We start from the raw sequence: 114,335 nt of genomic DNA, 5'->3' as shown, positions 1-114,335 counted from the left end.
CCCGCGGCTGCAGGACGTAGCGGGAGAAGGTGTCGGCGTTGGCCAGGATGTCCCGGTGGAAGTGCATGGTGGCCTTGGGGCGGCCGGTCGTGCCGGAGGTGAAGGCCAGCATCGACACGTCGTCCGCGGCCGTGTCCACGTCGTCGAAGACGTCGGGCTTGCTCTCCGCCAGGGCGGTGATGTCCGCCAGACCCTCCACCGCGCCCCCGTAGGTGAAGGTCCGCAGGTCCTTCACGCCGGCCCGCAGCAGGTCCTCGGTGAAACGGTGGTCGCAGATCGCGATGTCGAACCGCCCGACCTCCCCGATCGCCGCCAGCTCCTTGGGTCGCAGCATCGGCATCGTGGGCACCACGACGCCACCGGCCTTGAGCACGGCGAACCAGACCGCCACCAGCCAGGGGTTGTTCGGCCCGCGCAGGAGCACCCGGTTCCCCGGGACGAGTCCGAGGTCCTCGACCAGCACGTGGGCGACCCGGTTGGCGCGGGCCCGCAGCTCGCCGTAGGTCCACCGCGTGCCGTCGGTCGCGAGCACGCAGGGCCGGTCGGCACCGCCCGGCATGCCGTCGATGACGTCGTCGAGCAGCACCGTGGCCGCGTTGAGACGCTCGGGGTAGTGCACCTCGGGCACGTCGAAGCAGAACTGCGGCCACAGCTCCCGTGGCGGCAGGTTGTCGCGGCAGAAGGTGTCGACGTGCGCGCTCGGGGTGAGCTCGTTCTGCGGCATCGGGGCCCCTCTCGTCTCGCTCCCGCCGGCCACGGTGCCGACAGGCTCCCAGTATGTTAGTTGCATGACGACAGTCAAGGGCACGCTATCTGCCGTCCCTGTCGCACCGCGCGACGGCCGCGGCGCCGACGCCGGGCTGCGCGCCTTCATCGTGACCATCTACGGGCTCTACGCCCGCGAGGTCGGCGGCTGGCTCAGCGTGAGCACGCTCATCCGCCTCATGGCCGAGCTGGACGTCGACGAGCCGGCCGTGCGCTCCTCGATCTCCCGCCTCAAGCGCCGGGGGATCCTGGAGGCCGAACGGCTCGACGGCCGCGCCGGCTACGCCCTGTCGGCCCAGGCGCGCGAGATCCTGGAGGCGGGCGACCGACGCATCTTCCGCCGCCGCCGGGGGACGCTCGACGAGGGCTGGGTGCTCGCCGTCTTCAGCGTCCCCGAGTCCGAGCGGCAGCGCCGGCACACCCTGCGGTCCCGGCTGTCCTGGCTCGGGTTCGGCTCCGTCGGCCCCGGGGTCTGGATCGCACCCGCCCACCTGCAGGCCGAGGCCCGGGAGGTGCTGGTCCGGGAACAGCTGGCGGACTACGTCGACCTCTTCGAGGCGAACTACCTCGGCTTCGGGCGGGCGGCCGAGCAGGTCGGCTCCGGTGGGACCTGCAGAGCCTGGAGGAGCTCTACCGGCAGTTCTGCGACGACCACGCGCCGGTGCTCGCCCGGTGGCGCGCCCGGCGCAGCAAGGACGACCCCGGGACCGCCTTCGCCGACTACGTGCGCGTGCTCACCTCCTGGCGCCGCCTGCCCTACCTCGACCCCGGTCTGGCACCCGAGCTGCTCCCCCGGGACTGGTCCGGCACCAGGGCCGCCGACCTGTTCTTCGCCCTGCAGCGCAGGCTGGAGGGACCCTCGCACACGTTCGTGGACCAGGTGCGCTGAGCGCCTCAGATGCCCAGCAGCTCCTCGGCCTTGGCCCGGTTGCGGCGGAACTCCTCGACGGGGACCTCCCACCGCACCGCGCCCTTCTGCATGACGACGACATGGTCGGCGACGGAGAGTGCGAGACGCAGGTTCTGCTCGACGATGAGCACGGACATGCCGGCGTTGCACACCTCGTGCACGACGTCGGCGACCTGGTGGACGACCGAGGGCGCGCCAGCCCGTCGGAGGGTTCGTCGAGCAGGAGCACGGTGGGGTTGGTCAGCAGGGCACGCCCGATCGCGAGCATCTGCTGCTCGCCCCCGGAGAGCTGGTCGCCCCGGTTGCGCAGCCGCTCCGCCAGCCTCGGGAGGAGCTCGAGGACGCGCTCCTGGGTCCAGTCGCCCTTGCGACCCGCGCGGTCGGCGACGTCGAGGTGCTCGGCCACCGTCAGCGGTGCGAAGACCCGGCGCCCCTGGGGCACCAGCCCCACGCCGAGCCTGGCGATCCGGTCCGGACGGGCGCCCGCGACCTCCTGGCCCGCCACGGTGATCGAGCCCCTCATCGGTCGGACCAGCCCCATGATCGTGCTCACGAGGGTGGACTTGCCGACGCCGTTGCGCCCGAGGAGGGCGAGCACGCCCCCCTCGGGCAGGTCGAGGTCGACGTCGTGCAGGACCCGGGAGCCGTCGTAGCCGGACACGAGGCCGCGGACGGACAGGATCGGGTCCGCCGCTCCCGGTCGGCCCGTGCCGCCCCGACCCGCGCCGCCCCGACCCGGGCCCTCCTGGCTGGTGCTCGTCATACCTCTCCCTCGATGAACAGCTCGGAGGTGTCCTCCGCGCCGAGGTAGGCATTCTGCACCGCGTCGCTGGCGCGGACGTCGTCGGGCGCACCGGTGAGCAGGTGCTGGCCGAGGTGCAGGACGGTCACCTCGTCGGCGACACCGAACACGAGGTCGAGGTCGTGCTCGACGAGGAGAACGGTGACCTCCGACGGGAGCCCGAGCACGATCTCCTGGAAGGCCGCCGTGTCGGCGGGCGACATGCCGGCCGCCGGCTCGTCCAGGAGCAGGACCGAGGGAGAGGTGGCGAGGGCGACGGCGACCTCGAGCTGGCGACGCTCACCGTGGGAGAGGGCACCGGCGGCCTGTCCGGCCCGGTGGTGCAGGAAGAGCTGCTCCAGGACGGCGTCGGCCTCCTGCACCAGCGCCCGCCGCCGCGCGACCGCGCGCCAGGGTTGCGCCTGGACCCCGTGCCGGCGCTGGACGGCCAGCATGACGTTCTCCCGCGCGGTCGCCGTGAGGAAGAGTGAGGAGTGCTGGAAGGTGCGCACGAGCCCGCGCCGGGCCCGGGCGTGCTCGGAGAGCGAGGTGACGTCCTCGCCGCGCAGCCACACCCGCCCCGAGGTGGCCCGCAGCGCACCGGCGACGAGCGCGAAGAGGGTGGACTTGCCCGCCCCGTTGGGTCCGATGACCGCGTGCCGGCTTCCGGGCCGCACCTCGAAGCTCACGTCCTCGACGGCCTTGAGGCTGCCGAAGTGCCGGGAGAGGCCCTCGACCCGGAGGGCGGGCTGCTCGCTCATGCCGGCGTTCCCGCCGGCGACGCGCTCCGGCTGGTCGACCCGGGCGACCGTCCGCCGCGGTCCCGGGGGAAGATCCGCCGCCACTGCGCCCGCCCGCCCGCGATGCCCTGGGGCAGCAGGTAGACGGTCAGCACGAAGAGGATGCCGAGCAGGAGGGAGGAGTGCCCGGAGAACATCTGGCCCAGGTAGTCGCGGGTGAAGACCACCAGGAGCGCCCCCAGGCAGGCCCCCCACATCGAGCCGACACCACCGACGATCACGGCGAGCAGGGCCAGGGCCGAGATCGAGAACCCCATGTCGCCGGGTGCGACGAACCGCTGCGAGGAGGTCCACAGCGACCCGGCCAGCGCGGCGAGGCCGCCGGCGTAGACGTAGGCCGCCAGGGCGTAGGAGTCGGTGCGGTAGCCGACGGAGCGCAGCCGGGGCTCGTTGTCGCGCATCCCGCGCAGCGTCAGCCCGAACGGCGAGCGCAGCAGGACGTGCACCCCGACGTAGGCCAGGACGGCGACGGCCAGCACGTAGTAGTAGACAAGGCCCTCGTTGACGAGCCCCTCGCCACCGGGTGCGACCACGACCGGGGGTATGCCGCTGAGCCCGTCGGTCCCGCCCGTCACCCGGTCGAGTCGACCGGCGGCCGAGTAGGCGATCTCGCCGATCGCCAGGGTGATCATGAGGAAGGCGACGCCGCGGCCCCGGATGGCCAGCGGGCCGGTCAGCACCGCGGCGACCACACCGGCCAGGGTGGCCACCAGGAGCTGCACGACGCCGAGCTCGGACCAATGGATCCCCACGAGCGCCCCGGTGTAGGCGCCGACGCCGAAGTAGGCCGCCTGGCCCAGCGTCGGCATGCCCGTCACGCCGGTGAGCAGGTTGACGCTCATGGCGAGCACGGCGAAGATCACGGCGCGGGTGAAGGTCATCACCGTGAAGGTCCCGAAGACCCACGGGACCGCCAGCAGCAGGGCGACCACGGCCGCGACCAGAAGCGCCGTGCGCACCGGGAACGGGCGCCGGGAGGGGGTGCGCGACGGCATACCCGTCGTCCGCGTGCTCATGCGCGCGCCGGGGCGAACAGGCCCTGCGGGCGCAGGGCGAGGACCAGGAGCATCGCCCCGAAGAGCAGGAAGGGCGCGTAGGCCGGCACGACGGCGGCACGCCGAGCGTCTGCACCTGACCGATGAGCAGGGCACCCAGCAGCGCGCCGCGGACCGAGCCGAGCCCGCCGATGACGATGACGACGAGGGAGAGCACCAGGACCCGCTCGTCGATGCCCGGGCCGGGCGCGATGATGGGCGCGCCGAGGACACCGCCGACCGCCGCGAGGGCCGCGCCGAAGCCGAAGACGCCGAAGAGGATCTTGCGGGTGTCCACGCCCATCGCGCGCACCATGTCGCGGTCCGCCACCGTCGCCCGCACGAGGGCGCCGACCGAGGACCGCTCGAAGGCGAGGTAGACGAACGCCGCCAGCAGACCCGCGACGCCGATGAAGACCAGGCGGTAGAGCGGGTAGGCGTTGCCCAGCAGCGAGATGGAGCCGCCGAGGGCGCTCGGCGGCGCCGTCGGCAGCACCTCGGCACCGAAGACCATGATCAGCAGCTCGCCCGCGATGAGCATGATGCCCAGAGTCAGCGCCGCCTGGTCCAGATGCCCCCGGCCCTGGAGCGGCGCCACGGCAGCGGCCAGGAAGGCGCCCCCCAGCAGCCCCACGACCAGCCCCACCACGAGCGCGACGAGCAGGCCGAGCCAGCTCCCGTCCGACAGCGCGTACGCGGTGTACGCGCCGGCCAGGTAGAGCGTGCCGTGCGCCAGGTTGAGCACGTCCATCATCCCGAACACCAGGGACAGCCCCACGGCGAGGGTGAACAGCAGGAGACCGTAGGCCACCCCGTCCACCATCGAGACGAAGTTCGCGTCGAGCCAACCGATCATGAGGTCGGGAGCATGCAGGAGCGTCCGGGGACCGTCGCGCCCGCTGCCTCAGTCGCTGCCCAGCTCACCGAGCTCCTGCACCACGACGTTGGTCAGCTCCCCGTCGACCTCTTGGACCTCGCGGAGGTACCACATCTGCACGGGGGTGCCGATGTCGGACCACGACCACGTGCCGCGCGGCGACTCGACCTCGGTGATCTCGCCGATCGCCGTGTTGATCGCCTCGGAGTCGGCCCCGCCCGCAGCCTCGATGGCCATGTCGAGGACCTTGGCGGCGTCGTAGGAGGCCATCGCGTAGGTCGTCGGGTTGCGGTCGGTCTTGGCCTTGTAGGCCTCGACGAAGCTGGTGTTGAGCTCGTTGTCGAGGTCGTAGTTGTAGTTCATCGCGGTGAAGGTGCCCTCGGCCGAGTCGCCCTGACCCTGCAGGACTCCACCCTCGGTGAGGAAGCCGGCCGAGTAGTGATCGATCTCGCCCTTGAGGCCGAACTGGTCGTACTGCTTGACGAACTCGACCGCCGCGCCGCCGGCGTAGAAGGAGAAGAGCGCCGCGGCGTCGGAGGACAGGGCGTTGGCCAGGAACGGCTGGAAGTTCGTGGTGCCCGGGAAGGGGGTGTAGACCTCGTCGACGATCTCGCCGCCGGCGGGCTCGAAGGTCTTCTTAAAGCCCTCGACCTCGTCCTTGCCGGCCTGGTAGTCGGCCGCGAGGAAGTAGACGCCGCCGTCGACGTTCTCGGCGACGTAGGCACCGAGCGCCTCCCCCGGCTCGTCGTTGACGTAGGAGGTGCGCCAGATGTAGGTGGCGTCGGTGAGCGTCGTGGGTGAGGCGTTGGAGCCGACGAGCGGGATCTTGCTGGTCTCGAAGAGGTCCGCGACACCGTTCATCACCGCGGAGTTGACCACGCCGGTGACCACCGCGACCTCGTCCTGCTTGACCAGCTTGTCCGCGGCCGCCTTGCCGGAGTCGGCGGTCTCGCCCTCGTCGGCGAGGATCACCTCGACCTCGAGGCCACCGAGCATGTTGTCGTGCTCCTCGAGGTAGACCTCGAAGCCGGCCTTCATGTCGTCGCCCAGGCTCTTGTAGACCCCGGACTGCGGCACGAGGAGGCCGACCTTGATGGGGCCCTCGGCCGTGGCGTCATCGCCGTCGCCCCCGCCGTCGCCGCCGCCGCCGAGGGTGCCTCCTCCGCAGCCGCCCAGGACGAGCGCTCCGGACGCGACCAGGGAGAGCATGGATGCCGTGCGTCGAGTGGTCATGTGCGCAGAACCTTCCTCAGGTGGTGCGGACGCCCCGTCGCGCCGCGTGTGTGATGTGCACCATATGCCGTGCCCGTGTCGCTCGTCCACAACCCGACACACGTGTCCGCCACACGTGTCAGCGCAGCAGCGCCATCCCCTGGACCTCCACGAGGGCCTCGACGTCCCAGAGCCGGGACACCCCGATGCCCGCCGTGGCCGGGTAGTGGCTGCCGATGAGCGTCTTCCAGACGCGGCCGATCTCGCGGGCGTGAGCCTTGTAGTCGTCCATGTCGACGATGTAGATCGTCAGGCTGGCCAGGTCGGTCGGCTGACCGCCGGCCGCGCGCAGGGCGGTCAGCAGCGAGGTCAGCGCGACCTCGAACTGGTCGACGACCGTGTCCCCCACGATCCTGCCCTCGCGGTCCAGCGCCGTCTGTCCGGCGAGGAACACCACCCGCCCGGTGCCCACGACGGCGTGGCTGAAGCCCTTGGGCTCCCCCAGCTCCGGCGGGTTGACGAGCTCCATACCGCTACCGCTCCCCTGCATCATGACTGGAGCCCTCCTCCGTCGACGTTGATGCCCTGACCGGTCATGCCGCCGTTGCGGACGCAGGTCAGCACGGCCTCGACCACCTCGTCGACCGTGATGAGCCGGTTGATCGGCTGCTTGGCCTCCAGCGCAGCCCGGGCCTGCTCGGGCGTGCGGCCGGTCTTCTCCACAATTCCCCGCACCGTCGCCTCGGTCATCGGCGTGTCGACGTACCCGGGGCACACCGCGTTGACGGTGACGCCGGTCCGGGCCAGCTCCATGGCGGCCGATCGGACCAGCCCCAGCACGCCGTGCTTGCTGGCGGTGTAGGCGGAGATGTAGGGCTCCCCGAGCTTGGCCGCCACCGAGGCCACCACGACGATCCGACCGTGACCGGCCGCCTTCATCGCCGGGATGGTGCGGCGCAGCATCCGGAACGGCGCGGTGAGGTTGAGAGGTCGAGCATCTGCTGCCACTGCTCGTCGGTGGTCTTCTCCACCGAGGCCGAGACCCCGGCACCGGCGTTCGCGACGACGACCTCGGGTCCCGCCCACTGCTCCTCGATGCTGTCAAGAAGCTCCTCGACCGCGCCGGGCGAGGTCATGTCGGCCGGCAGCACGAGCGTGGGACCGGGGCAGGCGGCCGCTGTCTCCTCGAGCTGCTCCCGGCTGCGCGCGGTGAGGGCGACGGCATACCCCTCCTGGCTCAGCGCGAGCGCGACTCCGGCGCCGATGCCGCGCCCGGCTCCGGTGACCAGGGCGACGGGCATTCCGGGAGGTGGCGGCATGGCGGCGACCTTGCCACGCTCCATGACGACCGTCAAGATTGCGACATACCGACGATGAGGAGCACCGATGAAGCCGGACGAGTTCACCGACATCACCTACGAGATCGAGGAGACCTGGGCGGTGATCACCATCAACCGTCCGGAGCGCTACAACTCCTTCCGGGGCCGGACGGTCGACGAGCTGCTCGCCGCCTTCAAGCACGCCTGGGCCGACAGCCGGGTGGCGTGCGTGATCCTCACCGGGGCCGGCGAGAAGGCCTTCTGCGCCGGCGGTGACGTCAAGGAGCGTGCGGAGACCGGCAGCTACGGCGAGACCGAGTTCGGCCTGTTCCAGATCCAGCAGCTGCACCAGACCATGCGCGACATCCCCAAGCCGGTCATCGCCGCGGTCAACGGGGTCGCGGTCGGTGGCGGGCACGTCCTGCACGTGCTCTGCGACCTGTCGATCGCCAGCGAGACCGCCCGCTTCGGCCAGAGCGGACCGAGGGTCGGGTCCTTCGACGCCGGCTTCGGCTCGGCCTACCTGGCGCGCGTGGTCGGCGAGAAGCGCGCCCGCCAGATCTGGTTCCTGCTCGACCTGTACGACGCGCACACCGCCGAGCGCTGGAACCTCGTCAACGACGTCGTCCCGGCCGAGGAGCTGATGGACAAGGCGCGGGAGTACGCCCGAAAGATCTCCTCCTACTCCCCCACCGCCCTGCGCTTCCTCAAGCACAGCTTCAACGCCGACTCCGACCACATGCAGGGCCTGGGCAACATCGCCTTCGCCGGCCTCGACCTCTTCGTCGAGACGCCCGAGGCCAAGGAGGGCGCCAACGCCTTCGCCGAAAAGCGGGCGCCGGACTTCGGACCCTGGCGCTGAGGGACCGCCGCCTTAGTCGAGCACGACGGTCGCCTCGATCTCGATGAGCAGGCCGGGAACCGCGAGCCCGGTGATGCCGACGATGGTCTGGGCAGGGTGCTGGTCGCTGCCCTGGACCTCCTCGATGCCGGCGGTGATCGCCTCGTACTCGGTCGGGGCCGTCGTGTAGATCGTGCGGCGCACCACCTGATCCCATCCCGCGCCGATGCTCTCGAGCGCGATCTGCAGGTTGCGCATGGCGGCCACGGTCTGGGCACGCAGGTCGTCCCCGCCGACCACCGAAAAGTCGGGGGCGAGGGCCACCTGGCCGGCGATGTATGCCGTGCGCCCTCCCTGGGCGACGCTCACGTGGCTGAAGCCGGGGGCGGGGTGGAGTGCGTCGGGGTTGATGAGGTCACGGGTCGTCATGGCCAGCTCCGTCGTCAGTCGGGTCGAGGTCGGCCAAGGCTAGGGCCGACCGGCCCGGAAGTGAAGGCGACGGGGCGTTTCTGTTGCCTCATTGACGCCCGTCACAGGCCCCTCATAGGCTGCGCGGACCACTCGTCCCCGTCCTCGGAGGCCACCATGTCCGTCCTCGCCCAGCTCGCAGACGCCTTGAGGGACGGCAGCGTGGAGGTCGTCGACCTCACCGCGCCGCTCTCGTCCGAGACCCCGCTCCTGGAGCTGCCGCCGCAGTTCGGGCAGACGGCGCAGTTCCAGCACGAGGAGATCAGCCGCTACGACGACCGCGGCCCGGCGTGGTACTGGAACAACTTCCGCACCGGCGAGCACACCGGCACGCACTTCGACGCGCCCAACCACTGGGTGACGGGCAAGGACCTCGACGACGTCTCCAGCGTGCCGGTCGGCGTCTTCCTCCGGCCGGCCGCCGTCATCGACGTCGTCGACCGGGTCGAGGCCGACCCCGACTTCCTTCTTGAGCGCGAGCACGTCAAGGCCTGGGTCGAGGAGCACGGCCCGCTGCCGTCCGGTGGCTGGCTGCTCTGCCGCACCGGCTGGTCCAGCCGCACCACGCAGCAGGACATGATCAACAACACCGAGACCGGCCCGACAAGCCCGGGCATGTCGGTCGACTGCGCGCGGTGGGTCGCCGAGGAGACCGACCTCATCGGCATCGGGGTGGAGACCGTCGGGACCGACGCGGGCGCCGCCCACTCCTTCGACCCGGCGTTCCCGTGCCACGCACTGCTGCTGGGTGCGGGCAAGTACGGCCTGGCCCAGCTGCAGAACCTGGACAAGCTGCCCCCGACCGGCGCGATGGTGCTCGCCCCGCCGCTGAAGATCGTCGACGGCTCGGGCTCTCCCGTGCGCGTGCTCGCCCTCGTCGAGCATTAGGTCGGGCTGGTCACATGCTCGTCTCAGAGGCGGTCGGGCGGGCCCTGGTCGCCTGCGGCATCGACCACGTCTTCGGCGTGGTGGGCTCGGGCAACTTCCACGTCACCAACGCGATGGTCGCCGCGGGCGCCCGGTATGTCGCGACGCGCCACGAGGGCGGGGGCTCCACCGCGGCCGACGGGTATGCCCGTGTCTCGGGTCGCCCCGCCGCGGTGAGCGTGCACCAGGGGTGCGGCTTCACCAACGCGATGACGGGCATCGCCGAGGCGGCCAAGTCGCGCACGCCGCTGGTGGTCGTGGCCGCCGAGGTGAGGGAGCCACGGTCCAACTTCTTCGTCGACCAGGAGGCGATGGCGCGGGCTGTCGGCGCCGTGCCGCACCGTGTGACCTCGGGCGAGGAGGCGGTCGCCCAGACCGTCGCCGCGCTGGCCGAGGCGGTGCACGGCCGGAGGACGGTCGTGCTCAACCTGCCGCTGCCGGTGCAGGGCCACGAGGTGCCGGCGGGCGCGCTCGACGGCGTCGGACTGCCGCCCGCCCCGGACCCGGTCGAGCCGTCGGCGGGGGACGTGCAGCGGCTGGTGGCTGCACTGTCCACGGCGCAGCGGCCGGTCTTCGTCGCGGGACGCGGCAGCCGGTCGGCGCAGGCGCGGGATGCCCTGCGGACGCTGGGCGGGAAGTCCGGCGCCCTGCTCGCGACCTCGGCCGTCGCCAAGGGACTCTTCTCCGACGACCCCTGGCAGATCGACGTCTCCGGGGGCTTCTCCACGCCGCTGACGGCCGAGCTGGTGCGCGGCGCGGACCTCATCGTCGGGTGGGGCTGCGCCCTCAACATGTGGACGATGCGCCACGGCCGCCTCATCGCCGACGGCGCGACCGTGGTGCAGGTCGACGACACGCCCGACGCGATCGGCACACACCGCGACCTGACCTTCGGCGTGGTCGGCGACGTGGCCCGGACCGCCGAGGCCGTGGGCGACGCGCTCGAGGCGACGCGCACGGCGTACCGGACCCCCGAGGTGGGCCAGCGGCTCGCGGCGCAGCTGCGGTGGCGCGACGTGCCCTTCGACGACAGGAGCGGCGACGGGCGGATCGACCCGCGTGCTCTGACGATCGCCCTCGACGACGTACTGCCCACCGAACGGGTCGTGGCGGTCGACTCGGGCAACTTCATGGGCTACCCCAGCATGTTCCTGTCGGTCCCGGACGAGGAGGGCTTCTGCTTCACGCAGGCCTTCCAGTCGATCGGGCTCGGCCTGGCCACGGCGATCGGTGCCGCGCTCGCCTGGCCGGACCGGCTGCCGGTGGCGGCGCTCGGCGACGGCGGTGCGCTCATGGCCGCGGCCGAGCTGGAGACCGTCGTGCGGCTGGGCCTGCCGATGCTCGTCGTGGTCTACGACGACGAGGCCTACGGCGCGGAGGTGCACCACTTCGGGCCGGGCGGCCACGACCTGGCCACCGTGCAGTTCCCGCCGACCGACATCGCCGCGATCGGGCGGGGCTACGGGATGGAGGGGGTCACCGTCACGTCCGTGGAGGACCTCGCGCCCGTGCGCGAGTGGGTGGCGGGCGGCCCGTCCGGACCGATGCTGGTGCATGCCAAGGTCACGCAGGACGAGGCGTCCTGGTGGTTGGAGGAGGCGTTCAGGGGCCATTGACGGGCCGCGCGTCCGGAATGCGCCCGCCTGCGAAGAGGTCCCGCAGTGCGCGCCGAGGGACGGGCTGGGACGGTCAGGCGTAGCGTTGGGTGCATGTCGCGCGCCCACATCGACATCGACGACGCGCTCGTCGCCACGGTGATGCGGCGGTACGGGCTACGTACCAAGACGGAGGCTGTCGACCTCGCGCTGCGCCGGCTCGCCGGCCCGGTGCCCACGCGTGAGGATCTCCTTGCGCTCGAGGGCTCCGGCTGGGACGGGGATCTCGACGAGGTGATGGATGCCGCTGGGCTCGCCCGCCCGCCCAGCAGGCGGCTGGCGGACCTTCCTCGGCCGGAGGGCGCCCCGGGCACCACGTTGTCGGAGGCGCTCAGCCAGGACCGCGCGGACCAGCGCGACACCCGGAGGTCGTACTGATGCGCGAGGACGACCTGCTGGGCGTGGTGACCATCACGACCGCCTCGCGGAGGCGACACGGCTGCTCGGGTTCCCCGCCTCGCGCCGGGACGCTGACGCGATAGCGGAGCTGCGCCCCGAACGTCAGGTGTCGACGACGCCCTCCTCGACCAGGGTCGTCGCCATCAGCGCGACGTCGTGGCCGAACGCGGTGGGCAGGAGCGCGTCACCCTCCCTGCGCCATACCCGCAGGTCCCCCATCTCGTGCAGCGCCCGGTGGAGAGCACTGTCGCTCCAACTGCGCGCGGACTCGTCCCGACGCCCTACCAGGGTGTGGTGGTTCTTGGGGCTCTGCCACCACCAGTCCTCGAGCTCCGTGAGGGGCATGGACTCCCGCGCCGGGTCGAGCAGGTGCAGCAGCGCACCCATCAGCGGTGACACGTGGATGGGGGCGGCGTGGATCAGCACGGCGCTGGCCAGGACGACACCGAGGTGGCGCCACTCCTCGTCGGAGGTGGGCTCGTCCCAGGCGGCGTAGACCCGGGTGCGGCTCAGCTCCAGCAGCCCCGCTTCCAGGCAGGCCGTCCACAGCCGGTGCAACGGCCGGCAGTCCGCCGCGCTGCGGAAGGATTCCCTCGCCGCCGCCACCCAGAGCTCCTGCGACTCGAGAGGGAGCTCGGACACCAGGTCGCCGTAGGCCAACCGGTCCGCCTCGCGCTCCCACTCGCTCAGCCCCAGCAGGTCGTACGCCTCGCGCGCGGGGGCCAGCCGCAGCACCTCCGTGGAGGTGATCTCCCTGCCCCGCTCCCCCACCCACTCGACCAGGCGCCGGCACTGCTGCACGAACGGCGCCGCCCGCACGTCGGCGGCGACCTCCGACAGGTCGGCGAAGGGGATGTTGCCGTCCTCGTCCCCGAGGCCGAAGACGTCCTCGAGACCGTCGTCGTCCCTGAGCGAGGCCATGAGGTCGGTCGATGCCATCCCGCGCAGGCTCCCCTGGTGCGCCGACGGGGAGGACATAGCGATCCGCTGGTCGTCGGGCAACGCGTTCCACGCCTCGACGATCTGCTGCATCCGCTCGTTGAGCTCCTCCATCGACCCGGCGCCGTCCAGCGTCAGCCCGATGCTCTCGCCGAACTCCACGAGCGACTTGGCCGCGCCGTGCCGCGTCGGGTCGGCGCAGGCGTCGGGCATGCGCGGCGCCGCGCGCCGCGCCTCTTTCGCCAGCTCACGTGGGTCGGCCGAAGAGGACGCCATCCGGCCGGTGCCCCGCAGGAAGCGCCAGAAGCTGTCCAGGGTCTCGACCAGCCGGTCGACGTCGGGCACGCCGGAGGGGCCGTGGGAGGGCCAGCGGACGAGCATCAGGTGCTCGGCGCTGCCGGCCGGCCAGTCCTGCGGCGCTGAGGTCGAGAAAGTCGCGCAGGTTGAGAACCGTCTCGAGCAGGTCACGGTCGAGCGGCTGCCGGCGCTTGTCGGCCCAGGCGACGGCATGGCGGATGAGCAGGTCGTGTTGATCCACGGGCCCATCCTCTCCCAGAGGCCATGACGGAAGCCTCGGCCAAGCACACGGACCTCGTTGTACAGTTTGTCGTATGTCGACGCTGACAATTCGCACTGACGCGGCGGTGGAGCATGCTCTTGCCGTGCTCACCAGTGGGGGCCTCTCGCGCTCGGAGGCCGCCCGTGCAGCGATCCTCGAGGCAGAGCGCGCGCACCGACGAGCCCGGCTGAGGGCTGAGGCCGAGGCTCTGCGCGACGATCCTGAGGATGTCGCCGCCTCGCGCCAGCTGGCTGCCGAGATGGACGACGCGAGTGCGTGGTGACGTCTACCGCCTGCGGGCGCCCAAGGATGCCCGAGGGCACGGGCAGTCCGGCCCGCGATATGTCGTGGTCGTGCAGTCCGACGACCTTCCGCTGTCGACGACTGGCTCGTGGCGCCGACGTCGACGGGCAGACGCGAGGCGTCCTTCCGTCCCGAGGTGGAGATCGACGGAGTGAAGACGCGCGTGATGGTCGAACAGCTGACCGTCATCGATCCCGAGGTCCGTCTGGGCGAGTTCGCGGGGCGGCTGGAGTCTGCGGAGATGAGTGCCGTTGACGAGGCGATGCTGACCGTGCTGGGCCTCGACTGAGCCGACCACACATCCAGGGCGAACCGGCATCGTCCTGGCGCGAGATCACAACTCCGGGCGTCCCTCCCGGACCCGCTTCATCTCCTCAGCGAGACCGGCGTTGTGCTCCGCCACGTGGTCGATCACGTTGTCGATGACCTCGGGCGACTTGTTCTGGCTGAGCTTGGCGCGCGCGTCGAACCGGTCGACCCGCATCCGGAAGCTCACCGCGCCCCTGGCCTCCCGCCGGGTGGCCGGCTCGTCCTCGGCGAGCGAGCGACCGCCGGGCCGGTCCCGCTCGAAGTGGTCGGTCAGGAGGGAGAGCGCCGCGTAGTTCTCCTCCTCGTCGAGGATCTCGGGCGTCCCGTACAGGTGTGCCGTCACGTGGTTCCAGGTCGGCACGAGGTCGCCGGGGGCGTACCAGCTCGGCGAGATGTAGTCGTGCGGCCCCTGGACGATGACCAGGATCTCGTGCCGACCCAGCTCGTGCAGCCGGTCGTCGGGACGCCCGAAGTGGCTGAGGATGGTGATGTCCGGGCCGTCGGCGCGCTCGTCGAGGATGACCGGGTAGTGCGACGCGACCAGACCGGTGCTGCTCGGCGAGACGATCGTCGCCCACGGATGGTTCCGGATCAGTCGCCGGACCTCGTCCGGGTCGGTCATCAGATAGTGCGGGGTATGCCGCATCGCGCCTCCGTCGTCGTCCGCGGCCGTCTCCCCGGCCCGTCCTGGGTTTCAGCCATTCTCCTCGGTGTCGAGGAACACGTTGCATCAGCCCGGTAAAGACCCGCCCCTACGGTGAAGTCCTCCATGCCCCCCGGAGGTGGGGCGAACTGGTCAGGTCAGAAGAGCCCCAGGTCCGGTAGCAGTCGCGCGGCGTCGTCGATGATCTCAGCGGCCCGCTCGACTGCGTCGCGAGCCTCGTCCGTGGTGGCGTCGTTGCCTGGACGCGTCGGGTACTCGAGCTCGTTACGTCGACGCCGCAGAGCACCGAACTGACGGAAGACGGGGCCGAACTGAGATTTCACCGCGCGCTCGACAGCGTAGTGCCCGCCTCGGGTCGTCGGCCTCAGACCCTGGTGCGTCAGCAGGGCTGTCAACGCGTGACGCGCGGCATCGTAGGCGAGGACGAACGCAGAGTCCGGGTCGTTCTCAAGGACGGACCGAGCGCTCTCAAGTGTCGTGGACGCTCTGGTCAGGAGCGATTCACCGTTGGCGGCCCCACCCGAAACCTGCTGAAGATCGCCCGCCTCGATCATGGACCGCACCGAAGCTTCGCCCTGTCCCCACCGGACCATCAGCCCTCCCCCTCGTCGCCTCCGATCACAGCAGTATGAGCGGTGCTCCTGATCTGAGCCACGAGCGCATCCACAGGCTCACGCCACTCCTGAGGAGACCGCACGACCGGGTTGACCTCCAGACCCAGACGTTCCTGGGCCCGCTCCGCCGCTTCGTACACGTCTGCCCGGTCGACGTCTCCCACGACCAGCACGTCGATGTCGTGCGGCGGAGGCCCCACCGCGCCCGCGTACCGCGCAGCCCAGGACCCGAAGATGACCACGCGTTCGGCCCCCGGCATGGCGAACTCGTCCGCCACGACCACCCTGGGACCGAAGCTCAGGTCGAGGAGCTCGGCCAGCGGTCGGCTCGCCGGGTGCCCCAGGTTGGCGCGAAGAAGACGGTTGCGCCCCAGGCTCCGACTGGAGATCAGACCGGCCGTCTCGAGGCGGACCACTTCACGGTGGAGAGTCGAGAGCGGGGCACGAACACGGTCGGCAAGCTCGGTCACCCCGTACTCCTGCTCCGGGTGCAGGAAGAGCCACATGAGCAGCTCTGCCTGGTGCTGCGAGCGGAAGATCGGCAGCAGGGCTGGCCCCTGACTTCGCATAGACGGAAGATATCTCTCAGTTAAGCGAAGAACAAGTGTTCTCCGCGGCGGATGCCCTGCCCCAAGGCCTTCGGCGCTCTATGTACGGTGTCATCAGGACACTGAAGGAGGGCCGGTGCCGGTAGATGTGACGTGGTCGTCCTACGGCCGATCGGCGCCGGACGCCCTCACCCAGGTGGTCGCCCACCTCAAGCAGGACGACCCCCTTCACCCCGTCACCCTCGTCGTTCCCAGCAACATCTCCGGCATCGTCGCCCGCCGCCACCTCGCTCGCGGCTTCCATCCCGACCGGCCGGCCGTCGCAGGCCTGTGGATCACCACGCTCCCCCGGCTGGCCGAGCAGCTCGCCGCACCACGGCTCACCGGTACGGGCCGCCGACCCGCCACCCGCGCGTTCGTCGGCGCCACGGTCCGCGGGGTGCTGCTGGACGACCCGGGCGTCTTCGGCGAGGTGGCCGACCACCCGTCGACGGCGCGCGCCCTCGCCCGCGCCCACCACGACCTGCGCGACGTGGACGACTCCGCGTGCGACCTGGTCTCCGGGACCAGCAGCCTGTGCGCCGAGGTCGTGCGCGTCCACCGCGCAGCGCGAGAGCGGATCGCCGACGGCCACTACGACGAGACCGACCTGCTCCACACGGCGGCGGCGACCCTCACGGCCGATCGCGCGGCCGAGCTCGGCAGCGTGGTGATCTACCTGCCCCTGGACCTGACTCACGCCGAGACCGCCCTGGCGGCGACGCTCGCCGGGCTCACCGACACCCACATCGTCGCCGGGCACACCGGCGACGCTCGCGCCGACGCCGCCGTGACCGAGTCGGTCGCAGCCATCGCGCCCGACGTCCCGCCCCCGCCGCCCCGCACCCCACCCACGGTGCAGCGCGTCCTGCACGCGTCCGACTCCGACGACGAGGTCCGCTGCGTCGTCCGGGACGTCGTGCAGACCCTGCGGACCACTCCCGCGCACCGCGTCGCGGTCCTGTATGCCGCTCGCGACCCCTACGCGCGCCTGCTCCACGAGCACCTTGCCGCCGCCGGCATCGAGGTCAACGGCCCCGGGGTGCGCCCCGTCGCCGAGCGGGCGGTCGCCCGGCTCGTCCTGGGCCTGCTGGAGACCGCACGCACCGGCTACCGCCGCGCCGACGTGCTCAGAGCCGTCGGCGAGCTCCCCGTCACCACCTTCGAGGACCCGGACCGCGGGACCACGACGCTGCCCCTCCCGCTCTGGGAGCGCATCACCCGGGAGGCCGGCGTCGTCTCCGGCGACGACTGGCACGAGCGCCTGGACTTCCACCGTCACTCCCTCGAGCGGCAGCTCGAGGACGACGACCTCTACGACAGCACCCGCGACCGGCTCACCCGGCACCGCGACGCGACCGCCTCGATGCAGCGCTTCATGGCCACCCTGCGCCGCCGGCTCGCCGACCTGGACCGGGCGCCCACCTGGACCGCGGCCGCCGAGGTGCTGCACGGCATACTCGAGGACCTCCTGCCGCCCTCCACCCACCGGTACCTGCCGCCCGCCGAGCAGCACGCCCTCGTGACGGTGCGCAGCGCGCTGTCGCGGCTGCGCGCGCTCGACAGCACGCCGACCACCCCGTCCCTCGCCGGCGTGGAGGAGATCCTGGGCCTCGAGCTGGACGGCGCGCTCCCCCGCGTCGGCACCTTCGGCCAGGGCGTCCTCGTCGCCCCGGTCGAGCAGGCGGTCGGGCTCGACCTCGACGCGCTCTTCGTCGTGGGTCTGACCGAGGACCTCTGCCCCGGCACGCTGCGGGAGGACTCCCTCCTGCCCGAGCGCGCGCGGGAGGCCACCGGCTGGGCCCTGCGCAGCCGCCGACGCCGCGCCGACAGGACGCTCCGGAGCCTGCTCGCCGCGTTCGACTCCGCCCCGCACGTGACCGCCAGCTTCCCCCGCGGCGACCTGCGCCGGCACTCCCACCGGCTCCCCTCGCGCTGGTTGCTCCCCTCGCTGCGCGCGCTCAGCGGCGACCCCGACCTCCCCGCCACCGAGTGGGAGCGCGGCGCGAGCAACGCGCGCGACACCATCGAGGGCTCCCCCTCGTTCGCCGGCAGCCTGCGCACGACTCGGCACCCGGCCACGGAGCAGGAGTGGCGGGTCCGGGCGCACCTGGCAGGCGTCGCCCCGCACGACCCGGTCGTGGCCGCGACGCAAGAGCTGGTCCGTGCTCGTCGCGGGGAGACGTTCAGCCGCTTCGACGGCAACCTCGCGGGCGTCACCGGGCTCCCCGACCACGGGGCGGGCACGTCCGCCGTCTCCCCCACCGCCCTGGAGAGCTACGCGACCTGCCCGCACGCCTACTTCCTGCAGCGGCTGCTGCGGGTCGAGCCGGTGGAGGCCCCCGAGGAGATCATCACCATCAGCGCCGCCGACCTCGGCTCCCTCGTCCACGAGGCCCTGGACGGCCTGGTCGCCGAGGCCGCGGCGCAGGGGCAGCTGCCCAGTCACGGGCAGCCGTGGACCCCGGCCCAGCGGGCGCGGCTGCTCGAGCTCGGGGAGGAGCTCGGCGAGCGCTACGAGGCGGAGGGGCGCACCGGGCATCACCGCCTGTGGGCCCGGCAGCGCCAGTGGCTCCGCACCGTCCTCGACCGGATGCTGAGCGAGGACGACGCCTGGCGCGCGGAGCACGGCGCGGCGGTCGTCACCAGCGAGCTGAGGTTCGGGATACACGGCGCGGCGCCCGTGCACGTCGCGCTGCCGGACGGCCGGGAGGTCCTGCTGCGCGGGTCCGCCGACAAGGTGGACCGGCGCCGAGACGGCGGTCTGCTCGTGACGGACATCAAGACCGGCCGCAAGGGTTCATTCCAGGGCATGGAGGACGACCCGGTGCTCGGGGGCAGCAAGCTGCAGCTCCCGGCCTACGCACTGGCCGCCCGGGCGGCGCACGGGGACGGGCAGACCCCGGTCGAGGCGCTCTACTGGTTCGCCGGCAAGGACACCGGCCGGGTCCAGCTGCCGCTCACCGAGGCGGTCATGCAGCGGTATGCCGAGACGCTCGCCCTGCTCGTCGACGGCATCGCCCGGGGAGCCTTCCCCCAACGGGCGCCGGAGAGGGCGGACTACAGCTTCACGCAGTGCTCGGCGTGCAACCCGGACGGCCTCGGGCACGCCGACATCCGCGAGCGGTGGGAGCTGCTCCGCACGACGCCCGAGCTGCAGGACTACACCGGGCTGGTGGAGCCCGACGCCCTGGCCGCGCCGGCCGAGGCCGAGGAGGACGGGGTATGACGCAGCTCACCGACGAGGCCGCCCGCCGGCGCATCCGGGAGCGGACCGACGAGACCCTCTTCGTCGAGGCGGGCGCGGGGTCGGGCAAGACCAAGTCCCTCGTGGACCGGGTGTCCACGCTCGTGCTGCGCGACGGCATACCGATCGAGGCGGTGGCGGCGGTGACCTTCACCGAGCGCGCCGCGGCGGAGCTGCGCGACCGGCTGCGTGCCTCGTTCGAGCACGTCGCACGCGTGGGCGACGACGAGCAGCGCCCCCGCGCCGAGGCGGCGCTCGAGGGGCTCGACCTGGCCGCGATCGGCACCCTGCACTCCTTCGCGCAGCGGATCCTCTCCGAGCACCCGATCGAGGCCGGTGTGCCGCCGCTGGTCGAGGTGCTCGACGAGGTCGGCTCCTCCGTCGCGTTCGAGGCCCGGTGGGCGGAGCTGCGGGGGCTGCTGCTGGACGACGAGAAGCTCGCGCCCACGCTCGAGCTGGCCCTGGCCGCCGGGGTGAAGGTCGACCAGGTGCGCGCGATCGTGGCCAAGCTCAACGCGGACTGGGACCTCGTGGAGACGCACGTCGTCGGGGGGCCGGCGCCGGAACCCGCGACGCTGCCCGACGTCGACCACCTCGTGGAGCGGGCGGTGGAGCTCGCCGCCAACGCCGACACCTGTGCCGACCCCGAGGATCTCTTCGTCGGGCGCCTCACCAAGCTGGCCGAGTGGGTCGAGGCGCATCGCGCGGGAGCGACAGACCCCGCATCGACCGTCGAGTCGCTGCAGGCGGTGGAGGCTCTGCGGTGGCACCACGGGCGGGGCAAGAACTGGTCGGACCTGGGACAGCTCAGATCCGACTGCAGGACCTGGCAGACCGAGGTCGCCCAGGTGCTGGCCGAGCTGAAGGACCGCTGCCTGCGGGTCATCGTACGCTGGTGCGGCGAGCGGGTGCTCGAGGCCGCCCACGCGCGCCGGCGGGAGGGCCGGCTGGAGTTCCACGACCTGCTGGTGCTCGCCCGCGACCTGCTCCTGCGCAACCCCGAGGTGCGGCAGACGCTGCAGCAGCGCTACCGGCGGCTGCTGCTCGACGAGTTCCAGGACACCGACCCGATCCAGGTCGAGATCGCGGTCCGCATCGCCGGCGGCGCGGCGGCCGACCAGCCCGACTGGCGCGACGTGGAGGTGCCGGCCGGCTCCCTCTTCGTCGTGGGCGACCCTAAGCAGTCGATCTACCGCTTCCGCCGGGCCGACATCCGCATGTACCTCCAGGCGCGCGACACGCTGGGCGACCATGTCTCGCTCACCACCAACTTCCGTAGCGGCGCTCCGGTGCTGGAGTGGGTCAACGCCGTATTCGCCCAGCTGATCACCGAGCAGCCCGACAGGCAGCCGGCCTACGAGGCGCTCGCACCGCACCGGTCCGCCCCGACGGTCGGGCCGGCGGTCGCCGTGCTCGGCTCGGACGAGCACACGGACAAGCCGTCCGCCGACGAGGTGCGCCGCCGGGAGGCGACCGACGTCGCGGCCGCGATCCGGCGCGCCCTCGACGAGGGGTGGACCACGGAGGCGGAGACGGACGAGCGGGACGAGCACGGCCGGCGCCGTCGTGTCTGGCGACCGCTGCGTGAGGACGACATCGCGATCCTGGTGCCCGCCCGGACGTCGGTGCCCTTCCTGGAGGAGGCGCTGGACGCGGCCGGTGTCGACTACCGCACCGAGTCGAGCTCGATCGTCTACCAGGCCCAGGAGGTGCGCGACCTCTTCGCCGCCCTACGCAGCATCGCGGACACCTCCGACGGCTTCTCCCTCGTCACGGCGCTGCGGTCCAGCCTGTTCGGCTGCGGTGACGACGACCTGTTCACCTACCGCCGGGACGGCGGAACCTTCCACCTGCTGAGCCCGGTGTCCGAGCACCTGAGCGACCACCCCGTGGGGCGGGCCACGGCATACCTGCGGAGCCTGCACGACGAGGCGCGCTGGCTCACCCCGAGCGAGGTGCTCACCCGGCTCATGGTCGACCGCCGCATGCAGGAAGTGGCGGCGCACGGACCTCGCGTGCGGGACACCTGGCAGCGGCGGCTGCGGTATGTCGTGGACCAGGCCCGGGCATGGTCGGAGACCGAGCACGGCGGGCTGCGCGCCTACCTGGCCTGGGCGCAGGCGCAGGCGTCGGAGACCTCCCGCGCCGGCGAGGCGGTGCTGCCGGAGTCGGACGTCGACTCGGTGCGGATCATGACCGTCCACGCTGCGAAGGGGCTGCAGTTCCCGATGGTGGTGGTCTCGGGCCTGTCGTCGAAGCCGAACAACCGCGGCGGCGTCCAGCTGCTGTGGACCGACGACGGCTTCGCGATCTCACTCGGCAAGGATCTGACCACCGGTGACTTCGCCGACGCCCAGCCGGTCGACGAGCAGATGAGCGACCTGGAGAAGCGGCGCCTGCTCTACGTCGCGACGACCCGGGCGAAGGACCACCTGGTGGTGTCGATGCACCGGTCGGCGAACGGCCGCAGCGGCAACGGCACCATGTCGCACCTGCTGGCGGGCGTCGGGGCTGCGGAGGTGGGTGGCGCGGCGACGCTTCAATCCGTGGGGAGTCCCGGCGAGCCGCAGCCGGTCAGGGCGGCACGGACCGTTCCGCGGCCACCAGACTGGACGTCGTGGCGCGCAGGCCTGGACGAGGCGGTCGCCGCGTCACGGCGACGCAGTGCTATCAGCGCGTCCGGGGTGGAAGGCACCGACCCCGAGATCGAGCTGACCGGTCTTCCGGCGGGGACTGCGTCCGCAGACGCTGGCATGGGCGGAAACGTCGCGGTGGCAGAGGGCGATCAGGTGGCGAGGTCCACAGCGAAGGGGGGCCGCGACGTGGAACGGCCAGCGTGGGTCAAGGGGCGGTACGGCTCGGCGATAGGCCGTGCTGTTCACGGCGTGATGCAGACCGTCGACCTCGCCACAGGTGCTGGTCTGGACGACGCCGTGGCGGCCCAGTGCTGGGCCGAGAGCGTGACGGACTACGCCGAGGTGGTGAGAGACCTGGCCCGATCGTTCCTGCACTCGGACGTGGTGCGCCGTGCCGCCGAGCACGACCACTGGCGGGAGTCCTACGTCGCGACGGTGCAGGAGGACGGCACGGTGCTGGAGGGGTTCGTCGACCTGCTCTATCGCGAGGACGACGGGGGCCTGGTGGTCGTCGACTACAAGACGGACGACGTTCCTGCGGAGGCCATTGAGTCGAGGGCGAGGTTCTACGCCCCCCAGGTGTTCGCCTACGCCGATCTGGTCGGCCGCGCCGTCGGCGATTCAGAGGTAGCTGCGACTTTGTGCATGAGCGGCGGCACCGTCGACGTGGTCAGCTCAACAGGGCCACAGGATCGGTAGCAGTCTCCTGCTGCCCGCTCCGAAGTACAGCCCCTGCCCGGCCAAGCTCCCTCAATCGCTCCGTGGGATTGCGATGCGCGTAACCCAGGCGTCCAAGGTCAGGTCTCCGCTGCTGCCACGTTCTTCTCGGATCGTCAGTACGCGAGTGGAGCCAAGGCCCTCGAGCAGCCGCGTTCCTACCTCTCGCCACTGGTCGTATGCGGGATTCGAGACCCACTCATCACCGCGCCGAATGTGCCCACGTGCGTACTTGATGGGACGGACCGACCTCGCCAAGTGAGGCACCCACGTCAACAAGTACTTCGGCGTCGAGGTCGCCGCCGCGGCGAGCCTGTGTTCGTCGGCGGCCGACGACTTGCCTGCCAAGCCGGTGAACATACCTGGACTGATGAACGCGTTGGCCGGGTACTGGAGCTTGGCTTCGATCCACGCGACCCGGGCGGGACGTGTCCAACCACGGGAAGTATCCGTCACGGCAAGATCCACTCGCCTTAACCCCTCGACCCCGTCAGTCACCTCACGTTCGGCGACCCAGCCACGTTCTCGGACGCTACGGTTCAGGGCGTGTCGGAGCAGGTCATTGAGCTCCGCCTCACCTGATCGGCCGCGAAACACCTCCAATAGGTCGTCGGGTTCGAGATGGCTGGTACAGGTCCGAATGCCTGTGTCGAGCACCTCATCGAAGTCGTTCTCGTTTGGGGTCTCGGTCATCTACTCTGCTTTCAGTCGGTCCCTGCGCGAGTCCATCCTTCGTTGGTCACCCTTGCCAGCTCTCCCTGCTCACATGAGGGATTGATGACGCTGAGCCCGACAGTGTCGTCAGGACCCAGATCGTAGACCACCGGACACTCGCCGCACCGGTTAAGGACGCAGCACGGTGTGCCCCGTTCGGCCTATAGTTCACACACGAACAACGTAGTGCGAGGAGAAGCGATGCCCAGGTACAGCCCCGTGACGTTCGATGCCCAGCCTGTCGAGAAGGGCGGGGAGGTTCTTGGCTACGTCGTGTCGGGCTTCCTTACCCGCAAGCAGCTCGAGACGCTTCGCAGCTTCGTCGATGACGACAACTACGAGCGCAGCAAGAAGTGGCGGGGTGGTTATCAGGAGATGGCCAAGGCGATGGTGAGTGCCATCGACGGCGCTCTGGAGGGCCAGCCCGAGGTCGACTGATCCGTTTGGTCAAGTTCTCAGCCACGGCCCCGGAGCCCATCGGGAAACTGGCCGCATAGGGTCAGGACCGTGCGTCTCGAAGAAATCAACGCGGGTACCTCGGTCACTGGTGTCGTACCCAACACCTCCGTCACCGTGGTTGCCGTTGCATGGCACGGGGCCGATGCCCTCAACCTCGTCTACCGCCCACCGACCGGCCCGATCCAAGAGGCAGTCCTTTACCGCTCGGACGAGGACCGCCTCAGCCTCGCGGTCGGCTCCCGCCGACCCTTCGACGCCCCCGCCGACGACTTCAAGCTCGCGGCCGAGGCGCAGCGCATCCAGCGGGCTGGTCTCTTCGACCCGATGATCGCCGTGGCCACCAGCGAGGTCGAGCCGCTCCCCCACCAGATCCGCGCCGTCTACGGCGAGATGCTTCCCCGGCGACCTCTGCGCTTCCTGCTGGCCGACGACCCCGGCGCAGGGAAGACCATCATGGCCGGCCTGCTCATCAAGGAGCTCATGCTCCGCGACGACGTCCACCGATGCCTGATCGTTGCACCGGGCGGTCTGGTCGACCAGTGGCAGGACGAGCTCTTCCTCAAGTTCGGCCTGCGCTTCGGCGTCCTGGCCGCGGGTGACGGGGACACCGCGCCGGGTCGCTCGGTCTTCGATGACAAGCCCTACCTCATCGCCCGTATGGACCAGCTCGCGCGCAATGAGCTCCTGCTCGAGCAGCTCAACGACTCCGAGTGGGACCTCGTCGTCGTGGACGAGGCACACCGCATGTCAGCCCGCTGGTTCAACAGCAAGCTCAACCGCACTCGTCGCTTCGACCTCGGTGAACGCCTGGGCAACATCACCAGGCACCTCCTCCTGATGACGGCTACACCCCACAACGGGGTCGAGGCGGACTTCCAGACCTTCCTCTCGCTGCTCGACCGGGACGAGTTCGCCGGGAAGGCCGCGTCGGATGGACCGAACCGCAAGGTCGACACCTCGAGGTTCATGCGGCGGATGATCAAGGAGGACCTCCTCACCTTCGACGGCACACCGCTCTTCCCGGAGCGGCGCGCCGAGACCGTGAGCTACGAGCTGTCGCCCCTCGAGCAGGACCTCTACGACTCGGTCACCGACTACGTCCGGGAAGGAATGGGCCGAGCGGACGCCCTGGACAGCGGCCGTCGCCGCACGGTTGGCTTCGCCCTCACCGTGCTGCAACGCCGCCTTGCCTCAAGTCCCGCCGCCATCCACGAGTCACTTCGCCGACGCACCGCCCGCCTCCGCAGTCGTGCGGACGACCTCGCCAACGGCGTCGGAGTCCTCGCGAGTCCGGCACCAACCACATACCTCCCCGAGGCCGACGACGACTGGTCCGCGGAGGAGGCCGAGGTCTGGGAGGAGGAGCTGGTCGACGCGGCCACCGCCGCGCGCACGGAGGCCGAGCTCCGCACCGAAATCGCCGAGCTCGACGTGCTGGTCCAGCAGGCAGGGCTGGTGCGGTCGAGCCAGCGCGACGTCAAGTGGGCCGAGCTGCGCTCCATCCTCGAGGGCAACGTCCTGAGGCGCGACGGGGCGACGCCGCGCAAGTTGATCGTGTTCACCGAGCACCGGGACACCCTTGACTACCTCGTCCAGCGCATCGGCACCCTGCTCGGGCGCAAGGAGGCGATCGTCGCCATGCACGGAGGGGTCAACCGGGTGGAGCGTCGCCGGATCGCCGAGGAGTTCACCAAGAACCCCGAGTGCCAGGTGCTCGTCGCCACCGACGCCGCCGGGGAGGGGCTCAACCTCCAGGCCGCCCACCTCATGGTCAACTACGACCTTCCGTGGAACCCCAACCGCATCGAGCAGCGGTTCGGCCGCATCCACCGCATCGGGCAGACCGAGGTATGCCGTCTCTGGAACCTCGTGGCGATCACGACCCGTGAGGGTGAGGTCTTCAAGCGTCTCCTGGACAAGATCGACGAGCAGCGCGAGGCGTACGGCGGCAAGATCTTCGACGTCCTCGGTGGCGACGCCTTCGGCGACCAAGCCCTTCGCGACCTGCTCATGGAGGCCATCCGCTACGGCGACCAACCCGAGGTGCGTGCCCGCATGCAGGAGGTCATCGACGCAGGTGTGGCCGAGGGCCTGAACGAGCTGATGAACCAGGCCCTGGCCCACGAGATCCTCTCCCCCGAGGAACTGGCCAACCTCCGGCGCCGCATGGACGAGGCCCGCGCACGTCGGCTGCAGCCGCACTACATCGAGATGGCCTTCCGCGCCGGCTTCGAGCGACTCGGCGGGCGCATTGCACGACGCGAGAAAGGGCGCTACGAGATCAGCCGCGTGCCGGCCGAGCTGCGCACACGCAGGGCAGCGATCGCCTCCCGCTACCTTCGCGTCACGTTCGACATCGCGTCGATCGACCACCCCGGCAGCGAACGCGCCGACCTGCTCGCACCCGGTCACCCGCTGCACGACGCCGTCATGGCCGTGACCCTCGACCAAGCCGGCGAAGCCCTCGAGCGCGGCACCGTCCTAGTCTCCCCCGACCTCGACGAGCCACGGCTCCTCGTCGGCGTCACCGAGGAGGTCCTCGACGGTACGGGTGAGGTCGTCGGGCGCACGTTCGGCTACGCCTACGCCGACGAGCACGGCACCGTGACCGCAGCAGGCGCCGCCCCGTACCTCGACTGCGTCGCAGCTCCCGAGGAGTCGCTGACGGAGAGAGCCAGAAGTATGGCGTGGCTGGACGGTGCGGAGTCGGCGGCAGTCTCCTGGCTCGTCGAGCACGAACTCCCCGGTTATGTCGCGCAGCTCGCCCCCCGCCGCCGGGAGGAGCTCGACGCTGCGGCTCGCGCGGTCGAGACGAGGCTGCGCGCAGAGATCACCCGTCTCGGGAGCGAGGCACTGGCCGCGTCCGCGAAGGAGTCGGTCGGGCAGGCGGTGAAGGAGTCCTCGGCCAGCCTCAGCCGGAAGGCGGACGACCTCCAGGCTCGGCTCGTCCAGAGACTGGCGCACATCGAGCGTCAGCGCACCATGCGCACCCCTCCCCCGCGGGTGGCGTGCGCAGCCGTCGTCGTGCCCGCGTCGTGGCTGGACGACGTAAATCGAGACACGACCGAGCCTCCTGGCGACCGCCCCCCTGTCGACACAACCTTGAGCGAACGTCGAGGCGTGGACGCTGCGTTGGCCGCCGAGCGTGCACTGGGACGTGAGCCCACCGAGATGGCCCACAACAACAAGGGTTACGACATCGCCTCTGTCTCCCCCGACGGGAGCACTGTCTTTCTTGAGGTCAAGGCCCGTGTCGAAGGAGCCGACGACTTCGTCGTGACCCACAGCGAGGTCATGGTCGGGAAGAACACCACCAACGCCCACCGCTTGGTGCTCGTCAAGGTCGACCCTCGCGGGCCCGAGCACGACGAGATCCGCTATTTGGTCGACCATTTCCGCACCGTCGACCTCGGCAGTCTTTTCACCGAGAAGGTCGTCCTGAGCTGGAACAAAACGTGGGTCTCCGGTCGAGATCCCGTGTGAGTTTGCCGTCTTCTGGGTGGCGCTCCCCGCCTTTCGGATGGCAACCGCTACGTGCTACTCCGCCCGCAGGAGCCGCCAATCCGACTTGTATGGTGTGACGGAAGTGAGTGGGCACGCTCAGGCCATCCGCATCAGGGGATGTCGTCGGCGCGCCAGCGTTGACGACAGATGGGGCATCACATGGCAGAGACGCCACGGCGCAAGCTGATCGAGGTCGCACTCCCCCTCGAGGTGATCAACCGGGAGTCGGCGCGAGAGAAGTCGATCCGCCACGGCCACCCCTCGACCTTGCACCTGTGGTGGGCCCGTCGCCCCCTCGCCGCCGCCCGGGCTGTGCTCTTCGCCCAGCTGGTCGACGATCCGTCGAGCCACCCAGACAAGTTCCCTACGGAGGAGGATCAGCGCGTTGAGCGGGAACGGCTGCACCGCATCCTCGAGCGGCTCGTCCCGTGGGAGGCGACGAAGGACGAGCGCGTCCTCGAGGAGGCACGCCAGGAGATCCGCAAGTCCACCAACGGCAACCCGCCCCCCATCCTGGATCCGTTCGCGGGCGGAGGGACGATCCCGCTCGAGGCACAGCGTCTCGGCCTGGAGGTCCACGCCTCCGATCTGAACCCGGTGGCCGTTCTCATCAACAAGGCGCTCATCGAGATCCCGCCGAAGTTCTCCGGCCGTCCCCCGGTTCACCCCTCGCTGCAGGACGAGCTCGTCAGCTGGCAGAGAGCCCAGGGGCTGGCGGCTGACGTCCGCGCCTACGGTGAGTGGATGCGCGACGAGGCCCAGCGGCGCATCGGTCACCTCTACCCGAAGGCCGACCTGCCTGACGGCACCAAAGCAACGGTCATTGCGTGGATCTGGGCTCGCACTGTTACCTGCCCGAACCCGGCGTGCGGGATCGAGATGCCGCTCGTGAGGTCGTGGTGGCTTGGAAAGAAGAAGGGCAAGGAGGCGTATGTCGTGCCCTCCGTCGTCGGCGACCCCATGCATCCGTCAGGCTTGCGGGTGACGTTCGACATCGGCCACGACAAGGCCACGGCGCCGACCACCACGACTGATGGAACGGTCGGACGCACTGGTGCTATCTGCATCGCTTGTCAATCGGGCGTCACTCTGGAGCATGTCCGGTCGACCAGTCGCAAGATCGGGTTGGGCGCCAGGCTGATGGCCGTTGTCGCGGAGGGAAGTCGCTCGAGGGTCTACCTGGCCCCGACACCGAAAGACGTGACAGCTGCGGCGGTCGAGGCACCGGAGGATGTCCCCCCAGGTGAGCTCTTCGATTGGCCGGGGCGGATCAACGTCTACCGATACGGGTTGACTCGCTTCGTGAACCTCTTCACCGCTAGGCAGCTGACCGCCCTCACCACCTTCAGCGACCTCGTCATGGAGGCCCGCGATCGAGTCCTCGCCGACGCTCTTGCCTCCGGCATGGACGAGGGCGACCCCCTCGAGGCGGGCGGCACCGACGCTACCGCCTACGCAGACGCCGTCGCCACATATCTGGGTCTCTGCGCCAGCAAAATGTCGGTATTTCATTGCACACTCGCGAGATGGCGTCCAGACGCCGACAAGACAGCGCCAGCATTCGGTCGACAGGCGATACCCATGGTGTGGGACTACGCAGAGACGATGCCTTTTGCAGGTGCGGGCGGTGATTGGACTGGAGTGGTCGACGGCGCCTCCAAAGTTGTGGCGAGCTCGCCAGCTGCAACCATAGGGACTGCAAATCAAGCCGACGCACGCAGACGGTCGCTGGCGATGACGATCTCGACAGATCCGCCGTATTACGACAACATAGGCTATTCCGACCTTTCGGATTTCTTTTACGTGTGGCTTCGCAAAACACTGCGAGCAGTTCACCCGTCACTGCTCACAACCCTGCTCGTTCCAAAGAACGACGAACTCGTGGCAAACCAGTATCGCCACCAGGGCAAAGAGGGCGCCAAGACCTTCTTCGAAGACGGTTTTCGAGATGTATTCCGACAGGCTCGACAGGCAGCCGTCGTCGACACTCTGATGACTGTCTACTACGCGTTTAAGCAGTCAGAGTCGTCGTATTCCGGCGAGTCCTCTTCTGGCTGGCAGACGCTTCTGGAGGGGATGATTGAGGGTGGATGGGCGGTCACCGCAACATGGCCAGTACGGACGGAAATGTCCACACGCATGATCGGTGCGGGCACTAACGCGTTGGCGTCATCCATCGTCCTTGCGCTTCGCCCTCGCCCCGACGACGCGTCCACGACCGACCGGCGAGGCTTCATCGCCGCTCTACAGGCAGAACTTCCCGAGGCCCTTCGCAAGCTGCAGCAAGGTGCGATCGCACCGGTTGACCTACCGCAGGCCGCGATCGGTCCGGGCATGGCAGTCTTTTCGCGCTACTCCGCCGTCCTCGAGCCGGACGGTAGCGCGATGTCCGTCCGATCAGCGCTCGAACGAATCAACGAGATCCTCGATCAGGTTCTCGCTGAGCAGGAGACTGACTTCGACGCGACGACGCGGTTCGCGATCGCGTGGTACCGCCAGCACGGGTACGGCACAGGCAAGTACGGTGACGCGGACAACCTGGCCCGGGCCCGCAACACTGCGGTGGACGCACTCGAGCGCTACGGCATCCTCACCTCCCGCGCCGGCAGCGTCACGCTCCGAAAGCCTGCCAACCTCGATGCGACCTATGACGTGGGTGCCGATCTGCAGGTGAGCACCTGGGAGGTGCTGCACCACCTGCTGCGCGTACTCGAGGCTGACGGCATCACCGGCGCTGGCGCATTTCTGTCGAAAACGCTGGCGAGGACGCAGGGCGACGTGGAAGCTGACCTCCTGAAGGAGCTCGGCCACCTGCTGTTCCGCATTGCGGAGCAGGACGGCCGCACTCAGGACGCGATCGCGTTCAACAGCGTGGTCACCTCGTGGCCGGACATCATCGACGCCGCCGACGCCCGACCCGGCAGCAGGCAAGACGCGTTCACGTTCGAGGAGGAGTAGTTCACCATGGGGTTCCTGACACCGATGTACGAGCTGGGTGAGTATCTGACATGGACCCGCTCCGGGGGCATCCAGCTTCCTGACTTCCAGCGCGGCTACAAGTGGGAAGACGAGAGAATCAGGCAGCTGCTGATCACTGTCCTGCGCGGCCACCCCATGGGTGCGGTCATGCTGCTCAAGACAGGCAACACGCAGGTACGGTTCAAGCCCAGGGCCATCGAGGGTGTGGAACTCCTTCCCGGCCATGAGGCTCTCTTCCTGCTTCTCGACGGTCAGCAGCGGCTCACGTCATTGACACAGGCGCTCAGCGGGACGGGCCACGTGGACACCAAGGACAGCCGGGGCAAGCTGCTCGAGCGGCGCTACCTGGTCCACATGGAGACGGCCCTCAGTGGCTCGGACCGGGTCGACGAGGCTGTGATCTCCGTTCCTGCCGACGGTGTCATCCGCACCAATTTCGGCAAGGACGTGGTTCTGGACCTCAGCGACGAGCACAAGCAGCGAGAGCAGGGGTACTTCCCTCTGCACCTCCTGTACGGCGACTACATGAGCTGGATCTTGGAACTTGAGGACCGCGCACTCGGCAAACGCTTCCACGAGGACTTCATCAAGCCGGCTGCCACGTACGACATCCCCGCCATCGTGTTGGACGAGCGGACAGAGAAGGCCGCCGTGGCGACGGTCTTCGAGAAGGTCAACATCGGGGGCCTGCCGCTCAACGTCTTCGAACTCCTCACTGCCATGTTCGCCGGTGACCCAGAACACTTCGCCCGCACCGGTGAGGACTTCAGGCTCAACGACGACTGGCGAGAGATCCAGCAATCTTGGGCGGCACAGCAGGTGCTGACCGCCGTTGAGAACACCGACTTCCTCCAAGCCGTCACCATGCTCACCACGCGGAAGCGCCACCTGGCGGACACGTCCGACAGACCACCGGCCATCTCGGCCAAGCGCGAAGACGTGCTGAAGCTCACCCTCAACGACTACCTGGAGTGGCGCGAGCCTCTGCGGGAAGCGTTCGTGTGGGCGGCGACCTTCCTGGCAGACCGCCATATCTTCACCAAGCGAGACGTGCCCTATGCCAAGCAGCTGGTCCCGCTGGCCGCGATCAAGGTCGTCCTCGGAAAAGACGCGGACCTGCTGGGGGTGAGCGAGCGGCTCGCTCGCTGGTACTGGTGCGGCGTCCTGGGCGAACTGTACGGGTCGGCCATCGAGAGCCGGTTCGCCCGCGACATCGAGATGGTCCCGCCGTGGGCCACAGATGCCCAACAGCCCCTGCCCCGCACCGTTGCCGACGCCAACTTCACCGAGTCGCGACTTCACTCGCTGCGGACGCGTAATGCGGCGGCATACAAGGGCATCGCTGCTCTGATCCTGGGAGGAGGCGCGAGGGACTGGATGGAGGACAAGGCGCTCGACAAGGTGCAGTACATGGACCTGGCCGTGGACATCCACCACGTCTTCCCGCAGAAGTGGTGTGCGGACCATGCCATCGACGACGAGCGCCGCGAAAGCATCGTCAACAAGACGACGATCAGCGCTCGCACCAACAGGACCATCGGGGGCGCAGCCCCATCCGAATACCTGCGCTCTATCGAGTCTCGTGCCCAGGTGGACGCGACGCGGCTCGACCAGCTGCTTTCGACCCACCTCATCGACGCCTCACATCTGCGCAGTGACGACTTCGACGAATACTTCGTCGCCCGGCGAGAACGGCTCTGTCTGCTGGTCGAGACCGCTATCGGCAAGTCCGTCCAGCGTGACGTCGACGAAGGTCACGCGGAAGAGGACTCCGCCCACTTCGACGAAGCACAGCTTGCTGAGGACTTGATCGAGGAAGAGGCGTCCTGATATGGCTTTGAGCAATCGCGATCGCATCGGGCAGATGTTCGAGCTTCTCGCTCCGGCGCTGGACGACTTCATCTCCACCGCAGTGGGACGTGACGACCCTGCCCTCGGTGCTGACTGGACGAAGCTCGTCCAAGGCAAGGACGTGCGCAACGGTGCGCCGGCCGGGAAGGAGTACGACCCGCTGGACCCGCAGGTGCAGTTCCGCATGCTGACCGAGAAGAACATCACGACCGGGTACCGGCCCCACTGGTATCCGCTGTCGGACGCCATCGGGCGCGCAGGTGAGTCCTACGCCAGCGAGCTTCGCGAGGTCCGCAACGCCTGGGCGCACAACAAGCCGTTCACCGACGACGACGCCTACCGCGCGCTGGACACCGCAGAACGCCTACTGACGGTGGTCGGCGCTCCTGCCGCGGCCGAGCAGGTGGCCCGCATCCGCACCAACCTGCGTCGCGTCAGCGCCGACAAGGACGACCGACGCACCCTCAAGCAGACCGTGTCGACCAGTCCGCTCTCAGGTGGGCTGCGTCCATGGCGCGAGGTCCTTCCGCCCCACCAGGACGTGGCGAGCGGCAACTTCAAGGCCTCGGAGTTCGCGGCTGACCTGTACAAGGTGGCCAGCGGCGAGGAGAGCGGCAGGGACTACGCCGATCCGGTCGAGTTCTTCCGCCGCACCTACCTGACCGAGGGCCTTCGAGACCTCATAGGTCGCGCGGTGGACCGGCTCCGCGGTGACGACAACGCCTCTCCCGTCATCAACCTGCAGACCAACTTCGGCGGCGGCAAGACCCACTCCATGCTCTCCCTGTGGCACCTCGCCGGGGCCACGCGACTCGGTGACTACCCTCAGGAGGTCCAGGAGCTGCTCGCCGCCCACAACTTCGAGCTGCTCGACGGTCAGCGCGTCAACCGGGTAGCCATCGTCGGCAACCACTTCGCCCCCACCGGCGAGCAGAAGCCCGACGGCACATTCGTCCGCACCATCTGGGGGGAGCTGGCCTGGCAGCTCGGCGGCGCCAAGGGCTACGCCATAGTCGCCGACGCCGACCGAGCCTCCACCCCGCCCGGCGCCGCCCTCCACCGCCTCCTCGCGGCATACTCCCCCGCGGTCATCCTGATCGACGAGTGGGTGGCCTACGCCCGCAGCCTGTACGGCGTAGGCCCGGACGAGGAGCGGATCACCGGCGGCACCTTCGACAATCAGTTCACGTTCGCGCAGTCGTTGACAGAGGCGGCAAAGGGCACGGGCGGCATAGTTCTCGCCATCTCGATCCCGGCATCGGAGACGGGCGTCTCCGAGGCGGGGCAGGAGCCGCCAGTCGGCCACATGGAAGAGGTGGGCGGATCCCACGGCATGGAGGCGCTCAAGCGTCTGCAGAACGTCGTGCGTCGCGTTGCCGAGCAGTGGCGGTCCGCGTCGTCCACCGAGGCATACCACATCGTGCGCCAACGGCTTTTCACCACGCCCGACGCGGAGGCCCTTGCGGCTATCGGTGCCACAGCGCGTGCCTTCGTGGACTTCTACCGAGCCAACCCCGGCGACTTCCCCGCCGAGTCCCGCGACCCGAACTACGAGGAGAGGATCAGGCACACCTACCCGATCCATCCGGAGCTGTTCGAACGTCTCTACGAGGACTGGTCCAGCCTTGAGCGGTTCCAGCGGACGCGTGGTGTGCTCCGGTTGATGAACGCCGTCGTCCACGCGCTCTGGGTGGGGGAGGACAACTGGCCGCTGATCATGCCAGGTTCTCTCCCACTCGCGGCTGCCTCGGTGAATTCCGAGATCTCGCAGTACCTCCAGGACTCGTGGAAGGCAGTCATCGACGCGGACGTCGACGGGCTGGAGTCCGAACCTGCGCGGATTGACAAGGAGAAGACGCAGTTTGGGTCCCGATCGTTGACGAAGCGACTGGCGCGGACGGTCTTCTTCGGCGCGGTCCCGACGATCGGGTCGGCGCACAAGGGGCTCGACACCCAGCGGGTCTTCCTGGGGACGGCAGTCCCTGGCGACCGCACGGGGGACTTCCACGCGTCGCTCAACGCCCTCGGGGACCGGGCCACCTACTACTACTCAGGGCAGGGCAAGCACTGGTACGACCTCCAGGCCAACATCTCCCGAAGCGCGAAGGACCAGGCCGAGCGGCTGCACCCCGAAGACGTCTGGGCGGAGATCGTCAGGCGGCTGGCCGAGGAAGGCCGCCTGCGTGGCATCTTCGGCGCCGTCCATGTCTGCCCGCAGTCCGACGCGGACGTACCGGACACCGATGAGGCTCGTCTTGTGGTGCTGCACCCGAAGGTGTCTCACAGGAGCCGTCGCGGGACGGAGCCGGGCTCGACCGCGGTCGATGCGGCACGACAGACCCTCGAGAAGCGCGGGAGCTCGAATAGGACCCACCGCAACATGCTCGTCTTCCTCGCAGCGGACGAGTCGAGGCTCGAGGAGCTGGAGCGCTCGGTGAGGGAGTACCTGGGTTGGAGGTACGTGCTCTCCAGCACGGATCTGGACCTGACCGACAACCAAAAAGCGCAGGCGAACGAGAAGCTCAAACGTGCGGACGAGACGGCTGCCGCCCGGCTGCAGCTGACCTACCAGTGGGTGCTGCACGCACGGCAGCCGAACGCTCGTGAGCCGTGGGTGATCGCCGAGACCAAGGTCGAGGGATCTGGCTCCCTCGCCGAGAAAGTCGGCAAGCGACTGAAGACGGACGGCGACCTGGCCGACGTCCATGCGATGACGTCGGCGCGGATGGCGATCAACCAGGTGCCGACAGTGTGGGCGTCAGGTCACATGAGCGTCGGCGAGCTGTGGGGGCTCTACACGGACTACCCCTACATGCCCCGGTTGACCGCTCGCGGCGTCCTGACGGACGGGCTGACCCAGTCGACCACGCTCACGTGGGAGCGGGACGGGGTGGCTCTGGCGGAGCGGTATGACGAGGCAGCGGGGCGTTACTTGGGGCTGTGGCTGCCCGGTGAGTCACCGGCGCCCCAGCCGACGGACCAATGGCTGGTGGTCAGGCCCGAGGTCGCTCTTGAGCAGCGTCGGCTCGAGGCACTGGAGCGACCCGACACGCCCGACGTGACGGTCGTACCTCCGGTGTCGCCGGGACCAGACCCTGATTTGCCACCTCCCTCGCCGGGTGAGGAAGTGATGACCCGATACTTCGCGACAGCAGTGCTCGACCCGATCCGGTACACGCTGGACTTCAGGCAGATCGCCGACGAGGTGCTGGTCCACCTGGCCAAGCCTGGACGCACGGTCACAGTGCGGGTCGAGATTGAGGCGGAGGACCATGCCGGCTTTGACGAATCCACAGTGCGCACGGTCAAGGAGAACGCGACGGTGCTCAAGTTCGACCAGTCGCAGTTCGAAGAGCGTTGAGCATGAACGGCACAACTGCAGGAGAAGGTATGGCGGACCTGAGCAGGATGACACCGTATGAGCGACGGGCCTGGGACGACTCGATCCGGGTGCTGCACGCGTCTCGGCGCAAGATCGTCCCCGCGCGTGTTCGTGCGCGAACCGCGGCGCTTGTCTCAAGTGCCGGAGAACGGTTCCAGGAGCTGCCAGGATCCGAATCCGTCCAGGGCGTCGTCAGCCGCGCGATGGACGGCACCCTGTCCCTTACGTTCAGGCCCGCCTTGCGCACCGCCACCGCCGATTCGGTCCTGAAGATGTACGGACGCAAGGGCACGGCTGTTCTCGGCATGGCCGAGGTTCGTGAGCTTCCGCTCGAGGACAGGGACCATCGTCAGCCGTCTCGGAAGTTCTACACCGGCATCGCCGCGGGCGAGGGCGCAGCGACTGCGGTCGCCGTGACGGGGTCAGAGGTGGCGACGACCGTCAGCGGCGGTGCGACTGCCGGTGTGGTCGTAGCCGCTGTCGCCGTGGATGCGGTCGCCTCGTTGGCGCTCATGGGACGCGCCGTAGGAGATATCGCCAGCCGGTACGGCTACGACATGCGAGATCCGGGTGAGGAACTCTTCGCGATGGGTGTCTTGTCCTTGGGAATGGCCGGTGATGTCGGTGCGAAAACCCAGGCCCTGGCCGCCCTGTCGCGGTTGACCCAGCGCATGATGCGCAGGGCGACGTGGAACGAGCTGAACAAGCACCTGCTGGTGAAAGTGCTCCAGAAGGTCTACCAGCGCCTTGGTCTCCGCCTCACCCAGAGGAAGCTTGCTCAGCTCGTGCCGGTGGCTGGAATCGGAATCAATGCCGCCCTCACGGCATCCCTCGTCGACAAGACCTTCGAGCGGGCGCAGGCCGTGTACCGCCTGCGCGCCCTGTCGGAGAGGTACGGCATCGATCCCGGTGAGTGGACGAGTTCGTCAGTTCCGACGCTCTCGGAGGAGGAGATCGTCGATGTGGACGAGATCCTGGAGGAGACGCGGGCCATGGACGAGCGTGGCTCCGAGGCGGTGAACTGATCACGTCGAGTGCCACCTCGTCCCAGGGCCAGGCTTAGGGCCACTCGTTGAGCATCATCCGATGTCTAGAGCCAGTTCGCCCTTCCCCTCGGGTAAGAAACGCCAGCAGCTCGTGCACTGCAAACTGCTGGGTCAGTGCTGGGTTGCCTTGCACGATGGACTGCAGACACGCAGCGCTCTCGGCGGGTGTCAGGGTCTGCATCCGTCGCTGAGTCTCCAAGATCCCAGGGTAGGCATCCGTGATGTGGGCGTGCGTGATGCGCCACCACAGCGACTGCTCGAGGGCGCCAGCGGCAGCCCATGCGCGTACGTGAGCCTCCCATTCCCCGCAGCTCATGTAGATGTCGTCTTGGCCGACGTTCACAGCAACCGACAGCCCGCCCGCTCGCCCGTCGTCAACCGCGGGAGCCACGTGGTGGGTCCACATTGCGCCATCCCACCATCGCAAGAACGATGGGTCTGAAGGATCGGGGTACCAGTCAGCGGGAACGTTCGTCGGTTGGAGGTGCTCTGTCCATGACGATCCGTCCCAGTAGCGCAAACGGCTTGCCGGCGCGGTGGGGTCTGGGTACCAATCGGCAGGGACAGCGGTGGAGGCATCCCGCACTCTTGCAAACTCATTGGTCCAGGCAGAGCCGTCCCAATAGCGGAGCTCATGGAGGTCGGATGCAACCGAGTACCAACCAGCAGGGGGAAGGGCAGCAACGACGGCCTCCATCTCCCGCGCCGGCTGCTCCGCTTCATTGACCCTTTCCTTCTCCTTGCGGGCTTCGACTATGGCGCCCACGACGCTGAGGCCTAGCAAGCCGACGGCCAAGGGCCACGGGACGGCGTCGAATACGTCAGGAGGATCTTCGTCCGTCTCGCAGACGTCGTCCGCGGACAGACTCCATACTTCTATGTCGTCATCTTTTCTTGGGATGAACTCGGCCTGCCCTACGAGGTGCCTCTGGTCGTCGCGCGTCGTCGCGCGCAGCGCGCCCGGAGTCTTTCGAGACAGGTCGGGCGTGGTGCCCTTCAAGAATCTGAACTTGCCCTCGATCTCCTCGTACTCTTCATCCTGCTCGACCACCTCGACCTTTATGGCCCTGCGTCCCCGCCTTGGACTCATCTCAGGCCCATCCGTCGTTCGGTGTTGAGTCTCCTGACTTGGGACGCCAGCGTGAAGAGGTCCACCCACCACCCGATGGTGAACCAGCCCAGGGTCAGCAGATACCCCACCCCGCGGCCGATCTTGCCGATGTAGAAGTGGTGGACGCCGATCAGGCCGAGAAGGAGCCACAAGACGTACGCCAAGCCCACCGACTTGTCCATCGCCGAGCTTGCTGGCGGAGCGAAGCCACTCTGTCCCTGCAGAGAGTTGGGCTCCTGACGGGGGATGTGGGCGTGCACCGGGATCGGTGTCTGCGACGGCTGGATGAGGAGTGGCGGAGGCACAACTGCCTCAGCACCTACGCGGGGAGAACGAGCACCGAGTCCCGTGCCCGGGATCGGTGGGGGCATACTGGTCATCGGTGGCGGTGGAGGCCGGCGTCGGGGCGCTGGCGGGGGCAGATGGCTGGGTCCCACACTCATTGCTGCCTCCCTGGCATCTTGCGCCTAGTTCACCGGCGCATCCCTGCACGACGCACTCTACCCGCGGCACACCGCGACCGGCATGGGAGTGACGACTTGTATGGTTCGTCTGTCATAGCGGCCCGACGGGCTTCCTCTCTGGACACGCCCCCACCCGCACGAGTTTCGTGCTGCCTGGGGAGTCCTGTTCGTGTTCCTGCATCGATCGTCCGCGCACGGACTGTCGGTCGCCGAAGCGCAGCTGTCCCAGCACATCGCGGAGCAGATGGCCATCACCACCGGTCGGTCGGCCTCACCTTCCGAACGGCGCTCGTGGGAGCGCAGTCTCCCCCGCCTGCGCGCCGACCTACTCGACGCCGGGCTGGGGGACGTCGAGATGCTCGTCGAGTATCAGCTGCCGCTCACCAGCAAGCGCGCCGACGTCGTCCTCGTCGGGCAGCACCCGCAGACCAGGCGTGCGTCATACCTCGTGGTCGAGCTCAAGCAGTGGAGCGAGGCGGAGCGCTTCGAGGACAGCGACGTGCTGGTGCGGATCGACGGCTACGGCAACCACCCGGTGCTGCACCCGCTGGAGCAGGTGCGCGGCTACTGCGACTACCTCACCGACTTCGTCGTCACGCTGGCCGAGGACGAGCACGAGCTCGCGGGCACGGCATACCTGCACAACGCGACCAACCTGGGCATCGCGGACCTGCGGGACATGACTGTCCCCGACCCCGAGAGGCCGGCGCGGATGTTCAGCGGGCAGGACCGGGGCGAGTTCCTCGACTTCCTTAGGAGCCGTTTCGCGCCCGGGGTGCCGGGCGCCGAATATGCCCGATCGGCTGCTGAGCAGTCGCATCGCCCCCTCAAAGCAGCTGCTGGCCCTGGCGGCCGACGAGATGCAGCGGCGTGAGCAGTTCGTCCTGCTCGACGAGCAGCGCGACGCCTACGAGCTGGTGCTGCACGCGGTCGAGAAAGCGCGGCGGGGCAGCACCAAGACGGCCATCGTCGTCAGCGGCGGGCCGGGGAGCGGCAAGAGTGTCATCGCCCTGTCGGTCATGGGCGAGCTGTCCCGGCAGGGGCGTGCGGTCATGCACGCGACCGGCTCGCAGTCGTTCACCAAGACCCTGCGCAAGGTGGCTGCGGCGCGGGCGCCGCGCGTGCGCAAGATGTTCAGCTACTTCAACAGCTTCATGGCGGCCGAGCCGAACGAGCTCGAGTGCCTCATCCTCGACGAGGCGCACCGCATCCGGGAGACGTCGGAGTCGCGGTACACCCGCAAGGAGCACCGCACGGGTCGGCCGCAGCTCGACGAGCTGCTGAGCGCTGCGCGGGTGCCGGTCTTCCTGCTGGACCAGAACCAGGTCGTGCGGCCTGGGGAGATGGGCACGGTCCAGGCGATCACGGAGTATGCCGAGTCGCTGGGCATGGACGTGCACGAGATCGACCTCGACGACCAGTTCCGCTGCGGTGGGTCGGCGCTGTATGTCGAGTGGGTCGAGCGGCTGCTCGGGCTGGCGCCCGGCGGGCCGATCCGGTGGGGTGGTGACCCTGCCTTCGAGGTGGGTGTCGTGGACTCCCCCGACGAGCTGGAGCACGTGCTGGCGCTGCGGCAGGAAGACGGATACACGGCGAGGATGGCCGCAGGCTACTGCTGGCCGTGGTCGGACCCCGAGCCGGACGGGACGCTCGTGCAGGACGTGCGGATCGGCGACTGGTCGCGGCCGTGGAACCTCAAGGGTGACCGGTCTGTTGGCGGCGCACCGGCGGCGGCCCTGTGGGCGACGGACCCGGCGGGCTTCGGGCAGGTGGGGTGCATCTACACCGCGCAGGGGTTCGAGTACGACCACGCGGGGATCATCATCGGGCCGGACCTGGTGTGGCGCGACGGGCGGTGGCGAGCCGTGCGCGAGGGCAACCGCGACCCGGTGCTGCGCAACCGCACGAAAGTGTCGGACCGCGACTTCGACCGGCTGGTGCGCAACGTCTACAAGGTCCTGCTGACCCGGGGAATGCGCAGCGCCTGGATCTACTCGACCGACCCGCAGACCAGGGACTTCCTCCGGAGCTTGCTCCGAAGGTAGCGGGCGGCCTAGCCGCCCATGACCACAACCACACACCGACGGATCGACAGGCTTCCAGTGCTGGACACGCCTCCCCCGTGATGAACACGGAAGGCGCATGCCGTGGCGGCATGGCTGCTGACGATCAGCAAGGACTACCCCCAGCACTGGGAGTACGCGAAGGAGCACGGCCTCTGGGACTTGATCACCGCGCGTGGAATCAGAGCCGGTGACGTCGTCTACTACTGGCAGAGCGGGGCCTCGCTGCTGCTTGGCAAGGTGCGGGTGCTTCAGAATGCCTACGAGATCGACGCCGATCAGGTGACGCCGGGACCGTGGGACGACTGGCCAGGGTCCGAGGAGAAGCCGTATGTCCAGCGCTTCCCCCTCGAGGTGCTGGCGGGCGAGGCGGCCGAGCAGCCCCGCTGGCACGACGTCGCTGCAGCCACTGGCCTGCCAAAGAACCCCACCTTCGTCCGGACACTGAAGCCGGAGCAGCAGGCGGTCCTGGACGACTACCTCGGTGGTGACCCGAATCCTCAGCAGTCACTGAACGACGCGCAGCGGGAGAGGATCTTCGACAACATGGACGAGGATCTCCGTGTCCGTCGCGTCCAGATGGTGGCACTTCGACAGGGACAGCCGCGGTTCCGCGGAGCACTCCTGAGTGCCTACGAGGGACGGTGCGCGATCACGGGGACCGCAGTCGAGTCGGTGCTGGAGGCCGCGCACATCTGGCCGCACAAGGGCGAGCAGACCAACGAGGTCTGGAACGGTCTGCTCCTCCGCGCCGACCTCCATACCCTCTTCGACCTCTTCCTCCTGACCGTCGAGGCGGACAGCCTCCTGGTGCGTGTCTCCCCCGCGCTGCAGGGCACTGAGTATGAAGCCCTCGCCGGCACTGTCCTCACGGTGCCGTCGACGCTGGACGAGCAGCCCGCCCGCGAAGCTCTGGCCAAGCACAACGAGGACTGCGCCGATTGGCTGCGGGCATGAACGTCGAGCGACTCCAGGATCGGCTCCGCCAGTTCGCCGAGGAGCGGGACTGGGTGCAGTTCCACACGCCGAAGAACCTCGTCATGGCGCTGTCCGTCGAAGCCTCCGAGTTGTTGGAGATTTTCCAATGGCTCACGCCCGAGGAGTCTCAGGAGGTGATGGCCAGTCCACGAGCTGAGGAGGTGAAGGGTGAGGTCGCCGACATCTTGATCTACCTGCTGCGGCTGACCGACGTGTTGGGGGTCGACCTCGACGCGGTCGTGGCGGAGAAGATCGGGAACAACGCGAGTCGGTTCCCTGCGGTTGACCTGTGATGCCTGATCATGACCGCTGACGGCAGGTGAGGAGGAATACATGAGAGGGCGAGTGCGACTCCATGATGGTGGCATCTCCCCCGGCGAGGTCCGTCTAAGGGCACGAGGCGCCTCCGAGCGCAGGACCGCACCCGGGAAGGACATTCGCGACATCGGTCCTGAGGAACCTAGGAAGTGTCGGTCCTGCGGCGGCCGTGCCTACGCGCCGATGAAGGAGTGCGGCCCCTGCTTCGAGGACCTGAAGATCATCCGGGAGGTCTCCACGCTGCTTCGCCAGCATGGGCAGCCACCCTTGAGTCAAGACACGGGTCCGGGCCTTGGCTACCGCAAGCCGCGGGCCCGCGGCAGGCAGGCGGAGGCTCGCATCATCGAGCGCCGACGTCAGAACGGTCTGCCACCCAAACGGCCGGGTCGCCGAGCCGCTGCTGCCCCGGCACCTCGGTCAGCGGGCAAGCCGTCCCGCGGCCCGAAGACCTGTCGGAAGTGCTTCACCCAGAAGGCGAAATCCGGCGCCTGCCTCTGCTCCTAGCAGGGCGCCCGCCACGAATTCAGGGCCTTCGCCTCTGCACGAGCTCGCTGGCGAGCGTGAACAGTTCCACTTCCGAGTCGAGTCGCTGCTCGTGCACCACGCTCCGGCCACCCTTCTCCACCTCATCGAGGCTGACGAGGGCCTGAAAGCCCGAGAAATCCGAGTAGATCAGCATGTGCCGCGGGGGCTCGGACGTGACCCCATGCTGGGCAAGTTCTGACACCTGCCGGAACCATCTGTTGGCGCTTGCCCGCTCGACGTCCCGGTCTCGATAGGCCCCGCCGTACGCGATCTGAAGGCAGATCGCCAGTGGACCGAGACGGGTGACCAACGTCAGCGCGTGGCTGTTGGCTCCGTGTCCGACATGCGCGAGTGTGAAGACGTCCTCCTGACGGACCACACGACCCAGGAACACCGGATCGAAGGTGTAGAGGTCCTGGTAGCGCAGCGCCGTCGACCCCCACCACCACTCCCCGAGGGACTGCACGTCGGTGGGTGCGACGTTCCCCAGGGGCGGGAGCACAAGACTCTCCGCCTGCAACCCGCGGAGCATCTCCTGGTAGCCGCCGCTGGACCTCACCTGGGTCGGGAGCATGTCCGCCACCTGCTCCACCAGCGTCGTGCTCGCGGAAGAGCGTGCAGCGGTCTGCTGCGGATCGCCCGTCTCTGAACCGAAAAGGTGCACCTCGTGCGCATCGATGAGCAAGCCAGGACAGCTGCGGGCCCGCATGTAGCGGCGCAGCTGCTTCGCCTCGACCACGCCTTCCCAGTCCTGACCGCGTCTTCTCGTGATGCGCTGCTTGACTTCCACGACGAGCACCACCTGACCGTTCACCTCGACGGCGTAGTCAGGCACCAGCCTCGTGAGCTGCTTCTGCCGCACCAGGCTGGCCCCCTCGACCGCGGCGACCACCCGCCGCAGAAGTGGCTCGCACATACCTCTCGACATCCACTTCCAGCCTGAGTTGCTGGGCGGGAAGGGTCTGCCACTCCTGCCACCCCATCGTCTCGGGGTCCGGAAGCCCGTCCCGGTGCCCCAGCCGACGGCATACCTGCTCTTGGAAGATGCCCTCCCCCGCGGCCGGACCCGACGAGACGAGGTCCACGAGCGCGTTCGAGACCTCGGGGCGTAGGTAGGTGCCGCCGTGCACACGCCCCACGAGGCGCTCGCCGGCGATCTCCTGGAGCGTCGCCAGCGGCACGGGCCCCACCTCCTGCAGCGGGGTCAGCCACGCCCACCACTGCTGGGCGGCCAACGGCCGGTCGGCCTCGGCGATCAACTGGGGATCGAAGTACGGGTGACTCGCCACCCGCGCGGCATACCTGATCTCCTTCAGGGGCGCTTTGAAGTAGATCCACACGAGGTCCCCCGGGCGTGCGTGCTTGGGCACCGTCCAATTGACCGAGTGGATCCCCTCCTCCCAATCCAGCATGAAGCCGGCCCGCTCTTCGGTGCCGAAGACGGACCTGCGGCTGCCGTAGAGCAGCCAGGCGTCCTGGGGTTGGCGGGTGAGGACCGACGGAGGGGCATGCCGCGGGCTCGGCAGGTCCGCCGCCGCAAGCGTGCGACGCTCGCGCCAGGCGTCGGCGTAGGAACTCGCCTCGGCGGCGATCACCGCCGCGTCCCCGTCCTCCAGCGGGAGCACCCGCTCGACGAGCAGGCGAAGAAGGACCTGTCCGTCACTCTCCCCCACCTCGAGACTGCCGGTGCGCGAGCGCGGCTGTGCCTCCACCCAGGAGATCGCCTCGTCCAGGTCGATGTCGCCGAGGTCGAGGAAGAAGGACGCCCTCAGGAGCTGACCGCCCTTGTCGTAGGCGATGCCGGACGCGCGTCCGAGCTGGAAGTCCACCACCTCGCCGCGGGTCCTGGTCACTTTCGCGCCCAACGCCGTGACCGCCTCGACCACGTGCTCCAGCTCGCCCTCGGCATCCGTGCTGGTGGGCTCTTCCATGAGCTCGCGCTCGAGGTCGACGATCACCACGGTCGTGTCGTCCGTGCTGCCGGCGGCCGCCGCGGCGGCCACCAGACTGTCTGCGGCGTCCGTGAGGCCGTCGACGGACAGCAGCGACGCGATGTCGTCGTCGCGCAGCCCGGCCGTGAGCCCGTCGGTGCACAACAGGAGCCGACCGCGGGAGTCGAGCTCGACGAGCCCGATCGTGGGGGTGTCCACCGAGCCGCAACCGAGGGCGCTGGTGAGGATCCCCTGCCCCGGGTGGTCGTGCACCTCCTCGGCGCTGATGACTCCTGCGGCACGCTCCTCCTCGGCCACGTTGTGGTCGGTCGTAAGCCGGCGCAGCTGACCGTCGACCAGCACGTAGGCGCGGCTGTCCCCGCACCAGGCGACCTGGACCGTGCCCCTCTCAGGGTCGCGCACCGCCAGGACGAGGGTGCTGCCCATGTCGGGGCTGTCGGCCACCTGACCGGCGGTCAGCACCGTGACGTGGCACAGGTCGACGACCTCGACCAGGTCGGCGTCGGGGGCGACGTTCAGCGTGGCGGTGGCCACGGCGACGGCGCTGGCGAGCCGGCCCCCGTCGTGGCCACCCATGCCGTCGGCCACCATCCACACGTGGTCGTCGATCGCGAAGCCGTCCTGGTTCTCCTCGCGGCCGGTGCCCTGCCGGCTGACGCCGAAGGCGTGGGCAAGGCCGTCGTCGATCCTCTGGCTGCGGTGCTGGGACTGCTGTGTCATGGCTCCTCCTCGGGTTGGTCACGACGGTAAGGACGAGCGGGGCCGTCGTGCTCCCCGATGGGAACGGGCGTCCCCATCACCGCTGCGGCGGCAGGTCGCCCAGCTTGAGCCGACCCTCGGTGACGAGCCACCGGCCGTAGTCGTCGAGCTCGTGGAAGACCACGGGTCGACCGCCGTCGGCCAGTTCTCGCTGGAGCCGCTCCCGTCGCTTGTGCAGCCACCGGCGCAACTGGTCGCCGACATCCCGAGCTCCCTGCCGGCGTTCGCCCAGTGGTCCTTGCGCTTGGGCTCGTTCTGCAGGAGATAGCGGAAGGCGACGGCGAGGGTGCGTCGCTCGTCCCCGCGGACGTGTCGACGAGCACGTGGGTACGACGTCAAGGACGTGGCCCGGAACATCGGACGGCCAGCCAGCTCTCTCCGGCGTCCGGGCAGGACGACGTCGACCTGGAGGGACACCCGACGCTTGAGCAGGGGCCACTCGAGCCGATGGGTGCCAGGTCCGAAGTGCAGTCGTGCACCGTCGTCGACGTCGGCGGTCATCGCCTCGCCATAGAGGCGGGCTGGCCCACGATGCACCTCGACGAGCCAGCCCTCGCGGGCCGGCCCGATCACCACCAGTCGCTTCGGGATCCACCCCTCGTCCGGCAGCTGGCAGCCCCGGCCGATCACGGTCCTGGCGGCGCTGTCGAAACTGACGTCCTCGACGACGAAGGAGCCGTCGAGCTCGATCGAGTACTGGCCTCGCAGCGCCCCGGCCTGGCCGTCCTTCATGTGATGCTCCTGCCCCGACGGCCGCCCCTGCTGCCTCGTGGAGGGAAGTTTGCCAGCACGATGTCCCCTGAGCCAGTAATGTCCCCATCGGACGGACAGGGGGCGCGGTCGCGTCGCGTCATGGCCGACCGACCAGTCGTCGACCACACCGGAACCGTCGCTGCACGGACAGCGGTCCAGCCGGGCAAACACAGGAGACCGATGTGAACCCGTCCCCAGCACCACCCGACCGCCACGCCCTGATGGAGGCGACGTCTCAGCTCGCCGACTTCATGGACGAGCTTCCCCTGACCGACCGCATCGCCTCGGTGGAGCAGGATCTTGTGGGAAAGGCCGGCGCAGATGTCCTGGCGTTGCTGGAGGGACGGGAGATGACCGACGATCTCCTGCGTTCGACGCTGGTCGTCCGTCAGGCCTTCGGGCGCATCAGCGACATCATTCACGCGACTGTCATCCTGGCGGTCCTTGCAAAGATCCTTGAGGACGGCGAGAAGATCGAGGTCAGACCGTCTCTTGCCTCCGGCGTGGGACCTCACCAGGAGTTCGATCTCGAGACGTCGAGTCGCGTCGCCGAGTTCAAGGTCGCCGTGTGGAGGGGCAGCGGTGGGAACGTCGCCCGGCAGCGGACGACGTTCGCGGACTTCGCCCGTCTAGTTCTGGCGGACGGTTCGAGGACCAGAGAGCTCTACGTCGTCGGTCCGCGCCCGCTGGAGTTTCTGGAAACCTCCACCCAGAGCGTGGAGTGGGCGCTCAGGACCGCGCCGCTCTCGCTGCGGGACAGGTTCAGCGAGAGATACGACATGTCCACGTCCGTCCGGGATTTCAGGCAGGGCGACGGAGCAGCTGTCCGAGTCCACGACCTGACTGGCATCGTCCCCGAGCTGGAGCAGTTCCATGTCTGACTCGACGACCATGATAGGCATGCTCGTCCGAGCCCTTGAGAAGTCCCCGCAGAGGGTGAGCGGCGACGAGCTCTACGAGATCTGCGGCCAGGGTGGCGAGCGCGAACTCTGCGACCTGCTGCGCCACGCGCTGAACTCCGAGCTCCGTCCAGCGCGTCTGGCCCAGCGCGAGAAGACCATCCCGGGACTGGTATCACGGGCAGACGTCGTCGTGTGGGAAGGAAACGACCGCACCCGTCCCGCGGCCATGATCGAGGCGAAGATGATCTACGCGAGCGACGTCGTCGACATCCGTGACCGCTGGCAGCGATACCTCTCCGCCGACGCCACAAAGCTTCAACCGGCCGTCTCCGCCGGGGTTCCCGCCTACCTGGTCACCTGGGTGCCGGCGTTCCTCCGGGTCACCCGCGAGATCCGCTACATGAAGGGCCATGTAGACGGCAAGCTTCGCTTCGACCTGGAACACACACGCACCGCCGCGCTGGACCTGCTGGGCGAGTTCGGCACTCCCCTGCATGCCGCCAGCACCCACGCCACAAGTGACGACGGCGAGCTCGTCCTCGACGCCTACCTCACCCACCTGGCGCCGCTCAGGCAGGAATGACTACGCCCCGCTCACCCAGTTGAACTGACAGGCGTGCGCGCGGTCACCCGCCCCTGCCCCGCCGGATCAGGGTCTTGGCCTCGAGCAGGTCGGGAGCCTCCGCCAGCGACGGCCAGCCCGTCTCGAGGTGCTCGACCACCCGGGTGGCCTCGTCGAGCAGACCCCACTGGGCGAGGGCGCGGGCGCACCGGGTGAGAGGGATGCCCACGCGTCCAGGGTCGTCGGCAACCCAGGCAGCGAGTGCCCGGCGGTCACGCGTCCCGTCCATGGCGGGGAGCACCACAGAGGCGAGAACGTCACGGATCCGTCCAGGATCGGGCGGCGCCCATCCCTGGACACTCACGCAGCTGTAGCCGGGCACCATCTGCTCCGGGGTCGCGATCTTCCAGTGCGCGAGCTCGGGCACGTAGGTGCCGCCGCTGACCGAGACCAGCCCGCTGCAGCTGGTGCCGTCCGAGGCGTATCCACCTCCGGCGCTCAGCATCACGGACTGGGCGAACCCGTCACCACCGGCGCGCCAGAAGTACCTGGGAGAGGACGGCTTGGGCGCGAACCCGGACTGCTGCAGCAGCGGCGCCATCTGGATGGCGAGCTCCTCGACCACCGTGTCCGGAACCTCGCCCGTGGGCCGGGGAGAGCGGCGTGCGTGGTGGATCTCGGCGACCGCCCGGACGACGGCGGCCCTCACGTCCTCCAGCGCCAGCCGGGTCCGCAGGTAGATCAGGTCCCTGTCCTCGGCGACGACCTTGGAGATCCCGTGCTGGTCGGCGAGGGCCCGGTCGAGTCCGTCGTCGAAGGGGTCGCAGTAGAGCTGGATCTCGTCGCTGAGGCCGACCACGGTGTCGAAGCCGTCGACGTCCTCGGCCTCGGACACCTCGATCCAGCGCGGCAGGTCCTCCCAGGACACGTCGGTGTCGGACCGCCGGGGCCGCAACGGGACGGTGATGCCCGCCAGGGAAGCCGCGACCGGGTCGGGCGAGCTGGGCTTCCGCCGGGCCCGGCGCCTCCAGATGCCGACCATCACGTCGCCCCGCCTGCGCCCATGGCGGCAGCCTAGGCTCATCCGGCGTCGGCAGCGCCCTACACTCCAGCAGATGGGTAGGACGGCGTCCGCTTCGGTCGATCCGCGCCCGACGCTCGCCTCGGTGTGGTGGACGCTCGCCCTCCTCGTGCTCACGACGGCAGGTCTCGGGCTGCTCGCCTGGGCGCTGCTGGTGACTCACGGTATGGCGTACGCCGCCTTCGAGGTCTTCCGGCCGCAGGGGGTGGTCGCGGCTCCCGACCTCGACGACTACGTCCGTGCCCTCCTGGTCGCGGTGACGACCAACGTCGCTGTCGCGCTCGCCCTGGTGTGGCTCGCCAGGAGGACGCGAGCCCGGCGCTGGCACCCGGCCGTCGTGGGGGCCCTCGCCGCCGTCACCGCCGTGGTCCTCGCCGGCAGCGCGATGTTGCTGCTGCGGCATCAGCCCCATCGACTTCGTCCTCGCCCTGTAGCGGCCGCCGCGTCGACCGGCAGCGGTCTCCCACCGGATGGAGCGACGGTCCCGCAACCCTGGACCTCCACACCGTGGCTCTACATCTGCCGGGTGAGCACGTCATACCCCCGTCCTCGCTGGCTGCGCAACGTCTAGTCTGTGGACTGCAGCGACGCCCCCGGGTCCTAGCATGGGCCGGGTGACCGGGGCGACGACGTGACGCCGGAACGGCAGAGCGGGAACCCCACGGAGGCCGAGCCCGACCCGGCGCGCTGGCGGATCCTCACCGTCACCCTGGCCGTCGGGTTCATGTCCCTGCTGGACGTGACGATCGTCAACGTCGCGATCCCGTCGATGCGCTCGAGCCTGGACACCTCGGCCGCGACGATCCAGTGGGTCGTGTCGGGGTATGCCCTGAGCTTCGGCCTCGTGCTCGTCACCGGGGGCCGGCTCGGGGACGCCTGGGGCCGGCGCCGGCTCATGCTGGTCGGGCTGACCGGCTTCGTGCTCTCGAGCGCCGCCTGCGGGCTGGCGCCCTCGGTCGAGGTGCTGGTCGCGGCCCGGCTGGTCCAGGGAATCTCCGCGGGGCTGCTCACGCCCCAGAACACCGGGCTGATCCAGGAGCTGTTCAGCGGGGCCGAGCGGGGCCGGGCCTTCGGGCTCTTCGGACTCGTGGTGTCGGTGGCCTCGGCGATCGGGCCCGTGCTCGGCGGCGTGATCATCGCGCTCGCCGGCGAGGAGGGTGGCTGGCGCTGGATCTTCCTCGTCAACGTGCCCATCGGGGTGGTGCTGCTCGGCGCGATCGCCCGGATGGTGCCGGACACCCGGGTCGAGGTCGAGAAGGCCGACACCCGGCTGGACCCGGGCGGGGCGGTGCTGCTCGGGCTGGCCGTGTTGTGCCTGCTGCTGCCGGTCGTGGCGCTCGAGTCCGGCGCCACCGGACTCCTGTGGCTGCTCCTCGGGGTGCCGGTGGCCGGCTGGGCCTTCGTCGCGTGGGAACGGCGGCTCACCCGCACCGGCGGCGCACCCCTGCTCGACATCGCGCTGCTGCGGCAGACGCCCGGCTACGGCAACGGCATCGTCGTCGGCGCGCTCTACTTCACCGGTTTCACCGGTGTGTTCCTCGTGCTCTCGGTCTACCTGCAGGACGGACTGGGCTACTCCACCCTGGCCACCGGGCTGCTGCTCACGCCCTTCGCCGTGGGCTCGGCGGTGTCCTCGATGTGGGCCGGCCGTGCGGTGACCCGCATGGGGCGGCCGCTGGTGGTCCGGGCGCTGGGCGTGATGATGACCGGACTCGTGCTGCTGGCGGTCCTCGCCTCCTGGGCGCAGGACCGGTCCTGGTTGTGGCTGGCCCTCGTGCTGCCCCTGCTGCTGGCGGGCCTCGGCGGCGGCGCGGTCGTCTCGCCCAACTTCACCCTCACCCTGGCCGAGGTGCCGCCCCGGATGGGCGGAGCCGCCGGCGGCGCGCTACAGACCGGCCAGCGCGTGGGGGCCGCGATCGGCGCGGCGGTCCTCATCACCGCCTACCAGCTCGGGGCCGGGGACGGTAGCGACCCTGGGGCGGGGCTGCGAGCCGCGATCGGCACCGCACTGACGCTGCTGCTCCTGGCGCTGGCCGCGGCGGTGTGGGACGGACGCCGCCGGGCGACCGCGGCGGGGACGGCAGAGGACCGACGGTCACGGTGAACGCCAGGGGCAGGCTCGGGATCTCGAACCGGCCGGCGTCCACCCCGCCCCCACAGCCGGCGCGCGGCTCGAGTCGGAGATGATCGCGGTATGACGCTCGCGTTCACTCACGACTCCCTCCCCCAGCGGGTCATCCTCCAGACCGGCGCGGCCCCGCGGCACCTGCGTGAGGAGATCTCCCGCCTTGGAGCGCAGCGCGTCATGCTCATCGCGGGCGAGGCGGAGCGCGAGCTCGCCGACCGCGTGGTCGGTGACCTCGACCTGGCCCTGCGCTGGGACGAGGTCGTCCAGCACGTGCCCGTGACCCTGGCCGAGCGGGCGCGGTCAGCCGCGGAGTCGGCCGGCGTCGACCTGGTCGTCTCGATCGGCGGCGGGTCGACGACCGGGCTGGCCAAGGCGGTCGCGCTGACCACCGGCCTGCCGGTCGTCGCCGTCCCGACGACCTACGCCGGCTCCGAGGCCACCGCGATGTGGGGCATGACCGACGACCACACCAAGAGGACCGGCATCGACCCGGTCGTCCTTCCCCGGACGGTGATCTACGACTCCGAGCTGTCCCGGACGCTGCCGCTCGGGCTGTCGGTGTCCTCCGGGCTCAACGGCGTGGCCCACGGCGTCGACAACCTCTGGGCGCCGGGCACCGACCCGATCGTGGTGGCGCTCTCCCTCGAGGCGGTCCGGGCCCTGTCCTCCGGATTGCGGGCCGTCGTGGCCGCCCCCGACGACGTCGACGGGCGCGACCGGTGCCTCTACGGGGCCTACCTGTCGGCGCGGGCCTTCGCGACCGCCGGGTCGGGCCTGCACCACAAGATCTGCCACGTCCTCGGTGGCACGTTCGACCTGCCGCACGCCGCGACCCACGCCGTGGTGGTGGCCTACAGCCTCGCGCACAACGCACACGCAGTGCCCCCCGACCTGGCCGCCCGGCTGGCCTCGGCGCTGGGGCGCGAACCAGCCCCGGGCGAGGACGGGGCCACCGCCGCGGTGGCGGCCCTCGAGCAGCTCCGCAGGGACACCGACGCCCCGGGCTCGCTGGCCGAGGTCGGCCTCACGGAGCAGGACCTTCCGGAGGCGACCGAGCGCATCGTCGCCGCCGTGCCCGCCTCCAACCCCCGTCCCGTCACCCCGGAGAGCATCCACGCCCTGCTGCGCGCGGCACTGAGGGGCACCGACCCTCGGAGCCTGCTGTGACCCCACCGCCGGCCGACCATCCCGACGGCCCGACCGCGGCCCGGACCCACCTGGTCGGTGACGACCGGGGCGCGCGTCATCACACCTTCGCGCCCGGCAGCCTGCTGGCCTGTTCGATCCAGGACCGCAGCTGGTCCTCGTCGAGCTCGTCGTCCTCGTGGATGTCCAGGTAGCGCACCTCGTCGTGCTTGGAGGCCTTCGGTGGCACCGGGTCGAGCGAGGTGCCCTGCCAGAACTGCACCTGGACGTACTCCGTGTAGCAGCGGAACGACAGGAACCAGCGGTCCTCGTGGGCGCCGTAGAACGGCTGGTTCCACCTCACCGCCTTGCGCACGTCGGGCACCGTGCCCGTGACCAGGTCGTCCAGCCGCCGGCCGACGTCGCTCTTCCAGCCGGGCATGGCCGCGATGTAGGCCTGCACCGGCCCGTCGCCCTCCCCCTTGGGGATCTGCGGGTTGCCGCCCGAGAGCAGCCTGGGGCCTGTGTCGTCCGTCGTCGGGCTCATCACGATCCTCCATCCTGTGCGACGTCGTCGAGCAGAAGGTCCTCCAGCCGCGTCCGCACCAGGAGCACGAGCCGGGAGAGGTCGAGCACGTAGTCGGCCCGCTCGTCCTCGGGGACACCGATGCTGGGCTCCGCCAGCGGGTCCGCGTCGCCGGCGAGGCTGCGGAGCCGTCGTGCCTCCGCGTCGTCCACGCCCAGCAGGCGGGCGTCCTGGTCCAGGACGGCCGCCAGGTGACGCAGCTCGTCGAGCTGACGTCCCGACACCTGTCCCATGAGGTCTGCCAGCGCGCCGACCCAGGCGTGGTCGCCCTCCGGCCAGTCCTCGACCAGGTCCGTGACCCGCTCGAAGAGGGCGTAGTGCGCCGCCCACGGGCCCGGCCAGATCTCCTCGTGCTCGTCGAAGGGACGCGCGGCCGCCTGTGCGGCCAGCCGGCGGGCCCTGTCCTCGTCGCCGCGGGCCAGTGCCTCTACCGTCTTGTGGACGAGGTTCGCGGACGCGGCCATCCCGGCCAGTGAGGCGTCCTGCTCCGCCGACGGCGCACCGCCGCGCACCGTGCCCGACCAGAAGCTGCTCGTTGCCATGGGACCAGTCTGCCGTCCCCGCCGCTGCGGAGCAGCCCGTCGAGCAGCGCTGCACCGGTCTCACCCCTAGGGAGGTGATCCCGGTGCACTGTTCGGTGCCATGGTGGACGACCACCCCAGACCGAGGAGGTCTGTCATGTCCGACCAGCCCGAGCCTGTGGCCGCCCTGTGGGAGTGGCAGTTCCAGGGACTGTGCCGCACCACCAACCCCGACATCTTCTTCCACCCCGAGGGTGAGCGCGGCCCGTCGCGCCGCCGGCGGGAGGCCCGTGCCAAGGCCATCTGCGAGCAGTGCCCCGTCCTGCGGGAGTGCCGCGAGCACGCGCTGGCGGTCCACGAGCCCTACGGGGTCTGGGGCGGGATGACCGAGGAGGAGCGGGACGAGGTCCACCGCCGCCTCGCCCGGCCCCGCACGGCCTGACGCGTCCCCTTCGCCAAACGTTCGACGACGATCGCCAGCGACGGGAGTCGCGTTCGAATGGTGTCGCTCCGGTCAGCAGCAGGGGAAGTATCGTCCGCGGCATGACGGCAGGACGACGGCTCTCCCGCGACGAGTTCCACGCCAAGGTGTCCGGGTTCGACCGCGCGGACCTGGTGAAGATCCTCTGGACCCTCTACTGGCGTGGCTCGGCTCGGTCCGCGAGCGCATCGAGGACCTCCTCGAGCCCCAGGCCAAGGGGGCACGGGCCTTGGCCCGCCAGCAGCCACCCGACGCAGGACAGGTGCTGGCACGCGTGACGGAGTTCGCCGCCCTGGCTCGCTCGGGGGCCTATCTGGCCGGCGACCGCAGGGTCTCCCGGCAGGAGAGGACACGCTGGCGGACGACCTTCCGCACGCTTGCGCAGGACAGCATCAGGGCACTTTCCGGCGACGACGTGAACACTGCCGTCCGGGCGGTCAGCGTGCTGGTCGACCTCGCGTGCGAGACGAGGGAGTACGACTACTTCCGCTCGGAGGACCCTATGGAGGCGGCCCGTTTCGTCGTCTCCGACGCCGTGGCGGCGATGTGGGCGCGGCTCCGGGATACCGAGGGCGCAGGTGCCATGGTCGAGCAGGCCGTCAAGGACCTGGTGCGGTGGGAGCGGCGGTGGGGCTGGACGCGGCGAGGAGACGGTCGGGTGAGTGCGCAGGAGGTGTCGCTGGCGAGCACGCTGGACGGCCTCCTCGTCGTGCCCGACCTGTGGACGCTGGCGGCGCGCACGTATGGCGACGCCGTGGACGAGGCCGTGCGGAAGCGGGCGGGAAGCCGCCGGGGGCGCAGTCAGGCAGAGTTGGCCCAGGACCTGAGCCAGTGGAACTCCGTCCTCGTCTCCCGCCTGTCCGGGCCACAGCACGACGAGCTCGTCGACCGGCTGTCCGCGCACCCCGCACTCGCCAGGACACTCACCGACGTGCCGGCTGACACCTGACCCCACGGTGTCTGATCCGTCACACGTCCCTGATGAGACCCCACATCGGCGACTACGGTGACTAGTAGACGGTCTGGGCCGCCCGTCTCTCCATCCGGCAGGCACGGGACCCCGGAGAGGAGCCCTCATGTCCTACTCGAAGATCATGGTCCCGGTCGCTCCCGACCACGGCCCCGAGGCCGGGCGCGCGATGGAGGTCGCCCGGTCCCTGCTGTCCCCGGGCGGCAGAATCACCGTCCTCTCGGTGATCGAGGAGCTCCCCCGCTACCTGACCGCCGACATCTACTCGATCGGGCCGGTGGTGGTGGAGAAGGAACGAGCCGTCGCCGACGCCGTCAAGGAGGAGTTCGGCGGCGCACCGGACGTCACGGTCGTCACCAGGATCGGGCACGGCGCACGTACGATCCTCGACCTGGCCGAGGACGGCGGACACGACTGCATCGTCATCGCCTCGGCCCAGCCCGGTTGGCAGCACACCCTGATGGGCTCCACCGCCTCCGGGGTGGTCCGGCACGCCCACTGCTCGGTGCACGTCCTGCGCGAGACCGGTTCCGGCCCGACCGCCTGACCCCCGCCCCTCCTACGGGAGGGGACTCAGCTCTCCGCCCCCCGGCAGCACCTCGGTCACCGCTCCCCCGTCGACCTCCCACCGCCGGGTCAGCCGCACGGTCTCCAGCATCCGCCGGTCGTGCGTCACCAGCAGCAGCGTCCCGTCGAACGCCTCCAGCGCCTGCTCCAGCTGCTCGATCGCCGGCAGGTCCAGATGGTTCGTCGGCTCGTCCAGGATCAGCAGGTTGACCCCGCGCGCCTGCAGCAGCGCCAGCGCCGCGCGGGTGCGCTCCCCCGGCGACAGCGTCGACGCCGACCGCCCGACATGCCCGCCCACCAGGCCGAACTTCGCCAGCAGGGTCCGCCGGTCGGCGTCGGTCCACTCCGGCAGCTCCAGGGCGAAGACCCGGGCCAGCGGCACGTCCACCGCGTCCAGCAGCCGCCGCGCCTGGTCCACCTCCCCCACGACGACCCGCGAGCCCAGCGACACCGCCCCCTCGTCCGGCTCCACCTGCCCCAGGAGCAGCGCCAGCAGGGTGGTCTTGCCCGACCCGTTCGGCCCCGTGATCGCCACCCGGTCGCCCAGGTCGAGCTGCAGGTCCACCGGCCCCAGGGTGAACGCCCCCGTCGGTCCCGACCGGCGCACCACCGCCGCGCGCGCGACCGCCACGACGTCGCCCGACCGCGGTGCCTGCGCGATCGAGAACTGCAGCTGCCACTCCTTGCGCGGCTCCTCCACCACGTCCATGCGCTCGATCATCCGCTCGGTCTGGCGGGCCTTGGCCGCCTGCTTCTCGGAGGTGGCCTGCTGGTGGAACCGGATGTTCTTGTCCTTCTCCTTGCGCCGCGCCAGCTTGCTGTTGGCGGCCCGGACCCCCTTGTCCATCCCCTCGCGCTGCATCCGGGCGCGCGCCTCCAGGGTCCGCCGGCGCGCGGCATACTCCTCGAAGGCCTCCCGCGCGTGCCGGCGCGCGATCGAGCGCTCCTCCAGGTAGGCGTCGTAGCCACCCCCGTAGGCCACCACCCGCCGCAGGCTGCGGTCGATCTCCAGCACGGTCGTCACCGCCGCCGACAGGAACGCGCGGTCGTGGCTGACGAGCACCACCGGTGCCTCCAGCCCCTGCACGAACTCCTCCAGCAGCTCCAGGCCCGCCGCGTCGAGGTCGTTGGTCGGCTCGTCCAGCAGGTAGCCGTCGTAGCGCGACAGCAGCAGCCCCGCCAGCCCCACCCGCGCCGCCTGCCCGCCCGAGAGCGTGCGGACCTCGCGGTCCAGGTCGACCGCCAGGCCCAGGCGCGCGGCGACCTCCTCGGCCCGCTCGTCGAGGTCCGCGCCGCCGAGCGCGAGCCAGGCCTCCAGGGCGGTGGAGTATGCCGTCGCGCCCACCTCGTCCTCGGGCCGCTCCGCCAGCCGCTGCGCGGCGGCGTCCATCTCCGCCTCGGCGTCGGCGACCCCCGTGCGGCGCGCGAGCGACTGCCGGATCGTCTCGCCCGGCAGCGCGTCCGACTCCTGGGTCAGCAGACCCAGGTGCGCGGTCCGTGGCGAGACGGTCACCGCGCCCGACTCCGGTGCGCGGCGCCCGGCCAGCACGTGCAGGAGCGTGGTCTTGCCGGCGCCGTTGGGGCCGACCAGCCCGACGACGTCGCCCGGGGCGACGACGAGGTCGAGCCCGGAGAACAGCAGCGTCGCCCCGTGGCCGACGGCCACGTCCCGGGCCTGGATGGTCGCGGTCACCCGCCCATCCTCCCAGCAGCGGGCGGCCCTCGTGGAGTCCTTGACCGGTTCGGAGCCAGCGGCGTAGCGTCCGAGGAAGCCCCCGGAGGTGCCGTGACCAAGCCTGCAGGTCCCACGTTGATCGGCTCCGTCGTGCGCGCGCTCTCGCTGCTGGAAGCGGTCGCCGAGCACGGTCGCCCGGTGCAGGCCAAGACGCTCGCCCGGCTGACCGAGATCCCGCTGCCCACGACCTACCACCTCCTCCGGACCCTGGTGCACGAGGGCTACCTGGTGCGGACCGAGGACGGCTACGTGGTCGGCGACCTGCCGGGCCACCTGGCCGCGGCGAGCGAGAACGCCTCCGCCACCCTGCGCGCGCGTGGGGTGCTGCGGAGCCTGCACGACGACCTGGGCGCGGCGGCATACCTCGCGGTCGTCAACGACGGCGAGATCGAGCTGGTCGACATCGTCGACTCACCGGGCGCGCCACGCACCGACCTGTGGGTGGGGCTGCATGACGCGGCGCACGCGACGGCCCTGGGCAAGGCCATCATCGGGGCCCTGCCGCAGCAGGAGCGCCGGGACTACCTGGCCAGCCACCCGATGGCCGACCTCACGCCCCGCACGCACACCGACGTGCGGGCGCTGCTGGCCGAGCTCGACGGCCGGCCGGAGGTCGTCGTCGACAGCCAGGAGTACAGCCTGGGCACCACCTGCGTCGCCGTCCCCGTGAGGGGACGGGTCGTCGGTGCGGTCGCGGTGTCGGTCCCGCTCTCCCAGCAGGAGCGGGTGCTGAGGGAGGCGCACCGCCTGAGGCGGGCGGCCAACCGGGTCGCCCTGGCCTACGCCAGCGCCGGAGCCGACGACGCGGACCGGGCCGGCATCGCGTAGGCCCCCGCGCTCGGCCGGCGGCGCCGTATCACCATCTGAAAACTCGGGGCTGGTGGTCCTCCGCCCGGCGACCGACAGTGGGTCTACGACAACAAGGAGGTTGCGATGACGACCACCGTCACCACGCAGCAGGGGCAGGACGCGTCGGTCCGCCTCGACCTGTACCGCACCATGGTGCTGATCCGCACCTACGAGATGGCCATCCTGCGCGAGTACCACGCCGACAAGGGGCCCGGCTTCGACATCGGCAAGGGACTGATCCCCGGCGAGATGCACCTGTCCGCCGGCCAGGAGCCGGTCGCCGCCGGGGTCTGCGCGCACCTGACCGGTAACGACGCCGTGACCGGCCCGCACCGCCCCCACCACTTCGCGATCGCCCACGGGGTCGACCTGGACCGGATGACGGCAGAGATCTTCGGCCGGGAGTCCGGACTGGGGCGGGGCCGTGGCGGGCACATGCACCTGTTCGACCCGGAGCGGCACTTCTCCTGCTCCGGGATCATCGCCGAGGGACTCCCGCCGGCGCTGGGCCAGGCCTTCGCCTTCAAGACCCGCGGCACCGACCGGGTCGCGGTCGCCGTCGCGGGCGAGGGCGCGGCCAACCAGGGCGCCTTCCACGAGTCGCTCAACCTGGCGGCCCTGTGGAAGCTGCCGGTCCTCTTCGTCATCGAGGACAACAAGTGGGGGATCTCGGTGCCGCGCTCGGCCTCCACGTCCGTCGCGTCCAACGCCGACCGGGCCGCCGGCTACGGCATCCCGGGCGTGCGGGTCGAGGACAACGACGTGGACGCCGTGCACGAGGCCGCCGGCGAGCTCGTCGGCCGCGCGCGCAGGGGCGAGGGCCCCGCCCTGCTCGAGGTCGAGACGCTGCGCCTGCTCGGCCACTTCGAGGGCGACGCCCAGGGCTACCGGCCCGAGCTCGCCGACGTGGGCGCGAGCGACCCCATACCGCGGTACGAGGCCCGGCTGCAGGAGGCGGGTCTGCTCGACGACGCGACCAAGGAGCAGGTCGCCGCCGAGGCGACCGAGCGCGTCGAGTCCGCCATCACCTTCGCCAAGGACAGCCCGCTGCCGGACCCGGCCGAGGCCACCCGCTACGTCTTCGCCGAGGAGGCCTGAGATGACCACCACCACCGCACCCACCACCCGCCGGCTCAACACCTCCAAGGCGATGGCCGAGGCGATCGCCCAGGAGATGCGCGCCAACCCCGAGGTCTTCTACATGGGTGAGGACGTCGGCCCCTACGGCGGCATCTTCGGCTCCACCACCGGCCTCTTCGACGAGTTCGGGCCCTCGCGGATCATCGACACCCCCATCTCGGAGACGGCCTTCATCGGGCTGGGGATCGGTGCCGCCGTCGAGGGCATGCGGCCGATCGTGGAGCTGATGTTCGCCGACTTCATGGGCGTCTGCCTGGACCAGATCTACAACCACATGGCCAAGATCCACTTTGAGTCCGGCGGCAACGTGTCGGTGCCGATGGTGCTGACCACCGCGGTCGGCGGCGGCTACTCCGACGGGGCGCAGCACTCCCAGACGCTGTGGGGCACCTTCGCCCACCTCCCGGGCATGAAGATCGTGGTCCCGTCCAACCCGGCCGACGCCAAGGGCCTGATGACCTCGGCGATCCGCGACGACTCGCCCGTGGTCTACATGTTCCACAAGGGCGTCATGGGCCTGCCGTGGATGGCCAAGAACCGGCGCTCCGTCGACGTGGTCCCCGAGGGCGAGCACGTCGTGCCGATCGGGAAGGCGGCGGTCGCCCGCGAGGGCACCGACGTCACGGTCGTGACGTTGTCCCTCTCGGTGCACCACGCGCTCGACGTGGCGGACAAGCTCGCCGACGACGGCGTCTCGGTCGAGGTGATCGACCTGCGCTCGCTCGTGCCGCTGGACCGCGAGGCGGTCCTGTCCTCGGTCGCCAAGACGGGGCGGCTCGTCGTCGTCGTCGTCGACGAGGACTACCTGTCCTACGGGCTCTCCGGGGAGATCCTGGCCACCGTCGTGGAGACCGACCCCAGCCTGCTCAAGGCCGCGCCGAAGCGGGTGGCCATGCCGGACGCGCCGATCCCCTACGCGCACGTGCTGGAGTATGCGGTGCTGCCGCTGCACGAGCGCATCGAGTCCGCGATCCGCGAGGTCCTGGCGTGACCGACCTGATCTTCCCGCAGCTCAGCTCCGACAACCCGCAGGCCACCGGCGTGCTCGCCACCTGGTACGCCGCCGACGGTGACGTCGTGGCTGCGGACCAGCTGGTCGCCGAGGTGCAGATGGACAAGGTCGACGCCGAGGTGGTCGCCCCCGCCGCCGGCACGATCCGGCTGCTCGTCGAGGAGGGCGAGGAGGTGGCCCAAGGAGCGAAGATCGCCGAGATCACCTGACCCCACCCGAGGCGAGGATGGGCGATCGACGGCACCGCCCGATCGTCATACCCGCCCCATCCCCAGGCTCCGCGCCCGGGCGATCGCCTCCCCGCGGTCGGCGGCCTGCACCTTCTGCAGGATCGTCGAGACGTTGTTGCGCACCGTCTTGGGGGCGAGGTGCATCCGGGCGGCGATGGCCTGGTTGCCCAGCCCCTGGGCGACGAGGTCGAGGATCTCCCGCTCCCGGTCGGTCAGCTGCGGGAAGGGCGCGTCCGCTCCCCCGGTGCCCTGGCCGGTGAGCTGCGCCAGGATCCGGCTGGCCACGGGGGCGCCGAAGACCGCCTCCCCGTCGGCGACGGCGCCGACCGCGCGGAGAACCTCCTGGCGGTGGGCCCCCTTGAGCAGGTACCCGGCCGCGCCGGCCCGCACCGCCGCGAACAGCGACTCGTCGTCGGCCTGCATCGTCAGGACGAGCACGCGCACGGCCGGATGGTCGCGCGCCACGGCGCGGGTCACCTCGATCCCGGACATCCCGGGCATGGCGAGGTCGAGCAGGACCACGTCGGGGGTCAGCCGGGCGACCTGGGCGAGCGCCTCCTCCCCCGTCGCCGCCTCGCCGACGATCTCGACCGTGGGCTCCCCCTCCAGCGCGGCCACGAGGCCCTCGCGGAAGATCGGGTGGTCGTCGACGAGCAGCACCCGCACGCTCATCCGCCGCCACCTCCGATCGGGATCCGGGCGGTGACGGTCGTCCCGCCCGCCTCGCCCGGACCCAGCTCCAGGGTCCCACCGAGCTCGGCGGCGCGCTCACGCATGGACGCCGTGCCGACACCCGCGGGGCGCTCCCCCGGCCCGTTCCCGTCGTCCGCGACCTCGAGCAGGAGCCAGCCGTCGCGCACCTGCAGCTCGACCCGGCAGCGGGAGGCGCGCGCGTGCCGCACGACGTTGGTCAGGGCCTCCGTCACGATCCGGTATGCCGCCACCTCCACCGCGGCGCTGCCCACCTCCAGCGTGGGCGGGCACCGCAGGTCGACTGCGAGGCCGGTCGGCGCCAGGGCGTGCACGTGCTCCCGGACCACCCCGGCCAGGCCGAGGTCGTCCAGGGCCGGTGGCCGCAGGCCCTCGACGACCTCGCGCACCCCGTCGACCGACCGGTGGATCTCGGCCCGGACCCGGCCCAGCAGCTCGTCCACGCGGGGGTCCTCGCTGCGCCATCGGTCCCGCAGGGCGTCCACCATCAGACCCGCCGCCGCCAGGGTGGGACCGATCCCGTCGTGCAGGTCCCGCCGTACCCGCAGCCGCTCCTCCTCACGGGTCCGCACGAGCCGTTCGCGCGACTCCTGCAGGTCGGTCGCGAGCCGGGCCACCTGCACCTCGCGGGCCACCTGCCGGGCGAGGTCCTCCAGCAGGCGCCGCTCGGCGGCCGTGAACGCGGCCTGGCCCGGCCTGCGCCCGACGACCAGCGCCCCCTCGTTCCGTCCGTGGGCGAGCAGCGGGAGGGCCACCGCACCCGGTGGCGGAGCCACGCCCGCGGGCTCGAGGACGACGTCGACGAACGGCAGCCGCAGGGTCCGGCGCACCGTCTCGGTGACCGTGGCGATCAGGTCGTCCAGCGCCGTCGTGCGCTCCAGCCGGGCGGCCAGGTCGGCCAGCACCCGGTAGGGATGGGCCCGGTCGCCGTAGAGCCAGCGCTCCACGACCCGGTGCAGCCAGGCCTTCACCGGCGCCAGGAACACCGCGACGGCCGCGCTGGCCAGCAGTGAGGCGGCCCGCCCCGCGTCCGTCCCCAGGATCCCGGTGACGAGAGCCAGCGTTCCGAAGTAGGTGGCGAGCACGATGCCGGTGAGGACGGCATACACGAGGGTGCGGTCCAGGGCCGCGGCGATGTCGAACAGGCCGGCGCGCAGCACCCCGACCCCGGTGGCGACGGGGAGGGCCGCCACCCCGACGGCCTCGAGGGAGCCCCCGACCCAGGTCGGGGCGAACGGCACCACGACCGCCGCCACCCCCACCGTCAGCAGCGCGAAGAGGGCGCCGAAGCCGAGCCACAGGAGGCGGCGCCGCTCCTCCCCCTGCGAGCGTCGCCAGGCCCGGACGAGGAGCACCAGCGCCGCCAGGGTGATCACGAGCAGAGCCGCGGCGGCGGCGTCGCCGACCCGGCGCGGCCACGGCGCCCAGGCCTCGACCGCCAGCGGGCTGGTGAGGCGCAGCTCGGACTCGATCGGCCCGGTGGCCAGCACGTAGCCGAGCAGCATCACGACGTAGCCGGCGACGGAGGCGACCACGAGCCTGCGGCGCCACGGTCCGGTGGTCCGGACGGGGAAGAGCAGCAGCGCCAGGGTCGACGCCAGGGCGAACGCGGTGCCGTAGCCGACGTTGCTCAGCAGGCTCGCCCAGGCCGCGGCCGCGGCCCGGCCGGAGGCGTCGGCGTGGTCGGCCAGCGCGTCGAGGGCTCCACCGAGGGCCTGGGCCAGCCCGACGCCCAGGTAGACCCAGCCGATGGCCAGGTCGGGCCGGTGCCACGTCAGCAGGAGGCCCACGACCGGGAACGCCAGGAAGCTGACGAACCAGGCGACGTCGTCCGGTGCCGGGAGCGCGGCATACCGGCCAGGGTCCCGAGCCCCACGACCAGGGCGAGGATCGTCCCGGTGGTGGCGGCGAGGCCCACCCCCAGCCAGCGCGAGGCCACCGTCGCGGACACCGCGGACCTCCCTCCCGACCGCCCCGGCCGCGGGTCGCCCGACCCGCCCCGGCGGTGCACGTCCGACGGTACCGGCGGGGGTGTCCCGCGGGCCAGGGACGATCGTCCCGGTGGTGCCGGGCACGCGGCGGGCACGGCCGGGACGTCCGCCGCTGGGGAGGGGGACGCCCGGGCCGCCAGCGTGGAGGGCGTTGCGAACCCGACCCGAGAGGCGGCTCCCATGGCCACGCGCACCGCATACCCCGTCCCTTCCCCCACCTCCCCCACCGCCGCAGGGACCGGTCCGCTCCGGCGTGCCCGGCGGACCGCCCTCGTGGCCGGCCTGGTGTGGCTGGTCGCCGGGGTGGGCACCTTCGCCCCGGAGTCTCCGGGACCGGGCACCGACGCCACGGGATCCGCGCCCACGTGGAGCAGAACCTGGACGTCCTGACCCTCAACGCCGCCAGCTCGCTGGTCGCGGTCGTCGCGCTGCTCGCGCTCGTCTCGGCGGCTGGTGACGGTGCTGCAGGCGGAAGGGCCGGGCGGCACCGCGAGCCGGTACGTCCTCGGCGCCGGGACGCTCGCCGCCGTGCAGATGGTCTTCTTCCACGCGGTGTATGCGGTGTGGCTGTTCGTCGACCCCGCCGCCCTGGGCGACACGGAGGTGCGGGCGCTCTACGCAGCCGGTCTGTTCGCCGACGCGTTCGGCTCCCTGGCGCTGGTGGTCACCTGCTCGATGGTGGGGCTCGTGTCGTGGCTGGCCCTGGGGCACCGCTTCCTCTCGCGCCCGGTCGCGGTGCTCGGCCTGCTCGTCGCGGCCGGCGAGCTGGTCTCGCTCGGCCAGCTGCTGGGTGAGAACCCGGTGTCCTCGACCGGGATGTACGTCGCGATCTTCGGCTGGTTCCTCTGGCCCGCGGTCGTGGGGGTCGACCTGGGGATCCGGTTGCGCCGGCGGTGAGCCACGGGCCGGCGCCGGTCCGGGACGCCTCGGTCAGGACGGGGCAAGGACTCGGTCAAGATTCGGTCAGATCGACCTGCTCGGGTTGAGGCCCCCCGGAGGCAGTTGTAGCGTCACCGGCCATGTCACGTGTGAGATGGATCACCCCAGCCCTTGCTTCGTTCGCGCTCGCCGGCGCGCTGGTCGCTCCCGCCGGGGCGACGACGACCCAGGAGGAATCAGACCTGGCACCCCTGTCGGACGCGGTCGAGGAGTTCCTCACCGCGGGCGGCCCCTCCCTGGAGGTCGTCGTCACCTTCGCGGACCGCTCCGGGCTCGAGCGGCTCGCCGGCCTGGACGCGGACCTGCAGACGACCCGGACCCTGCCGATGGCCCTGGCCACGCTGTCCCCCGACCAGATCCGCGAGGTGGCCTCCTGGGAGGACACCCGCAGCGTCTGGGAGAACGCCCGGGACGAGCTCTATCTGGACGACAGCATCGAGATGATCAACGCCGACGACGTCTGGGCCGGTGACGGCTTGCGGCGGGCCTATGACGGTTCGGGCGTCACGGTGGCCGTCACGGACACGGGCGTGGACCCCACGCACCCCGACCTCCCCCACGGGGACAAGGTCATCCACAACTTCGCCGTCGTGGGAGACCCGCTCAGCGACACCAACGTCGGGTTCGTGGACAGCCCTGTCAGCATCGACGACCACGGGCACGGCACCCACGTCTCCGGCACCATCGCCGGCACCGGAGCCGCCAGCGACGGCCACTTCACCGGTGTCGCCCCCGGCGCCGACATCGTCAGCTTCAAGCTCGGCTCGGCCAACGTCCTCAGCTGGTGGGCGATCCAGTCCTACGACTGGATCCTCACCGAGGGCCAGCAGCACAACGTGCGCGTCGTCTCCAACAGCTGGGGCGGCGGAGGCGGCAGCGACTACGACCCCGAGGACCCGGTGAACATCGCCACCAAGGCCGCCTACGACGAGGGCGTGGTCACCGTGTTCGCCGCCGGCAACTCCGGCAGCCCCAACACCATGGGCCGCAACGCGGTGTCGCCGTACGTCGTGGCGGTCGCCGCGGCCAACAAGGACTTCAGCCTGGCCAGCTTCTCCTCCACCGGCCGGCCCGACGACAACCAGGACCGCGACGCCGGGGGCGGGCTGTACCGGCCGACCATCACCGCGCCCGGAGTGGACATCGGCGCCGCCCGGTCCAGCACCGCCACGCTGATGTCGACCGGGGTCGTGACCGACAACCCGTTCTACACCCGGGCCAGCGGCACCAGCATGGCCACCCCGCACGTCTCGGGGACCGTGGCGCTGATGCTGGAGGCCAACCCGGCGCTGTCCGCCCGGGACGTCATCGACATCCTGGAGTGCTCCGCCGACGAGATGGCCGGCTACGCCTCCTTCGAGGTGGGCGCCGGCATGCTGGACGCCCGGGCTGCGGTGAAGTGGGCCGAGCAGGGGCGAACCAACTGCAAGCCGGCCGACGACACCGGGCTGGTGCCCAGCGGCGACCCGACGCCGATCGCCGGCACCGTGCTTCCCGGCGGCTACCTCGTGGACACCGGCATCGCGGACCTGGACGAGCAGTTCTGGAGCTACCACGAGGTCGAGGTGGCCGACGGGACGGCGGCGCTGTCCGCGGCCATCGCGTGGGACAACCCGGCCGACAACGTCTACCTCTTCCTCTACGACCCGGTGGGCAACGAGGTGGCCTCCTCGGCCGGGCTGCTCGACACGCCCATCACCGAGCGCGAGGTGATGACCACCAGCCCGGAGGCGGGCACCTGGACCGTCGGCGTCGTCGGTCGGGTCAACACCGTCACGCCGTACACCGGCCAGGTGCAGACCTACGTGGACGACTCCACCAGGGGCGGCGGCCAGAAGAACTGAGTCACCCAGGGACGGGACGGATCAGCTCGTCGGCGGGGCCGTCCGGCGTCTGGTCCCCTCCATGTCGCGACGGCGAGGCCGACGCAGGTACTACTATGTCTAGTAGACGGTCTGGTGCGTCCCGTCCCTCCAACCCCGGCAGATGCGGGTGCCCAGGAGAGGAGAGCCATGTCCTACTCCACGATCCTGGTCCCGGTCGCTCCGGGCCACGGCGACGAGGCCGGCCGGGCGATGGAGGTGGCACGCTCGCTGCTGAGCCCCGACGGCAGCATCGCCGTCGTCTCGGTGCTCGAGGAGCTCCCCCGCTACCTCACGGCCGAGGTCTACGCGTTGGAGCCCGTGGTCGAGGAGAGCCAGGAGGCCGTCGCCGAGGAGCTGGTCTCCGAGTTCAGCGCGCCGGACGTCCAGATCGTCACCCGGAGGGGCCATGCGACCCGGACCATCCTGGGGCTGGCCAAGGAGTGCGGCCACGACTGCATCGTCATCGCCTCGGCCCAACCCGGTTGGGAGCACTTCCTGCTCGGATCGACCGCCGCGGGTGTCGTGCGCCACGCCCACTGCTCGGTGCACGTGGTCCGCACCCGGGACACGACCGGGGCCTCCTGACCCCGGGCCTGTCAGCGGCGGCCGATCAGCTCGTAGACCGTGCCGTCCGGGCCGCGGTAGTGGGCCCACTCCCGCTCCCCGTCCCGCTGGGTGTCCCAGAGGAACTCCACGCCCTCGGCCTCCATGCGGCGTCGGGTCCCCTCGACGTCGTCCACGACGAGACCGACGCACGGCCGGTCGCCGAACGCCACGTGGTCGGTGTCCTCGGGTCCGTAGACGTGCAGCTCGGTGCCGTCGCCCAGGCGGAACCAGACCAGCCGGTCGGACTCCTCCCGCACGACCTCCAGGCCGAGGGTGTCGCGGTAGAGACCGACCGCAGCCCGGAACCGCTCCCGGTCCTCGATCCGCACCCCCAGGAACCCCAGGCCGTGCACTCCGCCGGTGGACATGGAGCCATCGTAGGGAGGGGACCTATCCACGGGCCCACGCCTGCTGCATACTCTCCGCCAGAGGGCCCCAAGGGCGGGGGCGCCGGGACGCGAGGGGGCACCTGTGACCGTGCACGACGAGCTGGAGGCCGTTCTGGCCGCGGGCCGGTGGGAGGACCTGCGGCCCTACGTGCTGGCCGACCCCGGCAGCGAGGTGCACCGGTCCGCCTCGGACTGGTACCGGTCCCGCCATGCCCACTGGTACGACGCGTACTGGTGGCAGAGCTCCTTCCGGAAGGACCCCGCTGTCGACGGCCAGGCCGCCCTGCGGATCCTGGCTCTGGCCCTTCTTCCGCCGACCGGGGCCGCCAAGGAGCTCGGGCGCCTGACGTACGGGTGGGCACCAGCCTCCGACGACCTGGCGGTCGAGACCGCCCTCGCACGGGGGTCGACGTTCTGCCGCCCGTTCCTCGACGCCGCCTCACGGCTGACCTTCGGCAAGGAGGCGGAGTCGATGGTGGGCTGGATCGCCCGGCTGGGGCTGCCCCTCGTCGACGCCGGGGTGGCGGACCTGCCCGAAGGGCCCGCGTTCGGGCGCGGCTGGGCCCGGATGTTCAGCTGGTCGGACCCGGACGAACCCCTGGTCCGGCGACGCGACGACGCGTCGGTGCGGGAGGAGTTCGAGATCGCCCTGGCGACCCCGGAGGCGTTCGCGCCCGACGAGACCTTTCGTCGCCCCGGTCACGAGCTGGAGCTGTCGGTGGCCCGGCTCGTCGACGAGGGCGTGCTCGACCGCGGGCGCATCATCAGGGGGGTGCTCGAGGCCCTGACCCGCCCGGACAGCGCGCACAGCCAGCGTGCGCTCGCCAGGGTCCTGCAGTCCCTGGAGCTCGGTCGCGAGGACGCGGTGGACCGCCTGCCGCATGTGCTCCACCTGCTGGCCACCGCTCGCGGACCGGTCACCGCCGTGCTGCTCCCCGCGGTGATCGCCGCGGCCGGGGACGAGGACGTCGCCGCGATCGCCACCACGGTCTTCACCCGCCCCGAGAAGGCCCAGCGCACGACGCTGCTGAGGGCGCTGGTGGCCAAGGACGCGCCGTGGGGCCGGGACGCCCGGGTGCAGGCCCTGCAGGTCGCCGCCGACCTGCCCGACCGGGCGCTGGCCGAGCGGGCCGGTCGGGCGCTCTCCGCGCTCGGTGCGGAGCCGGCGCCGCTCCCCGGCGGTGACGCCGCCCCCTCCGAGCTGTGGACCGACCCTCTCCCGGTCGACCCGCCCCGCGCCGTGAGGGTCGTCGACCCGGACGAGGCGTCGATGAGGGCCGCCCTCAGCCGGATGACCGTGGAGATGGACCCCTCCGACGGGGCGATGTTCTGGGACGGCGCGGTCCGGTGGGCCCGTGCCGACGCACGCGCCGCGGTGGCCTGGGCCCGGGGGCTGGGCGACCGGGTCTACGAGACGGACGTGCCGGCCGGGCTGCCCCCGCTGCGCGCCGAGCCGTGGGACCTGGTCGGCCCCGCCGAGCACCGTCGGCTGCGCGAGGCCACCGAACGGTTCCACACCGGCGTCCGGGCGCCCTACGACGCCGAGTCCTACGGGGTCACCAGCCGCAGCACCACCCAGGCCCTGCACAAGCTCCTGATGTCGGAGACCACGAGGCGCCTGGCCGAGATCCCCCTCGTGGTCAGCACGCCCACCCGCACCGACGGGACGCTGGAGCTGTCCGCGCTCGTCGAGCGCCTGCGCGGGTATGCCGCGGGCCGCGACCTCGTCGGCCCGGTCGACCTCTTCGTCGCCCTCCTGCGGCTGGAACCGGTCGACCCCGCCCGCGCGGCCGAGCTCGACGGCGTGGAGGTCGGTCTGTGGTCGGAGGAGGAGACCGGGGGTATGCCGCGTCCGTTCCGGCGACGCCGGCACGCCGACGCGGTCGCGCTCGTGCGCGACTGGATCCGGGCCGGGGGCCTGCCGCCGGTGGAGGTGACCCACCGGGGTGGAGCGGTCGACCTCGCCCCGCCGACCCTGCCGGTCCCTGCGGAGGCGTTCGGCGGCATACCCCCGTCGTTGGTGGCCGGGCACGAGGACGGGGTGCACGTGGAGTACTCCGACTGGTCGGTCGGCGTGGAGACCGACGCCGGCGTGGTGCCGGGGTGGGCCGACCTGCTGGCCGCGCGGCTGCAGCGCAGCTTCAACCAGACGGGACGCTTCCCCCCGATGATGCTGCCGCACCTGGCCGCCTCACCGCGGCCCGGGCGGGCGGTGGTGCACGCGGTGACCGCGACGCTGTCGCACGCCGACGAGGACCGGCGGCTCGTCGCCGTGGACGCGGCCCTGACGATGATGGGACGCGGCCTGTGGGACCCGGCCGACCACACCACCTGCTGCCTGCACCTGCTGGCGGACGGGCAGCTGCGCCTGGGACGGCTGGCGCACTCCTGGGAGCAGCTCGTCCTGGCCGGCGGCCTGAAGCCGTTGTGGCCCACCGCGACCGCCGTGCTGGACGGCGCGTGCGGTCTGGAGAAGAAGCCGCCCGGCCTGGCGGAGCTGCTGGCGATGCTGCGCCGCTACGTCGCGGCGGTCCCCGACGTCGTCGTGCCGGGGTCCGTGGCGGCGCTGGCGACCTCGAAGGGCAGCTCGAAGGCGAGGGTCGAGGCGGCGGCGTTCGTGGAGGCGGCGTCCGCGGCGTCCGCGGCGTCCGCGGCGTCCGCGGCGTCGGGGGTCGCGTCCGGAGACTCGGCCGGGGACTCTCCGCCGGCGTCGACGGAGGTGGCGTCGTGACCACCGGCTACCGCGCCGCGTCCCGGCTGGACGACGGGGTCCTCGGGCTGGAGACGGCCGTCGGCCTGACGCCGCAGGGCCTGGTCGAGCAGCCGCGGTTCTTCTCCGGGATGGTGGCCCGTCCTGACGTGACGGCCGCGGCGGTGCTGGCCGTGGCGGACGTGGCCGGCACCCGCTACTTCGACGCCGGGCTGGCCAAGCGGGTGGCCGCCGCCAGCGCCGACCCGGTCGTGACGGCCTCCGGCGACCGGCTGCGGTTCGAGTCGTTCTCGCTGTGCAACGGGGTGCACGCCCGGCTCGACCTGCTGCCCGACGGCATCGAGGGTGGAGAGGTCGCGCACGGCACGACCAACGTCGACGTCAACCAGCCGCTGCGCACCGCCCTGGCCGGGGTCGGGAGCACGGCCCTGCTGCACCTGGACGTCGGCACCGACGGGTTGGCGGTGTCCACGCCTGAGGAGACCCACGTCGAGCGGCCGGTCGACCTGCCCCACCGGTGGGTCCGCGGCTTCGCCGAGGTTCCGGTGCTCACCTCCCGGATGACCCAGCGGGCCGAGCTGCCGGGACCGGTGGCGGCCCGGTGGCTCGCATCGCTCCCCCGGGCCACGCCCGGCCCCTCCTACCACCTGGTCCCGGCCCCCGGTGGGCTGCGGCAGAGCCTGCGACGGAGCCCCGGCTCGATCCACCTCGCCGGGGCGGCCCGGCTCACCGCCACCGCGCGGATCGCCCGGTTCGCGACGCGGCTGCGGGTGTTCGCCGGCGATGACGAGGGCGACCTGGCCAGCGCGTGGGTGTTCGACCTGCCGGGGGCCACGCTGACGGTCGTGCTCTCGCCGGAGACCTACCGCGGCTTCTCCGGCGAGGGCGGGCTGCTCACCACACTGCTGGCCGCGTCCGCGGAGAGCTCGGCGCTGCGGCTGCTGGAGCACCTGGCGTGGGAGCCGCGCATCGACCGGGCCGCGCTGGGCGGGGCGACCGGGCTGGGGGCGGCCGAGGTCGAGGCGGGGATCGGCTACCTGGTCGCCACCGGCAAGGTCGGCTTCGACCTGGTCGAGGAGACCTGGTTCCACCGGGAGCTGCCGTGGGACACCACCCGGGTCGAGGCCGACAACCCGCGGCTGAAGGCAGCCCGACGTCTGGTGGCGGAGGGCGCGGTCACGCCGACGCCGCAGGGCTGGACCGTCCGCTCCGAGGACCACCGGCACTTCGTCGTCCGCGAGCCGCTGAGCTGCACCTGCCTGTGGTGGGCCAAGCACTCCGGCAGCCGGGGTCCGTGCAAGCACGTGCTGGCGTCGAGGCTCCTCACGGATGCCGCCGGAGGGGCCGGGCAGCAGGGCTGACGGGCGGGACGGGCAGCACAGCTCACGGACGGACCCGCAGCTGACCTCACGGACGGGGCGGACGGACCCGCTACGTCTCCGGCCACAGAGCCAGCCGCGCCAGCGCGACCGCCCGGTGGTCCTGCTCCGTCCCGGCGCGGCCGAGCGACCTCTCCCCCGTCGCCCGACGGAACGCGGCCGAGACCGGGCGGACCCACTCCATGACGTGCCACCGGTCGACCCCGGCGGGGCCGGTCCGCAGGCCGCACTCGGTGAGGATCCGGGCGATGGTGTCGCAGTGGTCCCACGAGGGGCGCCCTTCGGCAGCGGTGAGCAGGGCGAAGAGCACCCCCGCCACCTCCACCCAGGTGTCGCGGTGGGGCAGCAGACGCGTGGCCAGCGCCTCGGCATACTCCTGGTCCGTGGTCAGCCCCCGCGCCAGGCGGGTCGGCACGAGGCGACCCTTGTGCTTCCGGAGCAGCCCCAGCTCCTGGCAGGTGCGTCGCAGCTGGGCGACCGGCAGGGTCTGGTCCTCCCGGTTGCCCTTGCCGATCCAGTCCTCGTCGAGGCCCAGCTCGCCGTAGGTCCGCTCGACGTAGGCCGGCTTCATCCACCCGGCCGCCGTCAGCGGGATGCCGTCCTCGCCGGCCAGCTCCACGAGGAAGCGGTAGGGCCGGGCGATGGCCGCGAGGTCCCCGGCGGTCAGCTCGGCCCGGTGCTCGGTGCGGGCGCGCTCGACCAGCTGCCCGAGCTCGACCACGGTGGGCGCCAGCGCGATGTCCAGCAACGGCTCGAGCGCCGCCGGGAACGGCCCGGTGTCGCCCGGCTCCCCGGACGCCCCCAGCCGCTGGAGGATCTCCTCGGTCGACAGGCCGATGAGAGACAGCCGCTGCTCCACCTCCTCGGCGCTGAACTCCGTGGGGTCCCAGTCCGGCGGCAGCCACTCACGCCGTTCACGGTCGAGACCCCGCAGGGAGGGCTCGGCGAGGTGTGCCGCGACGAGCTCGTTGTGCCCCGTCACCCCGCCGCAGTCCTCCAGCGGGCCGGCCATCCGGCCGCCGGTGCAGACGGCCGTCGGGGCCTCCTCGTCGAGCGGCCCGACGGACTCCAGCTTGAGCGTGTGGGTCCAGTCGTCGCCGAAGTCGTAGGTGTAGAACAGCCGGTCTCCCGGCTCGCGCAGCAGCTGGTCGAGCTGCACCTCCGACTCCAGCACGCCCTCCTCCCCCTCCGAGAGGTCGAACTCGGTGAGGAACGACGGCCCCCGCCACACGCGCTTGTGCGGCCCCGGCCAGAACGTGTGCAGGTGGTAGTCCTGCCACCCGAACGCCGCCTGCAGGATCTCGTGCACCTCGTCCAGCATCAGGTCGCCGCGCAGGACCAGGCGGCGCCACACCGGCGGTCTCGTCCCGTCGACGTCGACCCGCACCGTGAGCGCGGACGGCTCGTCCGGCGGGTCGGGCAGCTCGGGCATCGCAGGGGTATGCCGTTCCGCCTCCGGCGCGAAGGCCCCGAGCCCGCCGCCCCCGCCGCCGAGGATGCCGTCCAGCACTCCCTGCAGCTCGGTCTGGGACAGCCCCTGCACCCACCGACGGATCTCTTCGGTCTGGTCGTGGTCGCTCACGGGACGAGGGTAGATGCTCTGCCCGGGCGCCCGGGGCTCCCGTAGAGTCGTGGACGTGCGCCGGATCCTGGATCTCCTGGCTGCCCTTGCCGATGCCGAGGTCGAGTACGTCGTGGTCGGCGGGGTCGCGGTCGTGCTCCGGGGCCACGTCCGCACGACCGTCGACCTCGACCTGGCCCTGAACCTGGCCGCCGACAACGTGCTCCAGGCGATGGACGTCCTGCGTGCACAGGGTCTGGTCCCCAGGCTGCCCGTGCCGGCCGAACAGTTCGCCGACCCGGAGGTCCGTCGGGCCTGGGTCGAGGAGCGCAACCTCGTCGCGTTCACGCTGCACGACCCGTCCGACGCGCTGCGCGAGGTGGACCTGCTGGCCACGAGCCCCGTTCCGTTCGACGAGCTGTTCAAGGGCTCCAGCGTGCTCGATGTGGCCGGCGTCCCGGTCCGGGTCGCGTCGGTCGCCCACCTGCTGCGGATGAAGCAGGCATCCGGACGGCCCCAGGACCTGGCAGACGTCGCAGCGTTGTCGCAGCTCGCGCAGGAACCTACGGTGGAGGACCATGACGACCCGGGACGTTGACGACCTCTGGCGCGGGACGTCGGACACCTCGTCGGCCGTGCGTGCACGTTCACGCAGCAGCCCGGCCGAGCGACTGGCCTGGTTGGAGGAGACCCTGCTCCTGGCCGAGGCATCCGGGGCGTTGGGCCTCGACCGTGCCCGACGTCAGGCCAGTGCCGACACCTGGGCGCGGGAGGCCGGCCTGATCCGCCGGGACAGGGCCGAGTCCTCCCCCTGACCGATGACGGACCCGCCGGCAGGCGAGACTGCTCCCATGGCCGAACACCCGAAGACCAGCACCCGGATCGTCCTCGCCTCCCCCCCCGACGGGGCGCCGACCCCGGAGAACTTCCGGACCGAGGTCGTCGACCTCCCCGAGGTGGCCGACGGGCAGGTGCTGCTGCGCACCGTCTACCTCTCCCTCGACCCCTACATGCGGGGGCGGATGAGCACCGCGAAGTCCTACGCCGCGCACCTGGAGCTGGGCGACGTGATGATGGGCGGCACGGTCGGGGAGGTGCTGGAGTCGAAGCACCCCGACCTCACCGAGGGTGACCACGTGCTCGCCGGCGCCGGTTGGCAGTCGCACGCCGTCGTCGACGGTGGCCACGTGCGCCGGCTGGACCCCTCGGCGGCACCGGTGTCGACGGCCCTGGGGGTGCTGGGGATGCCCGGCTTCACCGCATACTCCGGGCTGTTGAAGATCGGCCGGCCCAGGACTGGCGAGACCGTCGTCGTCGCCGCCGCGACCGGGCCGGTGGGCTCGGCCGTCGGGCAGATCGCCAAGCTCAAGGGCGCCAGGGCGGTCGGCATCGCCGGCGGGCCGGAGAAGTGCCGGGCGCTGCTGGAGGAGTTCGGGTTCGACGCGGCGGTCGACCACCGCGACCCGGACTTCGCGAGCGCGCTGGCAGACGCCGTCCCCGACGGGATCGACGTCTACTTCGAGAACGTCGGGGGTCACGTGGCCGAGGCCGTGATGCCGCTGCTCAACCTCTACGCGCGGATCCCGGTGTGCGGCCTGGTGGCGCAGTACAACGGCGTGGACCTGGAGCGCAAGGACCGCCTGCCCGGGTTCTTCTCCCTGGTCCTGTCCAAGAGCCTCACCGTGCGGGGGTTCATCCAGAACGAGTTCGTCCCGGAGATGCATCAGGACTTCCTCGCCGAGGCCTCGGCCTGGGTGCGCGACGGGAAGCTGCGCTACCGGGAGGACGTCGTCGACGGGCTGGAGAACGCCCCGGAGGCCTTCATCGGCATGCTCCAGGGGAAGAACTTCGGCAAGCTCCTGGTGCGGGCATGAGCATCCATGGCACCGTCGTCGACCTGCGGGCCGGTGACTACGAGGCGACGGTCGCCCAGGTGGGCGCCACCCTGCTGTCGCTGACCCACGACGGGCACCGGCTCGTCGATCCCGTCCCCGCCGACCGGCTCGACGACGACGCCTGGCGCGGCCGGACCCTGGTCCCCTGGCCGAACCGGGTCGTGGGGGGACGCTACGAGGCGGGGGGCACGGCATACCACCTGCCGGTGAACGAGCCGGAGACCGGCGCGGCCCTGCACGGACTCGCCGCCTTCCAACGGTGGGACCTCGCCGACCGCACGCCGTCCGGCGCCACCTGGGTGCTGGAGCTGCCGGCCTCCTACGGCTACCCGTTCCAGGTCCGCTGCACCGTGGCGTACACGCTCGACGCCGGCGGGCTCTCGATCGCGGTGTCCGGCAGCAACACCGGGCCCGAGCCCGCGCCGTTCGGGGCGTCCACCCACCCCTACCTCACCTGCGACGGACGGCCGCTCGACGAGTGCCGGGTCAGTCTCCCTGCCGGCTCCGTGCTGCTCACCGACGAGCGCTCCTCGCCCACCGAGGTCGTCCCCGCCACGCAGGTCGGGATCGACCCGGACGGACCCACCACGCTGCGCGGGCTCTCGGTCGACCACGCGTTCACGGGCCTGCCCACCCCCTGGGCGGTCGAGCTCACGCACCCGGGTTCCCCCGGCGTGCGCCTCGACAGTGACGCCCCGTGGGTGCAGCTCTACACGGGGGAGCGCATCGGCCGGGTCGCAGCGGCGGTCGAGCCGATGACCTGCCCGCCGGACGCGTTCAACCGCGACCCCGACGGTGTGCTGCTGGCCCCCGGGGCGACGCGGACGCTGACGCTGCGGATCAGCGCGTCGTAGAGCATCCGGGCCTCACCCGGCTCCCCGCACCCGGCAGGCGTAGCCGATCGCGCTGGCGACGGCGCTCCCCGCGCCGAGGCCGATGAGGAGCAGAGCCGAACCCACGAGGAACAGGCCGCTCTCGTCCTGGGTGGCGGCCTGCACCGTCCAGAACGCCCAGAAGCCGATGGACGCCCCGGCAGCCACGACGACGGGGCGCCACCGCATCGCCAGCAGCGCGGTCACGATCCCGAAGGTCACGGCGCAACCCACCACCTGGGCGGCGCGGTACGGGCCCTGGAACGCGCCGACGGCCTCGTCGAAGTAGTACTCGGTGTCCCACGCCAGCCAGGCGGCGTACGTGGCGGCACCCAGGCCCAGGGCGAGGACCAGACCGGTCCAGCTGCTCGGCCGTTCCCCACCTCCTGGTTCGTGCTCGCCCCTCACGGCTCCCCCTCCGGTGACGGTGCCTTCAGCGGCGACAACTCTAGCGGCCGACCGGGAGCCTCGGTCCTTATGCGCCTGGTCGAGCACGGGGAGCTCGCTCTCGGTGGACGTCCTCCGTGCGGCCCGTGCCTGCGCTCGCACGTGCTGCACGAGCTGACACGAGGCAGGACGGCCTGGGCGCCCGCCCCAGCCTCCCCTCAGACCCGGACGCCCCAGCGTCGCTGCAGGTCCAGCCAGTCGCCCCACCGCGGGTAGAGGGACGCCGCGTCCAGCTCCTCCTCGCGGTGCACCTTGCCCCAGTGCGGTCGCGCACCGAACGGCGCCAGCCGTCCCTCCAGCTCCGGCAGCACGGCAACGACCCCGGCGGGGTCCAGGTGCCAGGTGAAGTGCAGGCCGACGACGTCGGTGCCGCAGGCCATGCTCAGCCACAGCCCGTCCGCCGCGACCGTGCGGATCTCGCACACCTGCAGCAGGGGCGCGATCCGTCCCGCCATCCCCCGGACCGCCTCGACCGCCGCGACGGCGTGCCTCCGCGGCACCAGCCACTCGCTCTGGATCTCCCGGCCGGCCGACGGCACGTGGTCCAGGCGGAAGTGGGGCAGCCGGGTCCACCAGGGCCCGGGCACGCCACCCTGCGTGGTCGCGGGCCCCGGATCGACCCCGGGTATGGGGTGCCGCGGCCCGGCCGCGGGTCGTCCCCCGAGCACCTCGGCCGGGTCGGGACCGGCGGGGTGGTCGGTGCGCCGCTTGACCCAGACCTGGTCAAGCGCGTCGGGCGAGGTCCACGTGGTGAACAGCGAGACGCTGCGGCCGAGCGAGGTCGCCCCGTCCAGGTCGGCGAGCACGCCGTCCAGGGGGACGTCCTCGACGACGGTCTGGGCGACCTCGTAGGTCGGCTCGACCGCCAGCTCCAGGGCCGTGACCACGCCGAGGCGGCCCAGGGCGACGACCGCTCCGGGCAGGTCCGGGTGGTCGGCCCCGAGGCGGCGCAGCACGCCGGCCCGGTCGACGACCTCGAGGGCCTGCACCTGGGTCGCCAGCGACCCGACCGCGTCGCCGGACCCGTGCGTGCCGGTGGCGACCGCCCCCGCGACGGTGATGTGCGGCAGCGAGGCCAGGTTGGCCAGTGCCCAGCCGGCCTCGTCCAGCACGGGCGCGAGGTCGCCGTAGCGCACGGCCCCCTCGACCCGGACCACCCGCCGGTCGCCGTCGATGTCCACCGCCCGCGGCAGGGACGCGGTCGAGACCTGCACGCCGCAGGTGTCGGCGACCCGGCTGAAGGAGTGCCGCGAGCCCAGGGCCCGCGGTTCCTCCAGCGTCGGCATCAGCGCCTGCAGCTCGGCGACCGAGGCGGGCTCGACCAGGCGCGCGGCGGCATACCCGAGGTTGCCGCCCCAGTTGGTGCTCATCCGTCCATCCTCCCGTGCCGCGTGCTGCTGAAGGCGCGGACAGCACCGGGCCGGGCCCCCACCACCCGGGGAGGAGCCCGGCCCGGTCCCACCGCGCCGACGTCGCGGCTCAGCGGGTGCTGAAGGCCGCGTCGAACGCCGCCTCGGGGGCGGGGAAGGCGAAGCGGCGCACGAACTCCAGCGCCTCCGGGGCACCGACCAGGCGGTCCATGCCCGCGTCCTCCCACTCCACCGACAGCGGACCCTCGTAGCCGATGGCGTTGAGCATCCGGAAGGCGTCCTCCCACGGCACGTCCCCGTGGCCGGTGGAGATGAAGTCCCAGCCGCGGCGCGGGTCGGCCCACGCCAGGTGGCTGGAGAGCCGGCCGTTGCGGCCGTTGCCGACGCGCTTCTTCGTGTCCTTGCAGTGCACGTGGTAGATCCGGTCCTGGAAGTCCCACAGGAAGCCGACCGGGTCGATGTCCTGCCACACCATGTGGCTGGGGTCCCAGTTGAGCCCGAACACCTCCCGGTGCCCGATGGCCTCCAGGGTGCGCTTGGTCGTCCAGTAGTCGTAGGCGATCTCGCTGGGGTGCACCTCGTGGGCGAAGCGCACGCCCTCCTCCTCGAAGACGTCGAGGATCGGGTTCCACCGGTCGGCGAAGTCCTGGTAGCCCGCCTCGACCAGCTCGGCGGACACCGGCGGGAACATCGCGACGTACTTCCAGATCGAGGACCCGGTGAACCCGGTGACGGTGCTCACCCCGAGCCGCTTGGCCAGCCGGGCCGTGTTCTTCATCTCCTCGGCGGCCCGCTCGCGCACGCCCTCGGGGTCACCGTCGCCCCAGACCCGGTCGGAGAGGATGTCCCGGTGCCGCTGGTCGATGGGGTCGTCGCAGACGGCCTGGCCCTTGAGGTGGTTGGCGATGGTCCACACCTGCAGACCGTTCTTCTCCAGCGTCGCCAACTTGCCGGCGACGTAGTCGTCGTCGTCCCAGCGCCACGGGTCCAGGTGGTCGCCCCAGCAGGCGATCTCGAGGCCGTCGTAGCCCCACTCCCCCGCGAGGCGGGCCACCTCCTCGAACGGCAGGTCGGCCCACTGGCCGGTGAACAGGGTGATCGGTCGGGTCATCGTGCGGCTCCTTCCAGGCTGGTGCCTTCGTGCTCGGGTATGGCGTGCCGGCGCCCCTCGTCCTCGTGCGAGCGCTCGACGGCGTCGAGCACGCGCTGGACGGCCAGGCCGTCGGCGAACGAGGGGGTCGGCTGCTCGCCCGCGGCGAGCGCGCGGACGAGGTCGGCTGCCTGGTGCACGAAGCCGTGCTCGTAGCCCAGCCCGTGGCCGGGCGGCCACCAGGCGGCCACGTAGGGGTGCTCGGGCTCGGTGACGAGGATGCGGGTGAAGCCCTGCTCCCCGGCCGGTGCGTCGGCGTCGTAGTGCTGCAGGACGTTCATCTCCTCGAAGTCGAAGGCCAGCGACCCGCGGGAGCCGTTGACCTCGATCCTCATCGCGTTCTTGCGGCCCCAGGCCATCCGGGTCGCCTCGAAGACGGCCGGGGCGCCGGACTCCAGCCGGGCGGTGAACAGCGCCACGTCGTCCACCGTCACCGGGCCGCGCTCGCTGCCGGCGACCCCGCTGAGCCCCGCGAAGCTCTCCGCCCGGGGCCGCTCGGGGACCACGGTCTGCAGCATCCCGGAGACGGCGGCCACGCGCTGGCCGGTGATGAAGTGGGTCAGGTCGACGACGTGCGCACCGATGTCGCCCAGGGCGCCGGAGCCGGCCTTCTCCTTGTCGGTGCGCCACGACAACGGCGTCTGCTCGTCGGCCAGCCAGTCCTGCAGGTACTGGCAGCGCACCTGCCGGACCTGCCCGATCCGGCCCTCGGCGACCATCTTCTGCGCGAGCGCCACGGCCGGCACCCGGCGGTAGGTGAAGCCGACCATCGCCCGCACGCCCGACGCCGCGGCCCGCTCGGCCGCCGCGGCCATCCGCTCGGCCTCGGCGAGCGTGTTGGCCATCGGCTTCTCCACGAGCACGTGCTTGCCGGCCTCCAGGGCGGCGACCGCGATCTCCTCGTGGGTGTCCCCGGGGGTGCAGACGTCCACCAGGTCGATGTCCTCGCGCTCCAGCACCGCGCGCCAGTCGGTGGCGACCTCGGCCCAGCCCAGCTGGCGGGCGGCCTCCTGCGCCCGGTCCTGCGAGCGGCCCACGAGGACCTGCATCACCGGCTGCCGGGGAAGGTCGAAGAAGCGGGGCGCGACCCGCCAGGCCTGGGAGTGGGCCCGCCCCATGAAGGCGTACCCGATCATCGCCACCCGCAGGTGACCGTCGTCGTGGCGGTCGTCGTCGTCGTGGCTGTCGTTGCCGTTGCCGTTGTCGCTGGCGTCCATCTCGTCCTCTCGCGTCGTCGGGGGTGTCGGGCCGGGCCCCGGCCGCGCGGTGCGGCCGGGGCCCCGGGGCTCACGACTCGAACGCGATGTCCAGGTACTGGTCGACGTTCTCCGACGTCACGACCGGCGCGTAGAGCTGGACCATGCGGGGCACCTCGCTCTCGACGAGGTCGCTCATCCCCTTCTCCTGGGCGACGAGGCGGGCCAGGCGGATGCCGTCCGCGGCCTGGGTGGAGGGGTAGATGACCGTCGCCTCGACGACGCTGTCGCCGGACTGGATCTCGCGCATCATGTTGGCCGAACCCGCCCCGCCGACGAGGAAGAACTCGTCGCGGCCGGCGTTCTCGATCGCGGCGAGCACGCCCACGCCCTGGTCGTCGTCGTGGTTCCAGATGGCGTCGATCTCGGGCGCGGCCTGCAGCAGGTTCGAGGTCGCGCCCGACTCGCCGCCCTGGACGGTGAAGTCCGCGGCCACCCGGTTGTCGACGTCGAGCCCGCACTCGCCGAGCGCGTCCTCGAAGCCCTGGCTGCGGTCCTGGGTCAGCGGCAGGTTGTCGATGCCGGCGATCTCGGCGACGACGGCGTCGGGCTGGTCGCCGAGCCGCTCGCAGATGTACTCCCCGGCGCTGCGGCCCATGCCGTAGTTGTCGCCCAGGACGGTGACCCGGGAGGCCTCCGGCGCGCTGAACTCGCGGTCGACGTTGATGACCGGGATGCCGGCCTGCATGGCCTCGGTGGCGATCTCGGTGAGGGCCGCCCCGTCGAAGGGCAGCAGCACGATGGCGTCGACCCCGTCGTTGATGAAGGTCTGCACCTGGGAGATCTGCAGGCTGACGTCGTTGGTGCCCTCGGCGACCTGAAGGTCGATGTCGTCGTACTCCCCGGCCTCGTCGATCGCCGACTGGGTGATGGACCCCATCCAGCCGTGGTCGGCCGCGGGGGCCGAGAAACCGATGGTCACGGTCTCCCCGGTCTCGTCGTTGCCGCCGGCCGGTGCCGGGGCCGCCTCGCCGGAGGCGGCTGCCTCGTCGTCGTCCCCTCCCCCGACCTCGTCCTCGGTGTTGCCGGTGCAGGCGGCGAGCAGGCCGACCGACGCGATGACCGCGACGACGCTCGAGGCGCGGCCGGGACGGCGGAAGCTGGTGGTGCGTGCCATGGGTGTCTCCTTCGACAGGTGGTGCGGGTTCGGGGGTTCGGGAGTTCGGGGGTGGTGGGGTGGGCGGGGGTTCGGGAGTTCGGGGGTGGTGGGGGGGGGCGGGGTGGTCAGGACGATCTGGACCGGGCCGCGAAGCGCTGCTGCAGCAGCACGGCGCCGACGATGATCGCCCCCTTGGCCAGCGCCTGCACCGAGATGGACAGGTTGTTCTGGATGAAGATGTTGGTCAGCGTGGCGAAGATGAGCACGCCCAGGACGGTGCCCACGATGGTGCCGCGCCCGCCGATGAGGAGGGTGCCGCCGACGACGACCGCGGCGATCGCGTCGAGCTCGTAGAGGTAGCCGTTCGTCGAGGACCCGGCCGTGGTGCGGGCCAGCATCATCACCGCGGCGATCCCGGCGGTCATCCCGCTGAGGGCGAACACCATGACGGTGTGCCGGTGGATCTTGATCCCCGCCAGCCGCGCCGCCTCCGGATTGCCGCCGATGGCGACCGTGCGCCGGCCGAACGTGGTGCGGTTGAGCAGGAACCAGCCGGCCACGGCGACCAGGACGAAGATCCAGACGATCACCGGGATCCCCAGCAGGTCGCCCCGGAAGGCGTCGAGGAAGCCGTCGGCCTGCACGATCTGGGTCCGGCGGTCGGAGATGATCTCGGCCAGTCCGCGGGCGGCCACCAGCATCGCCAGGGTGGCGATGAAGGAGACGACCTTGCCGTAGGCCACGATGATCCCGTTGATCGTCCCCGCGGCGGTGCCCACGAGCACGGCGGTGAAGACCATGACGATCCAGTGGGAGTTCTCCGCCATCGTCTGGGTCGCCAGGGTGCTCGCCCAGACGGTGGCCAGCCCCATGACGGAGCCGACCGACAGGTCGATCCCGCCGGAGGTGATGACGAAGGTCACCCCGATGCTGATCACGCCGATGATGGCGGCCTGCTGCAGGACGACCATGAGGTTGCTGACGCTGAGGAAGCGCTCGCCGGAGGTGACCACCCCCAGGACCAGCAGGGCGGCCAGCGCCACGACCAGGCCGAGGTCGCGGCCGAGGGCACCCAGGGACAGCTTCCTGCGCCCGGACCCCTCGTCGGGACCGCTGCCCTGCTCGGGGGTCGGGCCCCTCTGCTGGTCCGGGGACGCCGGGGGGGGTTCGACGCGTCGTCGGTGGTCGTCATACGTGTGTTCCTTCCATGACCAGGTCGAGCACCCGGTGCTCGTCGATGTCGTCGGCGGGGCCCTGGTGCACGGCCCGGCCGTCGGCGATCACCAGCACCTGGTCGCTGAGCTGGAGCACCTCCTCCAGCTCGCTGGACACCAGGACGATCGCGGCACCGTCGGCCGCGAGCCGCCGGATGAGGCGGTAGATCTCGGCCCGGGCCCCGACGTCCACACCGCGGGTGGGCTCGTCCAGGAGCAGGACCGAGCAGCCGTGCACGAGCCAGCGGGCGAGCATGACCTTCTGCTGGTTGCCGCCGGAGAGGGTGCGGGTGACCCGGTCCGGGTCGGCCGGGACCAGCCCCAGCGCCTCGATCTGCTCGTCGGCGGCGCGCCGCTCGGCGCGCTCGTCGAGCAGTCCGCCGCGGGCGAAGCGGGCGAAGGTGGACAGCGTCACGTTGCGGAAGACCGGCTCGTCCAGCAGCAGCCCCTGGGACTTGCGCTCCTCGGGGGCCAGCCCCACGCCCGCGTCGACGGCGGCGGGGACCGACCCGCGGGGGAGGTCGCGACCGGCGACCCGCACGTGCCCGGCGGTGGCCCGGCGGGCGCCGTAGACCGTCTCCAGCACCTCCGAGCGTCCGGCCCCCACGAGGCCGGCGAGGCCGACGATCTCTCCGGGGCGGACCACGAACGAGACGTCCGTGAAGGTGCCCGCCAGGGACAGGCCGTCGACCTCCAGGAGTGGCTCCTGGCCCTGCAGGCCGGCGGAGCTGCCGCCGAAGTCGGTCTCCACCTCGCGTCCGGTCATCAGCGAGATGACCTGGGCGGTGGTGACCTCCTCGACGACGAGGTTCGTGGCCACGGTCCGACCGTCCTTGAGGACGGTCACCCGGTCGCCGATGCGTCGGATCTCGTCCAGCCGGTGGGAGATGTAGATGACCGAGACCCCCTCGGCGCGGACCGCCTCGACCACCCGGAAGAGGTTGTCCACCTCCTCGGGGTCCAGGACGGCGGAGGGCTCGTCCATGATGATGATCTTGGCCTCGCGCGACATCGCCCGGGCCATGGAGACGATCTGCTTGCCCGCCGACGAGAGCTGCCCCACCTCGCGTCCGGGCGACAGCTCGGGGTGACCGAGCCGGGCAGCAGGTCCCGGGTGCGGGCGTGCGCCTCGCCCCGGCGCAGGACGCCGGCCTGCTGGAGCTCGTGCCCCAGGAAGATGTTCTCGGCGATGCTCAGGCCGTCGACGACGTCGAGCTCCTGGTACATGGTCGCGATCCCCAGCGAGAGGGCCGCGGTGGGCGAGTCGATGACGACCGGCTCGCCGTCGACGAAGATCTCGCCCCGGTCCGGGCGGTGCGCGCCCGACAGCGTCTTGATGAGGGTCGACTTGCCCGCGCCGTTCTGCCCCAGGAGGCAGTGCACCTCGCCGGGCAGCACCTCGAGGTCCACCCCGTCGAGCGCCTTGGCGCCCGGGAAGTGCTTGACGATGCCCGCCATGCGCAGCAGCGGCTGCGGCGGGGTCGAGTCGACGGTGACCATGCGGGAACACTAGGGGCACTTATGTCGGGCGTCAAGCAAAAGTGTTGCCCGGATCACCCCAAGTCGGACGAGGTGCTGGCAGAATGGTCGTCGCCGCGACCCCGCGGCCGCCGCCGACCGAGAGTGCTTGACTGTCGACCATGGCCAGCCCGCCCGTCCCCCTCGCCCCGCCGCCGACCCGTGCGGGGACGCCGTCGAGCCGTCCGGTCGCGCCGTCATCCCGCGCCGGCACGCCCGCCGCGAGCAGCCCCGGATCGCTCTTCCAGCTGCTGCGCGACGGGGAGCCGCGCACCCGGGCCGACCTGGTCTCGGCCAGCGGCATGGCCCGCTCCACCGTCGCGGGGCGCCTCGAGGAGCTGCTCACCACCGGCCTGGTGGTCCCCACCGGTGAGGCCAGCTCCAGCGGCGGGCGGCCCGCGGTGACCTTCGTCTTCGACCCCTCCAGCCGGGTCGTCGTCGGCGTCGACCTCGGGGTCAGCCACGTCCACGTCGCGGTCACCGACCTGACCAACCGGGTCCTGGCCGAGGACCTGGAGGACCTGCGGATCGCCGACGGGCCGGAGCCGGTGCTGCGCAGGACCACCGCCCTGGCCGCGCGCCTGCTGGAGCGCGCCGGCCGCTCGCTCGACGACGTCGCCGGCACCGGGATCGGTCTGCCCGGGCCGGTCGAGTTCTCCACCGGCCAGCCGGTCAGCCCGCCGGTCATGCCCGGGTGGGACCGCTTCGACGTGCCCGGCTTCCTGGGCCGGACCCTGCCCGGGCCGGTCCTGGTGGACAACGACGTCAACATCATGGCCCTGGGCGAGCACGCCGAGCGCTACCGCGACGTGGACGACCTGGTCTTCGTCAAGGTGGCCTCCGGCATCGGGGCCGGGATCATCAGCGGCGGCGCCCTGCAGCGCGGCGCCCAGGGTGCCGCCGGCGACCTGGGCCACGTGGCCGTGCCGGACGGCAACCAGACCCTGTGCTCCTGCGGCAACCTGGGGTGCCTGGAGGCCGTGGCCTCCGGCGCCGCCGTGGCGCGCCTGCTGCGCGAGCGGGGGGCGGACGTGCAGGACCAGAACGACGTCGTGGCCCTCGTGCGGGCCGGCGAGACCTCGGCCATCCAGGCGGTGCGCGACGCCGGGCGCGACATCGGCTCGGTCCTGGCCGGCGTCGTCTCCCTGCTCAACCCGTCCGTGCTCGTCGTCGGCGGTCGCATCTCGGCAGTCGGCGAGCAGCTCCTCGCCGGGATCCGGGAGTCGGTCTACCGCCGGTCGCTGCCCCTGGGTACGCACCACCTGCGCATCGTCAGCTCGGTCTCCGGGATGCGGGCCGGCATCGTCGGGGCCTCCGTCCTCGTCACCGACACGCTCCTGTCGGTCGACGGCGTCGACGCCGTCGTGCACGGACGCGGCTGACGGTCAGTCGGCGCCACCCCGCGCCGCCAGCACCTCCCCCAGCCACCGGGCCGAGCGCAGCCACTGCTCCTGCGCGCCGCCCTCGTGGTCGTTGAACGGGTAGACCTCCACCGTCGGCGGCTCCGGGATCGCGTTGGCAGCGGCGAAGACGGTCGAGGGCGGGCAGGTCTGGTCCATGAGCGCGACCGAGACCATCGTCGGCGCCGTGATCCGCCGGGCCATCACCACCCCGTCGACGTAGGACAGCGTCCGGAACACCTGCTCCCGCATGCCCCGGTGGACCGAGAGGTAGGCGGTGATCTCGGCGTACGGCGCGGCGTCGGTGATCGTGACCGCCCGCTCGACGTGGCACAGGAACGGCACGTCGGCCACCACCGCGGCGACCCGGTCGTGCAGCGCCCCCGCGGCCAGCGCCATCCCGCCGCCCTGGCTGGTGCCGACGACCGCGACCCGGGCGGGGTCGACGTCGTCCCGGGTGAGGACGTGGTCGACCGCACGGACGGCGTCGGTGACCAGCCGGCGGTAGTAGTAGTCCTCCGGCGACCCGATCCCCCGGGTCATCACGCCCGGGTGCGCCGGCCCCGACCCGTGCGGGTCCGGCGTCCCCCCACCGCTGCCCCAGGTCGAGCCCTGACCACGGGTGTCCATGACCAGGTGGGCGTAGCCGGCCGCGGCCCACGTCAGCCGCTCGTGCGGCAGGCCCCGGCCCCCGCCGTAGCCGAGGAACTCCACGACGCAGGGCAGCGGTCCGTCCACGGGCGGCGCGACGAACCAGGCCCGCACCGGTTCGCCGTCGAACCCGGGAAAGGTGACGTCCTCGATCCGCAGGGCGGTCACCGGGGTGTCGACCGGCACGCTCGTGGCCTCACCACCGGCGGCCCGAGCCCGGGCCAGGGTGTCCGCCCAGAACGCGTCGAGGTCCTCCGGCTCGGCCACCTGCGGCCGGTACGTCAGCAGCTGCTCCAGGGGCAGGTCGGTGTGCACGGGTCTCCTCTCCGGCCGCCATCACGGCGGCCGTCCTCGGTCCGGGACTGCGGGCGGTCTCTCAGGCGGCCAGGTGGGCGGCCGGTCCGGCCACGACCCGGCTCAGGTGCAGCAGCGCCCCGCCCGTGGCGCCGGGGACGTCGTCGGCGTCGCGGACGACCTCCAGGGGCATGAGGTCGGCGGCCATGACCCGGGCCCGCAGCCGCTCGGTCACGGTGGGGGTGAGCCGGTCGGCCAGGTCGCCGATCTCCCCGCCGAGCACGATCGTGGGCACGTCGAGCAGGTTGACCACGCCGGCGAGGACCACCCCGAGCGCCTCGGCGGCCAGGTCGATCGCCTCCCGCGCGGCCGCGTGCCCCTCCTCGGCCAGCCGGTCCAGCTCGGCGAGCGTGGTGCCGGGGGGCAACCCGGCGCGCCGGGTCATGGCGAGGCGACCGGCATACCGCTCCAGGCACCCGTCCGACCCGCACGGGCAGGGGTCCCCGCCCGGGCGGAACGGCATGTGCCCGATCTCCCCGGCGAACCCGTGCAGCCCCGTCTGCACGCGCCAGTCGGTGACCACCGCACCGCCGATGCCGATCTCCCCCGAGACGTAGACGAAGTGCCCCGAGCGCCCCCGCCGCCCCGGCGCGGGCTGGGCGAACGCGTGCGCCGCGAGGTTGGCCTCGTTGGCCAGGCTCAGGGGTATGCCGTGGAGCCGGTCCCGCAGGCCCGTCCCGGGGGCGACGTCCCGCCAGCCGAGGTTGGGGGCGCGCAGGAGCCGCTCGCCCGAGGCGTCCACGACACCGGGCAGGGCGAGGCCGGCCCCCAGCACGCGACCGTCCGGCGGTGCGGCGGCAAGCACGTCGCTCAGGTGCTCGCCGAGCAGGGCCAGGCCGGTGGCGGGCTCGGAGCCGACGAGGTCGGGCTCGGAGCGGGACTCGGCGACCACCCGCCCCCGCAGGTCGAGGAGCCGTGCCGCGACGTGCGCGGCGTTGACCTGCAGCCCGACCGCGCACACCCGGGAGGAGGGCAGCAACGGGGTGGCCGGCCGTCCCGGCCCCGCCAGCAGGGCTGCCCCCTCCTGCAGCAGGCCGCCCGCGACCAGCTCGTCGACCAGGCGGGAGACCGTCGAGCGGGTCAGCCCGGTCGCCGCCGCCACGCCCGCCCGGGACGGCGGCTCCTCCGCGGCGCACACCGCCCGCAGCACGACGGCGAGGTTGGCCTCGCGCAGGGTCGACTGGTGGGCCAGGACCGGCAGCGTCGACACCTGGGCCGGTCCCGGGACCGGCGGGGAGGCCGAGGGAGCCGACGGGACCGTCGCGGGGACCGGGTGCATGGGGCCAGCCTACGCATCGCGACCTGTTGCACGGAGGCGTGTCCCGGGTTAGTTTCTTCCCGATAGTTTTGTGACGCAACCAATGATGGAGCGCATCCATGGCCAGTGGACCCCCCTTGGGACCGCCCTTTGCTCTCCGGTCCCCGCGGCCCGACCCCAGCCTGGCCCACCGGACCGCCTCGGCCACGCTCGAGGTCCGCGACAGCACGGGTCGCCCGCTGGTGGACACCGACGTCGTGCTGGCGCAGGTGGACCACGCCTTCGGTTTCGGCTGCGCCGGCTTCGAGCTCCTCCCGCCCGACCCGTCGGCCGGACCGCACGCCAGTGGCGGGGACTCCACGGCCGGCGCCGAGGAGCCTGACGGTGAGCACGGGCGGACGGCCACCCAGTGGCTGGAGCTGTTCAACACCGCGACCCTGCCCTTCTACTGGCAGCAGTTCGAGCCGACCCAGGGTCGCCCGCAGACCGAGCGGCTCCGGGAGGGTGCCCGCTGGTTCCGCGAGCGAGGGGTCCGGGTGAAGGGGCACCCCCTGGTCTGGCACACCCTCGCGCCCGGCTGGCTGCTGGGCCGCGACCCGGAGGAGGTGGAGCGGCTGCTGCGGGAGCGGATCACCCGCGAGGTCAGCGACCTGGCCGGGCTGGTCGACACCTGGGACGCGATCAACGAGGTCGTGATCATGCCCGTGTTCACCGCCGAGGACAACGCGGTCACCCCGCTCGCCCGTCGCCTGGGCCGCATCGGCATGGTCCGGCTGGCCTTCGAGACCGCCCGGGCCGCGAACCCCTCGGCCACCCTGCTGCTCAACGACTTCGACCTGTCCACCGCCTACGACACCCTCGTCGAGGGCGTCCTGGACGCCGGCATCCAGGTCGACGCCCTCGGGCTGCAGAGCCACATGCACCAGGGCTGGTGGGGCACCGAGAAGACCCTGGAGGTGCTCGAGCGGTTCTCCCGCTACGGCCTGCCCCTGCACCTGACCGAGACCACGCTGGTCTCCGGCGACCTCATGCCGGAGGACGTCGTCGACCTCAACGACCACGTCGTCGAGCCCGGCGGCTGGCCGAGCACGCCCGAGGGTGAGGCCCGCCAGGCGCAGGAGCTCGAGCAGCACTACCGGACCGTCCTGTCCCACCCGAGCGTGGAGTCGCTCACCTGGTGGGGGCTGTGGGACCAGGGTGCCTGGCTGAACGCGCCGGCCGGGCTGGTCCGCGCCGACGGCACCCCGAAGCCCGCGTACGAGGCGCTCCGCCGCCTGGTCAAGGAGGAGTGGTGGCTCTCCCCCACCACCGCGCGCACCGACGCGCAGGGTCGCGTCCCCCTCTCGGGCTGGCACGGCCGGTACGCCGTGCGCCTCCCCGGAGGCACGGAGGCCGCCACCGTCGAGCTCACGCCCGGGGCCGACCACCTCCTCGCCCGGCTGCACCCCGACCCCGCCTGATCCGTGCGCCCGCCGCAGCCGTGCACCCGCCGGCGGGCACCGCATACCCCGACTCGCACCACCCACCACCACTCGAAGGAGAGAACAGTGCGACACCTCACCCGATCCATCGTCGTGGCCGCGGCCACGACCGCCCTGGCGGCCGCTGCGGCCGCGCCCGCCGCGACCGCCGCCCCGCCGGACCACGCCAAGGACCGCCAGCAGGCCGCGGCCCCGCCCGAGAACGCCAGGGGGCACCAGGACACGCTGCGACGGCAGGCGCCCAAGGACCTGGAGATCGGCAGCGCCGTCTGGGGCCAGCGTGACCTGCTGAACTACGACAGGAAGGACCCGAGCGACCACCAGCGGGTGCTCGCCAGGGAGTTCGGCTCGATCACGCCCGAGAACGACATGAAGTGGGCGGAGATCCACCCCGAGCCGGACGTCTACGACTTCAGCGGGGCCGACGCCCTCATGGAGTTCGCCCGGGTCAACCAGCAGGAGGTGCGCGGTCACACGCTCCTGTGGCACAGCCAGAACCCGCAGTGGGTGAGCGACGCCGCTGCCGACTGGACCTGCGACGAGGCCCGCGACGTGCTGGAGGACCACGTCCGCACCGTCGTCGGGCGCTACGCCGGCGAGATCTACGAGTGGGACGTCGCCAACGAGATCTTCCAGGACGACTGGGACGCCGGCGGTGTTCGCCTGCGCACCGGGGCCAACCCCTTCCTGGCCGCCTGCGCCGACGACCCGGTCGCGCTCATCGGCGACACGTTCCGGTGGGCGCACGAGGCCGACCCGGAGGCCCGTCTCTTCCTCAACGACTACAACGCCGAGGGGATCAACACCAAGACCGACGCCTACTACGCGCTGGCCCAGGAGCTGCTCGCCGACGGCGTGCCGCTGCACGGCTTCGGCGCCCAGGGGCACCTGAGCCTGATGTACGGCTTCGACACCTCGATGCAGGCCAACTTCGAGCGGTTCGCCGCCCTGGGGCTGGACGTGGCGGTGACCGAGGCCGACGTGCGGATGCCGATCGACGAGGAGACCGGGGTGCCCACCGACGAGCAGGTCGCCCTGCACGCCGAGCGGCACGACGCGATGCTCGAGGCCTGCCTGGCGGTGCCGTCGTGCACCTCCTTCACGGTGTGGGGATTCCCCGACTCCAACTCGTGGGTCCCGGACGTCTTCCCCGAGGAATGGGCCACGATCTTCTTCGACGACCTCACGCCCAAGCCCGCCTACCACGCGATGCTCGAGTCGCTGCGGGAGGCGGCCCCCGGCGTCTCCCCGCGCACCCCGCGCGGGCGCTGAGCCGATCGTGGATCGCTCCGGCGTGGCGGGACCTGCCTCTGCGGGCCCGCCACGCCGGAGGCAGATAATGACGCCATGGTGACCAACGGCCGGGTGCGCATGGAGGACGTGGCGCGGGCGGCCGGCGTTTCGGTGGCGACCGTCTCCAAGGTGGTCAACGGCCGCTACGGCGTGGCCGCAGCCACGACCGCCCGGGTCCACGGGGTCATCGCCGAGCTCGGTTACGAGACCAGCCTGGGCGCCCGCAGCCTGCGCAGCTCGCGCACGGGGATCCTCGGAGTGCTGGTCGCCGAGTTCGAGCCGTTCAGCACCGAGCTGCTCAAGGGCGTCTCGGACGCCATGGCGGACACCGACTACGAGCTGCTCGCCTTCGCCGGCGCCACCCACGGGGAGACGGTCGGCTGGGAGCGGCGGTCGCTGCGCCGCCTCGGCGGGACGCTCCTGGACGGGGCGATCATCGTCACCCCCACCGTCATCGAGCCGGGCAGCGCTGTGCCGGTCGTGGCGATCGACCCGCACACCGGCAGCAGCGACGTTCCCACCGTGGACTCTGACAACGTCGGCGGCGCCCGCTCCGCCGTGGAGCACCTGATCGGCCTGGGACACACCAGGATCGGCATGATCCGGGGTCGTGAGGACCTGGAGTCGGCCCGGCTGCGCGAGCAGGGTTTCCGGCAGGCGATGGCGTCCGCCGGCCTTGAGGTCGACGAGACGCTGCTGGCCACCGGTTCCTACCGTTCCGAGTCGGCCGTCGCCCCGGCCCGGCTGCTGCTGGACCGCCGCGACCGCCCGACCGCGGTCTTCGCGGCCAACGACCTCATGGCCATCCGGACCGTCGAGGTCGCCCGGTCGTTGGGGCTGGGTGTGCCCGAAGACCTGTCCGTCGTCGGCTTCGACAACGTGCCGGAGTCGGCCCTGGCCGGCCCTCCGCTGACCACGGTCGCCCAGCCGCTGCGGGCGATGGGCCGCACCGCGCTGAGCATGCTGCTGGCGATGCTCGCGGGCGAGGACCCAGACCCCACGCACGCGCGACTGCAGACGCGACTGGTCGAGCGCGCCTCGACCAGCCCGCCGCCGGGCTGAGCCGACCGGCGGTCCGCCTCTCCCTACAGGCGCGACGCACCCACGGAACCTGCGCCGGCCCCTGTCGCCGGCGCCAGGGTCGGGATACCGTGGAGGTCGTGGACGCTCAGCCGCCCGTGACGAGCGGTTCCGTCGATGTGGACGGAGCGTCGCTGTACTACGAGGAGCGGGGCTCAGGAGCGCCGGTGGTGCTGATCCACGGTGGGCTGGCCTCCAGCGCGATGTGGGAGCCGCTCCTGCCCGACCTCGTCGATCATCTTCGCGTCATCACCCCCGACAGTCGCGGGCACGGCCGGTCGACCAACCCGGGCGGAACTCTCTCGTACGCCCAGATCGCCGACGATGTCGCGGTGCTCGTCGCCTCGCTTGGGCTGTTCCTCCCGGTGGTGGGGGGCTACAGCGACGGGGGTCAGGTCGCGCTGGAGCTGGCTGTGCGTCACCCCGGGGTGGCAGGCGCCCTCATCGTCGGCGCCGCCTACCCGGACTTCGTCAGCACCGGGCTGCGGGAGCAGTCCCGGGCGTTCCTGGGAGCCGACGAGGCCGGCGTGCCGGACCTGGCCCAGGTCGACGCGCAGCTCGGCGACTTCGCTGGGGTGGTGAAGGCCTGGCACCCGGGTGGAGAGGCACGGTGGACGGCCCTGCTGCACCAGACCGCGTCGATGTGGCTCGACTACGCGGGGCTCACCGCCGAGGAGATCGGCGGCATCCAGGCGCCCACGCTCGTCTTCGCCGGTGACCGCGACGACCAGGAAGGCCGGCTCGATCTGGCCGTGTCGCTCTACCGGTCCCTGCCCCAGGGCGAGCTCGGCATCTGTCCCAGCGCCGACCACTTCGCGCCCATCACCCCTCAGCGTGCCGGCATCCACGCCGCGATGATCCGCGACTTCGCGCATCGGCACAGCCAGGGTTGTTAGCCGACGGGGTCACCCACCGCGAGCAGCGCACGCCCACGCCGACCCTCTCCGTCGGGCTGGCGTCATCCTGGGTGTCGCCGGAAACCCGTGCACGCACGCAACCCGCGACGCAGCGGGCGTGACGACCACCGCCGGCCCTGCTTCGTCGCTCACGGTGTCGTCCAGAGCTGGCTGCTCGACACCTGACCGGGACCGCACGGCTGCCGCGGTGCGGGCGTCCCTGTCGCACCGCTCCAGGTGGCTCGACCTCGCATGTCTGGCGCGATCGACCGTCTGCCGTCATCGACCGTTGTGGTGTTCACCGGTGCAGTGCCACCATGAGACATGAACCGGAAGAAGGTCGCCTGCTGGCTCAGGCTCGGCCATTCCTGGAAGATCGCCGCCCACGGCGAGAAGGTCCTGGAGTGCCGTCGCTGCGGTGAGGTCAAGGCCGGACCAGGCCCGGGAGCGGCGGTCACAGGACCGATGTAGAACCTGCGCCCGCGCACCCCCGTGAGCCCTGGTCGGCGGAGCACGGTGCCGGGGGCGGGACGCCATACGCGCTTCTGCGTATGGCGTGCGTCACAGCGGGGCGAGGACCGTGGGAGTCATCATCCGCGCTGGGAGGAGACCCTCGCATGAACCGTCGCACCGCACTGAGCCGGTTGACCACCGTGACCGCCGTCGGGCTCCTGGTGACGGTGACCCCGGCGGTGGCCGCCCCCGGCCCCCAGGGCCCGCCGGTCACCGACGACCCGGCCGCAGTCCTGGACTGGAACGCCGTCGCGTTCCGTACGATCGTGACCGAGGGCGGTCAACCGCCGCCGGTGGCCCAGTTCTACCTGGGGCTGGTCTCCACGGCCGTCTACAACGCCGTGGTCACCGTGGAGGGCGGTGGGACCGCCACCGCGCCGCAGCGTCCGGCCAAGGCCCACGCCTCCTCCGACGTCGCGGCCGTCACCGCGGCTCACGACGTCCTGAGCCACTACTTCCCCAGCTCCGCGGCAGCCCTGTCGGCCGACTACCAGGCATTCCTCGACAGCCGACCCAAGGGTGTGGGCACGGTGCACGGGGTGCGGGCCGGCCAGGACGCTGCCGCCGCGCTGCTGGGCACCCGGGACGACTCCGAGCTCGACGCACCGATCACCCTGCCGCGTCCACCGGACCCCCCGCCGGGGATGTGGGTGCCCACCGGGTCCGGTGAGATGCAGGCGCCGTGGCTGGCCTTCGTCACCCCGATCGTCCTCGAGGCCGGGGCCGACCTGGGGATCGACGGACCGGACCCGATCGACAGCGCCGCCTACGCCCTGGACTTCCAGGAGGCGCGCACGATGGGCGCGGCGACCGGCTCGCTGCGCACCACGCAGCAGACCGAGACCGGGCTGTTCTTCACCGACCACCCACCGCGTCAGTACCAGGACGCCATGCGCGACCGGGCTGTCCGCCACGACCTGGACATCGTGGAGTCCGCACGCATGCTGGCGGCCGCGAACGTGGCCGGGGCCGACGCGCTGATCGTCTGCTGGGCGGCCAAGTACGAGGCGAACTACTGGCGGCCGGTGACCGCGATCCACCGGGCCGACGAGGACGGGAACCCGGCAACCACCGCCGACCCGACGTGGGTCTCGCTGCGGCCCAGCCCGCCGTACCCCGAGTATCCCAGCGGCCACGCCTGCCTCAGCGGCGGCGTTCGCCGGTGCCCTCGAGGCCCTGTACGGCGAAGGCGATGTGGACACCGTGGTCGAGTCCCGGGTCACCGGCACGTCCCGGCACTACGACTCCGAGGACGCCTGGCTGAACGACGTCGTCGACGGCCGCATCTTCCTGGGCTTCCACTTCCGGACGGCATGGAGGACGGTCGGCTGATCGGCACCGAGACCGCCGAGCGGGTCGTCGGGACGTTCCTGCCCTGACACCAGGTCACGCCGCACCGTGCCGCGCCACGACCAGGCACGCGTCGCGAGCCTGGCTGTCGCGCCCCCACCGGGTCACCCTGGCGGCTCCACCGCCCACCAGTTGTCCATCCGTGCGACCGTGGCGGCCCCGCTCCCCTCCCGCAGGACGCGACCCACCCGGAACAGGTGAGCAGCGATCCCCGCGGCACCCTGCATCCACCCCACGCCGGGCGGCAGCAGCGGATCGGCGGCCCGGTGCTCCACGAATCGCCAGTACGTGTGCGGACCGTCGTGCACGGCCCGCTCGAGGAGGGCGTCGGCGAGCCGGACGGCGAACCCGAGGTCATCCGCACGACCTTCGCGCTGCCAGGCGTCCAGGAAGACCTCACCCACGCCCGCCGTCCCGCAGCAGCGGCCGTCGTTGTCCCAGAAGCCGGGGCGGACCCGCGCGGGCACTCCGGAGTGGCGCACGGCATACAGACAACGGCGGTGCCAGACCAGCGGGGGCCGGGCCGCGACCTCGGCGGTCCCGGCCCGCTGCAGGGCGAGGAACAGCAGCGAGGTGCCGGCGCTGCCGTGGCACCACCCGAAGGCGGGACCGTCGTCCTCCCGGGGGCGAGGCCGGATCGTGCACGGGACCGTGAGCCCGGGGGTGACCTGGTCGGCGAGGGAGACCAGGTGCGCGGCCCCCGCCTCGGCCGCGGCCAGGAGGTCGGGGCGCTCCAGCTCGCACCCGGCGAGAGCCAGGGCGGTGGCGACGCCGGCGACACCGTGGGACAGGTTGGGCATCTCCCCCGACGGGCCGTCGACGTGACGCGGAGGCACCATCCGCCAGGTCAGACCGACCTCCTCCTGCTCGGCCTCGGCGAGCAGGATCCCGGCAGCGCGGTCTGCCAGGTCGAGGGAACCGGGCACTCCCTTCCGCAGCCCCCACAGGGCTCCGAGCAGCACGCCGGCGGTGCCGAGGGTCAGGTCGTTGCTCGTGGCCCCCGCACCGATGCGCTCGTCCTCGAGGGGTCGCATCGGCCAGCCCGCGGGGCCCGCCACGGCCAGCAGCCGGGTCACCGCCGTCGCGGCACCACCGGGGTCGCCCAGCGCGGTGAGCACCCCGAGGTGGCTGACCAGCCCGTCGAAGAACGAGCAGTCCTGCTCCCCGGGCACGGCCCGGCGCACCCGGTCCGCGATGCCCTGCGCGAGATCCCGCTCCTCGCCGGACCAGGTGCGCAGCAGCCGGATCTCGGCCAGCGCGTGGGCCAGACCGCCGACCCCGCTGTGCATCCCGTCGCGGTCCCAGGGCGGTCGGAGGGTCGCGTCACCGTCCACGTGCCAGGGGATCCAGGGGCCGTCGTCCCGGCGGACCTGGTCCAGGACCCACCGCCAGGCCCGCTCCGCCGAGGCCAGGTGGTCGTCCGGCGTGTGCTGCGCCATACGGTGATGATGGCACCGGCTCTCGGGGGCCGCACCGGGCAGACGTCCGGGGGGTGCGGTCGTCAGCCGACCTGGTCGTCAACCCGCCCGGTCGAACCAGTCGAGCGCGAGCCCGGCCACCGCCTCGGGAGCGTCGTCGGTGATGAAGTGCGCCGCGCCGGGGACGTACGCGAAGTCCGCGCGGTCGGCATACCTGTCCGGGTCCCCGCAGACCAGTCCCATGATCTCCTCGTTCCAGTACCGGTCGCGCAGGCCGAAGACGAAGCGGGTCGGCACCGTGAGCCGTCGGCGGCGGTAGACGCCGCGGGCCATCCGCAGGCCCTCGGGCAGGAGCATCCCGCGGGTGAGCCGGCGCACGGCGCCGTCGACCTCGGGGCGGCGGAGCGGGGCGAGGTGGGCCTCTTCGACGTCAGGCGCCATCGGGCGCGCCACGTAGCTGGCGGAGAAGACCCCCTCCAGCGGGGTCCCGGCCCGGTGCCAGATGAACGGGGGCAGGTGCCGGAAACCGGGGAGGACCTTCGGGCTGAAGCTCATGAACCCCGGCGGCACCGAGAGCTGCACCGCCGTCCGCACCCGATCGGGACGGTCGTAGGTCAGCTGCATCGCGGTGATGGCACCCATGTCGTGGGAGACGACGTGGACCCGGTCGAGGTGCAGGGCGGCCAGGAGGGCGAGCAGGTCGCCCAGGCGGGACTCGCGCCCGACGTCCGGGGCGTCGGCCTCCGTCCACCCGGCCCCGCGCAGGTCCGGGCACAGGACCCGGTAGCCTTCCGCGGCGATCGCCGGGGCCACGGCGCGCCACTGCCACCAGTGCTGGGGAAAGCCGTGCAGCAGCACGACGGGCTCCCCCTCGCCGATCTCGGCGAGGTGCGTGCGCAGACCCGGCGTCTCCACGACGACGTGGGCGAAGCCGGGTGCCTCCGGCAGCGGCGGGGACCACTCCGTCCCGTCGGCGGGTCCTGCGACGGAGGGCTGGGGCGTGTCCATGGCGACCTTCTTCGAGCGCGTAACTACTATGTTCATAGTAGGACTCGGAGAGGAAGGTGTCCATGCCCGCTGGTACACGGGAACGCGCCCTCGAGGCGGCCGTGGAGCTGCTGGGTCGACGGGGGGTGCGGGCGTTGAGCCACGCGCGGGTCGACGAACGTGCCGGACTGCCCCGCGGGTCGACGTCGAACTGGTTCCGCACCCGGCGCGCCCTGCTGGAGGGCGTCGTGGACTGGATCGCCGAGCGCGAGCGGTCCGACCTCGGCCCGGCCGGGATGCCCCCGATCACGGGGGTCGACGCGCTGGTCGACGGCCTGTGCGCCATGATCGAGCTGCAGTCGGGTCGGTTCGCCGCACGGACCCGGGCGCGCTACGCGCTCTTCCTCGAGCTGGCCGCCGACCCCGAGCTCGGGGAGCCGCTGCGGCGGCAGCGCCACGAGTTCGAGCGGTGGACCGAGGACATCGTCACCGACGTGGGTATCGAGGACCCCCGGCCCGCGACCCGGGCCCTCATGGCCCTCGCGGACGGACTGCTCCTGCACCGCCTGACGGTGGACCCCGCCCTGGACGTACGTCCCGCCGTCACCCGCGCGGTGCGCGACCTGGCGAGGACGCCCGACCCGGGAGCCGGCCCGGAGACCGATCCGCGCGAGGACGGCACGTCCGCCCCTCCGGGGCCGACCACCGTGCAGACTGGGACCGGACCCGGGCGGGTCGCGCACGCGCCCGTCCCCCCAGCCACCGGGAGGTGAGGTATGCAGCAGGCGCGACTGTCGGTCGACCCGGCGTTCGTCGTCGCACCGATCAACCGCAGGGTCTTCGGTTCCTTCGTCGAGCACATGGGTCGGTGCGTCTACACCGGCATCTACGAGCCGGGCACCCCACCGCCGACGACGACGGCCTGCGCGGGGACGTGCTCGACCTGGTCCGTGAGCTCGGGGTGACGACGATCCGCTACCCCGGGGGCAACTTCGTCTCCGGGTACCGGTGGGAGGACGGAGTGGGACCGGTCCAGGACCGCCCGACGCGGCTGGATCCGGCGTGGCGCACCATCGAGTCCAACGAGTTCGGCCTCAACGAGTTCATGCGGTGGGCCCGCAAGGCTGGCGTCGAGCCCATGCTGGCGATGAACCTGGGCACGCGCGGCCTGCAGGAGGCCGTCGACCTGCTCGAGTACACCAACCACCCCGGCGGCACCGCGCTCTCCGACCTGCGCATCCGGCACGGGGCCACGGACCCTCACGACGTGCGGATCTGGTGCCTCGGGAACGAGATGGACGGCCCGTGGCAGCTGGGTCACAAGAGCGCGGACGACTACGGCCGTCTGGCCGCGGTGACGGCCCGTGCGATGCGCCAGTTCGACCCGCATCTCGAGCTCGTCGCCTGCGGGTCCTCCAGCCGGGCCATGCCGACCTTCGGCGCGTGGGAGGCCACCGTCCTCGAGCACACCTACGAGGTGGTCGACCACATCTCCGCGCACGCCTACTACCAGCTGCACGGGGACGACCACGCCAGCTTCCTGGCCTCCGCGGTGGACATGGACCGTTTCATCGACCAGGTCACCGCCACCGCCGACCACGTGGGTGCCCGCCTGGGCTCGGACCGACGCATCGACGTCAGCTTCGACGAGTGGAACGTCTGGTACCTCGAGGAGCTCATGGACGGGCGGGGCGGGCTGCCGCAGGACTGGACCGTGGCGCCCCGCACGAGCGAGGAGCCCTACACCGTCCTGGACGCGGTGGTCGTGGGGTCCCTGCTCATCACCCTTCTCCGGCACGCCGACCGGGTGACCGCCGCGTCGCAGGCCCAGCTGGTGAACACCATCTCCGCGATCCGGACCGAGCCCGGCGGGCCGGCCTGGCGGCAGACGATCTTCCACCCGTTCGCCCTCACCGCACGGCACGCCCGAGGGACGGTGCTGGACGTCCGCCTGGACGCGCCGACCCTCGCGACCGAGCGGTACGGCCCGGTCCCGGTGCTGGATCCGGTCGCGACCTACGACGCCGACGACGGGCGGCTCACGGTCCTGGTGGTGAACCGTCACCCGTCCGAGGAGGTGTCGTTCAGCACGAGCCTGCACGGGTTCGGCGGCGGCACCCTGGTCGAGGCGGTCGTCCTGGCCGACAAGGACCTGACCGCCGTCAACACCCAGGACGACCCTGATCGTGTCGTCCCCCGTGAGCACCCCGACGCGTCCGTGCGGGACGGCACCCTGTCCGCCCGGCTGCCGCCGGCGTCCTGGAGCATGCTCGTGCTCGAGGTCGGCTGAACCGAGGAGACCGCACTCCACCGTCTACGGGCGGTGACCCGGCTCCAGCTCAGCAGGTGGTCGATCGGGAGGTCGACCGCAGGATCACGGCCGCCTGCCCGCACACGACCCGGCCGCGGCCAGGGGCCGCCTTGGTGCTGTCACCGGACGTCGGTGGACCGCCCCGTGCCCGTCCCGTCGGCCACCTCGACCGTCGTCCGTCGCCGGTCGTGCAGCCCCACCTCGTGCACCCCACCGGTGAGCGTGACGGTGCGCAGCAGCCGACGGTCGGCGACGGAGTCCCCGACCCACAGGTCGACCTCGCCGGGCTCGACGATCCGGCGTCGGTCCCGGCCGGTGAAGGACAGGCGTGCGGGCGGAACCAGGAGCGTGAGCAGGCGCGACTCCCCCGGCTCGAGGGTCACCCGGGCGTAGCCCACGAGCTGGGCCACCGGCCTGGTCACCGAGGCGACCAGGTCGCGGACGTAGACCTGGACCACGTCCTCGCCAGCACGGTGACCGGTGTTGCTGATCCGCACGGTCACCTCGACGTCGTCGGCCGTCGACCCCGCCCGGACCTCGAGGTCGGCGAGCTCGAAGCTGGTGTAGGAGAGCCCGTGGCCGAAAGGCAGGGCCGGCCGGCTGGAGAGGTTGGTGACGTCCGTGTCCCCGCCGAGCGGCGGGTGCAGGTAGGTGTAGGGCTGGCTGCCGGCCGAGCGGGGGATGCTGACCGGCAGGTGCCCAGAGGGGTTGACCCGCCCGGACAGCACCCCGGCGACGGCCCCGGCCCCCTCCTCGCCGGGGAAGAACGCCTGGACCACGGCGGCGCAGGCCTCCACCGCCCAGTCGACGGCGTACGGCCGGCCGGTGACGAGCACGAGCACCACGGGCGTGCCCGTGGCCAGCACGGCCTCCACGAGCCGGCGCTGCACGCCGGGCAGCTCCAGGTCGTCCCGGTCGCAGCCCTCCCCCGACGTGGCCCGGCCGAAGAGCCCGGAGCTGTCCCCGACGACGACGACGGCCACCTCGGCGTCGCGGGCGGCGGCCACGGCCTGCTCGATGCCGGACACGTCCTCGGAGTCGACGTCGCAGCCCCACGCGTAGGCCAGGTCCGCCTCCGGCCACTCGGCGACCAGGGCCTCCCGCACGGTCGGGGCGACGATGCCGGGCTCGGTGCCCGGGTGCTGCGGGATGACGTGGTTGACGAAGGAGTAGCACCCGAACAGCGCGGCGAGCCGGTCGGCGTTGGGACCGACCACCGCGACCCGGCCGGGGGCGGCCAGCGGCAGCGTCCCGTCGTTGGACAGCAGCACGATCGACTCCTCGGCCAGCTGCCGGGCCGCGGCCCGGTGCTCGGGGCCGTCGAGCTCGACCCGCGTCGGGGGCTCGTCCTCGAAGGTCGCGCCGAGCAGCCCGAGCTCGGCCTTCTGCTCCAGGACCCGGGTGCAGGCCCGGTCCACGAGCGACTCCTCGACCGCCCCGGAGCGCACGGCGTGGGCGAGCGGGGCCAGGTAGGCGTCGCCGGTGGGCAGCTCGACGTCCACGCCCGCGAGCAGCGCCTGGCCGGCCGCCTCGCCGAGGTCGGCCGCGACGTGGTGGAGCAGGTGCAGGAAGGCCACCCCGAAGTAGTCGGCCACCACGGTCCCGTCGAAGCCCCACCGATCACGCAGGACACCGGTGAGCAGGTCGGGGTCCGCGGCCACCGGGATCCCGTCGATCTCGGTGTAGGAGTGCATGATCGAGCGGACGCCACCCTCGACGACCGCCATCTCGAAGGGCATCATGAGCACGTCCTGGAGCTCGCGCTGGCCGGCGTGGACCGGGGCGAAGTTGCGCCCGGCCTGCGAGGCCGAGTAACCCACGAAGTGCTTGAGCGTCGCGTGCACGCCCTCTGACTGCAGCCCCTCGACATACCCGGTCCCGACGGTCGCCACGAGGTAGGGATCCTCGGAGATCGTCTCCTCGACCCTGCCCCACCTGGGGTCGCGGACGACGTCCAGCACCGGCGCCAGCCCCTGGTGGACCCCCAGCTGTCGCATCGACCTCCCGACCAGGCCGGCCGTGCGCCGGACGAGGTCCGGGTCGAAGGTGGCCCCCCACGCCAGCGGCGTGGGGAAGGTCGCGGCCGTCCACGCCGACAGCCCGGTCAGGCACTCCTCGTGGACCAGGGCGGGTATGCCGTGGCGCGAGCTGGCGACGACCCACCGCTGGAAGTCCCACAGCCACCGGGCTCGATCGACCGGGTCCACCGGCCGGGTGCCGTAGACCCGGGTGAGGTGCCCGAGCCCGCGGGCGGCGACGTCGTAGAGGCCCTGCGGCTCGGCGAAGGCCCCCTGCAGGGGGGCGACCGCGTCACCGTCGCCCTTGTCCCAGAAGCCGACGATCTGGGCCAGCTTCTCCTCCAGGGTCATCGACGCGACGATGCCGGCCACGTCGGTGGGATCGTCCGGGACCGGCCGGCCGGCGGGGACGGCCGGGCCCTGGACGGCGGTGGACGCTGCGGTGCTCTGGGACATGTGGGGGCCTCTCTGCGGCGAGGGGGCGGGAGGGGGACGGGTCGTCGGCGGGCGGGTCAGCCCTTGACCGCGCCCTGCAGGCCGCTGACGATCCGCTTCTGCATGGCGAGGAAGAAGATGAGCGCGGGGATCATCGCCAGGGTCGTGAAGGCGAACACCCCGGCGGTGTCCGAGCTGTACTGCGAGGAGAAGTCGGCCACGCCCAGGGGCAGGGTCTTCATGTCCCCGCGCAGCAGCAGCAGCGGCAGCAGGTAGGCGTTCCACGAGCCGACGAAGGCCAGCACGCCGACCGTGATCGCGCCGGGCGCCGACAGCGGGAGCAGGATCCGCCAGAAGAACTGCAGGCGGTTGGCGCCGTCGATGAGGGCGGCCTCCTCCATCTCGCGCGGGATCGCCATGAGGAAGGGGCGCAGGATGACGATCGTCATCGGCAGCGCGAAGGCGGCCTGGGGCAGGGCCACCCCCCACCAGGTGTTCCCGATGCCCAGGTCGCGGGTGACCAGGATGAACAGCGGGATGATCGCCACCGTGGCCGGGAAGAGCAGCCCCACGACGAAGACCATGAACAACGGCTCGCGCCAGCGGAACTGGTAGCGGGCCAGAGGGTAGGCCGCCATGAGGCCGAAGACGACGGTGACCACCGTCGTGATGACGGCCACCGCCGTCGAGTTCACCGCGTAGGTCCAGAAGTCGCTGTCCGTCACCACCCGGCGGTAGTTGTCACCGACCCACGGGTCCGGCAGCCCGGCAGGGTCGGAGGCCAGCTGGGCGTTGGTGCGGAAGCCGCCGAGCACCGCATACAGGACCGGACCCAGGGTGAGCGCGACGACGACGAGGGACACCAGGTAGACCATCACCCCGCCCTCGCTGCGGCCGCTCTCCTGCCGCGGGCGTCGTCCGGGTCGGCCGGGTCCGGACGGTGGGGTCGTCGCGGTGCCCGCGGGCCGGGGGGTCGTGGTCGTGGTGGTCATCGGACTCCCCTGGTGACGTCGGCGTCGTCGGTGTCGCGCCGCAGGACGAAGCGCTGGTAGAACACGGCCATGACCAGGGCGATGACGAACAGCACCACCGAGGCGGCCGCGGCGATGCCGTAGTTCTGCCGCTTGGTGCCTTCGTTGACGAGGAACGTGGCCATCGTGGTGGTGGCGTTGGCCGGGCCGCCCCCGGTGAGGATCCAGACCATGTCGAAGAGCTGGAGCGAGCCGATCATGGACAGGAACATCCACATCCGGATGGTGGGTCCCAGCAGCGGGATCGTGACCCGCCACTGGGTCTGCCACCAGGAGGCGCCGTCGATCTGGGCGGCCTCCGTCAGCTCCTCGGGCACGCCCTGCAGCCCGGCGAGGAAGAGCAGGACCGCCAGGCCGACGTACTTCCAGGTGAGCACGACGATCAGCGTCGGCATCGCCAGCTCGGGGGTGCCGAGGAAACCCTGGAAGGGGCCCTCGAGCCCGACCGTCCCCAGCAGACCCTCCACGACACCCCGACCCGGCTGCAGCAGCTGGAACCAGACGACGCCGGCGATGACCTCGGAGAGGACGTAGGGGACGAAGATGATCGTGCGCAGCAGTCCCTGGCCCCGCATGCGGCGGTTGAGCAGCAGGGCGATGGCCAGCCCAAGGGGCAGCTGGACCGCGATCGAGGCGACGACGATGAGCAGGTTGTGGCCCACGGCGGCGACGAAGACCTCGTCGGCCAGGACGCGGACGTAGTTCCGCAGCCCGACGAAGTCGGCGAGCGGGCCGAAGCCGTTCCAGTCGTAGGCCGAGAACTGGACCGCGCGCAGGATCGGCCACACGACGAAGAGGAGGAACAGCAGCAGGGCCGGCGCCGTGAAGGCGACGATCTCGGCGGCCATCCGCCAGTCGCGGCCGCGGGCCCCCGCCGGCCGCGCGGCGCGGCCGGCGGGCGGGTCCGTGGTGCCCCTGGAGGCGACGGGGAGGACGGTCATGGTGGTAGCGGCGCTCAGCCCTCGGCGTCTGCCGCGGCCTGGGTGTCGTCGACGATGTCCTGCGGGCTGGCCTGTCCGGCGAACATCAGCGCGATCGCGTCGTTCATCGCGCCACCCACGGACTGGCCGAAGGCGGTGTCGAAGTAGAGCTGGACGTAGGGGGCGCTGTCGCGCACCTCGAGCAGCTGGGCCAGGGCCGGGTCGGAGACGGCGTCGGTGACGTTCGGGTTGGTCGGCAGGCCCATGTCGCGCTCGGCGAAGCCCTGCTGGATCTCGTCGGAGAGCAGGTGCCTGACGAAGTCCACGGCCTGCTCCGGCGCGTCGGCGGCCACGCCCCAGGCGTCGCCACCACCGAGCTGTGCCTCCGGGTCGCCCTCGCCACCCTCGACCTCCGGGAACGGGAACCACCCGAGCTTCTCGCCCAGGCCCTCGCCGTCCTCCGTCAGACCGGCCATGACACCGGGCTCCCAGTGGCCCTGCATCTCCATGGCCACCTGCTCGGTCGCCAGCAGCCCCGAGGCGCTGGTGGGACCGGACTGCGCCGACGTCGACAGGAAGCCGCGGTTGAACGGCTCGGCGGCGACCAGCTGCTCGACCTCCTCACCGGCCCGGATGAAGCACTCGTCGGAGAAGTCGAGGGACTGGACCGCCTCGGTCAGGACGTCCTCGGCGCAGTGCCGCAGGGAGAACTGGTACCAGTAGTGGGCCGCCGGCCACTTGTCGCCGGCCCCGACCGAGAGGGGCTCCATGCCCGCAGCCTTGAGCTGGTCGATGGCGGCGTACATGTCCTCCCACGTGGCCGGAGCCTCCGTGACGCCGGCCTGCTCGAACATCTCGGTGTTGTACCAGAACCCCACGACGCCGACCGAGAACGGCAGCGCGTACACCTTGTCGTCGACCGTCCAGCCCTGGACGGTCCCGCCCAGGAGCTCGATCTCCTCGGCCGCGGCCTCGGTGAGGTCCTTGGTCAACCCCGCCTCGACGTGGTCGGCCAGTTCTCCGCCACCCCGTTCCATGTAGACGTCCGGGGTGTCTCCGGCCTGGAAGGCGGCGTCGAGCTGGGTCAGCATGTCCTCGTGCTGCATCGCCTCCATCTCGATGGTCACCCCCGGGTTGGCCTCCTCGAAGTCGGCAGCGACCTGCTCGTAGTACTCCAGGCCCTCCCCGGTGTTGGAGTTGTGCCACCAGCTGATGGTGACGTCCTCGCCGGCGGCGCCACCGCCCTCTGCGGTCGAGCCGCCCTCCTCGGCGGCGTCGGTGCCGCCTCCGTCGTCGCCGCCGCAGGCGGCCAGGGCCAGGACGAGGCTGCCCGAGGCCATCAGGCTCAGTGCACGGGTGGTCTTCATGGTGTTGCTCCTCGGCGTTGAGTGATCCGTGGTCCGAATCTGCCAGTTAGTTGCGCCGCGTGTCAATCGTTGTCGATAACGATTTCGTTGCGGTCTTCCCGGGGTTGCACGTCGGTCGGTGCCCAGATAGTTTTGACGCACAACCAATCAAGGAGGATCCCCGTGACCACGTCCCGCTCCCCGATCCCGTTCACCTTCGGCCTCTGGACCGTCGGCTGGGCGGCGCAGGACCCCTTCGGCGACGCCACCCGGGCTCCGATCGACCCGGTCGAGTCGGTGCACCGCCTAGCCGAGCTGGGTGCCTCCGGCGTGACCTTCCACGACGACGACCTCGTCGCGCCCGGCGCGGACGCTGCGGAACGGGACCGCACGATCCAGCGCTTCCGTTCCGCCCTGGAGGAGACCGGGCTCACGGTGCCGATGGTGACGACCAACACCTTCACCCACCCGGTCTTCAAGGACGGTGCCCTCACGAGCAACGACCGGGACGTGCGCCGGCTCGCGCTGCGCAAGGTGCTGCGCCAGGTCGAGCTGGGGGCCGAGCTGGGTGCCTCCACCTTCGTGATGTGGGGCGGACGCGAGGGCGCCGAGTACGACGGCGCCAAGGACCACAGGGCCGCGCTCGACCGCTACGCCGAGGGCCTGGACAGCGTGGCCGGCTTCATCAAGGAACGCGGCTACGGCATGCGGATCGCCCTGGAGCCCAAGCCCAACGAGCCGCGCGGCGACATCCTGCTGCCGACGGTCGGGCACGCGCTGGGGTTCATCGCCGCCCTGGAGCACGGCGACATCGTCGGCCTCAACCCCGAGGTCGGGCACGAGCAGATGGCCGGGCTCAACTTCACCGCCGGGATCGCGCAGGCGCTGTGGCAGGGCAAGCTCTTCCACATCGACCTCAACGGCCAGCACGGGCCGAAGTTCGACCAGGACCTGGTCTTCGGCCACGGCGACCTGATGTCGGCCTTCTTCACCGTCGACCTGCTGGAGAACGGCTTCCCCAGCGGCGGCCCGCGCTACGAGGGTCCACGTCACTTCGACTACAAGCCGTCCCGGACCGAGGACCTGGAGGGGGTGTGGACCTCGGCCGCGGCCAACATGGAGACCTACACCCTCCTGGCGGAGCGGGCCCGCGCCTTCCGTGCCGATCCCGAGGTGCAGGAGGCCATGCGCGCCTCCGGGATCGAGGAGCTGGCGGTCCCGACGCTCGCCGACGGTGAGTCCCCGGCCGCCCTGCTGGAGACGGACGGCGACCTCGGCCTGGAGATCGCCGAGGAGTCCGACCGGCTCGCCCCCCGCGGTTACGGCCACGTCCACCTCAACCAGCTGGCCCTGCGCCACCTGCTCGGCGCCGCCTGACCATGGCCCTCGTCGCCGGCATCGACTCCTCCACCCAGTCCTGCAAGGTCGTCGTCCGCGACGCCGGCAGCGGGGAGCTGGTCCGCTCGGGCCGCGCCGGGCACCCCGAGGGCACCGAGGTGGACCCGGCCGCCTGGGAGGAGGCGCTCACCACGGCGCTCCGCGAGGCCGGCGGGCTGGACGACGTGGCCGCCGTGTCGGTGGCGGGCCAGCAGCACGGGATGGTCGCCCTCGACGAGGACGGCCGGGTGGTCCGGCCCGCCCTGCTGTGGAACGACACCCGGTCGGCCCCGCAGGCCGAGCGGCTCGTCCAGGAGCGGGGCGGACGATGGTGGGCCCGAGCCACCGGGTCGGTCCCGGTCGCCTCCTACACGGTGACCAAGCTGGCCTGGCTCGCCGAGCACGAGCCCGACCACGCCGCCCGGACCGCCGCGGTCGCGCTGCCGCACGACTGGCTCACCTGGCGGCTGCGCGGGACGGGACGCCTGGAGGACCTGGTGACCGACCGGTCCGACGCGTCGGGCACCGGCTACTGGAGCCCGGCCGCAGGCAACTACCTGCCCGAGGTGGTGCGCGCGGTGCTCGGCCACGAGGTGCTCCTCCCCCGCGTCCTGGGTCCGGCCGAGGCGGCGGGCGAGGGATCGGGCCCGGCGGACGGCACATCCCTGGGCCCGGGAGCGGGCGACAACGCCGCGGCCGCCCTGGGGCTGGGAGCCTCGCCCGGGGACGTGGTCCTGTCGGTCGGCACCTCGGGGGTCGTCTCCGCGGTCACCGACGACCCGACCAGCGACGAGCACGGGCTGGTCAGCGGCTTCGCCGACGCCACCGGCCGGTTCCTGCCCCTGGCCGCGACCCTCAACGGTGCCCGCGTGCTCGATGCCACGGCCCGGATGATCGGGACCGACCTGCCCGGCCTGGACAGGTTGGCCACACAGGCACCCCGGGGGGCGGACGGCCTGGTGCTCGTCCCCTACCTCGAGGGCGAGCGGACGCCCAACCTGCCGCACGCCACCGGATCGCTGCACGGCCTGACCCTTGGGACCGCCACGCCGGCGCACCTGGCGCGCGCGGCCGTGGAGTCGATCGCCTGCCTGCTCGCGGACGCGGTGGACGCCATCGCCGCCCAGGGGGTCGAGGCCCGACGGTTCCTCCTCGTGGGCGGGGCCGCCCGATCGCTGTCGCTGCGACAGGCCCTCGCCGACGTGCTCGCGGCGCCGGTCCTCGTGCCGACCCCGGACGAGTACGTGGCCAACGGCGCGGCCCGGCAAGCGGCCTGGGTGGTGACCGGGGACGCCGGTCCCCCCACCTGGCCCATGCCCGGGCTGACCACGGTCCAGCCCGCCTCCGGGGGCGCGGCGGTGCGCGAGCGGTATGCCGAAGCGCGCGGGCACGTGCTGGACCGGGAGGACTGAGCGGCCGGGCGTCACTCCCCCCGCGGGTCCGCCACGTGGGCCAGGAACAACGGCCACCCACCCGTCGCCCCGTCGGCGATCCGTACGAGGTAGGGCCGGTCCACGGTCAGCTCCACCGGTGGTTCGGCCGGCCCCGACTCCGCGAACCCGATCTCGGTCACCGCGGCCGCGACCGTGCCCTCCTCGTCGACCGCCAGCACCGCCTGCTGCACGGCCTGGCTGAGAAACAGGTCCTGCTCGCTCATCCCGCCGAAACCCCCTTCGAGCGAGGAGGGTGCGCGCTCGCGCAGCCAGGGGGTCAGGTCGAGCTCGGACTCCACGTCGGCCACCGGCATCCGCAGGACCACGAGCCGCTGCTCCCCCGTGTCGAGCGTGTCCAGGACCTCGGCGAGCAGCTCCGGCGTCAGATCGGTGGGTGCGGTGCCCGCGGGCGGCAGCACGACCTCGGCCGCCAGCCGGTCGCCGGTGTAGGGCAGACGCACGGCCTGCCAGCCCTGCACCTCGGCATACGCCGTCGCTCGTTCGCGACCCGGGTCCATCATCTCCACCTCGACCTCCTCGCCGGAGGACAGGGTGAAGGTGTGCGGCGCCGTCAGCGCTGCGGGGAACGGCTGCTGCCAGCGGGCGGCCAGCAGGATCGCGTCCTGCAGGACCAGACGAAGGTCGGGCTGCGGCACGATCGCCGACTCGGGCACCAGGCCGCCGGTGTGCTCCTCGACCCAGGCGTCCAGGACGGCCTTGCCCTCGTCGCCGCCGAGGTCGGTGGTCACGGCCGGGGCGTCGTAGGAGCGGGCCAGCGTGTCGACGAAGGACTGCCGCACGCCCAGCTGGTCGTCGAGCACGAGCCGGTCGGCCCGGTGCACGACCGGGGTCTCGGGCAGCTCCTCCGCCTGGACCACCGACGGGTCGCCGTCCAGGTCGGCGAGGATGGCGGTCAGGGCGTTGATCGCGTCGGTGCGTTCCTGACCGGCGGCTCCGAGCACCTCCTCCAGCTCGGCGAGCGTCGGCCCCTCCGCTCCTTCGGCCGCCATCGAGAGCGCCACCTGGAGGCTGGCCGGGGAGGTGACCGTCGTCCGCCCACCGGCACCGGCGAGGAGCTCCAGGCCGACCACGTCGGCCGCCGCCACCACGTCGGCCAGCGCGGTCGCGTCGGCGGGGTCCACGGTCACCCGCACCTCGTCGCTGTCCAACGGTGAGCCCTCGGGGGCCGCCCGGGTCCCGCAGGCCACCAGGACCAGGCCCGCCGTCAGGGCCAGCACCCACCACCGACCGGGGACGTCGCTGCGTCGTCGCATGCTGGTCGGACCCGGCCCGGCCGTCGCCGGTTCCCAGGGACCATGCGGCTCCGCCTCTCGCGCCGCCACCACCCGCCTCACCACCCCGCCCGGACGACGAGGCCGGCGGCGACGACCGCGTCCCGGACCCGCTCGCGCACAGCAGGGTCGACCAGCCGTGCGTGGTCGAGCTCGCTCCGCAGGCCGGGGCCGAGCCGGTCCGCGAGCCAGGCCAGCACGTCCTCCTGGCGGCGCAGTCCCAGCGGCCTCCCGTCCTCACCGAGCACCCCGTGCACCGAGGCGTAGACCTGGGCTCCCACCGACCCGCTCGACCCGACCGACCCGTCGCAGACACCGGTGCCCCCGGAGCCGACGACCGGGCGGCAGGAGACGTCCTCGGGCAGGGTGACCCGCCGGTAGTTCGGCTCGGAGGCGTCCACCCTGGCCAGCTGGGCGTCGTCGAACCAGCACACCGTGAACGTCCTGGGCCCGGCCGCACCGACCGGGGCCCCGCGGACCGGGGCGGCCGCGACATACCCCCGCGCGCTGACGTGCGCCGAGTGCCCGACGTGCAACCCCTCGACCGTCGCGAGCGCGATCGGCACACCGGTGCCGAGCAGCTCGGCCAGCTTGGCGCGGAGCACGCTCGGCGCGGCGTTGGACCCCACGGCGAGGACCGGCGTCCGCCCGGACCTGTCGTCCGGCCGTGGCCCGGGCCCCGTGTCGTCCACGCGGAACCCGGACGGACCCAGCACGCCCGACCGTGCGGGCTCCGGCCAGGGGTACCCGCGCGGATCGGGATGGTCCGTCCTCACACTCCCGAGGCTAGCGGCCGCCCCTGCGGAGGTCCCGGCGCGGGCGCGGGGCAGCACGCACCGGTCCCGGGCGCAGACACGCGGGCCCTGGCGGCGCTACGGTGGAGCGACCACGCAGCGGTGCCCGCGAGCACGGACCTGCCCGGGGCTCGAGGGGCCGGCAGAGGAGGTCCCCATGTCCGAGGTACGCACGCGGCCGCTCATCCTCGTCCGCGGGTTCGGCGGGCTGGACGTGGGCGCGGAGCAGGCCAACCCCTACCAGGGGTTCAACGAGGGCACGGTGTACCCGGGCCGGCACGGGGACAACTACATCTACGAGGGCTTCCTGCTGCGGGCGATGAAGTCCACCGACTACCCCTACACCGACGCCACCAACGTGGTGGGCTACTACTCCTCGCCGGTCTCCTCCCCCGGTGGCGACCTCGACGGCTGGGACCCGGACGACACCGAGGGCACCGTGGTCATCGACCACCAGGTGGCGGCCCGCGTCCTGCGCGACGCGGCCAGGGGGACCCTGTGGGTCTACCGCTTCTACGACCTGGCCCCCCGGTCCCTGCAGCGCTACGGTGAGGGGCTGGCCCGGCTCGTCGGGCTGATCCGCAAGGCGGTGGAGGCCAAGGAGCCCGGGACCTTCGACGGCGTGGACCTGGTGTGCCACAGCATGGGCGGGCTGGTAATGCGCGAGGCGCTGCTGGCCCTGGACCGCAGGGAGAAGGGGTCGGCCCCACGCCTGGTCCACCGGGTCGTGACCCTGGGCACCCCGCACCGGGGGATCGCCTTCCAGCGGATGCCGCGCTGGCTCGTGGACACGCTGCCGGGGGCCCGGGCCGGCTCGGACGAGCTGGCGTCCTTCTCCCCGGACAGCACCCGCTTCCTGGAGCTGGAGGACGTCTTCCCCTTCGAGCGCATCCTCACGGTGGTGGGGACGAACTACCGCAGCTACTCCGTGGGACCGGCCAGCGTCCTGAACCGCCTGTCCTCCCTCATCGACGAGGGGACGCTGGCGACCAACCGCAGCGACGGGCTCGTCAAGCACTCCGCGGCCCAGCTGCCCGGCGCCCCGCGCACCTTCGTGCACAAGAGCCACGGCGGCTACGACTCGGTCGTCAACTCGCGGGAGACCTACGAGATCGCCATGCGCTTCCTGCACGGCACCCACAAGGTGTCGCTGTGGATGGAGGAGGGTCGGATCACCCGGGGAGGGGACTGGTTCGGCAGCAGCGAGTTCTACCTCGGGGTGAGCATCAAGCCCCGCTACGTCGACTTCGAGCTGTTCCACCAGAGCGCCGAGGCGGAGAACTGCTACGGGCCGTTCAGCAGGGCGGACCTGTCCGACCCGCTGCCCGACCTGGCCGGGCAGCTGCGCCGGCCGCTGTCCGAGCCCGGCGACCGCACCACCGGGTGGGCCGGACCGGACCGGCTCATCTGGGAGGGCTGGATCGACGGGCGCATCAAGCCGAGCACGCAGGCGCGCGGCATGGTGTTCCGCCTCGACGTCTACGTCGGGGAGCGCGACGTCCACGGCATCGGCTTCTCCGACAACGTCATCTTCCGCAAGCAGTACTACGTCCAGGTCTTCCCGGGGACCCACGCCGAGCTGTTCCTGCACACCGGCGAGCAGTACCTCAGCGAGCAGGGCGACAACGACGCGGCGCGTCTGCGGAAGGTCGCCGCTGCGGCGGCGCACCTGGGCGCGAAGGCACCCGTCCAGCGGCTGGAGGAGATCCGGACGCGGCCCGGCTGGTTCCTCGACGTCGAGGGGACCGGCTTCTCGGGCCGGCTGCGGATCGCGATCGCGGCCAACAGGGACCGCCAGGGCTGAGGGAGCGGTCGCCGGGACGGTGGCCGCGACGGCCGACCTGGTGGTCCGATCCGCTGCTCAGGCCCGGTGGGCCACGTCGACCGACCGCGCCCACCCCGCGACGTCGGCGGGCAGGTCGGGCCGCTCGACCGCCTGCCCGAGCAGCGCGACCACCTGGGGGGCCGGCACCCGCTGCCCGCTCCCCCGGGTCAGGAAGCGTCCGGCGACCAGGCCCCTGGCGACGTGCTGCCCGTCGCGGGTGAAGACCTGCTCCAGGTAGATCACCCGCTCGTCCCACCCGACCACCCGAGTGGTGATCTCGAAGCGCTGCCCCAGGGTGAGCGACCGGCGGTAGCTGACGGTCTGGGCGGCCACGACGGGGTACCACCCCTTCTCCCGCAGCAGGGGGAACCCGCCGAGGTCGGCGATGTAGTGGGTGCGCGCCACGTCCATCATCTGCAGGTAGGTGCCGTTGTTGACGTGCAGGTAGATGTCGAGGTCGGCCGGACGGACCCGCATCGTCGTCACCGACGGGTCGAGCAGGCCCTGACCCGGAACGGCAGGCCGTGGACGCAGGCTGGCACGAAGGAGCTGGATCTGACGGGCCACCGCGCCACCGTACCCGCGCACTAGATGAGTAAGTCCAAGGGCTGTTGCTGGTGGCGGGTGTGATCTGGAGCGAGGGTGCCGCAGTGTCGGTGTTGCTAACCCAACATCGAGCTCTGGAGGCTCTCGTGGACACCGACCTGGACACCCTCGCCACTGCACTGTACGTGACCGTCGACGACCTGCTGCTGGCTCATCCCGAGCGCGTACCGGCCCGCCCGGTCGTCGGGATCGCTCCCCGCACCAGCGACGCGGAGATGCTGTCGCTGGCGGTGATGCAAGCCCTGTTGGGCTTCACCAGCGAGGCGCGGTGGTTGCGGCACGCGCGCAGGCACCTGCTCGGGATGTTCCCGCACCTGCCGGGCCAGTCCGGGTACAACAAGCGGCTGCGCAAGCTGGCGCCGACGATGTCCTGGCTGGTCAGCGCCCTGGCCGCCGCCACCAGCGTCGTCGGTGACGAGGTCTGGCTGGTCGACTCCACCCCGGTGGAGTGCGCCCGCTCCCGAGAGACGGTGCACCGCTCCGAGCTGGCCGGGTGGGCCGAGTACGGCTACTGCGCCTCCCACTCCCGCTTCTTCTGGGGACTGCGACTGCACCTGGTCACGACGGTGCACGGGCTGCCCGTGGGGTGGGCGCTGACCGGCGCCAAGACCGACGAACGGCACGCGCTGGCCGACATCCTGCCCGGCCTGCCCGTGCCGGCGGCGGTGCTGGCCGGGGGCAGGCAGGTACTGATCGCGGACAAAAACTACTACGGCAAGAGCTTTGAGGCCGACCTGGAAACCTCCGGGATCGAGCTGCTGCGCCCGGCCCGCAAGGGCGAGGAACCCCGGCCCGGGCAGCGGTTCTTCAAACCTCTGCGCCAGATCATCGAGTCGGTCAACGACACCCTCAAGGGCCAGCTCGACCTGGAACGCCACGGAGGCCGCAGCATCGCCGGCGTCTGCGCACGGATCACCCAACGCCTCCTGGCCATGACCGCCGCCATCTGGCACAACGACGACCTCGGCCAGCACGTCCGCCGCTCCCTGACCGCCTACGACCACTGACCCCACCCCCTTGGACTTACTCATCTAGGCTCGCGCCCATGTCCCCGCCCCGTCCGAGCACGTCGCAGCGGGTGGCCGCGGCCGCGGTCCACGCCTACACCGCCCTCGGCTCGGTGCTGGCGCTGCTCATGGTGCACCTCGCGTATGCCGGGGAGGTCGCCGCGGTGCTCTGGCTCTTCCTCGTCGCGATGGTCGTCGACGGCACCGACGGCTTCCTGGCGCGCCACCTCCGCGTCAAGGAGGTGCTCCCCGGTCTCGACGGGGCGCTGCTGGACAACATCGTCGACTACCTCACCTACGCCTTCGCGCCGATGGTGCTGCTGTGGAGCGCGGGCTACCTGCCGGGCGGCTGGCTCGGAGGTGTCGTGGCCTCGGTGCCGCTGCTCGCCTCCTGCTACCAGTTCTGCCGCACCGACGCCAAGACCGAGGACCACTTCTTCCTGGGCTTCCCCAGCTACTGGAACGTCGCCGCCTTCTACCTCGTCGTGCTCGACGCCGGCACCGCGGTCACCACGACCGTCCTGCTGGCCCTGGCGGTGATGGTCTTCGTCCCGGTCCGGTACGTCTACCCGTCCCGGACGGAGACCGCATGGTGGCCCACCATGACGCTCACCACGCTGTGGCTGGCCCTGTATGCGGTGATCCTGGCCCGGTACCCCGCGCCGGACGGGTGGCTGGTCGCACTATCCGGCGTCTATCCCCTCTACTACGCGGTCCTGAGCCTGCGCCTCACGCTCGCCCGGCGCCGGGACGACCCACGGGCCCCGGCGACCGGCCCTCACCGCCGAGCGACGTAGTAGCTGTTGATGAAGTCCTCCGGCAGCCGCTCCACCCGCACGTCCCCGAACCCGGCGTCGGCCAGCATCTGCAGCGCCAGCTCGGTGCCCCAGGCGGTCCCGAGGCCGTCGCCGCCGAGCGAGAGCGAGACGGTCATGCAGTGCATGGTGGACACCGCGTAGAGGTACGGCGCCCAGGGCAGCTCGAGGTTGGCGTCGACGTCGCTGGAGGCGTGCATGTCGACCATGAGGAAGGTCCCGTCGGGGTCCAGGTGGGCCTCGACCTGCTCCAGCACCGTGGCCGGGTGGGCCTGGTCGTGGATCGCGTCGAAGGCCGTGATCAGCCCGAACGTCCCCGTCCCGTCCAGGCCGGTGACGTCCCTCACCTCGAACCGGGCGTTGGCCAGGCCCCACTCCTCGGCCTCGCGGCGGGCGAACTCCACGGCATCCTGCGAGAAGTCGTAGCCGACGAGCTCGCTCTCTGGGAACGCCCGCGCCAGTAGGTTGACGGCGTGGCCCCGGCCGCACCCGACGTCGGCCACCCGGATCCCCTCCGCAAGCCGTTCCGGCAGGCCGGGCACGAGCGGCACGATCCGCGGCAGGAGCGCCGCGTCGTTGGTGTCGGCGCTCAGCTCGGCCATCACCTCGTGGAACCGGCCGTACCGCGCGTAGGGAACTCCGCCGCCCCCGGCGAAGCACTCGACCACCTCGCTCTCGACCTCGGCCATCAGCGGCAGGAACTGCATCACCGCGGCCAGGTTGTCGGGTCCCGCTGAGCGCGTCAGGACCGCGGCGTGCTCGGCGGGGAGACGGTAGGTGTCCGCGGACGGGTCGTGCTCCACGACCCGCGCCGTGGTCATCGCGTGCAGCCACTCGCGGACGTAGCGCTCGTGCAGTCCGGCCGCCGCCGCCAGCTGAGGGCTCGTCGCCGGGGGCAGGCCTGCCATCACGTCGAACAGGCCCGTCCGGTGCCCGACGCTGACCATCAGCGCCGTCGACCCCGCGGCCAGCGCGCCGAGCAGCCCGGCGGCGAACTGCTGGACCCGCTGGGGGTCTGGACCGGCCGTGGTGGTGTGCGCGTCGTGGGTGGTCTCGCGGTGGGTGGTCGTGTCCGGGTAGGTGGTCTCGAGGGTCATGGGTCCGTTCCTTCCGTGGAGTCCTGCGGACCCTCCCGACGCTAGGGACGGACGGAGCGGGGCACATCGGCAGAACTGTGCAGACGGTGTGCAGGTGGCGGTCGACGCCGACCGGCCGTCACAGCAGGCCGTGGTCCCGGGCCCAGGTCACCGCCCCGGTGCGCGAGGCGACCCCGGTCTTGACGTAGATGTTGGCCAGGTGCCGCGCGACGGTGCGTTCGCTGATGTGCAGCGCTCCGGCCACCTGCCGGTTGCTGCTCCCGTCGGCGACCGCCGCGACCACCTCCAGCTCCCGCGGCGTCAGCCCGGCCCGGTCAGGCGCACTGCCGTCCAGACCGTCGGTGACGCCCAGCCGCTCCAGCACGGCGGCCGCGCCGTCCCGCTCGCGCCGGGCCGTGTCCCGGTCGCCGAGCGCCTCGTAGGCCACGGCGAGGTCCAGGCCGATCCGGCACACCTGGTAGGGAGCATCCATCCGCCGCCAGCGGACCTGCGACTCCCTCAGGGCCCGCACGGCCTCGGCGGGGCGGTCCCGGACGAGCAGCAGCGCCCCCCGCCAGCGCAGCGCCTCGGCCTGCCACCCCGGGCTGGCGTGGGCGTCGGCGGTCCGGGAGAGCTCGTCGAGGTGCGCCGTCGCGCCGCGCAGGTCGTCCCCCGCCAGGCACACCTCGACCCGGGCGGCGAGGAGCGGCGCGCGGAGCAGGGGTCGGGTCTGTGCCGCGAGCGCCGCGTCGAGGACGGACGCAGCGACCTGGCGGCGACCCCGGTGCAGGCACAGCAGCGCCAGCCCGGGCAGCGGGTCGCGGCCCAGCTCGTGCGCGCGCCGGTATGCCGCGTCCGCTGCGGCCAGGTCGCCCCGGAGCCGGTGCAGCTCACCGAGGCAGTAGTGCGCCTCCCCCGCCACCCCGACGTCCAGCGGCTCCAGGTCGGTGGCCGCCTGCCGGGCCTCCTCCTCGGCGCGGTCCCACTCACCGTGCACCATCCGCAGCTGGGCGCGGTGGACCCGGCAGATACCGGTGAAGAGCACCGCCGGTGTGTGACCCTCGCACCACCGCTCGGTCAGGGTCG

General features: G+C 71.7%; 100 protein-coding genes and 5 pseudogenes (2 of these 105 cut by a window edge). 55 read left to right on the top strand and 50 right to left on the bottom strand.

Annotated elements, in window-relative coordinates:
- A protein-coding gene (locus ACQ95T_RS08190; RefSeq protein WP_431473738.1) for an AMP-binding protein crosses the window boundary here: on the bottom strand, positions 1–724 show its 5' portion. Its footprint begins 1,157 nt before the window's first position; only the first 724 of its 1,881 coding nucleotides appear in the window; its start codon is at positions 722–724; its stop codon lies beyond the left edge, outside the window.
- A 64-nt stretch (positions 725–788) separates the two neighbouring features.
- Here ACQ95T_RS08190 and ACQ95T_RS08185 point away from each other — a divergent pair.
- A pseudogene (locus tag ACQ95T_RS08185) lies at positions 789–1,298 on the top strand (PaaX family transcriptional regulator); the annotation flags it as partial.
- A gap of 128 nt (positions 1,299–1,426) precedes the next feature.
- Positions 1,427–1,654: a PaaX family transcriptional regulator C-terminal domain-containing protein gene (locus tag ACQ95T_RS08180; protein ID WP_431473737.1), complete on the top strand. Its 228-nt coding sequence runs from the start codon at positions 1,427–1,429 to the stop codon at positions 1,652–1,654.
- A 5-nt stretch (positions 1,655–1,659) separates the two neighbouring features.
- Here the strand turns inward: ACQ95T_RS08180 and ACQ95T_RS08175 are convergent, their stop codons facing one another.
- The 9 genes and pseudogenes from ACQ95T_RS08175 to ACQ95T_RS08135 all read right to left on the bottom strand — a co-directional run bounded on the left by ACQ95T_RS08175 (position 1,660) and on the right by ACQ95T_RS08135 (position 7,698).
- Entirely contained in the window at positions 1,660–1,812 is a 153-nt protein-coding gene (locus tag ACQ95T_RS08175) for a hypothetical protein (RefSeq protein ID WP_431473938.1), read from the bottom strand.
- A gap of 128 nt (positions 1,813–1,940) precedes the next feature.
- A pseudogene (locus tag ACQ95T_RS08170) lies at positions 1,941–2,438 on the bottom strand (ABC transporter ATP-binding protein); the annotation flags it as partial.
- The gene (locus ACQ95T_RS08165) at positions 2,435–3,217 is read right to left on the bottom strand and encodes an ABC transporter ATP-binding protein (protein ID WP_425940929.1); all 783 of its coding nucleotides are present in this window, start codon (positions 3,215–3,217) and stop codon (positions 2,435–2,437) included. The pseudogene ACQ95T_RS08170 and the gene ACQ95T_RS08165, both read right to left, overlap by 4 nt.
- Complete coding sequence (locus ACQ95T_RS08160; protein ID WP_425940927.1) at positions 3,214–4,272, bottom strand: branched-chain amino acid ABC transporter permease; 1,059 nt, start codon at positions 4,270–4,272, stop codon at positions 3,214–3,216. Before ACQ95T_RS08160 ends, ACQ95T_RS08165 begins: the two co-directional genes overlap by 4 nt.
- A gap of 157 nt (positions 4,273–4,429) precedes the next feature.
- Positions 4,430–5,113: pseudogene (locus tag ACQ95T_RS08155) on the bottom strand (branched-chain amino acid ABC transporter permease); the annotation flags it as partial.
- A gap of 81 nt (positions 5,114–5,194) precedes the next feature.
- The gene (locus ACQ95T_RS08150) at positions 5,195–6,400 is read right to left on the bottom strand and encodes an ABC transporter substrate-binding protein (protein ID WP_425940924.1); all 1,206 of its coding nucleotides are present in this window, start codon (positions 6,398–6,400) and stop codon (positions 5,195–5,197) included.
- Between the two features lie 118 nt (positions 6,401–6,518).
- Positions 6,519–6,932, bottom strand: a complete 414-nt coding sequence (locus ACQ95T_RS08145) for a RidA family protein (protein WP_425940922.1) — start codon at positions 6,930–6,932, stop codon at positions 6,519–6,521.
- On the bottom strand, positions 6,929–7,342 hold the full coding sequence (locus ACQ95T_RS08140) for an SDR family NAD(P)-dependent oxidoreductase (protein WP_431473736.1): 414 nt from the start codon (positions 7,340–7,342) through the stop codon (positions 6,929–6,931). Before ACQ95T_RS08140 ends, ACQ95T_RS08145 begins: the two co-directional genes overlap by 4 nt.
- Positions 7,315–7,698: an SDR family oxidoreductase gene (locus ACQ95T_RS08135; protein ID WP_431473735.1), complete on the bottom strand. Its 384-nt coding sequence runs from the start codon at positions 7,696–7,698 to the stop codon at positions 7,315–7,317. The genes ACQ95T_RS08140 and ACQ95T_RS08135 overlap by 28 nt, the downstream gene beginning before the upstream one ends.
- A 67-nt stretch (positions 7,699–7,765) precedes the next feature.
- On the opposite strand from ACQ95T_RS08135, the gene ACQ95T_RS08130 reads away from it, so the two are divergent.
- On the top strand, positions 7,766–8,560 hold the full coding sequence (locus tag ACQ95T_RS08130; protein WP_425940918.1) for an enoyl-CoA hydratase-related protein: 795 nt from the start codon (positions 7,766–7,768) through the stop codon (positions 8,558–8,560).
- 12 nt (positions 8,561–8,572) lie between these two features.
- Here the strand turns inward: ACQ95T_RS08130 and ACQ95T_RS08125 are convergent, their stop codons facing one another.
- Positions 8,573–8,968 (bottom strand): RidA family protein, encoded by a 396-nt coding sequence (locus tag ACQ95T_RS08125; protein ID WP_425940916.1) that lies wholly within the window; start codon positions 8,966–8,968, stop codon positions 8,573–8,575.
- Positions 8,969–9,124: 156 nt separating this feature from the next.
- On the opposite strand from ACQ95T_RS08125, the gene ACQ95T_RS08120 reads away from it, so the two are divergent.
- From ACQ95T_RS08120 to ACQ95T_RS08110, 3 genes are all read left to right on the top strand, one after another.
- Positions 9,125–9,895, top strand: a complete 771-nt coding sequence (locus tag ACQ95T_RS08120) for a cyclase family protein (protein ID WP_425940915.1) — start codon at positions 9,125–9,127, stop codon at positions 9,893–9,895.
- A 14-nt stretch (positions 9,896–9,909) separates the two neighbouring features.
- Positions 9,910–11,550 carry a thiamine pyrophosphate-binding protein gene (locus ACQ95T_RS08115; RefSeq protein WP_425940913.1) on the top strand — a complete coding sequence of 547 codons (1,641 nt, stop codon included), beginning with the start codon at positions 9,910–9,912 and terminating at the stop codon, positions 11,548–11,550.
- A gap of 93 nt (positions 11,551–11,643) precedes the next feature.
- A complete protein-coding gene (locus ACQ95T_RS08110) occupies positions 11,644–11,967 on the top strand; it encodes a type II toxin-antitoxin system VapB family antitoxin (protein WP_425940911.1) in 324 nt (107 codons plus the stop codon).
- Between the two features lie 123 nt (positions 11,968–12,090).
- On the opposite strand, the gene ACQ95T_RS08105 is transcribed toward ACQ95T_RS08110, so the two are convergent.
- Positions 12,091–13,308 carry a hypothetical protein gene (locus ACQ95T_RS08105; protein ID WP_425940909.1) on the bottom strand — a complete coding sequence of 406 codons (1,218 nt, stop codon included), beginning with the start codon at positions 13,306–13,308 and terminating at the stop codon, positions 12,091–12,093.
- A gap of 230 nt (positions 13,309–13,538) precedes the next feature.
- Here ACQ95T_RS08105 and ACQ95T_RS08100 point away from each other — a divergent pair, with 230 nt between their 5' ends.
- On the top strand, positions 13,539–13,769 hold the full coding sequence (locus tag ACQ95T_RS08100) for a hypothetical protein (RefSeq protein ID WP_425940907.1): 231 nt from the start codon (positions 13,539–13,541) through the stop codon (positions 13,767–13,769).
- A gap of 57 nt (positions 13,770–13,826) precedes the next feature.
- Positions 13,827–14,078, top strand: a complete 252-nt coding sequence (locus tag ACQ95T_RS08095) for a type II toxin-antitoxin system PemK/MazF family toxin (protein ID WP_431473805.1) — start codon at positions 13,827–13,829, stop codon at positions 14,076–14,078.
- 45 nt (positions 14,079–14,123) lie between these two features.
- Here the strand turns inward: ACQ95T_RS08095 and ACQ95T_RS08090 are convergent, their stop codons facing one another.
- The 3 genes from ACQ95T_RS08090 to ACQ95T_RS08080 all read right to left on the bottom strand — a co-directional run bounded on the left by ACQ95T_RS08090 (position 14,124) and on the right by ACQ95T_RS08080 (position 15,945).
- Positions 14,124–14,744, bottom strand: coding sequence for an FMN-binding negative transcriptional regulator (locus ACQ95T_RS08090; protein ID WP_425940903.1), 621 nt, complete (start codon positions 14,742–14,744; stop codon positions 14,124–14,126).
- 155 nt (positions 14,745–14,899) lie between these two features.
- Complete coding sequence (locus tag ACQ95T_RS08085) at positions 14,900–15,316, bottom strand: HEPN domain-containing protein (protein WP_425940901.1); 417 nt, start codon at positions 15,314–15,316, stop codon at positions 14,900–14,902.
- A 38-nt stretch (positions 15,317–15,354) separates the two neighbouring features.
- Positions 15,355–15,945, bottom strand: a complete 591-nt coding sequence (locus ACQ95T_RS08080; RefSeq protein ID WP_425940899.1) for a hypothetical protein — start codon at positions 15,943–15,945, stop codon at positions 15,355–15,357.
- 115 nt (positions 15,946–16,060) lie between these two features.
- Here ACQ95T_RS08080 and ACQ95T_RS08075 point away from each other — a divergent pair, with 115 nt between their 5' ends.
- A complete protein-coding gene (locus ACQ95T_RS08075; RefSeq protein ID WP_425940897.1) occupies positions 16,061–19,192 on the top strand; it encodes a PD-(D/E)XK nuclease family protein in 3,132 nt (1,043 codons plus the stop codon).
- Positions 19,189–22,545: a UvrD-helicase domain-containing protein gene (locus ACQ95T_RS08070; RefSeq protein ID WP_425940895.1), complete on the top strand. Its 3,357-nt coding sequence runs from the start codon at positions 19,189–19,191 to the stop codon at positions 22,543–22,545. Before ACQ95T_RS08075 ends, ACQ95T_RS08070 begins: the two co-directional genes overlap by 4 nt.
- A 51-nt stretch (positions 22,546–22,596) precedes the next feature.
- On the opposite strand, the gene ACQ95T_RS08065 is transcribed toward ACQ95T_RS08070, so the two are convergent.
- On the bottom strand, positions 22,597–23,256 hold the full coding sequence (locus tag ACQ95T_RS08065; RefSeq protein ID WP_425940894.1) for a hypothetical protein: 660 nt from the start codon (positions 23,254–23,256) through the stop codon (positions 22,597–22,599).
- 240 nt (positions 23,257–23,496) lie between these two features.
- Here ACQ95T_RS08065 and ACQ95T_RS08060 point away from each other — a divergent pair, with 240 nt between their 5' ends.
- From ACQ95T_RS08060 to ACQ95T_RS08035, 6 genes are all read left to right on the top strand, one after another.
- Positions 23,497–23,715: a hypothetical protein gene (locus tag ACQ95T_RS08060; RefSeq protein WP_425940892.1), complete on the top strand. Its 219-nt coding sequence runs from the start codon at positions 23,497–23,499 to the stop codon at positions 23,713–23,715.
- A gap of 135 nt (positions 23,716–23,850) precedes the next feature.
- On the top strand, positions 23,851–27,219 hold the full coding sequence (locus tag ACQ95T_RS08055; protein ID WP_425940891.1) for a helicase-related protein: 3,369 nt from the start codon (positions 23,851–23,853) through the stop codon (positions 27,217–27,219).
- Positions 27,220–27,399: 180 nt separating this feature from the next.
- Positions 27,400–30,198: a DUF1156 domain-containing protein gene (locus ACQ95T_RS08050; RefSeq protein ID WP_425940890.1), complete on the top strand. Its 2,799-nt coding sequence runs from the start codon at positions 27,400–27,402 to the stop codon at positions 30,196–30,198.
- Between the two features lie 6 nt (positions 30,199–30,204).
- Positions 30,205–32,049 carry a GmrSD restriction endonuclease domain-containing protein gene (locus ACQ95T_RS08045; protein ID WP_425940889.1) on the top strand — a complete coding sequence of 615 codons (1,845 nt, stop codon included), beginning with the start codon at positions 30,205–30,207 and terminating at the stop codon, positions 32,047–32,049.
- 1 nt (position 32,050) lies between these two features.
- Positions 32,051–35,431, top strand: coding sequence for a Swt1 family HEPN domain-containing protein (locus ACQ95T_RS08040; protein WP_425940887.1), 3,381 nt, complete (start codon positions 32,051–32,053; stop codon positions 35,429–35,431).
- Between the two features lie 29 nt (positions 35,432–35,460).
- A complete protein-coding gene (locus ACQ95T_RS08035) occupies positions 35,461–36,477 on the top strand; it encodes an EcsC family protein (protein WP_425940885.1) in 1,017 nt (338 codons plus the stop codon).
- 34 nt (positions 36,478–36,511) lie between these two features.
- Here ACQ95T_RS08035 and ACQ95T_RS08030 read toward each other — a convergent pair whose 3' ends face one another.
- Positions 36,512–37,549, bottom strand: coding sequence for a DUF2510 domain-containing protein (locus ACQ95T_RS08030; protein ID WP_425940883.1), 1,038 nt, complete (start codon positions 37,547–37,549; stop codon positions 36,512–36,514).
- A gap of 35 nt (positions 37,550–37,584) precedes the next feature.
- Positions 37,585–37,791, bottom strand: coding sequence for a TM2 domain-containing protein (locus ACQ95T_RS08025; protein ID WP_425940881.1), 207 nt, complete (start codon positions 37,789–37,791; stop codon positions 37,585–37,587).
- Between the two features lie 451 nt (positions 37,792–38,242).
- Here ACQ95T_RS08025 and ACQ95T_RS08020 point away from each other — a divergent pair, with 451 nt between their 5' ends.
- The 4 genes from ACQ95T_RS08020 to ACQ95T_RS08005 all read left to right on the top strand — a co-directional run bounded on the left by ACQ95T_RS08020 (position 38,243) and on the right by ACQ95T_RS08005 (position 41,407).
- Positions 38,243–38,947 (top strand): hypothetical protein, encoded by a 705-nt coding sequence (locus ACQ95T_RS08020; RefSeq protein ID WP_431473734.1) that lies wholly within the window; start codon positions 38,243–38,245, stop codon positions 38,945–38,947.
- Positions 38,865–40,118 (top strand): DNA/RNA helicase domain-containing protein, encoded by a 1,254-nt coding sequence (locus tag ACQ95T_RS08015; RefSeq protein ID WP_431473733.1) that lies wholly within the window; start codon positions 38,865–38,867, stop codon positions 40,116–40,118. The genes ACQ95T_RS08020 and ACQ95T_RS08015 overlap by 83 nt, the downstream gene beginning before the upstream one ends.
- A 102-nt stretch (positions 40,119–40,220) precedes the next feature.
- Positions 40,221–41,093: an HNH endonuclease gene (locus ACQ95T_RS08010; protein WP_431473732.1), complete on the top strand. Its 873-nt coding sequence runs from the start codon at positions 40,221–40,223 to the stop codon at positions 41,091–41,093.
- Entirely contained in the window at positions 41,090–41,407 is a 318-nt protein-coding gene (locus tag ACQ95T_RS08005) for a nucleotide pyrophosphohydrolase (protein ID WP_425940877.1), read from the top strand. The genes ACQ95T_RS08010 and ACQ95T_RS08005 overlap by 4 nt, the downstream gene beginning before the upstream one ends.
- A gap of 548 nt (positions 41,408–41,955) precedes the next feature.
- Here the strand turns inward: ACQ95T_RS08005 and ACQ95T_RS08000 are convergent.
- From ACQ95T_RS08000 to ACQ95T_RS07990, 3 genes are all read right to left on the bottom strand, one after another.
- Positions 41,956–42,792 (bottom strand): hypothetical protein, encoded by an 837-nt coding sequence (locus ACQ95T_RS08000; RefSeq protein WP_431473731.1) that lies wholly within the window; start codon positions 42,790–42,792, stop codon positions 41,956–41,958.
- Entirely contained in the window at positions 42,785–44,629 is a 1,845-nt protein-coding gene (locus ACQ95T_RS07995; protein WP_431473730.1) for a PP2C family protein-serine/threonine phosphatase, read from the bottom strand. The genes ACQ95T_RS08000 and ACQ95T_RS07995 overlap by 8 nt, the downstream gene beginning before the upstream one ends.
- Positions 44,630–44,705: 76 nt before the next feature.
- A complete protein-coding gene (locus ACQ95T_RS07990; protein ID WP_431473729.1) occupies positions 44,706–44,858 on the bottom strand; it encodes a hypothetical protein in 153 nt (50 codons plus the stop codon).
- A gap of 745 nt (positions 44,859–45,603) precedes the next feature.
- On the opposite strand from ACQ95T_RS07990, the gene ACQ95T_RS07985 reads away from it, so the two are divergent.
- Both ACQ95T_RS07985 and ACQ95T_RS07980 read left to right on the top strand, forming a co-directional pair.
- Positions 45,604–46,302 (top strand): hypothetical protein, encoded by a 699-nt coding sequence (locus tag ACQ95T_RS07985; RefSeq protein ID WP_425940871.1) that lies wholly within the window; start codon positions 45,604–45,606, stop codon positions 46,300–46,302.
- Between the two features lie 55 nt (positions 46,303–46,357).
- Entirely contained in the window at positions 46,358–46,906 is a 549-nt protein-coding gene (locus ACQ95T_RS07980; protein WP_425940869.1) for a hypothetical protein, read from the top strand.
- 43 nt (positions 46,907–46,949) lie between these two features.
- Here ACQ95T_RS07980 and ACQ95T_RS07975 read toward each other — a convergent pair whose 3' ends face one another.
- On the bottom strand, positions 46,950–47,927 hold the full coding sequence (locus ACQ95T_RS07975) for a hypothetical protein (RefSeq protein ID WP_431473728.1): 978 nt from the start codon (positions 47,925–47,927) through the stop codon (positions 46,950–46,952).
- 73 nt (positions 47,928–48,000) lie between these two features.
- On the opposite strand from ACQ95T_RS07975, the gene ACQ95T_RS07970 reads away from it, so the two are divergent.
- From ACQ95T_RS07970 to ACQ95T_RS07960, 3 genes are all read left to right on the top strand, one after another.
- A complete protein-coding gene (locus ACQ95T_RS07970) occupies positions 48,001–48,537 on the top strand; it encodes a hypothetical protein (protein WP_431473727.1) in 537 nt (178 codons plus the stop codon).
- A gap of 60 nt (positions 48,538–48,597) precedes the next feature.
- Positions 48,598–50,070, top strand: a complete 1,473-nt coding sequence (locus tag ACQ95T_RS07965; RefSeq protein WP_425940866.1) for an MFS transporter — start codon at positions 48,598–48,600, stop codon at positions 50,068–50,070.
- Positions 50,071–50,160: 90 nt separating this feature from the next.
- Positions 50,161–51,261, top strand: a complete 1,101-nt coding sequence (locus tag ACQ95T_RS07960; protein ID WP_425940864.1) for a maleylacetate reductase — start codon at positions 50,161–50,163, stop codon at positions 51,259–51,261.
- Between the two features lie 79 nt (positions 51,262–51,340).
- Here the strand turns inward: ACQ95T_RS07960 and ACQ95T_RS07955 are convergent, their stop codons facing one another.
- Positions 51,341–51,766 carry a DUF1801 domain-containing protein gene (locus tag ACQ95T_RS07955; RefSeq protein WP_425940862.1) on the bottom strand — a complete coding sequence of 142 codons (426 nt, stop codon included), beginning with the start codon at positions 51,764–51,766 and terminating at the stop codon, positions 51,341–51,343.
- Entirely contained in the window at positions 51,766–52,347 is a 582-nt protein-coding gene (locus ACQ95T_RS07950; RefSeq protein WP_425940860.1) for a hypothetical protein, read from the bottom strand. Before ACQ95T_RS07950 ends, ACQ95T_RS07955 begins: the two co-directional genes overlap by 1 nt.
- 136 nt (positions 52,348–52,483) lie before the next feature.
- On the opposite strand from ACQ95T_RS07950, the gene ACQ95T_RS07945 reads away from it, so the two are divergent.
- The 3 genes from ACQ95T_RS07945 to ACQ95T_RS07935 all read left to right on the top strand — a co-directional run bounded on the left by ACQ95T_RS07945 (position 52,484) and on the right by ACQ95T_RS07935 (position 54,324).
- The gene (locus tag ACQ95T_RS07945; RefSeq protein ID WP_425940858.1) at positions 52,484–52,768 is read left to right on the top strand and encodes a WhiB family transcriptional regulator; all 285 of its coding nucleotides are present in this window, start codon (positions 52,484–52,486) and stop codon (positions 52,766–52,768) included.
- Between the two features lie 301 nt (positions 52,769–53,069).
- Positions 53,070–53,756: a hypothetical protein gene (locus ACQ95T_RS07940; protein WP_431473726.1), complete on the top strand. Its 687-nt coding sequence runs from the start codon at positions 53,070–53,072 to the stop codon at positions 53,754–53,756.
- Positions 53,757–53,883: 127 nt separating this feature from the next.
- On the top strand, positions 53,884–54,324 hold the full coding sequence (locus ACQ95T_RS07935) for a universal stress protein (protein ID WP_425940854.1): 441 nt from the start codon (positions 53,884–53,886) through the stop codon (positions 54,322–54,324).
- Between the two features lie 12 nt (positions 54,325–54,336).
- Here the strand turns inward: ACQ95T_RS07935 and ACQ95T_RS07930 are convergent, their stop codons facing one another.
- Complete coding sequence (locus ACQ95T_RS07930) at positions 54,337–56,037, bottom strand: ABC-F family ATP-binding cassette domain-containing protein (RefSeq protein WP_425940852.1); 1,701 nt, start codon at positions 56,035–56,037, stop codon at positions 54,337–54,339.
- Between the two features lie 93 nt (positions 56,038–56,130).
- Here ACQ95T_RS07930 and ACQ95T_RS07925 point away from each other — a divergent pair, with 93 nt between their 5' ends.
- The 4 genes from ACQ95T_RS07925 (at position 56,131) to ACQ95T_RS07910 (ending at position 59,289) form a co-directional block, all read left to right on the top strand.
- On the top strand, positions 56,131–56,907 hold the full coding sequence (locus ACQ95T_RS07925; protein WP_425940850.1) for an IclR family transcriptional regulator: 777 nt from the start codon (positions 56,131–56,133) through the stop codon (positions 56,905–56,907).
- Positions 56,908–57,012: 105 nt separating this feature from the next.
- Positions 57,013–58,026, top strand: a complete 1,014-nt coding sequence (locus ACQ95T_RS07920; protein ID WP_425940848.1) for a thiamine pyrophosphate-dependent dehydrogenase E1 component subunit alpha — start codon at positions 57,013–57,015, stop codon at positions 58,024–58,026.
- Position 58,027: 1 nt separating this feature from the next.
- Positions 58,028–59,059, top strand: coding sequence for an alpha-ketoacid dehydrogenase subunit beta (locus ACQ95T_RS07915; RefSeq protein WP_431473725.1), 1,032 nt, complete (start codon positions 58,028–58,030; stop codon positions 59,057–59,059).
- The gene (locus ACQ95T_RS07910) at positions 59,056–59,289 is read left to right on the top strand and encodes a lipoyl domain-containing protein (RefSeq protein WP_425940845.1); all 234 of its coding nucleotides are present in this window, start codon (positions 59,056–59,058) and stop codon (positions 59,287–59,289) included. Before ACQ95T_RS07915 ends, ACQ95T_RS07910 begins: the two co-directional genes overlap by 4 nt.
- Positions 59,290–59,334: 45 nt before the next feature.
- On the opposite strand, the gene ACQ95T_RS07905 is transcribed toward ACQ95T_RS07910, so the two are convergent.
- From ACQ95T_RS07905 to ACQ95T_RS07895, 3 genes are read right to left on the bottom strand one after another with little or no spacing between them, the layout of a single operon-like run.
- Positions 59,335–59,982 carry a response regulator gene (locus ACQ95T_RS07905; protein ID WP_425940843.1) on the bottom strand — a complete coding sequence of 216 codons (648 nt, stop codon included), beginning with the start codon at positions 59,980–59,982 and terminating at the stop codon, positions 59,335–59,337.
- On the bottom strand, positions 59,979–61,811 hold the full coding sequence (locus ACQ95T_RS07900) for a histidine kinase (RefSeq protein ID WP_431473724.1): 1,833 nt from the start codon (positions 61,809–61,811) through the stop codon (positions 59,979–59,981). The genes ACQ95T_RS07905 and ACQ95T_RS07900 overlap by 4 nt, the downstream gene beginning before the upstream one ends.
- Complete coding sequence (locus ACQ95T_RS07895; protein WP_431473723.1) at positions 61,796–61,972, bottom strand: hypothetical protein; 177 nt, start codon at positions 61,970–61,972, stop codon at positions 61,796–61,798. The genes ACQ95T_RS07900 and ACQ95T_RS07895 overlap by 16 nt, the downstream gene beginning before the upstream one ends.
- Before the next feature lie 220 nt (positions 61,973–62,192).
- On the opposite strand from ACQ95T_RS07895, the gene ACQ95T_RS07890 reads away from it, so the two are divergent.
- The 4 genes from ACQ95T_RS07890 to ACQ95T_RS07875 all read left to right on the top strand — a co-directional run bounded on the left by ACQ95T_RS07890 (position 62,193) and on the right by ACQ95T_RS07875 (position 65,401).
- A complete protein-coding gene (locus tag ACQ95T_RS07890) occupies positions 62,193–62,402 on the top strand; it encodes a hypothetical protein (RefSeq protein WP_431473722.1) in 210 nt (69 codons plus the stop codon).
- A gap of 69 nt (positions 62,403–62,471) precedes the next feature.
- The gene (locus tag ACQ95T_RS07885) at positions 62,472–62,909 is read left to right on the top strand and encodes a hypothetical protein (protein WP_431473721.1); all 438 of its coding nucleotides are present in this window, start codon (positions 62,472–62,474) and stop codon (positions 62,907–62,909) included.
- 122 nt (positions 62,910–63,031) lie between these two features.
- Entirely contained in the window at positions 63,032–64,795 is a 1,764-nt protein-coding gene (locus tag ACQ95T_RS07880; RefSeq protein ID WP_425940837.1) for a S8 family serine peptidase, read from the top strand.
- A gap of 168 nt (positions 64,796–64,963) precedes the next feature.
- Positions 64,964–65,401, top strand: coding sequence for a universal stress protein (locus ACQ95T_RS07875; RefSeq protein WP_425940835.1), 438 nt, complete (start codon positions 64,964–64,966; stop codon positions 65,399–65,401).
- An 11-nt stretch (positions 65,402–65,412) separates the two neighbouring features.
- On the opposite strand, the gene ACQ95T_RS07870 is transcribed toward ACQ95T_RS07875, so the two are convergent.
- Positions 65,413–65,790, bottom strand: a complete 378-nt coding sequence (locus ACQ95T_RS07870) for a VOC family protein (protein ID WP_425940833.1) — start codon at positions 65,788–65,790, stop codon at positions 65,413–65,415.
- Between the two features lie 103 nt (positions 65,791–65,893).
- On the opposite strand from ACQ95T_RS07870, the gene ACQ95T_RS07865 reads away from it, so the two are divergent.
- Positions 65,894–68,542 carry a hypothetical protein gene (locus tag ACQ95T_RS07865; protein ID WP_425940831.1) on the top strand — a complete coding sequence of 883 codons (2,649 nt, stop codon included), beginning with the start codon at positions 65,894–65,896 and terminating at the stop codon, positions 68,540–68,542.
- Entirely contained in the window at positions 68,539–69,882 is a 1,344-nt protein-coding gene (locus tag ACQ95T_RS07860; protein ID WP_425940829.1) for an SWIM zinc finger family protein, read from the top strand. The genes ACQ95T_RS07865 and ACQ95T_RS07860 overlap by 4 nt, the downstream gene beginning before the upstream one ends.
- A gap of 70 nt (positions 69,883–69,952) precedes the next feature.
- Here ACQ95T_RS07860 and ACQ95T_RS07855 read toward each other — a convergent pair whose 3' ends face one another.
- Positions 69,953–71,482: a plasmid pRiA4b ORF-3 family protein gene (locus ACQ95T_RS07855; protein WP_425940827.1), complete on the bottom strand. Its 1,530-nt coding sequence runs from the start codon at positions 71,480–71,482 to the stop codon at positions 69,953–69,955.
- 55 nt (positions 71,483–71,537) lie between these two features.
- On the opposite strand from ACQ95T_RS07855, the gene ACQ95T_RS07850 reads away from it, so the two are divergent.
- The 4 genes from ACQ95T_RS07850 to ACQ95T_RS07835 are packed head-to-tail and all read left to right on the top strand — an operon-like array spanning position 71,538 to position 74,210.
- Entirely contained in the window at positions 71,538–72,059 is a 522-nt protein-coding gene (locus ACQ95T_RS07850) for a hypothetical protein (protein ID WP_425940825.1), read from the top strand.
- Entirely contained in the window at positions 72,040–72,276 is a 237-nt protein-coding gene (locus tag ACQ95T_RS07845; protein ID WP_425940823.1) for a hypothetical protein, read from the top strand. The genes ACQ95T_RS07850 and ACQ95T_RS07845 overlap by 20 nt, the downstream gene beginning before the upstream one ends.
- A gap of 36 nt (positions 72,277–72,312) precedes the next feature.
- Positions 72,313–73,335, top strand: coding sequence for an NADP-dependent oxidoreductase (locus ACQ95T_RS07840; protein WP_431473720.1), 1,023 nt, complete (start codon positions 72,313–72,315; stop codon positions 73,333–73,335).
- On the top strand, positions 73,332–74,210 hold the full coding sequence (locus ACQ95T_RS07835; RefSeq protein WP_425940820.1) for an aldose-1-epimerase: 879 nt from the start codon (positions 73,332–73,334) through the stop codon (positions 74,208–74,210). The genes ACQ95T_RS07840 and ACQ95T_RS07835 overlap by 4 nt, the downstream gene beginning before the upstream one ends.
- A gap of 12 nt (positions 74,211–74,222) precedes the next feature.
- Here ACQ95T_RS07835 and ACQ95T_RS07830 read toward each other — a convergent pair whose 3' ends face one another.
- The 7 genes and pseudogenes from ACQ95T_RS07830 to ACQ95T_RS07800 form a co-directional block, all read right to left on the bottom strand.
- Positions 74,223–74,636: a hypothetical protein gene (locus ACQ95T_RS07830; protein WP_425940819.1), complete on the bottom strand. Its 414-nt coding sequence runs from the start codon at positions 74,634–74,636 to the stop codon at positions 74,223–74,225.
- A 197-nt stretch (positions 74,637–74,833) separates the two neighbouring features.
- Positions 74,834–76,045, bottom strand: coding sequence for an FAD-binding protein (locus ACQ95T_RS07825; RefSeq protein WP_425940818.1), 1,212 nt, complete (start codon positions 76,043–76,045; stop codon positions 74,834–74,836).
- A gap of 109 nt (positions 76,046–76,154) precedes the next feature.
- Positions 76,155–77,156 carry a sugar phosphate isomerase/epimerase family protein gene (locus ACQ95T_RS07820; RefSeq protein ID WP_425940816.1) on the bottom strand — a complete coding sequence of 334 codons (1,002 nt, stop codon included), beginning with the start codon at positions 77,154–77,156 and terminating at the stop codon, positions 76,155–76,157.
- Complete coding sequence (locus ACQ95T_RS07815; protein ID WP_425941028.1) at positions 77,153–78,331, bottom strand: Gfo/Idh/MocA family protein; 1,179 nt, start codon at positions 78,329–78,331, stop codon at positions 77,153–77,155. The genes ACQ95T_RS07820 and ACQ95T_RS07815 overlap by 4 nt, the downstream gene beginning before the upstream one ends.
- A 151-nt stretch (positions 78,332–78,482) precedes the next feature.
- On the bottom strand, positions 78,483–79,568 hold the full coding sequence (locus ACQ95T_RS07810; RefSeq protein WP_431473719.1) for a substrate-binding domain-containing protein: 1,086 nt from the start codon (positions 79,566–79,568) through the stop codon (positions 78,483–78,485).
- Positions 79,569–79,675: 107 nt separating this feature from the next.
- A complete protein-coding gene (locus ACQ95T_RS07805) occupies positions 79,676–80,632 on the bottom strand; it encodes an ABC transporter permease (protein ID WP_431473804.1) in 957 nt (318 codons plus the stop codon).
- A gap of 106 nt (positions 80,633–80,738) precedes the next feature.
- A pseudogene (locus tag ACQ95T_RS07800) lies at positions 80,739–82,264 on the bottom strand (sugar ABC transporter ATP-binding protein).
- Positions 82,265–82,404: 140 nt separating this feature from the next.
- On the opposite strand from ACQ95T_RS07800, the gene ACQ95T_RS07795 reads away from it, so the two are divergent.
- Positions 82,405–83,664: an ROK family protein gene (locus ACQ95T_RS07795; RefSeq protein ID WP_425940809.1), complete on the top strand. Its 1,260-nt coding sequence runs from the start codon at positions 82,405–82,407 to the stop codon at positions 83,662–83,664.
- A gap of 3 nt (positions 83,665–83,667) precedes the next feature.
- Here ACQ95T_RS07795 and ACQ95T_RS07790 read toward each other — a convergent pair whose 3' ends face one another.
- Positions 83,668–84,648, bottom strand: coding sequence for an acetylxylan esterase (locus ACQ95T_RS07790; RefSeq protein WP_425940807.1), 981 nt, complete (start codon positions 84,646–84,648; stop codon positions 83,668–83,670).
- A gap of 61 nt (positions 84,649–84,709) precedes the next feature.
- Positions 84,710–85,966 carry an ROK family transcriptional regulator gene (locus ACQ95T_RS07785; protein WP_425940805.1) on the bottom strand — a complete coding sequence of 419 codons (1,257 nt, stop codon included), beginning with the start codon at positions 85,964–85,966 and terminating at the stop codon, positions 84,710–84,712.
- 98 nt (positions 85,967–86,064) lie between these two features.
- On the opposite strand from ACQ95T_RS07785, the gene ACQ95T_RS07780 reads away from it, so the two are divergent.
- From ACQ95T_RS07780 to ACQ95T_RS07760, 5 genes are all read left to right on the top strand, one after another.
- Positions 86,065–87,405, top strand: a complete 1,341-nt coding sequence (locus ACQ95T_RS07780; RefSeq protein WP_425940803.1) for an endo-1,4-beta-xylanase — start codon at positions 86,065–86,067, stop codon at positions 87,403–87,405.
- Between the two features lie 87 nt (positions 87,406–87,492).
- Positions 87,493–88,698 carry an endo-1,4-beta-xylanase gene (locus tag ACQ95T_RS07775; RefSeq protein ID WP_425940801.1) on the top strand — a complete coding sequence of 402 codons (1,206 nt, stop codon included), beginning with the start codon at positions 87,493–87,495 and terminating at the stop codon, positions 88,696–88,698.
- Positions 88,699–88,773: 75 nt separating this feature from the next.
- The gene (locus tag ACQ95T_RS07770) at positions 88,774–89,781 is read left to right on the top strand and encodes a LacI family DNA-binding transcriptional regulator (protein ID WP_425940799.1); all 1,008 of its coding nucleotides are present in this window, start codon (positions 88,774–88,776) and stop codon (positions 89,779–89,781) included.
- A 98-nt stretch (positions 89,782–89,879) separates the two neighbouring features.
- The gene (locus ACQ95T_RS07765; protein ID WP_425940797.1) at positions 89,880–90,695 is read left to right on the top strand and encodes an alpha/beta fold hydrolase; all 816 of its coding nucleotides are present in this window, start codon (positions 89,880–89,882) and stop codon (positions 90,693–90,695) included.
- A gap of 617 nt (positions 90,696–91,312) precedes the next feature.
- On the top strand, positions 91,313–92,587 hold the full coding sequence (locus ACQ95T_RS07760) for a vanadium-dependent haloperoxidase (protein WP_431473718.1): 1,275 nt from the start codon (positions 91,313–91,315) through the stop codon (positions 92,585–92,587).
- Positions 92,588–92,662: 75 nt separating this feature from the next.
- Here the strand turns inward: ACQ95T_RS07760 and ACQ95T_RS07755 are convergent, their stop codons facing one another.
- Both ACQ95T_RS07755 and ACQ95T_RS07750 read right to left on the bottom strand, forming a co-directional pair.
- Positions 92,663–93,997: a lanthionine synthetase LanC family protein gene (locus tag ACQ95T_RS07755; protein ID WP_425940793.1), complete on the bottom strand. Its 1,335-nt coding sequence runs from the start codon at positions 93,995–93,997 to the stop codon at positions 92,663–92,665.
- Positions 93,998–94,075: 78 nt separating this feature from the next.
- Positions 94,076–94,984, bottom strand: a complete 909-nt coding sequence (locus ACQ95T_RS07750; protein ID WP_425940791.1) for an alpha/beta fold hydrolase — start codon at positions 94,982–94,984, stop codon at positions 94,076–94,078.
- 62 nt (positions 94,985–95,046) lie between these two features.
- Here ACQ95T_RS07750 and ACQ95T_RS07745 point away from each other — a divergent pair, with 62 nt between their 5' ends.
- Both ACQ95T_RS07745 and ACQ95T_RS07740 read left to right on the top strand, forming a co-directional pair.
- Positions 95,047–95,736 carry a TetR/AcrR family transcriptional regulator gene (locus ACQ95T_RS07745; protein WP_425940789.1) on the top strand — a complete coding sequence of 230 codons (690 nt, stop codon included), beginning with the start codon at positions 95,047–95,049 and terminating at the stop codon, positions 95,734–95,736.
- Between the two features lie 3 nt (positions 95,737–95,739).
- A pseudogene (locus ACQ95T_RS07740) lies at positions 95,740–97,253 on the top strand (alpha-N-arabinofuranosidase).
- 140 nt (positions 97,254–97,393) lie between these two features.
- Here ACQ95T_RS07740 and ACQ95T_RS07735 read toward each other — a convergent pair.
- From ACQ95T_RS07735 to ACQ95T_RS07720, 4 genes are read right to left on the bottom strand one after another with little or no spacing between them, the layout of a single operon-like run.
- Entirely contained in the window at positions 97,394–99,748 is a 2,355-nt protein-coding gene (locus tag ACQ95T_RS07735) for a glycoside hydrolase family 3 N-terminal domain-containing protein (RefSeq protein WP_425940785.1), read from the bottom strand.
- 56 nt (positions 99,749–99,804) lie between these two features.
- Entirely contained in the window at positions 99,805–100,719 is a 915-nt protein-coding gene (locus ACQ95T_RS07730) for a carbohydrate ABC transporter permease (RefSeq protein ID WP_425940783.1), read from the bottom strand.
- Positions 100,716–101,699 carry a carbohydrate ABC transporter permease gene (locus ACQ95T_RS07725; protein WP_425940781.1) on the bottom strand — a complete coding sequence of 328 codons (984 nt, stop codon included), beginning with the start codon at positions 101,697–101,699 and terminating at the stop codon, positions 100,716–100,718. The genes ACQ95T_RS07730 and ACQ95T_RS07725 overlap by 4 nt, the downstream gene beginning before the upstream one ends.
- Positions 101,700–101,713: 14 nt before the next feature.
- Positions 101,714–103,045: an ABC transporter substrate-binding protein gene (locus ACQ95T_RS07720; protein WP_425940779.1), complete on the bottom strand. Its 1,332-nt coding sequence runs from the start codon at positions 103,043–103,045 to the stop codon at positions 101,714–101,716.
- Between the two features lie 162 nt (positions 103,046–103,207).
- Between ACQ95T_RS07720 and xylA the strand changes: the two genes are divergently transcribed.
- Both xylA and xylB read left to right on the top strand, forming a co-directional pair.
- Complete coding sequence (xylA, locus tag ACQ95T_RS07715; protein ID WP_425940777.1) at positions 103,208–104,401, top strand: xylose isomerase; 1,194 nt, start codon at positions 103,208–103,210, stop codon at positions 104,399–104,401.
- Between the two features lie 2 nt (positions 104,402–104,403).
- Positions 104,404–105,813 (top strand): xylulokinase, encoded by a 1,410-nt coding sequence (xylB, locus tag ACQ95T_RS07710; RefSeq protein WP_425940775.1) that lies wholly within the window; start codon positions 104,404–104,406, stop codon positions 105,811–105,813.
- 11 nt (positions 105,814–105,824) lie between these two features.
- Here xylB and ACQ95T_RS07705 read toward each other — a convergent pair whose 3' ends face one another.
- Together ACQ95T_RS07705 and ACQ95T_RS07700 are read right to left on the bottom strand one after the other, a co-directional pair.
- Complete coding sequence (locus tag ACQ95T_RS07705; protein ID WP_431473717.1) at positions 105,825–107,108, bottom strand: serpin family protein; 1,284 nt, start codon at positions 107,106–107,108, stop codon at positions 105,825–105,827.
- A 77-nt stretch (positions 107,109–107,185) separates the two neighbouring features.
- Positions 107,186–107,902: a hypothetical protein gene (locus ACQ95T_RS07700; protein ID WP_425940771.1), complete on the bottom strand. Its 717-nt coding sequence runs from the start codon at positions 107,900–107,902 to the stop codon at positions 107,186–107,188.
- Positions 107,903–108,077: 175 nt separating this feature from the next.
- Between ACQ95T_RS07700 and ACQ95T_RS07695 the strand changes: the two genes are divergently transcribed.
- Positions 108,078–109,724 (top strand): esterase/lipase family protein, encoded by a 1,647-nt coding sequence (locus tag ACQ95T_RS07695; protein ID WP_425940770.1) that lies wholly within the window; start codon positions 108,078–108,080, stop codon positions 109,722–109,724.
- A 57-nt stretch (positions 109,725–109,781) separates the two neighbouring features.
- On the opposite strand, the gene ACQ95T_RS07690 is transcribed toward ACQ95T_RS07695, so the two are convergent.
- Positions 109,782–110,312: an acyl-CoA thioesterase gene (locus tag ACQ95T_RS07690; protein WP_425940768.1), complete on the bottom strand. Its 531-nt coding sequence runs from the start codon at positions 110,310–110,312 to the stop codon at positions 109,782–109,784.
- Positions 110,313–110,437: 125 nt separating this feature from the next.
- Here ACQ95T_RS07690 and ACQ95T_RS07685 point away from each other — a divergent pair, with 125 nt between their 5' ends.
- Complete coding sequence (locus ACQ95T_RS07685; protein WP_425940766.1) at positions 110,438–111,358, top strand: IS982 family transposase; 921 nt, start codon at positions 110,438–110,440, stop codon at positions 111,356–111,358.
- A gap of 38 nt (positions 111,359–111,396) precedes the next feature.
- Positions 111,397–112,155: a CDP-alcohol phosphatidyltransferase family protein gene (locus ACQ95T_RS07680; protein ID WP_425940764.1), complete on the top strand. Its 759-nt coding sequence runs from the start codon at positions 111,397–111,399 to the stop codon at positions 112,153–112,155.
- Here the strand turns inward: ACQ95T_RS07680 and ACQ95T_RS07675 are convergent.
- Entirely contained in the window at positions 112,137–113,270 is a 1,134-nt protein-coding gene (locus tag ACQ95T_RS07675; RefSeq protein ID WP_425940762.1) for a class I SAM-dependent methyltransferase, read from the bottom strand. The genes ACQ95T_RS07680 and ACQ95T_RS07675 overlap by 19 nt on opposite strands.
- 118 nt (positions 113,271–113,388) lie before the next feature.
- Positions 113,389–114,335, bottom strand: partial view of a LuxR C-terminal-related transcriptional regulator gene (locus tag ACQ95T_RS07670; protein WP_431473803.1) — the 3' portion only. It continues 505 nt past the right edge of the window; the window shows 947 of its 1,452 coding nt (coding positions 506–1,452); its start codon lies beyond the right edge, outside the window — the gene reads right to left on this strand; the stop codon is at positions 113,389–113,391.

The sequence above is a fragment of the Ornithinimicrobium carbonis genome (assembly GCF_050703245.1).
GTDB lineage: Bacteria > Actinomycetota > Actinomycetes > Actinomycetales > Dermatophilaceae > Ornithinicoccus.
The sequence above is the reverse complement of the archived record's forward strand: the minus strand, read 5'-3'. Positions and strand labels throughout refer to the sequence as shown.

Coding starts and splice junctions, on each gene's coding strand:
- ACQ95T_RS08175 (WP_431473938.1), bottom strand. CDS start 1,812: ATGTCCGTGCTCATCGTCGAGCAGAACCTGCGTCTCGCACTCTCCGTC.
- ACQ95T_RS08165 (WP_425940929.1), bottom strand. CDS start 3,217: ATGAGCGAGCAGCCCGCCCTCCGGGTCGAGGGCCTCTCCCGGCACTTC.
- ACQ95T_RS08160 (WP_425940927.1), bottom strand. CDS start 4,272: ATGAGCACGCGGACGACGGGTATGCCGTCGCGCACCCCCTCCCGGCGC.
- ACQ95T_RS08150 (WP_425940924.1), bottom strand. CDS start 6,400: ATGACCACTCGACGCACGGCATCCATGCTCTCCCTGGTCGCGTCCGGA.
- ACQ95T_RS08145 (WP_425940922.1), bottom strand. CDS start 6,932: ATGATGCAGGGGAGCGGTAGCGGTATGGAGCTCGTCAACCCGCCGGAG.
- ACQ95T_RS08140 (WP_431473736.1), bottom strand. CDS start 7,342: ATGCTGCGCCGCACCATCCCGGCGATGAAGGCGGCCGGTCACGGTCGG.
- ACQ95T_RS08135 (WP_431473735.1), bottom strand. CDS start 7,698: ATGCCGCCACCTCCCGGAATGCCCGTCGCCCTGGTCACCGGAGCCGGG.
- ACQ95T_RS08130 (WP_425940918.1), top strand. CDS start 7,766: ATGAAGCCGGACGAGTTCACCGACATCACCTACGAGATCGAGGAGACC.
- ACQ95T_RS08125 (WP_425940916.1), bottom strand. CDS start 8,968: ATGACGACCCGTGACCTCATCAACCCCGACGCACTCCACCCCGCCCCC.
- ACQ95T_RS08120 (WP_425940915.1), top strand. CDS start 9,125: ATGTCCGTCCTCGCCCAGCTCGCAGACGCCTTGAGGGACGGCAGCGTG.
- ACQ95T_RS08115 (WP_425940913.1), top strand. CDS start 9,910: ATGCTCGTCTCAGAGGCGGTCGGGCGGGCCCTGGTCGCCTGCGGCATC.
- ACQ95T_RS08110 (WP_425940911.1), top strand. CDS start 11,644: ATGTCGCGCGCCCACATCGACATCGACGACGCGCTCGTCGCCACGGTG.
- ACQ95T_RS08105 (WP_425940909.1), bottom strand. CDS start 13,308: ATGCTCGTCCGCTGGCCCTCCCACGGCCCCTCCGGCGTGCCCGACGTC.
- ACQ95T_RS08100 (WP_425940907.1), top strand. CDS start 13,539: ATGTCGACGCTGACAATTCGCACTGACGCGGCGGTGGAGCATGCTCTT.
- ACQ95T_RS08090 (WP_425940903.1), bottom strand. CDS start 14,744: ATGCGGCATACCCCGCACTATCTGATGACCGACCCGGACGAGGTCCGG.
- ACQ95T_RS08085 (WP_425940901.1), bottom strand. CDS start 15,316: ATGATCGAGGCGGGCGATCTTCAGCAGGTTTCGGGTGGGGCCGCCAAC.
- ACQ95T_RS08080 (WP_425940899.1), bottom strand. CDS start 15,945: ATGCGAAGTCAGGGGCCAGCCCTGCTGCCGATCTTCCGCTCGCAGCAC.
- ACQ95T_RS08070 (WP_425940895.1), top strand. CDS start 19,189: ATGACGCAGCTCACCGACGAGGCCGCCCGCCGGCGCATCCGGGAGCGG.
- ACQ95T_RS08065 (WP_425940894.1), bottom strand. CDS start 23,256: ATGACCGAGACCCCAAACGAGAACGACTTCGATGAGGTGCTCGACACA.
- ACQ95T_RS08050 (WP_425940890.1), top strand. CDS start 27,400: ATGGCAGAGACGCCACGGCGCAAGCTGATCGAGGTCGCACTCCCCCTC.
- ACQ95T_RS08045 (WP_425940889.1), top strand. CDS start 30,205: ATGGGGTTCCTGACACCGATGTACGAGCTGGGTGAGTATCTGACATGG.
- ACQ95T_RS08040 (WP_425940887.1), top strand. CDS start 32,051: ATGGCTTTGAGCAATCGCGATCGCATCGGGCAGATGTTCGAGCTTCTC.
- ACQ95T_RS08035 (WP_425940885.1), top strand. CDS start 35,461: ATGGCGGACCTGAGCAGGATGACACCGTATGAGCGACGGGCCTGGGAC.
- ACQ95T_RS08025 (WP_425940881.1), bottom strand. CDS start 37,791: ATGGACAAGTCGGTGGGCTTGGCGTACGTCTTGTGGCTCCTTCTCGGC.
- ACQ95T_RS08015 (WP_431473733.1), top strand. CDS start 38,865: ATGCCCGATCGGCTGCTGAGCAGTCGCATCGCCCCCTCAAAGCAGCTG.
- ACQ95T_RS08005 (WP_425940877.1), top strand. CDS start 41,090: ATGAACGTCGAGCGACTCCAGGATCGGCTCCGCCAGTTCGCCGAGGAG.
- ACQ95T_RS07995 (WP_431473730.1), bottom strand. CDS start 44,629: ATGACACAGCAGTCCCAGCACCGCAGCCAGAGGATCGACGACGGCCTT.
- ACQ95T_RS07975 (WP_431473728.1), bottom strand. CDS start 47,927: ATGGTCGGCATCTGGAGGCGCCGGGCCCGGCGGAAGCCCAGCTCGCCC.
- ACQ95T_RS07970 (WP_431473727.1), top strand. CDS start 48,001: ATGGGTAGGACGGCGTCCGCTTCGGTCGATCCGCGCCCGACGCTCGCC.
- ACQ95T_RS07960 (WP_425940864.1), top strand. CDS start 50,161: ATGACGCTCGCGTTCACTCACGACTCCCTCCCCCAGCGGGTCATCCTC.
- ACQ95T_RS07955 (WP_425940862.1), bottom strand. CDS start 51,766: ATGAGCCCGACGACGGACGACACAGGCCCCAGGCTGCTCTCGGGCGGC.
- ACQ95T_RS07950 (WP_425940860.1), bottom strand. CDS start 52,347: ATGGCAACGAGCAGCTTCTGGTCGGGCACGGTGCGCGGCGGTGCGCCG.
- ACQ95T_RS07945 (WP_425940858.1), top strand. CDS start 52,484: ATGTCCGACCAGCCCGAGCCTGTGGCCGCCCTGTGGGAGTGGCAGTTC.
- ACQ95T_RS07935 (WP_425940854.1), top strand. CDS start 53,884: ATGTCCTACTCGAAGATCATGGTCCCGGTCGCTCCCGACCACGGCCCC.
- ACQ95T_RS07920 (WP_425940848.1), top strand. CDS start 57,013: ATGACGACCACCGTCACCACGCAGCAGGGGCAGGACGCGTCGGTCCGC.
- ACQ95T_RS07915 (WP_431473725.1), top strand. CDS start 58,028: ATGACCACCACCACCGCACCCACCACCCGCCGGCTCAACACCTCCAAG.
- ACQ95T_RS07905 (WP_425940843.1), bottom strand. CDS start 59,982: ATGAGCGTGCGGGTGCTGCTCGTCGACGACCACCCGATCTTCCGCGAG.
- ACQ95T_RS07890 (WP_431473722.1), top strand. CDS start 62,193: ATGGCCACGCGCACCGCATACCCCGTCCCTTCCCCCACCTCCCCCACC.
- ACQ95T_RS07880 (WP_425940837.1), top strand. CDS start 63,032: ATGTCACGTGTGAGATGGATCACCCCAGCCCTTGCTTCGTTCGCGCTC.
- ACQ95T_RS07875 (WP_425940835.1), top strand. CDS start 64,964: ATGTCCTACTCCACGATCCTGGTCCCGGTCGCTCCGGGCCACGGCGAC.
- ACQ95T_RS07870 (WP_425940833.1), bottom strand. CDS start 65,790: ATGTCCACCGGCGGAGTGCACGGCCTGGGGTTCCTGGGGGTGCGGATC.
- ACQ95T_RS07845 (WP_425940823.1), top strand. CDS start 72,040: ATGACGACCCGGGACGTTGACGACCTCTGGCGCGGGACGTCGGACACC.
- ACQ95T_RS07840 (WP_431473720.1), top strand. CDS start 72,313: ATGGCCGAACACCCGAAGACCAGCACCCGGATCGTCCTCGCCTCCCCC.
- ACQ95T_RS07835 (WP_425940820.1), top strand. CDS start 73,332: ATGAGCATCCATGGCACCGTCGTCGACCTGCGGGCCGGTGACTACGAG.
- ACQ95T_RS07825 (WP_425940818.1), bottom strand. CDS start 76,045: ATGAGCACCAACTGGGGCGGCAACCTCGGGTATGCCGCCGCGCGCCTG.
- ACQ95T_RS07820 (WP_425940816.1), bottom strand. CDS start 77,156: ATGACCCGACCGATCACCCTGTTCACCGGCCAGTGGGCCGACCTGCCG.
- ACQ95T_RS07815 (WP_425941028.1), bottom strand. CDS start 78,331: ATGATCGGGTACGCCTTCATGGGGCGGGCCCACTCCCAGGCCTGGCGG.
- ACQ95T_RS07810 (WP_431473719.1), bottom strand. CDS start 79,568: ATGGCACGCACCACCAGCTTCCGCCGTCCCGGCCGCGCCTCGAGCGTC.
- ACQ95T_RS07795 (WP_425940809.1), top strand. CDS start 82,405: ATGGCCAGCCCGCCCGTCCCCCTCGCCCCGCCGCCGACCCGTGCGGGG.
- ACQ95T_RS07785 (WP_425940805.1), bottom strand. CDS start 85,966: ATGCACCCGGTCCCCGCGACGGTCCCGTCGGCTCCCTCGGCCTCCCCG.
- ACQ95T_RS07780 (WP_425940803.1), top strand. CDS start 86,065: ATGGCCAGTGGACCCCCCTTGGGACCGCCCTTTGCTCTCCGGTCCCCG.
- ACQ95T_RS07770 (WP_425940799.1), top strand. CDS start 88,774: ATGGTGACCAACGGCCGGGTGCGCATGGAGGACGTGGCGCGGGCGGCC.
- ACQ95T_RS07760 (WP_431473718.1), top strand. CDS start 91,313: ATGAACCGTCGCACCGCACTGAGCCGGTTGACCACCGTGACCGCCGTC.
- ACQ95T_RS07755 (WP_425940793.1), bottom strand. CDS start 93,997: ATGGCGCAGCACACGCCGGACGACCACCTGGCCTCGGCGGAGCGGGCC.
- ACQ95T_RS07750 (WP_425940791.1), bottom strand. CDS start 94,984: ATGGACACGCCCCAGCCCTCCGTCGCAGGACCCGCCGACGGGACGGAG.
- ACQ95T_RS07745 (WP_425940789.1), top strand. CDS start 95,047: ATGCCCGCTGGTACACGGGAACGCGCCCTCGAGGCGGCCGTGGAGCTG.
- ACQ95T_RS07735 (WP_425940785.1), bottom strand. CDS start 99,748: ATGTCCCAGAGCACCGCAGCGTCCACCGCCGTCCAGGGCCCGGCCGTC.
- ACQ95T_RS07730 (WP_425940783.1), bottom strand. CDS start 100,719: ATGACCACCACGACCACGACCCCCCGGCCCGCGGGCACCGCGACGACC.
- ACQ95T_RS07725 (WP_425940781.1), bottom strand. CDS start 101,699: ATGACCGTCCTCCCCGTCGCCTCCAGGGGCACCACGGACCCGCCCGCC.
- ACQ95T_RS07720 (WP_425940779.1), bottom strand. CDS start 103,045: ATGAAGACCACCCGTGCACTGAGCCTGATGGCCTCGGGCAGCCTCGTC.
- xylB (WP_425940775.1), top strand. CDS start 104,404: ATGGCCCTCGTCGCCGGCATCGACTCCTCCACCCAGTCCTGCAAGGTC.
- ACQ95T_RS07705 (WP_431473717.1), bottom strand. CDS start 107,108: ATGCGACGACGCAGCGACGTCCCCGGTCGGTGGTGGGTGCTGGCCCTG.
- ACQ95T_RS07695 (WP_425940770.1), top strand. CDS start 108,078: ATGTCCGAGGTACGCACGCGGCCGCTCATCCTCGTCCGCGGGTTCGGC.
- ACQ95T_RS07680 (WP_425940764.1), top strand. CDS start 111,397: ATGTCCCCGCCCCGTCCGAGCACGTCGCAGCGGGTGGCCGCGGCCGCG.
- ACQ95T_RS07675 (WP_425940762.1), bottom strand. CDS start 113,270: ATGACCCTCGAGACCACCTACCCGGACACGACCACCCACCGCGAGACC.